At 51.0% G+C, this 81,096-nt stretch carries 71 protein-coding genes, 1 rRNA gene, 2 pseudogenes, 3 CRISPR repeat arrays and 1 riboswitch; of the genes and pseudogenes, 20 read left to right on the top strand and 54 right to left on the bottom strand.

Translation table 11 applies throughout. The annotated features are described in order from the left end of the window. Positions 1 to 754: 754 nt before the first annotated feature. Positions 755 to 1,138, bottom strand: a complete 384-nt coding sequence (locus ETR37_RS05005) for a hypothetical protein (RefSeq protein ID WP_129447002.1) — start codon at positions 1,136 to 1,138, stop codon at positions 755 to 757. Positions 1,139 to 1,317: 179 nt separating this feature from the next. On the opposite strand from ETR37_RS05005, the gene ETR37_RS05000 reads away from it, so the two are divergent. From ETR37_RS05000 to ETR37_RS04990, 3 genes are all read left to right on the top strand, one after another. Further along, complete coding sequence (locus ETR37_RS05000; RefSeq protein ID WP_129447001.1) at positions 1,318 to 1,842, top strand: hypothetical protein; 525 nt, start codon at positions 1,318 to 1,320, stop codon at positions 1,840 to 1,842. Further along, positions 1,802 to 2,455 carry a PspA/IM30 family protein gene (locus ETR37_RS04995; RefSeq protein WP_081132787.1) on the top strand — a complete coding sequence of 218 codons (654 nt, stop codon included), beginning with the start codon at positions 1,802 to 1,804 and terminating at the stop codon, positions 2,453 to 2,455. Before ETR37_RS05000 ends, ETR37_RS04995 begins: the two co-directional genes overlap by 41 nt. 234 nt (positions 2,456 to 2,689) lie before the next feature. Next, the gene (locus tag ETR37_RS04990) at positions 2,690 to 3,922 is read left to right on the top strand and encodes an MFS transporter (RefSeq protein ID WP_129447000.1); all 1,233 of its coding nucleotides are present in this window, start codon (positions 2,690 to 2,692) and stop codon (positions 3,920 to 3,922) included. A 60-nt stretch (positions 3,923 to 3,982) separates the two neighbouring features. Here the strand turns inward: ETR37_RS04990 and ETR37_RS04985 are convergent, their stop codons facing one another. The 10 genes from ETR37_RS04985 to cas6 all read right to left on the bottom strand — a co-directional run bounded on the left by ETR37_RS04985 (position 3,983) and on the right by cas6 (position 16,537). Then, entirely contained in the window at positions 3,983 to 5,029 is a 1,047-nt protein-coding gene (locus ETR37_RS04985) for a DmpA family aminopeptidase (RefSeq protein ID WP_033005207.1), read from the bottom strand. A gap of 289 nt (positions 5,030 to 5,318) precedes the next feature. Continuing rightward, positions 5,319 to 5,819: a CRISPR direct-repeat array (repeat unit 30 nt; unit sequence GTTTCAATCCCTCATAGGTACGATAAAAAC). Positions 5,820 to 5,999: 180 nt separating this feature from the next. Further along, positions 6,000 to 7,142 (bottom strand): type III-B CRISPR module RAMP protein Cmr6, encoded by a 1,143-nt coding sequence (gene cmr6 / locus ETR37_RS04980; RefSeq protein ID WP_129446999.1) that lies wholly within the window; start codon positions 7,140 to 7,142, stop codon positions 6,000 to 6,002. A gap of 12 nt (positions 7,143 to 7,154) precedes the next feature. Beyond that, positions 7,155 to 7,559 carry a type III-B CRISPR module-associated protein Cmr5 gene (gene cmr5, locus ETR37_RS04975; protein WP_015373850.1) on the bottom strand — a complete coding sequence of 135 codons (405 nt, stop codon included), beginning with the start codon at positions 7,557 to 7,559 and terminating at the stop codon, positions 7,155 to 7,157. A 14-nt stretch (positions 7,560 to 7,573) separates the two neighbouring features. Beyond that, positions 7,574 to 8,476, bottom strand: coding sequence for a type III-B CRISPR module RAMP protein Cmr4 (gene cmr4 / locus ETR37_RS04970; RefSeq protein WP_129446998.1), 903 nt, complete (start codon positions 8,474 to 8,476; stop codon positions 7,574 to 7,576). Continuing rightward, positions 8,476 to 9,606 carry a type III-B CRISPR module-associated protein Cmr3 gene (gene cmr3, locus ETR37_RS04965; protein ID WP_129446997.1) on the bottom strand — a complete coding sequence of 377 codons (1,131 nt, stop codon included), beginning with the start codon at positions 9,604 to 9,606 and terminating at the stop codon, positions 8,476 to 8,478. The genes cmr4 and cmr3 overlap by 1 nt, the downstream gene beginning before the upstream one ends. Next, the gene (cas10, locus tag ETR37_RS04960) at positions 9,603 to 11,243 is read right to left on the bottom strand and encodes a type III-B CRISPR-associated protein Cas10/Cmr2 (protein WP_015373847.1); all 1,641 of its coding nucleotides are present in this window, start codon (positions 11,241 to 11,243) and stop codon (positions 9,603 to 9,605) included. Before cas10 ends, cmr3 begins: the two co-directional genes overlap by 4 nt. After that, positions 11,240 to 12,145 carry an RAMP superfamily CRISPR-associated protein gene (locus tag ETR37_RS04955; protein ID WP_015373846.1) on the bottom strand — a complete coding sequence of 302 codons (906 nt, stop codon included), beginning with the start codon at positions 12,143 to 12,145 and terminating at the stop codon, positions 11,240 to 11,242. The genes cas10 and ETR37_RS04955 overlap by 4 nt, the downstream gene beginning before the upstream one ends. Beyond that, the gene (csx2, locus tag ETR37_RS04950) at positions 12,145 to 13,485 is read right to left on the bottom strand and encodes a TIGR02221 family CRISPR-associated protein (protein WP_129446996.1); all 1,341 of its coding nucleotides are present in this window, start codon (positions 13,483 to 13,485) and stop codon (positions 12,145 to 12,147) included. The genes ETR37_RS04955 and csx2 overlap by 1 nt, the downstream gene beginning before the upstream one ends. A 2-nt stretch (positions 13,486 to 13,487) precedes the next feature. Further along, the gene (locus ETR37_RS04945) at positions 13,488 to 14,687 is read right to left on the bottom strand and encodes a CRISPR-associated protein (protein WP_081212710.1); all 1,200 of its coding nucleotides are present in this window, start codon (positions 14,685 to 14,687) and stop codon (positions 13,488 to 13,490) included. Between the two features lie 624 nt (positions 14,688 to 15,311). After that, positions 15,312 to 15,607: direct repeats of the CRISPR family, unit length 30 nt; unit sequence GTTTCAATCCCTCATAGGTACGATAAAAAC. 183 nt (positions 15,608 to 15,790) lie between these two features. After that, positions 15,791 to 16,537 carry a CRISPR-associated endoribonuclease Cas6 gene (cas6, locus tag ETR37_RS04940; protein ID WP_129446995.1) on the bottom strand — a complete coding sequence of 249 codons (747 nt, stop codon included), beginning with the start codon at positions 16,535 to 16,537 and terminating at the stop codon, positions 15,791 to 15,793. 48 nt (positions 16,538 to 16,585) lie between these two features. Here cas6 and ETR37_RS04935 point away from each other — a divergent pair. Next, positions 16,586 to 17,459, top strand: a pseudogene (locus tag ETR37_RS04935) (IS982 family transposase). Positions 17,460 to 17,508: 49 nt separating this feature from the next. Then, positions 17,509 to 18,137: direct repeats of the CRISPR family, unit length 30 nt; unit sequence GTTTCAATCCCTCATAGGTACGATAAAAAC. Between the two features lie 196 nt (positions 18,138 to 18,333). On the opposite strand, the pseudogene ETR37_RS04930 reads toward ETR37_RS04935, so the two are convergent. From ETR37_RS04930 to ETR37_RS04910, 5 genes and pseudogenes are all read right to left on the bottom strand, one after another. After that, a pseudogene (locus ETR37_RS04930) lies at positions 18,334 to 18,717 on the bottom strand (RpnC/YadD family protein); the annotation flags it as partial. Between the two features lie 49 nt (positions 18,718 to 18,766). Further along, positions 18,767 to 19,987, bottom strand: coding sequence for a TIGR02679 family protein (locus ETR37_RS04925; protein ID WP_129446993.1), 1,221 nt, complete (start codon positions 19,985 to 19,987; stop codon positions 18,767 to 18,769). Further along, positions 19,984 to 24,105, bottom strand: coding sequence for a TIGR02680 family protein (locus ETR37_RS04920; RefSeq protein WP_129446992.1), 4,122 nt, complete (start codon positions 24,103 to 24,105; stop codon positions 19,984 to 19,986). Before ETR37_RS04920 ends, ETR37_RS04925 begins: the two co-directional genes overlap by 4 nt. Continuing rightward, positions 24,065 to 25,261: a TIGR02678 family protein gene (locus tag ETR37_RS04915; RefSeq protein ID WP_033006043.1), complete on the bottom strand. Its 1,197-nt coding sequence runs from the start codon at positions 25,259 to 25,261 to the stop codon at positions 24,065 to 24,067. Before ETR37_RS04915 ends, ETR37_RS04920 begins: the two co-directional genes overlap by 41 nt. Before the next feature lie 2 nt (positions 25,262 to 25,263). Next, positions 25,264 to 26,754, bottom strand: a complete 1,491-nt coding sequence (locus ETR37_RS04910; RefSeq protein WP_129446991.1) for a TIGR02677 family protein — start codon at positions 26,752 to 26,754, stop codon at positions 25,264 to 25,266. A 144-nt stretch (positions 26,755 to 26,898) separates the two neighbouring features. Here ETR37_RS04910 and ETR37_RS04905 point away from each other — a divergent pair, with 144 nt between their 5' ends. From ETR37_RS04905 to ETR37_RS04890, 4 genes are all read left to right on the top strand, one after another. Beyond that, positions 26,899 to 27,588, top strand: coding sequence for a hypothetical protein (locus tag ETR37_RS04905; protein WP_129446990.1), 690 nt, complete (start codon positions 26,899 to 26,901; stop codon positions 27,586 to 27,588). Positions 27,589 to 28,021: 433 nt separating this feature from the next. Then, on the top strand, positions 28,022 to 28,924 hold the full coding sequence (locus tag ETR37_RS04900) for a glycine betaine ABC transporter substrate-binding protein (protein ID WP_129446989.1): 903 nt from the start codon (positions 28,022 to 28,024) through the stop codon (positions 28,922 to 28,924). A gap of 16 nt (positions 28,925 to 28,940) precedes the next feature. Further along, positions 28,941 to 30,068, top strand: coding sequence for a betaine/proline/choline family ABC transporter ATP-binding protein (locus ETR37_RS04895; RefSeq protein ID WP_033006926.1), 1,128 nt, complete (start codon positions 28,941 to 28,943; stop codon positions 30,066 to 30,068). A gap of 224 nt (positions 30,069 to 30,292) precedes the next feature. Then, positions 30,293 to 30,922 (top strand): ABC transporter permease, encoded by a 630-nt coding sequence (locus tag ETR37_RS04890; protein ID WP_033024563.1) that lies wholly within the window; start codon positions 30,293 to 30,295, stop codon positions 30,920 to 30,922. Positions 30,923 to 31,620: 698 nt separating this feature from the next. On the opposite strand, the gene ETR37_RS04885 is transcribed toward ETR37_RS04890, so the two are convergent. From ETR37_RS04885 to ETR37_RS04860, 6 genes are all read right to left on the bottom strand, one after another. Further along, complete coding sequence (locus tag ETR37_RS04885) at positions 31,621 to 32,532, bottom strand: hypothetical protein (protein WP_020756629.1); 912 nt, start codon at positions 32,530 to 32,532, stop codon at positions 31,621 to 31,623. Between the two features lie 6 nt (positions 32,533 to 32,538). Beyond that, complete coding sequence (locus ETR37_RS04880) at positions 32,539 to 33,021, bottom strand: hypothetical protein (RefSeq protein ID WP_020756630.1); 483 nt, start codon at positions 33,019 to 33,021, stop codon at positions 32,539 to 32,541. Between the two features lie 150 nt (positions 33,022 to 33,171). Continuing rightward, on the bottom strand, positions 33,172 to 33,843 hold the full coding sequence (locus ETR37_RS04875; RefSeq protein ID WP_020756631.1) for a response regulator transcription factor: 672 nt from the start codon (positions 33,841 to 33,843) through the stop codon (positions 33,172 to 33,174). Positions 33,844 to 33,868: 25 nt separating this feature from the next. Beyond that, positions 33,869 to 36,133, bottom strand: coding sequence for an ATP-binding protein (locus tag ETR37_RS04870; protein ID WP_129446988.1), 2,265 nt, complete (start codon positions 36,131 to 36,133; stop codon positions 33,869 to 33,871). 6 nt (positions 36,134 to 36,139) lie between these two features. Continuing rightward, positions 36,140 to 36,295, bottom strand: a complete 156-nt coding sequence (gene comX / locus ETR37_RS04865; RefSeq protein ID WP_013144165.1) for a competence pheromone ComX — start codon at positions 36,293 to 36,295, stop codon at positions 36,140 to 36,142. A gap of 19 nt (positions 36,296 to 36,314) precedes the next feature. Continuing rightward, positions 36,315 to 37,178, bottom strand: a complete 864-nt coding sequence (locus ETR37_RS04860) for a polyprenyl synthetase family protein (protein ID WP_050483815.1) — start codon at positions 37,176 to 37,178, stop codon at positions 36,315 to 36,317. A 374-nt stretch (positions 37,179 to 37,552) separates the two neighbouring features. On the opposite strand from ETR37_RS04860, the gene ETR37_RS04855 reads away from it, so the two are divergent. The 4 genes from ETR37_RS04855 to ETR37_RS04840 all read left to right on the top strand — a co-directional run bounded on the left by ETR37_RS04855 (position 37,553) and on the right by ETR37_RS04840 (position 40,326). Further along, a complete protein-coding gene (locus ETR37_RS04855; RefSeq protein WP_013144163.1) occupies positions 37,553 to 38,245 on the top strand; it encodes a lantibiotic protection ABC transporter ATP-binding protein in 693 nt (230 codons plus the stop codon). Between the two features lie 15 nt (positions 38,246 to 38,260). Then, positions 38,261 to 39,007: a lantibiotic immunity ABC transporter MutE/EpiE family permease subunit gene (locus ETR37_RS04850; RefSeq protein ID WP_033005348.1), complete on the top strand. Its 747-nt coding sequence runs from the start codon at positions 38,261 to 38,263 to the stop codon at positions 39,005 to 39,007. A gap of 1 nt (position 39,008) precedes the next feature. Continuing rightward, on the top strand, positions 39,009 to 39,797 hold the full coding sequence (locus ETR37_RS04845; RefSeq protein ID WP_020754733.1) for a lantibiotic immunity ABC transporter MutG family permease subunit: 789 nt from the start codon (positions 39,009 to 39,011) through the stop codon (positions 39,795 to 39,797). Positions 39,798 to 39,891: 94 nt separating this feature from the next. Beyond that, entirely contained in the window at positions 39,892 to 40,326 is a 435-nt protein-coding gene (locus ETR37_RS04840) for a NisI/SpaI family lantibiotic immunity lipoprotein (RefSeq protein WP_129447003.1), read from the top strand. 86 nt (positions 40,327 to 40,412) lie between these two features. Here ETR37_RS04840 and ETR37_RS04835 read toward each other — a convergent pair whose 3' ends face one another. The 11 genes from ETR37_RS04835 to gatC all read right to left on the bottom strand — a co-directional run bounded on the left by ETR37_RS04835 (position 40,413) and on the right by gatC (position 52,023). Next, a complete protein-coding gene (locus ETR37_RS04835) occupies positions 40,413 to 41,831 on the bottom strand; it encodes a HAMP domain-containing sensor histidine kinase (protein WP_129446987.1) in 1,419 nt (472 codons plus the stop codon). Then, positions 41,818 to 42,516 carry a response regulator transcription factor gene (locus tag ETR37_RS04830; RefSeq protein WP_129446986.1) on the bottom strand — a complete coding sequence of 233 codons (699 nt, stop codon included), beginning with the start codon at positions 42,514 to 42,516 and terminating at the stop codon, positions 41,818 to 41,820. The genes ETR37_RS04835 and ETR37_RS04830 overlap by 14 nt, the downstream gene beginning before the upstream one ends. Positions 42,517 to 43,088: 572 nt before the next feature. Continuing rightward, the gene (ccmA, locus tag ETR37_RS04825; protein ID WP_053414313.1) at positions 43,089 to 43,742 is read right to left on the bottom strand and encodes a heme ABC exporter ATP-binding protein CcmA; all 654 of its coding nucleotides are present in this window, start codon (positions 43,740 to 43,742) and stop codon (positions 43,089 to 43,091) included. 13 nt (positions 43,743 to 43,755) lie between these two features. Beyond that, positions 43,756 to 44,457, bottom strand: a complete 702-nt coding sequence (locus tag ETR37_RS04820; protein WP_129446985.1) for a hypothetical protein — start codon at positions 44,455 to 44,457, stop codon at positions 43,756 to 43,758. After that, the gene (locus ETR37_RS04815; RefSeq protein ID WP_129446984.1) at positions 44,454 to 45,194 is read right to left on the bottom strand and encodes a hypothetical protein; all 741 of its coding nucleotides are present in this window, start codon (positions 45,192 to 45,194) and stop codon (positions 44,454 to 44,456) included. The genes ETR37_RS04820 and ETR37_RS04815 overlap by 4 nt, the downstream gene beginning before the upstream one ends. Beyond that, positions 45,178 to 46,059 (bottom strand): NADH dehydrogenase, encoded by an 882-nt coding sequence (locus tag ETR37_RS04810; RefSeq protein ID WP_060788743.1) that lies wholly within the window; start codon positions 46,057 to 46,059, stop codon positions 45,178 to 45,180. Before ETR37_RS04810 ends, ETR37_RS04815 begins: the two co-directional genes overlap by 17 nt. A gap of 121 nt (positions 46,060 to 46,180) precedes the next feature. Beyond that, the gene (locus ETR37_RS04805; RefSeq protein ID WP_013144153.1) at positions 46,181 to 46,570 is read right to left on the bottom strand and encodes a hypothetical protein; all 390 of its coding nucleotides are present in this window, start codon (positions 46,568 to 46,570) and stop codon (positions 46,181 to 46,183) included. Between the two features lie 650 nt (positions 46,571 to 47,220). Further along, positions 47,221 to 48,525 (bottom strand): homocysteine synthase, encoded by a 1,305-nt coding sequence (locus ETR37_RS04800; RefSeq protein ID WP_129446983.1) that lies wholly within the window; start codon positions 48,523 to 48,525, stop codon positions 47,221 to 47,223. A gap of 292 nt (positions 48,526 to 48,817) precedes the next feature. Further along, on the bottom strand, positions 48,818 to 50,248 hold the full coding sequence (gene gatB / locus ETR37_RS04795; RefSeq protein ID WP_129446982.1) for an Asp-tRNA(Asn)/Glu-tRNA(Gln) amidotransferase subunit GatB: 1,431 nt from the start codon (positions 50,246 to 50,248) through the stop codon (positions 48,818 to 48,820). Between the two features lie 14 nt (positions 50,249 to 50,262). After that, positions 50,263 to 51,720, bottom strand: a complete 1,458-nt coding sequence (gatA, locus tag ETR37_RS04790; RefSeq protein ID WP_060788546.1) for an Asp-tRNA(Asn)/Glu-tRNA(Gln) amidotransferase subunit GatA — start codon at positions 51,718 to 51,720, stop codon at positions 50,263 to 50,265. 12 nt (positions 51,721 to 51,732) lie between these two features. After that, complete coding sequence (gene gatC / locus ETR37_RS04785; protein ID WP_013144149.1) at positions 51,733 to 52,023, bottom strand: Asp-tRNA(Asn)/Glu-tRNA(Gln) amidotransferase subunit GatC; 291 nt, start codon at positions 52,021 to 52,023, stop codon at positions 51,733 to 51,735. Between the two features lie 365 nt (positions 52,024 to 52,388). On the opposite strand from gatC, the gene ETR37_RS04780 reads away from it, so the two are divergent. The 4 genes from ETR37_RS04780 (at position 52,389) to ETR37_RS04765 (ending at position 56,102) form a co-directional block, all read left to right on the top strand. Next, positions 52,389 to 52,964 (top strand): Uma2 family endonuclease, encoded by a 576-nt coding sequence (locus tag ETR37_RS04780; RefSeq protein WP_015373827.1) that lies wholly within the window; start codon positions 52,389 to 52,391, stop codon positions 52,962 to 52,964. Positions 52,965 to 53,148: 184 nt separating this feature from the next. Further along, positions 53,149 to 53,718 (top strand): hypothetical protein, encoded by a 570-nt coding sequence (locus tag ETR37_RS04775; RefSeq protein WP_041470379.1) that lies wholly within the window; start codon positions 53,149 to 53,151, stop codon positions 53,716 to 53,718. Positions 53,719 to 53,747: 29 nt separating this feature from the next. Continuing rightward, the gene (locus ETR37_RS04770) at positions 53,748 to 54,524 is read left to right on the top strand and encodes a VOC family protein (protein WP_015373825.1); all 777 of its coding nucleotides are present in this window, start codon (positions 53,748 to 53,750) and stop codon (positions 54,522 to 54,524) included. Between the two features lie 102 nt (positions 54,525 to 54,626). Beyond that, positions 54,627 to 56,102 carry a flavin monoamine oxidase family protein gene (locus ETR37_RS04765; protein WP_015373824.1) on the top strand — a complete coding sequence of 492 codons (1,476 nt, stop codon included), beginning with the start codon at positions 54,627 to 54,629 and terminating at the stop codon, positions 56,100 to 56,102. Between the two features lie 84 nt (positions 56,103 to 56,186). Here ETR37_RS04765 and ETR37_RS04760 read toward each other — a convergent pair whose 3' ends face one another. The 8 genes from ETR37_RS04760 to ETR37_RS04725 form a co-directional block, all read right to left on the bottom strand. Continuing rightward, positions 56,187 to 56,744, bottom strand: coding sequence for an LOG family protein (locus tag ETR37_RS04760; RefSeq protein WP_020753986.1), 558 nt, complete (start codon positions 56,742 to 56,744; stop codon positions 56,187 to 56,189). A gap of 175 nt (positions 56,745 to 56,919) precedes the next feature. Continuing rightward, a complete protein-coding gene (locus ETR37_RS04755) occupies positions 56,920 to 58,143 on the bottom strand; it encodes a CamS family sex pheromone protein (RefSeq protein ID WP_033004787.1) in 1,224 nt (407 codons plus the stop codon). Next, the gene (gene ligA, locus ETR37_RS04750; RefSeq protein ID WP_129446981.1) at positions 58,140 to 60,152 is read right to left on the bottom strand and encodes an NAD-dependent DNA ligase LigA; all 2,013 of its coding nucleotides are present in this window, start codon (positions 60,150 to 60,152) and stop codon (positions 58,140 to 58,142) included. The genes ETR37_RS04755 and ligA overlap by 4 nt, the downstream gene beginning before the upstream one ends. A 20-nt stretch (positions 60,153 to 60,172) precedes the next feature. Next, positions 60,173 to 62,347: a DNA helicase PcrA gene (gene pcrA / locus ETR37_RS04745; protein WP_060788548.1), complete on the bottom strand. Its 2,175-nt coding sequence runs from the start codon at positions 62,345 to 62,347 to the stop codon at positions 60,173 to 60,175. A gap of 28 nt (positions 62,348 to 62,375) precedes the next feature. Next, the gene (gene pcrB, locus ETR37_RS04740) at positions 62,376 to 63,095 is read right to left on the bottom strand and encodes a heptaprenylglyceryl phosphate synthase (protein ID WP_033004788.1); all 720 of its coding nucleotides are present in this window, start codon (positions 63,093 to 63,095) and stop codon (positions 62,376 to 62,378) included. A gap of 97 nt (positions 63,096 to 63,192) precedes the next feature. Further along, on the bottom strand, positions 63,193 to 63,528 hold the full coding sequence (locus ETR37_RS04735; protein ID WP_011229782.1) for a YerC/YecD family TrpR-related protein: 336 nt from the start codon (positions 63,526 to 63,528) through the stop codon (positions 63,193 to 63,195). A 92-nt stretch (positions 63,529 to 63,620) separates the two neighbouring features. Beyond that, positions 63,621 to 64,631, bottom strand: a complete 1,011-nt coding sequence (locus ETR37_RS04730) for a DUF3048 domain-containing protein (protein WP_190300054.1) — start codon at positions 64,629 to 64,631, stop codon at positions 63,621 to 63,623. 27 nt (positions 64,632 to 64,658) lie between these two features. Next, entirely contained in the window at positions 64,659 to 66,404 is a 1,746-nt protein-coding gene (locus ETR37_RS04725; RefSeq protein ID WP_129446980.1) for an adenine deaminase C-terminal domain-containing protein, read from the bottom strand. A gap of 95 nt (positions 66,405 to 66,499) precedes the next feature. Here ETR37_RS04725 and ETR37_RS04720 point away from each other — a divergent pair, with 95 nt between their 5' ends. From ETR37_RS04720 to ETR37_RS20115, 3 genes are all read left to right on the top strand, one after another. After that, the gene (locus tag ETR37_RS04720; protein ID WP_129446979.1) at positions 66,500 to 66,745 is read left to right on the top strand and encodes a YgaP family membrane protein; all 246 of its coding nucleotides are present in this window, start codon (positions 66,500 to 66,502) and stop codon (positions 66,743 to 66,745) included. Further along, the gene (locus tag ETR37_RS19070) at positions 66,742 to 66,906 is read left to right on the top strand and encodes a hypothetical protein (protein WP_011229778.1); all 165 of its coding nucleotides are present in this window, start codon (positions 66,742 to 66,744) and stop codon (positions 66,904 to 66,906) included. The genes ETR37_RS04720 and ETR37_RS19070 overlap by 4 nt, the downstream gene beginning before the upstream one ends. Positions 66,907 to 66,996: 90 nt before the next feature. Continuing rightward, on the top strand, positions 66,997 to 67,101 hold the full coding sequence (locus ETR37_RS20115; RefSeq protein ID WP_325048220.1) for an EYxxD motif small membrane protein: 105 nt from the start codon (positions 66,997 to 66,999) through the stop codon (positions 67,099 to 67,101). Here the strand turns inward: ETR37_RS20115 and purD are convergent. The 12 genes from purD to purE all read right to left on the bottom strand — a co-directional run bounded on the left by purD (position 67,055) and on the right by purE (position 79,915). After that, positions 67,055 to 68,347: a phosphoribosylamine--glycine ligase gene (gene purD, locus ETR37_RS04715; RefSeq protein ID WP_129446978.1), complete on the bottom strand. Its 1,293-nt coding sequence runs from the start codon at positions 68,345 to 68,347 to the stop codon at positions 67,055 to 67,057. The two genes, ETR37_RS20115 and purD, sit on opposite strands and share 47 nt — an antisense overlap. A 24-nt stretch (positions 68,348 to 68,371) precedes the next feature. Next, positions 68,372 to 69,910, bottom strand: a complete 1,539-nt coding sequence (gene purH / locus ETR37_RS04710; RefSeq protein WP_129446977.1) for a bifunctional phosphoribosylaminoimidazolecarboxamide formyltransferase/IMP cyclohydrolase — start codon at positions 69,908 to 69,910, stop codon at positions 68,372 to 68,374. Continuing rightward, on the bottom strand, positions 69,873 to 70,505 hold the full coding sequence (gene purN / locus ETR37_RS04705; protein WP_129446976.1) for a phosphoribosylglycinamide formyltransferase: 633 nt from the start codon (positions 70,503 to 70,505) through the stop codon (positions 69,873 to 69,875). The genes purH and purN overlap by 38 nt, the downstream gene beginning before the upstream one ends. After that, entirely contained in the window at positions 70,502 to 71,542 is a 1,041-nt protein-coding gene (gene purM, locus ETR37_RS04700; protein WP_060788539.1) for a phosphoribosylformylglycinamidine cyclo-ligase, read from the bottom strand. The genes purN and purM overlap by 4 nt, the downstream gene beginning before the upstream one ends. A gap of 123 nt (positions 71,543 to 71,665) precedes the next feature. Then, the gene (gene purF / locus ETR37_RS04695; RefSeq protein ID WP_129446975.1) at positions 71,666 to 73,078 is read right to left on the bottom strand and encodes an amidophosphoribosyltransferase; all 1,413 of its coding nucleotides are present in this window, start codon (positions 73,076 to 73,078) and stop codon (positions 71,666 to 71,668) included. Continuing rightward, positions 73,054 to 75,282, bottom strand: coding sequence for a phosphoribosylformylglycinamidine synthase subunit PurL (purL, locus tag ETR37_RS04690; protein WP_014194765.1), 2,229 nt, complete (start codon positions 75,280 to 75,282; stop codon positions 73,054 to 73,056). Before purL ends, purF begins: the two co-directional genes overlap by 25 nt. Beyond that, complete coding sequence (purQ, locus tag ETR37_RS04685; protein ID WP_014194764.1) at positions 75,266 to 75,952, bottom strand: phosphoribosylformylglycinamidine synthase subunit PurQ; 687 nt, start codon at positions 75,950 to 75,952, stop codon at positions 75,266 to 75,268. The genes purL and purQ overlap by 17 nt, the downstream gene beginning before the upstream one ends. Further along, on the bottom strand, positions 75,949 to 76,203 hold the full coding sequence (gene purS, locus ETR37_RS04680) for a phosphoribosylformylglycinamidine synthase subunit PurS (protein WP_014194763.1): 255 nt from the start codon (positions 76,201 to 76,203) through the stop codon (positions 75,949 to 75,951). The genes purQ and purS overlap by 4 nt, the downstream gene beginning before the upstream one ends. Further along, a complete protein-coding gene (purC, locus tag ETR37_RS04675; RefSeq protein WP_014194762.1) occupies positions 76,191 to 76,934 on the bottom strand; it encodes a phosphoribosylaminoimidazolesuccinocarboxamide synthase in 744 nt (247 codons plus the stop codon). The genes purS and purC overlap by 13 nt, the downstream gene beginning before the upstream one ends. 59 nt (positions 76,935 to 76,993) lie before the next feature. Then, the gene (purB, locus tag ETR37_RS04670; RefSeq protein WP_013144127.1) at positions 76,994 to 78,289 is read right to left on the bottom strand and encodes an adenylosuccinate lyase; all 1,296 of its coding nucleotides are present in this window, start codon (positions 78,287 to 78,289) and stop codon (positions 76,994 to 76,996) included. Then, positions 78,286 to 79,434, bottom strand: a complete 1,149-nt coding sequence (gene purK / locus ETR37_RS04665) for a 5-(carboxyamino)imidazole ribonucleotide synthase (RefSeq protein ID WP_011229767.1) — start codon at positions 79,432 to 79,434, stop codon at positions 78,286 to 78,288. Before purK ends, purB begins: the two co-directional genes overlap by 4 nt. Beyond that, the gene (gene purE, locus ETR37_RS04660) at positions 79,427 to 79,915 is read right to left on the bottom strand and encodes a 5-(carboxyamino)imidazole ribonucleotide mutase (protein WP_013144125.1); all 489 of its coding nucleotides are present in this window, start codon (positions 79,913 to 79,915) and stop codon (positions 79,427 to 79,429) included. The genes purK and purE overlap by 8 nt, the downstream gene beginning before the upstream one ends. A gap of 110 nt (positions 79,916 to 80,025) precedes the next feature. After that, positions 80,026 to 80,127, bottom strand: a riboswitch (purine riboswitch). A 149-nt stretch (positions 80,128 to 80,276) separates the two neighbouring features. Between purE and ETR37_RS04655 the strand changes: the two genes are divergently transcribed. After that, positions 80,277 to 80,720, top strand: a complete 444-nt coding sequence (locus tag ETR37_RS04655; protein WP_013144124.1) for an Hsp20/alpha crystallin family protein — start codon at positions 80,277 to 80,279, stop codon at positions 80,718 to 80,720. A 254-nt stretch (positions 80,721 to 80,974) separates the two neighbouring features. Here the strand turns inward: ETR37_RS04655 and rrf are convergent. Next, positions 80,975 to 81,091: ribosomal RNA gene (gene rrf / locus ETR37_RS04650) — 5S ribosomal RNA — on the bottom strand. Positions 81,092 to 81,096 lie beyond the last annotated feature (5 nt).

The following is an 81,096-nucleotide window of genomic DNA, read 5'->3' as shown; positions in this document are numbered from 1 at the left end:
GCATGGGGGATCTCTCCTTTCGAATGTTGGGTGACACTTTCATTCTACTGGCGATCCGCCAGCAAGGGCTATTTTTATGCTTGATCAAGTTGATCTAGCACCACGGGTTATTTACTTTTCTCTTGTCTCGAATTTCATAGATTTTGGAAAAAATTATCCATTCTACTTGCCGCTCGAATGATTTCTGTTTCCTTCCGATTGAAATGGTATTTGACTCGTGACGTAGCAAACACCGTTTCTACATAGATGCAACGAAGAAGTTTAACATATCCTTGACGGAAAAGCGGTTTGTCCATTTTCGACTGTCGAAGGCAAGCCTATGGCTTGCCCCGTCACGCCAAGGCGTGACGGAAGACCGAACAACCACCTGCTTCCAGACCCATACATGGGTCTGGAAGCGGCGTTGTTCGGTCGCCTGACAGTCGATAAAAGCTGCAAATGGTAAATCTTCAAATTGCATCTATATATGACCGGATCTTTTCCTACTACAAAAGTGCAGACATCAGGAAGTGCAACAATTGAAGTGAAGACTAGCGATCGTATAACAGGATCATTTTCCATTTCAGCTCTTAAAGAGGCTGGGTTCACGTACGGCTACTCATTCGGGTCAGATATGTATTATCGAAAACCGATCAACTTAGGGTTCATGTATTCACTGTATTAGGCGTTAAAACATGGCGAGCAGACTTTTGAAGCAAAAGGCGCTCCAGACAGACTGGGGCGCCTTTTGCTTGCGACGGCCGCATGCGCGGCTTCACCGTTTGTTCCAAAACGAAACGTTTCCCGTTGCCAGGCGATGCCACAAGTGGAGGGCGTTCAGCACCAGAAAATAAATCAACGCATTCACCACGGCATTGACATAGGGCATGACCAAGTCTCCGACATCGCGGATTTCGATCGGAAACAGGCGGATGATGAGGACAGACACCGCGATGATGAGGAACGAACCGATCAGAGTACCGCCGAACCGCGCCTGCGGATGCCATCGAATTCTCGCCAGGCCGACGATCAACGAACCGATGGCAAACCCCAAAAACGAGCCGTACGCATAATATCCAACATAAAACGTCGGAAACAAAAAGGAAAACCACAACACCAACAAAGCGCCGCCCACATCAACCCCATACGACCGAACCACGTCTTTCCTTCCTCCCCCACCTGTCATGCGAACATCACCGTTCATCTCGCAGCTCCCCACCTAATGGATGATATGCTCAAAACCCCTTCAAAAAACATTCGCTTTTCACCTAATTTTCTCCTTCCCCTTCTACAATACAAACCGTAAGCCAGTCCACCACACAAAAGGAGGTGACGAGATTGAAGAAAGCTCGAGCGGTGTTTCTGCTCGCCCTTGTTGCCCTTGCAGGGGTCAGCCTGTTTCACATTCTCGCTCCGCATGAAGTGATGGCGCACGGGCGGCCGGGCGCTCCGTTTGACGGCATGCCGGGCGGATTCGGTCATCCCCATCGGGAGTTCATCATGGAGCAGCGTGGAGGCTGGATGATGCCGATGTTGTTCCTAAAGTGGCTCATCCCTCTTTTGCTTGCCGCCGCCGGGGCCGTATGGCTCGCCGCGGCGCGGTCGAAGCGCTGGATCGGCTGGGTGCTCGTCGCGCTCGGAATTGCGGCGTTGCTGCCGAAATGGGTGTTGATTTTGCTTGCACTGGCCGTGGTGTACGCCTCGGGGCGGCGTCAAGGGCGCAAACCATCTGCTGTTGAGGTGTTGATGCCAGCGGCGCCATCCGTTTCCGCCGATTGGCTCGATGAATGGGAAAAAACGATTCAAAAGGAGGCACAAACAAATGGGCATTTTTCGCCGAATGAAGACGATCGTTCTCGCTGAAGTGAACGAACAAATCGACCGCTGGGAAGACCCTGTCGCCATGACGAAACAATATTTGCGCGAACTTGAAGAACAGCTAGAACGAGGGCGCCAAGCGCTCGCCCAGCAATGGGTCGCCGAGCGGCGCTATGAGACGCTCATCGCCCAAGCGGAGGCGACGATTGAAAAACGGAGCCGCCAAGCGAAACTGGCGCTCGAGCGCAACGAAGAAGCCGTCGCCAAACTCGCCTTGCGCGACAAGCTGTTGTATGAGAAAAAGCTGGAGGCGTACAAACAACAATACGACGCCATCAAAGCGAAAACAGCCGAAGTCGCCAACCGTCTAAACCAACTGCGCGAGCGGTACGACGAGCTCGCAGCTAAGCAGCTGGAGCTCGCTACCCGCGTTAACGCCGCGCAAGCGTTGAAGCAAATCGACTCGGCGCTCGCCTCCTTTTCCGCCGACGAGGCGCTGCGCGGATTCGCCCGCATGGAAGAGCGCGTCATCGCGTTAGAAGCCGAAGCGGCAGCCGCCCGATTCGGAACGAACGCCGTGTTGTCCCCTGTGCCGTTTGACGAAGAAGTGGAACGTGAACTGGCGAAATGGAAAGACGCCCAAGCGCATAACGCCTAATTTTCCCCTCCCCCCTTTTGACATAGATCACCCCCCTTGGCGAGTTGGCAAGGGGGATTCGTTTGTTTCGCTCCCTTGGACAAGCGGCGGCCAAAAGCACATGCAGCCCGCGACAAGCCTGAACGATGCCCGATGCCATGGTCTTGCCCCATTGATAAGCAAAATCGTTTCCTTTGTTTTTCCATCGTGCTAAAATTAATTAGAGAGACGAAAGAATACAGGAGATGACCTGCCTTGAACTGGAAACGAAGCGTCCGCATCCTTTGGCTGTGCAATTTCATGGTGTCGGCGGGAATGACGATGGTCATTCCGTTTTTGTCGCTGCTGTTGTGGGAAATGGGCGTCACCGAGCACCATTCGTTGAGCGTCTGGACCGGTCTTGTCTTTTCGGCGACGTTTTTGTCGGCGGCCATCATGGCGCCGATTTGGGGCATGTTCGCCGACAAGTACGGCCAGCGCGCCAACCTCATCCGTGCAGGGATTGGCATGGGGCTGATCACCAGCTGCATGGCGTTCGCCCATTCGCCGATGGCGCTGCTTGTTCTTCGCTTTTTGGTCGGCTTTTTCTCGGGATTCATCACCGTCTCGTTTTCGTACTTGGCGCGCGTCGTGCCAAAAGACCATAGCGGCGAGGCGCTCGGGACGCTGCAGACGGGAAGCATCGCCGGCAACATCATCGGGCCGCTCATCGGCGGCGCCTTATCCGATTGGTTCGGCTTCCGCCCGGTGTTTCTCGTGACCGGGTTTTGCATTTTGGCGACATTGCTTCCTGTCGTCTTTTGGCTCGACAAAGACCCCGTCGCGCCGCAGACGCAAGAGCGCCATGCCAGTTTCAAAGAAGTATTCGCCCATCGGCCGCTCGTCATCTTGTTTGTCGCCACCTTTCTCGTGCAAATTGCGGTTCTTGGCGTCAACTCGATGATGACGATTTTTGTCCAGTCGCTCGTCGGCCATTCTCGCAATCTCGCATTTCTATCAGGGCTCGCCTCCTCGATCACCGGCATCGCCACGATCATCGGCGCACCGTACTTAGGGAAACTCGGCGACCGGATCGGGCAGGAGAAAACATTACCGATACTGCTTGTGCTGTCCGGCTTGTTCGCCTTGCCGCAAGTATGGACGGACCATCTTTATGAATTGTACGTCTGGCGCTTCTTGCAAGGGCTTGTCGTCGGCGGGGTATGGCCTGCCCTTCAAGCGCTGATCAACGCGCAATGCCCGCGCCGCATCCAAGGGCGGGTGTTCGGCGTCACAGCCAGCTCCCGCTTTCTCGGCAACCTCGCTGGTCCGACGGCAGCGGGAGCCATCGCAGGATTCGCATCCATTTCGGCCATTTTCGCCTTGTCAGGGCTGCTCCTCATCGCCACAGGAGCTTTGGTCGGATACACCGTCCACGACCGCGCATGGCGCGAAGACATGAAAGAAAAAATCGCCGCCTGGGCGCACCGCCTTCACATCCGCCACTGACAGCGCGGCCAAGATCATAAATAAACGACCTGAGAGGAATCCCTTTCAGGCCGTTTTCGATCATTCTCCCATCCGTCGAAGCAGCGAATACGGAATCGCCTCCCCAACCCGCCCGTTGCGCCCGGTCGTCGTCTCGGCCGTCGTGAGCGAATTCCAAATCGCTTCCTCGGTCGCCTCAATCGCCGCCTGGAACAGCTCATTCATAAGCGGCGCGTCATCACGGACGAGCGGAGGGAACGGTTGAAGAGCAGAATCCGAAAAATGGGGAATGGTATAAGCATTGGAAAACGCAATGACAATGTCGCCGCTCCCGTGATGGACGCAGCTTCCCGTCCGCCCGAGCCCCACCGCCGCCCGCCGCGCCAGCCGCTTCAACTGCCGCGCATCAAGCGGCGCATCAGTCGCCACGATCATCATAATCGACCCAGGCGGCACGTCCCGCTCATCAAACGACGGCGGCACATACGGCGCCAACCGCAGCTCCTCGCGCCGTCCAAAGTTGCTCACGACCAACGCCCCGACTGTATACATCCCGCCCGCGATCCGCGACGAGCTGCCAATGCCTCCTTTCCACCCGAAACACATCATCCCCGTACCCGCGCCAACCGCCCCTTCTTCCATCTCCACCCGCGCCGCGGCAATCGCCTCTTTCGCATGCTCCTTCGTCACCGCCATCACCCGCGCTGTATTCAAATAGCTGTCATTGCATTCCCCGACGACAATGTTGACCGACCCCGTCACATCCCCAATCTCCGGCGTCGCCTCCAACATATATTCCAGCGTCCCTTGCCAAACCGCCCCGACGCTGAACGTATTCGTCAGCATAATCGGCGACTCGATCGTCCCAAGCTCCTCGACTTGCACGAGTCCAGCCGTTTTCCCAAACCCATTCAGCACAAAACAAGCCGCAGGCACTTTCTCCAAAAACCAGTTGCCCCCATGCGGCAGCACCGCCGTCACCCCGGTGCGGATCACCGTCCGTTCATCGATGTCCTCGCGAATCGTCACATGCCCCACCCTTACCCCGGGCACATCGGTGATTTGATTGCGCTCCCCTGTCGGAAGCGTGCCGATGGAAAAACCGAGATCGCGAAGCTTGCAGCGCATAACCGTTCCCCTTTCTTTCCTTTGCTTGCCCCCATCGTGAAAAAGCAAAAACAAACGCCCATCCGGAAGCAAACAAATGTTGCTCCTTCTATCCAAGTATAGCGCATCGAACAAAGCTGCCGCGAGAAAAACAGAACGAAGAAGAAGTTTTGCGCGTGGCGAGGATCAAGGGAAGATGGTGGGTCATCTCCACATTGCCAGCGAAGACAGCACAAGAGGAGAAAAGATCACCAAATTGCGTGGGTGAAAACGCGATTCAGATATGTGTGGAAGACGGGGAGTTGGATAAGTTTTAATCCCTCATAGGTACGATAAAAACGATGGCAGCGATGAACCCGTCAACTAACGATTATCAGGTGTTTCAATCCCTCATAGGTACGATAAAAACAAGCGCTATTCCTTAAAGAAAGGATAGCGGAAATTTTGTTTCAATCCCTCATAGGTACGATAAAAACGACACCACATGTGGTGAAAATTGTGGACGACGCGGGGTTTCAATCCCTCATAGGTACGATAAAAACGTCTGCTCCATATCGCAATAACCATTTCACCGCTTCGTTTCAATCCCTCATAGGTACGATAAAAACGCCAATCGAGTAGATCTACGTATTACAAGAATTATTGTTTCAATCCCTCATAGGTACGATAAAAACGCTCATGAAAAATACCATAAAATATTAAACGTGTTGTAGTTTCAATCCCTCATAGGTACGATAAAAACCGTTCTTTCATGCTATAAGCCTTAACGGATATACCCAAGGTTTCAATCCCTCATAGGTACGATAAAAACCCAAACCATGCGCATCAAATCAAGCTTTTTCCCTTTGGGTTGTTTCCAGAATATCACGTTTCAAAAATTCTGTCAATACAGTTCGGCCGTGATGGCTGTAGGATTTTTGGCGCAAAAAACATTGTCGTCGATCCCCCGGGATTTTTGCACGATTGGGGGTCGACGACAATCGCAAGACCCTCACTTTTCCTCCAACAGTTGTTGAAGTTTGTCCATTTTTTGCTTTTGCTTTTTGCTGACGGCTTTTCCCCATTCTCCGATGCGTTTCCAATACGCCTGCAACGCAACGGCGGCTTGTTTGTTTTGCTGCTCGATCACTTGTTGGTAAAGGCTATCCTTGCTTCGCTGCCTATCCGTTTCGCTGTCAGTCAACCGTTCAATTTCGGCCACCAACCGTTCTTCGGGGGAGAGAAGAGCCAGCCTTGCTCGTTCTTCTTCCTCGCGTCTCTTTCGCTCCAACATATCCTGCTCGATTTTTCGACGCTCAAGACGGGCGCGTTCTTTTTGCACCATTGGGAGGAATTCGGTTTCCGTCACGTCGTCCACTTCAGAAAATCGACCGTAGCCTGACGATGTTTTCGAACCGATCCCCCATTCCATCAACGCCTGTTTGGTATATAACGATGCTGCCTCCAACAAACGGGCGGTTTTTTCATCGTCTCGAAAGCCATGGGCCGTTAAATAAATGTCTGCCTCTGCAGCCATGACCGTCCAAAACGAAACGGGAACAGGTTTTTGATTATCTGTCGCAGCGTTTTTTCCCTCATAATACTCCTTCATATGTACAGCGAGCACATCCTTTTCCAACCGCAAGCCATCGATGAGAAAGATATCGTAAAACTGCACCTGTCCTTTATGGTCTTGTATCCCAAAAATCGCACATCCATCTTCATGCTCGCTGAGCCGTTTCTCGTCCCCTTCGCAATACGCCTCGATGAACCAATGGCGCACAAGGCCTTTCAAACTGGAGGCAGGAATGTAAGGAAGACCGTACACGGGGTGGATCGTCAATGACGTCTCGCGAACATGCCCCGCGCCCAGTCCGTGGACAATTCGGCCAGAGAGGCGGGCTTTCAGCTTCTTGACTCCCCCTGTTTGCGCCCATTCTACCATGGCCTGTTCTCGCTGCGCCCGTAGCTGCTCGCCAATCTCTTTCAGCTCGGGGAGAATCGGGGCGGATTTCAACTGTTTCGAAGGCTCCCACACTTTTTTACGGTCATTCCACCGATGCTCGATAAAATAATGGAGATGGTACGCCAAATGCCCGATCGATTTATTGGCCTTTTGCACGACTTCTAGGGTGTCCTTTGGATGAAAAAGCATGCCCTCCCCTCCTTACTCTGCCGCCTTTGCATCGTCTTTCGCCATCCCGTCGGCAAACTTGCGCATCCAATCTAGCAGCGCCATGGCTTCCATCGTCCATAACCGGTAATCAACGCTCGATAAGTTGACGACAGCCTCGACGAGTTCTTGGTTTGCCGATGAAAATTGATCCGGAAACTGTTCCCTCATCCATTTTGCGAGGGATTGATAAATCGCCTTGTATTCCTTCCCTTTTTGAAAACAAAACGCCAATGCTTGTCCGAGACCGTTGACTTGAATTAAGGACGGCATTTTTTTGACGTAAGAACGATAGTTTTCGAAGCTTCCTCTCAATCGTTCTTTTGCCTGTTTCACTTCTTGAAACGCAAATGCGGCTCTCCCGTTCTCAATCCCCACACGCTTCACGTTTGTTTCCATGGCTCCTCCTCCGTTCACACCCAAATCGTTCTCATCATTCCGCGGCCTAATGTACTGTTCCCGCCAAGCTGAAAGACGGATGGAAATTTGTTTTCATTCACAAAGTACTGTTCAATATCCGCAGCCTTCGCAAGACCGTCTATTCCGTCTCCCCGTACATCACCAATGTAGAGGAAACTGTAAAAAACCGTTTCTGGCGGAACATTTTCCTCATACCAGAGCGCACCGTTGTCAACGGTCCCTGTCTCCGGTGAAATGCGAATGCGCGCGTTAATTTCGGTCGACAATTTGACGAAATCCGTGAAATCGTCATCGGAGAGAACAACGAGTCGATCTACAAGACGCAGGCGGCAATGCTCCCCAAGGAGGGCGGCAAGTTGTTCCGCCAGCTGTTTCGCTTCAGAAGAGACGGTGACCGAAAACGCATACTCCTCCAGCACAATGCGTCCATTGACCGCCATCAACCGGTCGGAACTGACCGTGTTCGGTGCGGGCACCGGAAGAAGTTGAACTTCTTTCCCGATCGATTGCTGATGGACGCTCATCTCTTGATTCCACCGCTCAATCACAAACGGGCACGTAATCCAAGCAAATACGCCGCGAAGCGATTTAACCGGAAACAGCAAAACGCGTGCATCGCTCAGAGCAATGGCGCTCGCTTGTGTGACGCTTTCCTGTCCTTTGTCCGCGCCGAAAATCAGTTCAAGCTTCTTCCGTTCAGGATTCTTCCCATCTTCAGGAAGCGACTCTGTCATATGATATCGAAGCGCCCCTTTGAGCGAGGAGCTTTCGATTTTTGGAAATCCTGTATGCTTCTCTCGCTGAATAGGCAAGTCGACAAACCCGATCTCGCTCCCGCTCCCCGCATGGACAGACGTAATGGCATGCATAAGAAAAGGCCGTACGATCGAATACATTACAACTCCTCCTCGCTTTCTTTCGCACTCGTGATCACCGCAAACCCAAACCCTTCCTCCGCCCCTTCATCGGTGAGATGAACGCCGTCAAGGGCGGAGAGGACAAGCGGCAAAGCATCGTCGCGTTCGATCTTCACATAAATGACCGAACCGGCTGGGATCATCCATTTCCGCGGTTTTGGCCGATGGCGGACGATGTCCCATCCCCCGTACAACTCCGGACGTCCGATGGAAGCGGCAAGCCAAGTGACGACCGCCCCGTTCGGCCATGTCCACTGATCGCCGTCCATTGCCGCTGGACGGGATCCGTTCGAGAAAATAGCTGGAGACAAAAAGACGATTTTCGCCAGCTTTGTCCGCTGAATGTCTTGTTCAATCCCCTTTTTCTCGTCTGGATTCCATATACGAAGCGTTTCCGGCTGCTGGCGGATAGACCACGGCCGGTTTTCCCCGCCGATCCGCGCCCACTTTACCTTGGAGAAATCAGGACCATCACCGATGTAAGCGACAAGGGACGCCCCATCTACAAAACGCCCTTTCGCCACCCGGTATAAAAGCCCCTTTTGGGCTGTTCGGCTGGACGTGTCGAGTTGAATTCCCACCTTATCTTCCCGAGCGATGAACGATGACAATGAACAAAGGGAAGAGATTGGCTTATTCTCAAGAAGCGCCTGCTTCCATTCCTCCATCGGGACGTAATAGTGCTGCGGACTTTTCGTTTTGTCACGCCGCGAAGAAGCCAGACGCCACATCGAAGCAGATGATGAAGGCTTTCGGTCTTTGACAAGCCGCAATGGATACGCTTTGAGCGATTTTTCCTCCTCTATGACTTGATAATCAAAGGGCAGGGGAAAGAACAAGACGTCTTCTTTCACCAGCGTGCAATAATGGAGACAGAACTGCCCCCGCTCAGTCGGGGTGCCCATCCATCTCCTCACCTGTTCATCACTGCCCCTCGTAAAATCGTCAAACGTGCTGTACGCATAAATGTACGCCGCCCGCAACGCGCCGTAAATCGTATTCGGGCGCGGAGGGAATATCGACTCCATCACCGTCGCCTCCCCCGCTTGCGTCGCATGATGGTTTTTAAAGAAAAACGTGTCTACCGGTGTCAAGACTAATTTTGTCATTGCCCGTTCCCCTCGCTCCGTTTGAAAAAGGTCAATATCTTTAACAGATACAAAAAGTCATAGCCGCTGCGAACCGCTTCATGCAAAGACAAAAGAACTTGCGTGTGATGGGCGATCTCTTGGGCGCTCAGATGGCTTCCCTCTTTTACAGACCGCTTAAGCAAACGCCGAAGCTCTGTCGCGAGCATGTCGCCATTCTCCCATTTAGGGCAGTGCCGCTCATGCAGCAGCGGGGCAAACGCGGAAGCGAAATGAAAAATAAAGTTCGGCGACAGGGATGTTTTCAACAGATTAATCCATTGATCCAATAATTGTGAAACCTTCTCTCCTCCAATCATCCATGGGAGAACCGCTTCCGAAATCTCGCCAGAGCGGGTGTGAAGCGCTAAAGCAAGGGCGTCCTTTCGCTGCCCCGTCTTGTCGTTGGAATACTGTTTCGCCTTTTTCTCCAACGCTCTGACAGCGTTAAGAACGAGATGGAGCGGCGACTTTTTGTGAGCGATGACCACGCCAAACGAGGCGGTCGCTCCATGACCTAATCCTTTCCGTTCATCGCCAAACGCCAATCGGAGCTCCTCAGCCGCTTTCAGCACCGTCTCGGTCGGCAGGAAGGCAAGGACGTCATCCCCCCCTGCATAAACGAGCTTGCCGCGGCACTGTTCTTCGACAATCCGCGGAACGATTTCCTTCGCAAACCGGGCCAGTTTTTGGCTCGTTTGACTATACTCCTCTTTCCGTTCCCCGGAGAACCATTTCCCCATGTTGTCCCCGTCCATCATGAGCACGGCGTAATAATCGCCCGCTCCGATCTCGAGAACAGACGGAAACGACAAAACCGAAGCGCCAAACAAAGCGGAGAAGTAATCGCGGGCCACCCGTTTGCCTAAGCAAATGCCGCATAAAAATTCGTTGTCCTTGATTCGTCCCGAGCGGCGGTCGTCTTCTTCGCCTCCAGCTCCTTGAAATTTCTCCGCCCGCCGCTTCCAAAGGTGGAGCGTTTTCCGCTTGATCTCACCGTAATGATCCGTTTCCTTGATCTCGGCAAGCCGCAGCGCCTCCCTTTCCTTGCAGACGGAACAAACAAGGCCGAATTGGGAAACAGGAATGTAATGCTTCTCATTTTTCAGCGCCCCCAACCGCCGTTCGGCGCGTTCACGCACGGTCCGGAACGAAGCGGACGGCTCATACGGTTCAGCGACCCAGTACACTTCTAAAAACGACTGCACTTGCTGTTCCACCATCATCTCCAGCCATTCATACTCTTCGGCAGTGAGATGTGGAAACACGCGTCGAATGGCTTGAAAGCAGAAGTCCAGAAACACTTGGCGAACATTGTCCTCCACTTCGCGCAGCCAGCCGCCAACCTTTTCTTCTGTTCCCTCCATCACCACCGTCACGCGGTTCGGGATCGAAGCAATGCGAAAATCCCGCGCAGATGGCGACCGCAACTCCTCCCTTGTGACGAGCGGGTATACGACTTCACAGTTGGCATCCAACTGGTAAAACTGTTTGATCGCCTCTCGCACCAAATGGGACAAAATATAACTTCCGCTCCAAAAATCTTCCGTTTTGCGGGCTGAAGCGATAAACGACTGCACAGGCCCGACCGTAAAAATGACGATATAGCGATTGGTCATATCCTCACCCCAACGATCTCTAAAAACCGGTTTCGATCTCGCTCATAGCGCGGCTCGCTGTAGCGCGAGTCATGGTTTCTCACTTCTGTTACAATCGGATAGTAGCGGCCTCCGATTTTCCTCACCGTGCACCATAACGGGGAAGAAAGCTTTCCTTCTTTCCCTCTCATATATCCTAGGCTGCCATAACGATTCGCTTCATGCGATGCCCTGCCAAACGCCTTCACCACTTCCGCCGCGCTCTCTTTTCCTTCTCCAACCCACACCGCGGACAATACCGGATGAGGTGTTGCGATGTCTTCACGTCGTGCCACAAGGCAGCCGCGCTCCGCAAAGGAAAACGCATCCGCCGCCCCGATGCGTTCTAGCGTCATACGCAAACTTTCACCGTATTCCTCAACGTGATCCCATTGATGCTCCGTCCATTGCACAGCTCCGAATCCGCGGCGCGACCGCTGCCCGAAGCTGGCGAGGTGAAGCATATATTGAAAGTGCCAATCATATTGCGCCAATCGCTCTTGATGACGCTTCCGCACCGAGAGCGTCACGGTCACCTCCCCGCCGGCAGGAAGCGCCGGAACAAACGTTGGAGACGTACGATGCGGCAAAATATTTTCTCTCATTGTCCCTTCCATCGCTCTTGCCAACGTTAGATGGACAGGCGATTGCTGCTTTGTTTTCCTCGTGCCGCCAAACCACTCTTCCTCCTTGGCAAGCAGCTTTTCGTGATGAGGTTCATCCTGCAGCGTCCGCCACCAGTACCTCCATACCCCTCGCAACGACGGAAGGCGAAACTCCGCCTTCTCCCTCGGATCAGCGCCGTGAATGGCGGCCGGCGTCAAGAGAACAAGCGGATATGACGACTGAGCAACAGCTGTTACCCCGCTTTCCTGATAGGCCATCACGCATTCTCCTTTGAGATTTGCATCGTTTTTGCGAGCGCTGACATACGTTCAAAAAACGCACCAAGTTCTCGGAACGACTGCTCCGCATCGGGCCAAAACTTTTCCGCCTTTAGCGGTTGCGGCCGCGCCCCAGCATGATTGATGTCGTTGCGCCGCTCCTTAAGCGTGCTAAATCGTTTTAAGTCGCCCTTATAAGGAGACAAGAAATCGATTATTTGTTCAACCCGCTCTACGGAACGAACGCGCCATTCCTCTTTCGGAATATCTCGCAATAAAATTTCAATAGCCGAATGAACATCTCCCCGGGCCTTCTCATTCCGCAAATCAAGCCCCAACACCCGGCAAACGGCCGTCACCGCATTTTCCTCCAACATCGTCAGCGCCTGCTGAATCAATCCGTGGTCCAAACACCAACGCACAGCCTTCCAACTGTTCATGATCGGATCATCATCAAACATCGCATACTTTTTCTCCATCACATCCAACAATGGGACAAGCGGTTTAATCGCTTCCGCCGACGCTGAGCGAACGCGGCCGAGCTGTTCATGAAATTTCCGCACTTCTTCATCGATTTGCAAGCTTCGGCACGTGCGGATCACTTTTTCCGTCTGATCAAGCTGCTTCGTCAACTGATTTAATTCTTTCACTTCGTTTCGCATTGTCTGGCTCGAAGACGGATTGCGGAACACTTCGCTGTTTTCTTTCGCGGTCAGCGCCTGGATGATGGAGGCATCCCCCGTGCGCAAAAATTGATCGACCCCGTTCGTCCAATCGAGCAGCCTCGCCATGCTTGTCAAATTGACAATCGGCGCCAACCGCCGTTCTGGAGGCAACTGTTTGACATCGGCTGGACGCCCAAGCATTTCAAACCAGCCGTAAACGATCGCGCCAATGTCCGTTTTTTTCACAAAGCGGGCGTAGTTCAACACGATGAGCGCGACAAACGGGATGGAACGGAAACTGTGGGTGATGTCAAAATAAATCGTATCCCCTTCCCGAATTTCATTCAGAATGCAGTCAAACAACCGCCAATTGGCCTGTTCATCCTGACGGCTTTCCATTTCCACGAGCTTCACATTCGCCTCAGGAGCGATGCGCTGAAAAGCGGTGATCAAGCCCTCCAGCCGCTCCTCCCCTTTGAAGCGGTCTCGCCCATTCCGCTCCCGCGCTTCTTTCGTCGCAAACACCACCACATCCATCGGTCCATCCCCGCGAAACAACTCATACACCGCTGTCTGGATAAAACGCGTATAAGAAGACGATTTGCCCTCGTATGTGTAATAACAATATTCATAATCGCTCAATCCAAGAAACGACAACAATACCCTTCTCCCCACGCTTATCTCCCCACTCCCGCCAATTGTTTCGTGATATCGATAAACTCAGAATCCTCTTCATAAATCCCTTTTCCTCTTTCCGCTTCCCGCTCATATCGGTTATGGTCAAGCCATAAATAGTTGGCATACAAGCAATCTTCTTTTTCATCGTATCGGTAAGCAAGGCGAAACGCCGTCTGTCCGTTGCTCGCTCCTTTGTACAAGTGATATTTCACTTTTCGGACATCAATCGTTTTGAATGACTTTTCGTGGTACAAAACGCCCATGTCTCCCTCTTCATGCTTCAGCTTCTTTACCAGCTCCCGCATTTGTTGGTGCACAAACAGCAACTGGTGATGATTGTGTTGCAACATATTGGCGACTTGTTTGGATACAAGGTACGTGGTCGCAAACAAATGTTTATATTTTTCATGTTCAAACAAAAATTGTCCAAATGCACTTAAATACACAAGACCATCCTCTTGCTGGAACAAAAACGGATATTGAAGAATACATTGTTTTTCGCGGTAAGAAAGCGAATCCGCATCAACCATGTCCTTTTGGCATTTCCGCAACAGATCAAAGTGATCATGAACAAATTGCTCATCAATATGTATCGGCACAGGAGGAATCTCATGTAACACTTGGCCGTCCTCATGCATATAAGCTGTCGGATAGTGCAGAAATGCCCCGACGATGTAGCCCAACGATGTCATCACTTTATACCCGCCAATCGGCGCAAAACAAGTTGTTGACGGTTCCCCGTGGGAGAGAGCATCCGCCACCTTCCACATGTACTCTCCCAATGTCTCCTGCATCCGTCTCGGATGGTTCACATCAACGTCCACATATATAATGCGGACATTTGCTTGAAAGTCCTCCTCAAGCAACCTCGTCAAGATGGCTTCCACAATCCGTCCCCCAACCGTTTCCGTCACAATGAGAACGACCGTCGGCCTTTCCGCCAATTTCCCTTGTCTACGAAGTTCGTAAATCATCGAATATTCCGCCGACACACGATTGGGATCTCGGGCGGCCTCATGAGCAAACTGCCCGGCATGGCGAATCCATTCATCAATTTTTCGTTGTTTTTCCTCGTCGATGTTGGTCGCGCTCAACCAAGGACGAATCTCCCCCATGATTTCATCCCGATTCATCGAGAAAACGTTCCTGTTTCCTGTCAGCAACGACACACCACACGTTACAACAATATGCTGGTACAACCGCCCTTCCCCTCCATATTTCTTTCATCTCAGGAAAATATAGCTATGTTTATATCAATTATTATCCTATTTTTCAATTATAGAGGAGGATATTTTTAACAATTTCAAACATTTTCCCACTGAAGAGACGGGTGAAAAACGAATTTTCCACCCAACTTCACGAAGGCGAATGGAAAATAACAAGGGCCCTCGAAAGTAAAAGAGCGTCTCTTCCAGCTGGTTTTTCCGTTGCTTCCCCCTTTTAAGGAGCGACGCAAAACAACGTCGGAGGACGAAACACAAAAAAAGAATCCCCTGCTCAGAAGGGATTCCCTCGATCGAAAGATGCCGCCAACATAGATCGCTGCCATCTTATTTTTTTCTCCCGTCACTTAGAAAGGCAACCCGTGAGACTAGAAATGCCTTTGCCCAACTTAGAATGCTGTACTGCCTGTTCCGCAGGCGCCCATCCGTTACGCACAATGCTTCATCACCGCAAACGAAGCAAATGAGAGATGTGGTCTGAACTAACTCTGCGACAACAACGAGCCCCCCATCACACCTGCGCGCGAAGATGAAGAGGGTTCAGTTCCTTGTGGATACGATAAAAACATCATAGATTGGCTTGACCGCCGCAAGCAAAAAGTTTCAATCCCTCATAGGTACGATAAAAACTTAAACGGGAAAAATCCGCAATTCTCTGATCTTCGGTTTCAATCCCTCATAGGTACGATAAAAACCCAAAAAGACGATTAGGCGTTACGAAACAGGAGAAAGTTTCAATCCCTCATAGGTACGATAAAAACATATTCATTGGGATGGAGAAAATCTACGGATGGGAATAGTTTCAATCCCTCATAGGTACGATAAAAACTGAAGGTCCTATCGATTTATACAACTATTTAATGGATGTTTCAATCCCTCATAGGTACGATAAAAACCCCCAAAAATGCTTGTTGCATCAAGCATTTCGATCTAGCGCTGTTTTCAGAATACCACATTTCAAAAATTCTGTCAATAACCTTCAACCTCGATGGCTGTAAGTCTGAACCACCAAAAACCATTGTCGTCGATCCCCCGGGATTTTTGCACGATTGGAGGTCGACGACAATCCCGTGACTCGTTTATCCACTTTTGAGGCGAAACATGCCAAATCCTTGTGAATTTCGGCCGCCTAGACCAACATGATATAAAAATGTCAACTGTTCTGGCGAAGAACAGAGGCGGTAATAGCCAAGCCATCCTGTAATATATATATTCTTGAACATCGTCACCACACGATAACGATGATGAACGTGAATCGGCTCGATCAACAGTCTTTCCGTCGGCGGAACACCGTAGTATGCTTCATATTTATGACGGAAATTCAATTCAATCAGGTGGGGGAACACCTCATCATCGGGATCAAAAAATTGCGTTTTCTTTCTTCCATCGAACGTTTCATATGTGCTATATACGGTCAATGGAGAGAGCATGACAATGTCCATTTCGTTTTCGCGTATGTCGATGTTCTCCATTTTGACACTTTTCACTTCGATCAACTGTCCGTAAAGCTCAATCTCTCTCTGCAACAAGAATCGCTGCCCAAGTTGTTGAGTCAGTTCTGGGAGAACGGTGTCGATATGCCATTGGAAATCCCCCAAAAAATGAATTGTTTTCCTTTCTCGATTCACTTGATGCGTTCCAAATAAACGGCTAAATGTGAAGAGTTTAAATGACCGTTTCCCGTGACGGAATCCTTTGTCATGCAAAAACGCGGCTAATTGTTCATTCTCTAACGAGCGATACACCACCCCTTGTAACAAATGTTGGTAATAGAGAGGCAAGGAAACAGGCCCTTGCCGACCGCTCATTGTGATTGTCAATCTCATATTTTATCCTGTCCTTCCTTGTTGAGTGCCGTCCTTTGCCCTTATAAAATAAATTCGTCTCCACTTACTACAGATCGAGCCAAGATTCAAAAGCAATATGCCGCCATTTTCTTTTTTGTCTCTGCCCAACTGTCATCGATTCAGATGTACCTACAGCGCCGCAACCGCCATTTGGTCAAACAGGAAGACGCCGTGGTCATCGCGATTCATCTTTTAGGAAAGTTGCTCGGTTTGACATCCGAACGGGCATGGCATCGCTTTGTCACGGGAAATTTGTTCACAAATGGCTCGTTTCTCGAACGTTCCCGGTACAACCGCCGTTGCCTGACGCTTGACTTCGCCATCAAATGGATCGCCGTCGTGAGCAAAACGCGGCCAACATCATGCCTATGCCGTCGTCGACCGCTTGCCGCTCCCGTTGTGCCATACCGCAAGAATGCATCGCGTCAAACGGTTTCAAGAGATCGCAGACATCGGGTATTGCGCTTCCAAAAAGCAATGGTACTATGGGTTGAAGCTGCACCTTCAAGTGACCGATCAAGGGTTGCCCATGGGCTATGTGGTAACGGAAGCATCCTGCCATGATCGTATCGCCGCTGAAAGCGTGATGACTCAAATTCCTCATCCCTATAACTTTGGGGACAAAGGATTCATCAGCCGTGAGTTGCAAAAAAGGCTGTACGAAGAGTACCAAATGGCGCTTTGGACTCCGTCTCGAAAAAACCAGAAACATTGCTCGTCCGAGGCATGGGAGAAATGGATCCAACAAAAACGCAAAGTGATCGAGACGGTGTTCTCGGTTCTGGTTGACCAATACCGGATCACAGGGATTCGAGCAAATTCCATGATCGGATTTGAAGTAGCGCTCGACGGCATATTGTTAGCCTATTCCCTAGTTACACTTGGGCTAGTTGAGTTCTAACGCTCAACTAGCACCACGGGTAACACAAATATTTTGGTACACCGGCACAGGTCTCATCCCTTGTAGGTACGATAAAAACGCTGTTGTTATACGGCAGAAAACTGCCTTTTTTCGGTTTCAATCCCTCATAGGTACGATAAAAACTTGATCCAGTTCCCCGATATGAAAATGAGGCTGCTGAGTTTCAATCCCTCATAGGTACGATAAAAACATATTATCGAATCCTTTGGGAACGCGGCGAAGAAATGTTTCAATCCCTCATAGGTACGATAAAAACATTGCTTCCATCGTCTCTGAAATACTAGAATCAAAAATGTTTCAATCCCTCATAGGTACGATAAAAACTTATGTATTTATTATTATATTTTTTATGTTCGCTTAGTTTCAATCCCTCATAGGTACGATAAAAACCTGCCCGAAGTGTTCATTTACAGCTAGCGCGCCGTGATTTGTTTCAATCCCTCATAGGTACGATAAAAACTATTTAAGTGATCGGTCTTGCTGGTATCGAGCATTGTTTCAATCCCTCATAGGTACGATAAAAACGATAACAAGACATTATAAAATAAAAAACTCGATCGAGTTTCAATCCCTCATAGGTACGATAAAAACAAAGAATACGATGAAAACACCTTTCTTCATTCTTTTGTTTCAATCCCTCATAGGTACGATAAAAACCCACACAATGCGCATAAAATCAAGCTTTTCCCCTTTTGGCTGTTTTCAGAATATCACGTTTCAAATATTCTGTCAATATCGTTCAGCCGTGTTGGCTGTAGGATTTTGGCGCAAAAGAACATTGTCGTCGATCCCCAGGGGTTTTTGCACGATTGGAGGTCGACGACAATGCGGAGCTTGACGGCGAAGGGCCGTCTTACCCCTTCATCCTTTCAATCTTCTCCATCGGCAGTCCGGTCAGTTCGTGAATCGTGTCGACATCGTACCCTTTCGCCAGCATTCTCTTCACCACGTCGAGCTTCCCTTCCTCGATTCCTTGTTGGAGTCCTTGCTTCATCCCTTGCTTTAACCCCTGTTCGATTCCTTGTTGGATTCCCTTTTCCATCCCCCGCTGTTCGTATGAGACGATGAGCTCCATCACACGCTTTGCTTCCTTCGTTTCCATTTGGCTCACCTCGTGTCGCGGTTTTGCTTCCTCCTCTTCAGATAGCCGCAAATACGTCTCGAAAAAACCGAACAACAGCCGCTGTTTCGCTTCATCCAGCTCGAGACGGACGAGCATGCGCAAAAATTCCTTTTGGAGAAGGAGACCCGATCGCTCCGGGCTCCTTCTCTGGCTCGTGGATGGACTACCCGTTGATATCCTCTGTCAGCCTCCCGATAATCGCCTCTTGATACCCCGCTTTTTTCGTTTCCGCCATCGCCTCTTTCAGCGGCTGCAGCGGTTCCGATGTGATGGACGCGAGCTTGGCGAGGCGCTCGGGGGTGAGGTCGACGACAGGGTTGGCAGCCTTATAATCGTCCACGGAAAAGCGCCAAAGGGTGACGGACGGTCCGTACCGCTCCTGCATCCGCTCCGCCATGGCCAATCCTTCCGGGTCGAAGTCACCGGAGTAATACAGCTTGGCGCCAGAAGCCGCGAGCAAATCGAGCAGCTTCATCGTCGCCAAGTTCATTTGCCCGTTCGTGCTGACAAGCGGGGCGCGGGTGTCAAGCAGCGTCGAAAAGACGCCCGCGTTTTCGACAATGTACACCGTCCCCCCATGGGCAGGGCGGGCGCGGACAAGCGACAGCACATCTCTAAGCGGCATGTTCAGCGCCGTGTTCGCCTCCCAGGCAGCGGAGAAAACAGGATGCGGTCCGTCCTTGGTTTCAGCAAGAATGTTGGCGCATGTGACAAAGTTCAGGATATCCTCACGGAGCAAGCCGACGGACTGGAGCAACTCATTGACGCTCTCTACAGATGCCATGTCCCAATCCCCGGGCACGGTCGCTTGCAATGCCGAAAGCAACAATCTTCCTGGAAGGGTCGACAAATCGAACGCGTGCGGGTCGCCCGCCACTTGCTGGGCAAAGAGCGGGAGGCGCATGTATGACGGGAGCGGGAAGTAGCCCAGGGCGGCGCCGACAAGGCCGACGGCGGCCTCAAGGCCATCGCGGTCGGCTTCGTACGCCGTTTGGACGAAGCGCTGGCCGCAAACCGCTTCGAACCAATGGTGTTTCTCGGCAAGGCGCGCGAAAAACCGCCCCCGTTCTTCCGCTTCTGCCTGGCGCCGTTCTTTGTTCGACATAAGCGGGACGCCGAAATAATGTTCGAGCAGTTCGACGAGTCCAACACCCGCAAACCTCGTCTGTCCAAGCTGTTTTTCAAAGTCGGAGAGCAGGACGCGGGAGACGTCTTTGCCGAAAAAGGCGGCGATCGACTCCCGCTCTTCCTTGGAGAACGACTGCAATGAAACCGCGCCGCCGACGCGGCCGAGCGACTCGTACTTGCGTTTCATTTCGGCAAACAGCCGCTTGAAGCCCGGTTCGGATCGGAAAAAGGCGGTCGCTTCTTTGACGGTGCTCACGTTTCGATCATCTCCCATTCTTTGTCATCGACCATGAGCTGTTTGACGCGCCCGTTCCAACGGTAATGAATGACGGTCACAAACGACGCATTGCGCGGACGGACGAGTTCGCAAATGGACAAAGCGGGCACGGTGTCGTAGTCGCCCCAAAGCGCCTGCGAGTTCATGATATAGTTAAAGCCAAGCTGTTCGACAAGGCCGAACAGGTTGCGGATGTTGTTTTCGTCAACGCCGGCGAACGCCTCGTCAAGGGAGATGATGTACGGGGCGTCATCGCCCGCTTCTTGGTAGCGCGAATACGCCGCGGCGAAAAGCGGAATGTACATCGCCATCGCCTTTTCCCCACCGCTGAATTGGTAAAAGCGGTGGTTCGTCAGCTCGCGTTTCGGCTCGTTTGTTTTTTCATAGTACAAAGTGAAGGAAAACCATTTCCGATAGTCGAGCACTTCTTTAATGATTTGATGGAGCGTGTTGCCTTGGCCGCGCTCTTCAAGCAATTCGCGGGCACGGGCGATTTTCGAGCGGAAATGGTTCGTCACCCGCTGCAAATCTTCCTCTTTCAACAGCCGTGAATCGATCCGCAATAGGCGCACCAATTCTTTCGTATCCAGCTCCGCTTCCGTCTCCGCCGTTTTTGGCTTCCATTGAATGGACAGCACGAGCCCTGACGACGTGTCAAGGCCGCCCATCAGCTTGTTCATCTCATTCACCCACCGCTCGGCGCGCTGGATGCGGCTGCGCAAAATGCGGCCGACTGATTTTAAAATGACGTCCTCATACAGCTCGCGGTCTTGTTCTTTCATATACTCGTGCTGCAAGACGATGTCGCGCTCCACTTCCGCCAGCACCGCAAACGGCGTGGCGCGCTCGCCTTTGTAGTCGAGGTAAATGACGTGCCGTTCTTGTTTCTCCCGCCAGTCCGCGGCTTTCATGGCCATCTCATCGTCTGGGGCAGCGGCGGTCCATTCGGGCTTCGTTTGTTCTTCCAGCGGCTCGAAGGACGCCCGGTATTCGGTCAAGTTGGACGACTCTTGGAAAAAGACGGTGTTCAGCCGCGCCAGAAGCGAGGAACGCGTCTCTTTCAACACCGCTTCATACCGTTGTTTCGCTTCTTTCGCTTGTTCCAAAAGGGAACGTGAACGATCAAGATCCACAAGCCCAAGCGCCGCTTCACGGGCAAACGACTTTTCCCACATCGCGGCGAGCTCGCGGGCGAACGCTTCCCGCTGCGCCCCTTTTTCCCGCTCTTCGACTAAGCGCATGAGCCGCTGTTCCGTCCGCGCCCGTTCGTTGACAAGGCGCGGAATTTCGCGGCGCAAAAACGCCAGTCGTTCTTGGATGCGGGCGATTTCGGCGCGAATGTCATCCGCCCCCATTTGCGCGAGCGTCCGTTCCATCTCCGCGATTCGCAAGGCGAGCCGCTCGGTTTCATCCCGAAGCCGATTTCGTTCGCCTTTCGCTTCGTCGATCTCCGTTTCCAGCGCCGCGAGCCGCTCGCGCTGTTGGGCGATCATCGCCTCGGTATGGCGCGTTTCGCGGTAAAGCACTTCGAGTTCGTGCACATGGCGGACGTACGATTTCATGGCGAGCTGGGCTTGTTCACAGCCGTCTAAAGTAAAGGCCAAATCGAGCTCGGCCGACTCGTCGTGGAGCTGTTGTTTGATTTGTTTCCATTCGCGCGCTAAGAGAGCGGCTTTTTCTTCTTGCCGCTTCCATTCCCGTTCTTTGCTTTCGGCTTGGCGGCGCGCTTCTTGCGCTTCGTCAAACGCGGTGCGCACATCGCGGTCCGATGGGAAGGACGCCAACCAGTCGGCGAGCGCTTGGATGGCCGCTTCCACCGCCTGATGCTCACCGCGCAGACGGTCGATCTCTTGCCCCACAGCGGCGATCTCGGCTTCCAGCGCCGCGATGTTCTCAAGCCGCCACCGTTCGCGCGCCGCACGGCCAATGAACATCGCCTTCGATCTCCGCGGCGCATGGCCGCGCACAAGGCCGAGCGAATAGCGCCCCGTTTCATCGATCGTCATGCCGCCTTCTTGTTCCACATCGGTGATCATGATGCTTCGGAGCACTTCGTCGATCCGTTCCATTGACACAGGGGCGTCTTTGTCGGGGCGCAAATAATCGGCGAGCGTATGCGCCATATGAGCCGGGTTCGGAGTGAGCACACGATCGCAGGCGACGTCAATCTCGCGAGCGGTAATGAGGGCGTCAAGCAGCCCCGCGTGTGAAAGCGCCGATTCGATCCGCTCGCGCACATCGTCAGGCACATCGTCGACAAATTCGACCGCGGCATAAAGCGGGACAAACGGAATGCCTTTCTCCTCCAACGCCAACCGGGCGGCGACGGTTTGTTCATCCCGTTCAGGTTCAGGGTCGCGTTGTTCCCGCCATTGACGCAGTTCGGCCTCGCGCTCTGCCCGTTTTTCTTCCAACAGACGGATGTCATGCTCGAGCCGCCATTTCTCATCCTTTTTCTTGCCGACGGCATCGTAATACGCTTGAACGAACGGGCGCTTCAAATCATCGAGCGAATACTGCTCATAGAGGGCGCCCATTTGTTGCAAAAACGCCTGAATGTCCGTTTCGGAAACGTCGATTCCTCCCTGCTCGACCCAGGCAAGCACGGCTTGTTCAAACCGCTCTTTCTCCTCTTCGAACAGCTCTTCCCATTTCCATTGCTGGTGGCGCCATTCGTCCATTTCCCGCCGCCTTTCGCCCGCCTCACTGCTCGCTTCTTCATAGCGCCGTTTCACCTCGTCATGCCTGCGCCAAAGGCGCGCCAGCCCCTCAAGCCGTTCGACATGACGATCGGCTTCCTGCTTCCAAGCGGCAAACGAAAACTCCTGCTGCTTTTGGCGATGGCGGTGAAAGTCGCCTTCGTTCGTTTCATGCAAGGGAAACGCTCCTTCTTCGGCATCCATGCGCAACTGCTCCAACTCATCTTCAAGCTTCTGCTCAAGGTCATCCAACCGCGCTTCCGATTCATCTAGGCGGCGGCGGTGCTGACGTTCCTGCCGTTCTTTTTCCGCAATCGTCTGCTCGTGCCGCTCCCGCCGCTCCTCTAGGCGCTGCCGTTCGGCTTTCAGCTGTTCATACTTTTCCGCCTGCTGAAACACTTCATGGCCAGCCAAGTCGATTTCGCGCGCTCGCAGCACGTCTTCCTCGCGGCCGAGGCGGGTGATGGACTCCTCAAGCTCATCAAGCGCCTTTCGCGTCTTTTCTTCTTCATCGTGAAGGCGGTGTTGCTCGGCAGCGAGCTGTTCCGCTTGTTTGACCGCTTTTACGTATTCTGCCGCCTTTTCGGCGATCATATATTCGTTGTACAGGCGGTACTGATCGCAAAGACGCTTCAACGCCCGCTCGTCGCGTTCGAGCTGCTCAAGCTGCTGCTTGGCTTGGTCCATGTTTTCAATCGTTTCGGATAAATGGCGGAGCTCGTCATCGGTCAACGGAGGCAGCGAGCTTTCCAAAATCTCATAAATCACCGTCGGCTTAAAGTCTTTCGACAGCTTCGGGCTGCGCAGTTGAATGAGCAGTTCGATCAATTCTTGAAACGCGTCGATCGTCTCAAAACGAAACACATGTTTGTTCACGAGCTCCATATACTCTTTTTGCGTCTCGACGACCGTCCCGCCCGCACCGAGCAATGCGGCGAGCTCGCGTTTCGTCAGCGGGATTTTTTCACCTGTTTTTTCTTGTTTATACAACTGAAGGTCATAGCCGATGCGGCGGTTGTCGAACATGACAAACCCCCAAAAGTCGAGGCTTTTTTGCCGCTTCGCGCGCAGGCCGATGCCCGTTGTGACGTATTGGTCGGATTCTTTCCGTTTATATTCTAAAAACAAATACCCCGTCCGCTCATCGCGATTGACGACGTCTTTTTCCCCAAGCAAGTAGTCTTCCATGCGCCGCGCCCGTGAACCGAACGGATCGAGGCGATCGGGCGTCTTCTTGCCGTCTAAAAGCACCGGGATCAAGCTTTGCATCGTCACCGACTTGCCCGCCCCGTTGCTTCCCCGCAACAGCAGCTTGCCGTCAGCGAAGTGAAAGTATTGCTCGTCGTAATACCAAAAATTAATCAGCCCCGCGCGATGAAGCACCCATGGATTCGCCATGTTCCTCCCCCTCTTTCGCGTCAAAATCATCTGGATACCGTCCCGACACCCGCCCGAGCAGCGGGTAAAGGACGATCATTCCGGTGCCGTGCTCCACATCGGCCATGCGCCATTCGTTGAGCGCCGCAAGCATTTCGCGGACAAGCTCGACAGCCGACATGTCGCGGTACGTTTTCCCCCACCCCGCCCCGTAACGGCGGCGGCAATCGGCAAGCCAGGCGGAAAATTGTTCAAACGTCAACCGGATGCGGCCGTATTCATCCGGCGGATATTCCCCAAGCCGCTCGCGCACCAAGGCAGAAAAATGAAGGATGATCTCCGACGTTCCTTTCTGGTCGGGAAATGTCGTGTACGGCGCCTGCCGTTCGGGAAGCGTCAACATGGCAGCATTTTTGTACAATTCATACCGAAACGGCGTATGCGCTTCGATATCGTCACGCAGCCGATGGCGGAAGTTGCGCAAGTAGTAAAAGTCTTGCTCGTCCCCTTCCGTCCGATGCACCGCCGGGGATAAAAACAGCTTCCGATACAGGCGATGGCGCCGATAATCTTGCGGCGAGGCTTTCCACTCCTCGGCGAGCAATTCGTCGATCGATTCATATTGCAACAAATCTTTCGGATACGTGCGCATAAAATAACGGGCGAGCACCGGCACTTCGTACAGCGCCTCTTCCTCCACATGCTGGGCGAACGCCTCAATCTCCCCATCCATCCGGCGGACGAGTCCGATTTGTTCCGCTGTCTTCAACACGCGGATGAGCGAGCGCCGATGCGAGTAGTTCGTCCAATCGACCGGTAGATCCCCCGGGTACATGGCGCGAATTTCTTCGCATACGTCAGAAAGCAAAAACTTTTCTTCCACCGTTTTTCCTTCCAAATACGCCATCAAGCAGCAAAACAGCGCATAGTCAAGCGGCTCTTGAAACGACTCGATGCCCATCCACGGCTCGGGATCGGCGGGAATTTTCTCGAGCTTGGCGAAATAGCGGTGGACGATGAGTCGATACCCAAACTTCTCCTCCACATACCGTTTCAACACATGTTCGCGCTCACGGACGAGCTGGTACAAATCCGGCTCTTGGTCGCGAATGATCCAAAACTGCTCAAACAGCGCGGCGAGCGCTTCTTTCGCCTTGTCGTCAAACGCCGTTTCCATCCTCACTCACCTCCCGAAAGCACATGAATTTCGTAGTTCGGCATCACGAGTTCCCCATCTTCTGCGCGAAGGCAAATCGTCCCCTCTTTGTTCACCACTTTGACCACCCACCCGTTTTCCGTCTTCATTGCTTGCCCCTCGCGCCCCATCGCTTTGGCGATCCAGCCGAGCAGCGTTTTCCGTACGTATGGGGTCACCTCAGGAAGGTCGGCAAGCACGATTTTTCCATCGGTCACAAGCTGTCTGAGCGCCGCTTCCTCGCGCGCTTTTTCTTCCAAATAGCGAAGGCGCGCTTCTTCTTTCTCCCGTTCTTTGTCTTCAATCGCCTGCGGCTTTTTCTTTTCCCCGTAATGGCGGACGCGCGGCTTCGTCACCCACTCGGCTGGCGGCTCGTCCCATACGTCGCGGTATATGTTGTCTGTCGCCCCGAAATCGGCCACGAGATGTTTCGTATGGAAGCAGCCGAATACGACCGCTGACAGGCAGTGCGCCTCTTCAATCGATTCAAGGCGGGAAAACCAGCGCGCCAAATGCAAGTAGTCGCCTTTGCGGCTGCGAAAATGATGATGCCGCTCGCCAAGCCGCTGCACGACGCGCGTCAGACGGCGAATCGCCTCATTCGTCTGGTATTGCAAAAACGAAAGCTCGCTCTCGCGCCCGTCGCGGCCTAAAAACCATTCGCACAGGCTGCGCCACGTCTCCCATTTTTCTTCAATCTGCACAGCGCGCGGCGGCGGCGCATCGGCAAAGCGCGGGATCGACCGCTCATAGTCGACGACACGCTCGATGAACTGCCGAACCCCTTCTTCCGGCAGATCTTCAAGCAATTGTTCAATCTGCATCGACGTTTTTTGCAAGGCGACGATAAAATCGCGCAAGTACGCCGTAAACTGCTCTTTATAGACGAGAAACGACTCGGACGTCATCCGCTCTTCCAAGTTTTCACTGTGCAAATAAGCGATATAGTCAGCGGAATTTTGGATGATTTTCTTAAAATAATCGAACGTCTCTTCCCATACTTGATGCATTTCATCCGCTTGTTCTTGAAAATCAGAAGCGATGATCGCCTCCATGCGGGAAAGAGATGCATACAAACGGTCGAACCGTGTTTTCTCGAGGGACCCTCCGAACGAATCCCCGAGCTGCTCAAGGGTACGGATCATCCGCTCGATCTCCACCGTGTACGGGCTGCATTGGTAGCGAAACCGCTTTTTCTTAAACTCTTCAATCGTCCGGACATGGGACGTCTCTTGGCGGGCGATCAAGTTGTTCCATTTGACGAGCTGGTCGAGGTCTTGCTGCAAGTCATCTTCCGTGTAATCGGCAAACTCCTCGTGCTGCTTTAAAAAGGCGTACACTTCTTCCGGAAACAAAAATTGGCGCATCCGCTCGTGCTGGATGTAGAAATAGCGCAAAATCGCCCGGTAGCGGTGCGCGTTTTCCGTCGATAAATATTTGGTTTCGACAATGGGCTTGAGCCATGTGGCGTCCATTTCCGTCCACCTTTGCTTCGGTTTTTTCCTATGTTTATTGTAACGATTCTCTCCGCTCTTTTTCTAGCAAAAACCGTTTTCCTATTTTTTCTCGCCATCGGCGCGCGTTTTTTGTAAAATAGAGGGGAAAAGGAGGTGAAACGAATGGAAGCGTTGCTGCGGGAAATTTTGCATGAAGTGAAAGCGACGCGCGCGGCGGTCGAATCGCTCGAGCAACGGGTTGGCGCCTTGGAGGGGCAAGTGGCCCAGCTCAATGAACGAACAGGTGCTCTTGAAGCTCAAATGACCAAGCTGAATGAGCGCACGAGCGTTCTCGAACGCCAGGTCGCACAGCTTAACGAACGAACAAGCGCCCTTGAGCAGCAGTTCACTCAGTTGAATGAGCGGACAAGCAACCTTGAGCACCAAGTTGCTCATCTCAACGAACGCATGGGCACTATCGAACATCAAGTCGCCCAACTCAACGAACGCATGGGCACTATCGAACATCAAGTCGCCCAACTCAACGAACGCATGGGCACTGTCGAACATCAAGTCGCCCAACTGAACGAGCAGACGACCACGCTTGCGCAACAAATCGACTTGCTGGATGAGCGCACGAATGAAACGAAGGCGATCGTTGAAGCGCTCCGCCATGGGCAAGAAGTGCTGACCGCCAAATACGAGGCGATGGCGCACGACCTTCACCATATGAAAGGCGACCTCACCCATATCACATCCATCCTCGAAGACAAAGTGCTGCCTGCCCTCGCCGAACATGAAGCGGGACTGCACGTCTTGAACGCCCGCGTTTTCAAAACGGAAAGCACCCTTCATCGCCTTGTTCATGCCTAATGCGTTCCCCATAAAAAACGTTCCACACGGATTCCTTTTTCACCCGGCAGCCGTGGGCTGCCGTTTTTTTTGTTCACGTGTCGATCCGTTCGTCTTCGCCATGGAGCCTGCCAACCTTTCGATCAACGGCGCGGGGGAATGCATAGCCAGCATGTTGATGGATAAACGGCGGGCTTGTTCGGACATCTCGAATTCGGAGCATTCTGAAGGATTCGCCAGCATTCCGGAGCATTTTTTAGGATCAAGGAGGAGAGGGCCATCATCACCGCGAGAGCAGGCGAGAGGCAAACATATCGGCTGATACCAAATTTGCCAGTTGCACCCAAATTGCGGTATCCTTTGTTTGTGACGCTTTTTCATCCCCTCCGCGTCTTGTTGCCGCCTTTTTTCATCCCCCTTTATTTGTATGACAACAGCCGAAAAAGGAGGAATTGTGTTGCGAAAATGGATTCGATCTTTGCTCGCTGTCGGGCTTGTGTTTGGGTTAGCGGCCTGCAGCGAAACGAGTGATGCGAAAGGGAAAATCGTCATTAGCGGGAAGAAGTTTACCGAGCAGGTGATTTTGACGCATTTGTTGGCCGAATATGTGAAAGCCCATACGGATTTGGATGTTGAAGTGAAAGACAGTTTAGGCGGCGCGTTTATGTTGCAGCAGGCCATTGAAAATGGCGATGTCGACATGTATGTCGAGTACACAGGGACAGGGTATTTGAACATTTTAAAACAGCCGTACGACCCCAAAAAGACGCCCGAACAAATCTACAATGAAACGAAGAAATTATATAAGAAAAAATACAACATCGCTTGGCTCAAACCACTCGGATTTAACAACACCTACGCCTTGGCGTTGCGCAAGGATCTTGCCGAGAAACTTGGGGTGAAAACGCACTCCGATTTGGCCAAACACTCGTCCTCCCTCACCTTCGGGTCGGACGCCGAGTTTTTTGAGCGAAGCGACGGCTATGATGGGCTTGTCGATGCGTACGGATTTCAGTTCAAGAAAAAAGTGACGATCGATCCAGACCTGCAATACGAAGCGGCGAAAAACGGGGAGATTGACGTCATCACCGCCTATACGACTGATGCAAGAATCAAAAAATATGATTTGGTCGTGCTAAAAGATGATAAGAACTACTTCCCGCCATACCACGCCGTGCCGATCATCCGCCAGGAAGTGCTCGATGCCAATCCCGGGCTTGAGGAGAAACTGAACAAGTTGGCCAACATTTTGACCGATGAAAAGATGATGGAACTCAACGGCCAAGTGAACTTGGAAGGAAAACAGCCACGTGAGGTGGCAATCAACTTTTTGAAATCGGAAGGACTGATCGACTAGAAAGCGAGGAATGTCAATGATTCGGTTTGAAAACGTGACGAAACAGTATGAGGACGGCTTTGTCGCCTTAAAAAATATGAATCTTGAAATCCGCAAAGGTGAGCTTGTCGCCTTGATCGGGCCGAGCGGGTGCGGAAAAACGACGACGATGCGGATGATCAACCGCTTGATCGAGCCGACATCGGGCAAAGTGTACATCGACGGGCAAGACATTTCCGAGCTCGACCCGGTTGAACTGCGGCGCAACATCGGCTACGTCATCCAGCAAATCGGCTTGTTTCCGCACATGACGATCGCGGAAAACATCGCGCTCGTGCCGAAGTTGAAAAAGTGGGAAAAACACGCCTATGAAAAGCGGGTGGATGAGCTGCTTGAGCTCGTCGGATTGGATCCGGCGACGTTTAAGCACCGCTACCCGTCAGAGCTCAGCGGCGGCCAGCAGCAGCGCGTCGGCGTCGTCCGCGCCTTGGCGGCTGAACCGAATATCATTTTGATGGATGAACCGTTCAGCGCTCTTGACCCGATCAGCCGCGAGCAGCTGCAAGATGACATCGTCCGCCTGCAAGAAGAGATTCAAAAAACAATCGTCTTTGTCACCCACGATATGGATGAAGCCATTAAAATCGCCGATCGGATCGCCTTGATGAAGGACGGGGAAATCGTCCAATTTGCGACGCCCGACCAAATGCTCCGGCGGCCGGCGAACTCGTTCGTCCGCGAGTTTATCGGCGAAGACCGGCTGCGGACCCGCCAGACGGCCGTGCCGACGGCGGAAGATTTAATGTCGGCGGACGTCGCGACGATCTCGCCGCGCCGCGGTTTGGCCGAGGCATTCCGATTGATGAAAGCGAAAAAAGTCGACAGCCTGGTCGTGGTCGATAAAAAGCAGGCCTTTCTCGGCATCGTGACGCTGAAACAAATCGAGGAGCGCTATCGGGAAGAGCATTTGTTAGTCGCCGACATCGCCGATTACGATGTGACGACGTTGGCGAAAGAAGCGGACGTCACGAACGTCGCCGCTCTGTTCCAAGACCCTGATGTGCGCATCATTCCGGTGCTCGATGGCGACCGTCTTATCGGGGGGATTACGCGCTCGAGCATGATGCGCGCACTCGCGGAGTGGACGTTTCAGCAACACGCATAACGGGCAACGGAACATGCGCAGGCAAATCACAGCCGGAAAACTCGATGCCGCAATCGCCTCGCTTGAACAACATGCCTCATGTTGAAAAGGAAAAATGGCCTCGAGCGGTTTGTCAACGGAATTCGTTCTGCTTGCGAATAAAAAGGGATGACCGTTTTTATCTGAACTTCTCACGACGAAGCAGCAGCCATCCGCTGCCGCTTTTTCCGCCAAGGAGGGATACGATGGAATTGTTGCAGACGTTGATCGAACGAAAGAATGATATTTGGATCGCCTTTCAAGAGCATGTGCTCTTATCCGCTATCGCCATGGGCATTGCGATCGTCATCGCCGTGCCGCTCGGCGTCGCATTGACGCGGCATCGCAAACTCGCCGAGCCGATCATTGGCGTGGCCGCCATCATTCAGACGATTCCGAGCCTGGCGTTGCTTGGGTTTATGCTTCCGATTTTCGGCATCGGCAAACTGCCGGCGATCATCGCGTTGACGCTGTACGCCTTGCTTCCGATTTTGCGCAACACGTACACCGGCATTCTCGGCGTCGACCCGGCGCTGGTGGACGCTGGCCGGGGGATGGGGATGACATCGCGGCAAATTTTATGGATGGTTGAACTTCCTCTCTCGCTTCCCGTCATTATGGCTGGCGTGCGCACGGCAACGGTGCTGACGATCGGCGTCGCCGCCTTGGCGACCTTCATCGGCGCTGGCGGGCTTGGCGACTTGATCGACCGCGGCTTGCGCATCGCCGACAAAAACTTGATTTTAGCCGGCGCCATCCCCGCAGCGATCTTAGCGATTGCCTTTGACTGGCTGCTGCGCAAAGTCGAAAAGAAAGTGACGCCAAAAGGGTTTTGACAGGCCACCAGATGTTGACTTCTTCCATACGCTTCAGGCAACCAACAAACACAGTGGCCCTGACGCAAAACTTCCTAAGATGGAAGCCGTCTTGAAAAAGGTGTCCTCCAACAACTATTGTTGAGCTGATTTTTCATTCAATCACCAGCCTTCTAGGCATGAATATGCCCCATTAAGGCACGCGTATTTTCACTGAAACAAGTTCCTTGGAGAATTTTCTCTCCAAGGAACAGCTCCAAGATATAAGCCACTAAACTTGAGTATGGTCTGTAGATGAGCAAATTCACTAACATAAATAACATAAATTGACAACCAAACAAAAAAGGGGTTCATCACCAAAAGATGTACTTGACTTTTAAAGATAAACATGATAGCAATGTTGCTCAAAGAGATGTGTGGTATAAAAAGGAAAAATGCTATTTTGATTGTCTTTATCATAATCGTCTTTCTTTGTCAAGTACACTTTGTGGTGAAGAGCCAAATGTGGCTCTTCACCAAAAGTTGTACTTGATTTTTTCTGAACATNNGGAAACCGTATTGCTTGTCAAGTACATGTTGTGGTGAAGAGCCAGCAAATGAACGTTTTGGAAAAATCAAACCGCTTTTTGCCGTTTCTTTTCACGCAAAATTTCAGACTTAATCAAATTTTATACATCATTACTTCGTTTATAATGTGGGCTTTCATTGAAACAGAATTGTTAAAAACTTGTGAATAACTTGGTGTCTAAACTTTTATTAATTTCAATATTTTTTGTTTTTATTGATTCTTTAATGGTGCCTGAGGAATCAAAAACTTCCATTTGTATCATTATTCCAGTGTTTGGCTCTATATTTAATTTGAAAGTTTTTGCGTTATATCGTTTTGAATACTCACTATTCAGTTTACCTTCTATTACTACCGTCTTGACTCCTGCTATATTTTCCTGCCCTGTGATATCCCATCGTGCATCATCTGCTAAAAGTCCCATTGCTATATCTTCTGGAAATAAAGAAGTCTTCGCTATTCCCATATAGGACGGATCTATTCTGTGTATGTAGGCTTTTTCTCCATCTACTGTAGTAATCCGTTCATGGATGGTCGTGTTTTTTAAATAATTACGTTCCTTTTCACTCACTTTTCCTACTTTTACGATAGTTTTTATAGGAACATTGCTTTTAGTAACACTATTCGTTTGATAATCACTAGAACCACTATTGTAATTAATCAAATTTTCTCCATCATATACGCTCACTTCATAGCCTGGTTCAGCTGCAGTAGTTATACCATTCTTATTTTCCTTAGCCAGTCCGCGAACTTTTTCATAAGATTTGGGGCTGTCAGAAAGATCTGTTTGATAATCTACACTGATATGAAAATTACCTGATTCACTAAAATATTCAAACGATCCTTTTGCTGTTTTATAATGATCAATAGAATTTAACATCAAGGTTTGAATTTTAGTTTTTTGTTCATCTGTATTTTGCACTTTTACTTTTTGAATATTTGCGCTTGCCTGAGCCACGTTGTCTTGGCTTCCAGCAATATCTGTACCATTATATACCACTAATGAAACGGCTAATACCACACTAGCAACTCCAGCAATCAAAAATTTTTTCTTCAAAGCACTCACCCCTAATTAATAAGTAATTTTTGTAGCATCTGCTCCCACATTTCCTAACTTGGTAGTTAAAGATGTGTTAATTACAATCATATGATTCCACTCTTTATGGGTTTTAAGAAAATTCCAACCACCAGGTGCTGTATTTTGATTAATATACACAATACCGCCAAACTCATCTATTTGATAAGCTGTTCTTGGATTTGTAAAATCTTTATTGTTTAAGTAGACATAATGAGCGGCATTTTTGTCGTGTGCATAAAATCCCCAAATATACGCATAATCAGTATCAAAGCCATTAACGGTTGCCGAAACGATCCGATAATCATTGTAGTATCCAGAACCTGTCTTGTAGGTCCAATTTCCCTTTTGTTCACAGTATCCAGGGGCACTGCTTAAAGCATCATTATCAACGATATCAGTAGCTGCAAAAGTATTAGTTGAGAAGAAAGTGAATCCCATAACTAGCGAAAGAATAGATAAATAACCTTTTTTGAACATAAAATCCCCTCCCTTGTTCGATTTTTTATGATTCCTAATACTATAAAATGTAAATCAAAACGATCATTTTTTCACCGCCAACTTGTGTCGGAACCCCGCCATTTTTTGACGGTGCGCCCGCCAATTTTGGCGGACTAGACAAAAACGCCCTCATCCATCCGATGAGGACGTTAACAACATATAATGCTCTGGAATGAGTCCCAATTGTTTTGCTTTTTCCACCGCTTCTATCCGAGAAGATACACATAATTTTGAAAAAATACGCGATAGCTGTCTTTCTAGGCTCCGCTGGCTCATGCAGTGCTTTCTTGCAATCTCTTTATTGCTTAAACCGTTGGCAACCTCTATCAATATATTTTGTTCAAACATGTCGAGCGCGATATGTTCCTCCTCTTCTTCCATCCTAGCTTTCACTTCGAAAAGCCGCAGCTGGCGCAGTACATGCACAGGAATAACCGCCTCATCTCTTAACGCACAGCGAATCGCCGTCACTAATTGCTCGCTTGATGCGGTTTTACTGACAAAGCCTGTAATGCCTGATTCAATGAAATAATTTAAAAAAGGAACAATATCATATCCGGTATAGATGACAATTTTCGCATTTGGCTGTTTTTGGAGAATCCGCCTGCTTAATTCGATACCGCTCATATCCGGCATACGCCAATCAAGCAAAAACACATCATATGTACGTTGTTCCATCATCTGTTCCGCTTCTGTGCCAGATGTAACAAGTTCTACTTGGAAATCTTGTTCGCTCTCGAGCATATTCTTTGTCCCTTCACCAACAAGGCGATGATCATCGACAACCAAAATGTGAATCATCTAGTCATTTCTCTCCTTCCTATGCTTATAATGGAATGGTGATCCGTATATCTAGCCCCTCGCCAAGTTGTGATGTCATCTCGCAAGTTCCACCTAAGCCTTGCACACGCTCTTTTATGCCAAACAAACCAAGCTTTCCATCATAATGATTTAATTTTTTCATGTCTATACCTATACCATTGTCAACATAATGAAGTTGAACTTCCTCATTTTGAGTCTCCAATGTTAGTTGAATATACGATGCCTGCGAATGTTTCAGCGCATTGTTTAATAATTCTTGGATCATCCGATATATTGCAAGTTCTCGTTCTTCATCTAATTTGGTTGATACATGAATATTCCACTCCACTTTGATATTTGAACGCAAATGAAATCTTCTGATTAATTCGGCTAATGCTTCTCTTAATCCGACTTGTTCCAAAAACGGCGGTCTTAATTCATGGCACGTTTCTCTTGTTACATCAATCATATCTACGATTTCTTCTTCGATGTCGTTTAGCTGCTTTTTCATTTCTTCCATACGCATATTTTGAAAGCGCAAGCTCTCCACTTTTCGTTTTAAAACAATTAAATCTTGAAGAATCGTATCGTGCAAGTCAATGGCTAACTTTCTTCTTTCCTTTTCCGACCATTGAAAGATCAAACGAGTGAGCCAAACAGAATGGCTTCTTTCCTTTAAATTGTCTAACTCTTTGATGAAATCCTCTACTTTTAACATATTTTCAATCGTGACGCTGGCATAATAGACAATGGTGGATAACCAATCTTTTTGTTCTGCCCGAAATGGAATGGGATGTTTCTTTTTTCCTATCAATAGTAAAGGACTTTGTCGGAATGAGCCTACAAAAACCGCAAACAAACGCTTATTTTCAATCATTTTTCCAATCGAAAGTGGTTGACCATCCATCTTTTTGATTAACTTCATCCACTCTTTTTCATCGCAATGAAAAGGGGCTTGCCTATTTTGGACCGCCAATTGTACAAAAGCCAGATTCTCTATATCTAATACTTCCCTCACTTCTTTTTCCAAGCATTGGATGACTTCTTGCATATTTCTTTGTTTTTTTAATGCTTCACCGATTCGATATATACTTTCTTGATAAAAGTTTTTTTGTACATATAACTTCGTTCTTAATGTTCGATCAAAATATCCTTTTGAATAGAGAACAAGGATATTGATTACATAAATCAGTAAAAACAACAAAGTGAGTTCAGCAAATCTCCTTGCTTCATGAACAAATTTGGCATAAAGCAATGTAACAAGAAAAGCCGGAAATAATGATAAAAGAGCATAGTATACAAAGTGATTGATGGAAAACTGCAATCGAAATAGCCGATCCGTACAAATCAAATAAAGAAAGACGGAAGGCAACACAAAAAACGAAGTAACGGTTAATTCAGCTGGTAGTACCCATTTTCCAATGATTAGAACGGGGAGATCATAAAATAAAACAAATGGTGCGGCAGATAGCCCAATTGCGAAAAACACCCCTTTAACCGTATGTCGCTGTTCATCTTTTTTAAAATAAACGAATCCTTTTCCTAACAAAGCGAGAATGATGACCATGTTGATAAAAAATGTCGTCAATAGCACTTCCGCTTCACTTATCGAACGAAACGATAAAGACTCGAGTGAGACAACAAACATCAAAAAGTTAAACCCATAAAGGGAAAAGACAATTTTTTTCGCAAACCACACTTTCTTTTCTTTTTCAAAATAATGATAAACGAAATGCAAAAAGACGGCAGGCAATATGAAAAATATACCGTTAAATATTTGCCGCCCAAACGGCGCATATTTCGCTGATAAGCTGGCATTGATATAACAAATCCCTGTCAATAATAAAAAATAGATCAGCACGGTTGCCGATTTGTCATTCGGCCGCAGACGAAGCAAAAAAATGCTTAAACTAATAGCGAATAGAAAAAAACCCGCCGGTAAGGCAATATAATACAGCCATTGTTCCGTTCCATGCGATTGATAGTCAACCTTCAATGTTTGGATTTGATTTTCTCTCTGAATCGTTATTGTTTTCGCTTGTTCAATTGTTTTGTATTCCCGGACAGTAAAATGGGAGAGCGGAGGCTTTCCATCCACTTTCAGCACTTGATCATTAATATGAATACCATGTTTTTTTGCCCAACCAAACTCGTAAATATCATTAACAATAATATCACCATTCTTGTTTTCTACTACATCCATGCCGATCAATGGATGCCTAACATTTAAAATGGTTAAATATAGTGCTGCAATCAAAGCAACAATCATCGCAATGACTGCTCGATTCATCGTTATCTACTTCCAATATCCAAGCGGCTCCGTCGATTCACTAAATACCTTTACAACCGCTTTTACCTCTAACTCACTTAAACCGATCAAGCTCACCGTACCATTTTGTAATTTTTCGATGACTTCTGGATGTTCTACTAAAAAGCGAATGATTTCTTGCATCGCAGATCTCCCTCCAACATTACAAAATCATTGTTTTCAGTACGGATTTGTACCTATCGTCTACATCCAGTTTCTCGATTTCTTGCAAAGCCTTTTCCTTGTAAATCTGGCTTATCACTTTAGCATAATAAAACGCTCCTTCCTGTTCCATTTGCTGAAGTGCTTTTTCTTTTTGGACATACATCCGATCGTAGTCTATATCGTTGTTGAAATACTGCTTCCACAAGTTATTTTGTTTGCTTTCTAGCATATACAAAATCGGAAGCGACTTTTTCTTTGCTTGAATATCCGCTTTTTTATCCCAGTTGTATAGCGCATCAAGATCATTGTCGATTTGTGCTGCAATGCCGATGTAGCGAGCATATGTTTCAATCGCTGCGATGTCCTCTTTTCCTGCTAATAATGCTCCGATGACACAAGCCATCGCAACAAGAGAGCCTGATTTTTTCTCTACCATTTTTAAATAATCTGCCTCTGTTTGTACGTCACACCCCACATCAAGCTGTTGTCCGTGTACACTTTGCAACAAGCAAGACGTAACATATGACAGTGCCTTTAATTTTTTATTACTAGAAATCGGTACATTCGCAATCGCTTGCTGACCAAGCAGCAAGAACCCGATCGCAATATGAAGAGGAATAGCTGTATCCTCGAAACGATCTTGATCGACTATATCATCAAATAAATCCCCAGCAATCACGATCAATTCAATAGCCGCTGCGATATATGTTGAGTGATCTCCTTGTATCGAAAACAAGTCATAATGCAAATAAGCCAACCGCCCAAACAACAAATCGCTCCCTTTCATATGTTGCTCGATTGCCACGAGCATGTGCGCTTTCAGTTGTGGTTCCGACACCAATTGTTCCACGATTTCTTTCATTTGTTTCGCTATTTTTTTCTTTTTCACTCATCCTATCGCACCTTGAACAAATATTTACAAATAATATTGGACAAATTCAATGAAATTCCTTCCTGAAAAATAAAAAGACTTGTCCAAGATTGTGACAAGTCTGGTAAAAAACATCATCCATGTGTTCTTTTGGCTCTTCACCACAACATGTACTTGACAAGCAATACGGTTNNGTATGTTCAGAAAAAATCAAGTACAACTTTTGGTGAAGAGCCATTCTTTTCTTATAAAAACATTAGATTGAGTCATTAATATGAGAACAGCACGGATCTAACAGTCCTATTCTTGCGCTTATGCCAGTCAAGAACCGCCTAGCATGTTCCCATTATGAAAGGAGAATGAACATGGAAGAGTATATGTTAGAAACCCGTCATATAAGCAAAGCGTTTGGGAAACAACTCGCGGTGGATGATGTATCCATAAAAGTCAAGAAACATACCATTTATGGATTGCTCGGGCCAAATGGAGCGGGAAAATCCACTCTTTTAAAAATGCTGACAGGGCTGTTGCGTCCCACAAAAGGGGAAATCGTCATCAACGGCCATCCTTGGAGCAGAAAAGTCCTGAAAGATATCGGCGCACTGATCGAATCCCCGGCTCTTTACGGCAATTTAACAGCCTATGAGAATTTACTCGTTCACGCCAAATTGCTTCATTTGCCCGACTCGCGAATCCAAGAAGTTTTGAACATCGTCGGCTTAGAAAATACGGGGAAAAAGAAAGCATCTCAATTTTCCCTTGGCATGAAGCAAAGGCTAGGAATTGCCAAAGCTCTTTTAAACCATCCAAAACTGCTCATTCTCGACGAACCGACAAATGGCTTGGACCCATTAGGCATCCAGGACTTGCGAACACTCATTAAATCGTTTGCCGAAAACGGGATCACCGTCATCCTATCGAGCCATATTTTGTCCGAAGTCAAACAATTAGCCGATTACATTGGCATTATTCAAAACGGAAAACTCAGGTACGAGGGGAAAATAGACGAGAGTCAAGATCTCGAAAAACTCTTCATCGATGTTGTGAACAAGCAATGAAGGAGGATGGGAGTCATGCTCAATATGTTCCAGTCAGAACACTTAAAATACAAGCGAACGTTTGCCAAAAAACTTATATTCATCGCTCCGCTTTTCTTTGTCCTGTATGCCATGATCACCATGCCAACCATGAATTCAACGCGCCATTATTTTGAATACACGGTATTTAATTGGTGGCCGTTGATTTTTGTTCCCATTGGAACGGCCTTGACTGCTTCCCTTTCAGTGTCAAGGGAGAAAAAGTCCGGAAACGATAAAGCGCTGCGTTGTCTCGACATTAGCATTGTGCGTCTATGGTGGAGCAAAATCGCCGTCATCGCCTATTATATGTTGCTCTCCACTATCGAGCTGATCGTCCTGCTTGTTTTATTGAAATGGTTTTTGCCCAACAGCCTCTCATCCGCTACTGTCGCGGTGTTTGCCAGCTTGGTCATTTGGATGAGTTCTTTATCCTATATCCCGATCGGATTATTTATCGCCGAGCGGTTCGGGATGGCAGCCTCGATCCTTGTCAGTGTCATCGGCCTCGCCTTAGGGGTCGTCATGGCTGCACAGCCTTACTGGCTGTTCATTCCATGGAGCTGGGGAATGAGGATGATGTGCCCGATCGTCGGGGTTCATCCGAACGGCGTTCCTTTGGAAAAAGGGAATTCGCTATTGGATCCTTCTGTCATTCCAATAGGCCTAACGACTGCCCTTGTCATGTTTCTGTTGCTATCTTTTCTGACCGCCGTTTGGTTTTCGCGAAAGGAAGTGCATTGACATGTCGTTTCTTCGCCTTCTGTCATCCGAATGGATCAAAACGAAACGCACAGCAGTTCGGATCATGGTCATCATCATACCAATCCTGTATCCGCTCTTTATGGTATGGTATTTTTCGCACTACCGACATTCCGTGTTTTGGCAGGTGAAAATCTACCAAGGTTTTTTCGAAGTGATGACCGTTTCCTTGCCGATCATCATCTCCTTGCTTACCGGACTGATGTCCTATCAAGAAGAAAAAGCAGGAAATTTCATGAACATCTTGGCCGGCCCTGTATCCAAAATCAAATGGTATGTTGGCAAACTCACGCTGCTCATCTTCATCGCATGCGCGGATATCTTGCTGGCGACGATGGTTATGCTCTTTGGAATGAAATACGTACTCAACGTCGCGCCCATTCATGATCACTTATTTTTGCAAGGAGCCATGCTCTCGATCGTGGGCTCACTGATCCTTTTTTCCTTGCATCTGTTCATCAGCCTTGCCTTTGGAATGGGAGCATCGATTGCCATCGGGAGCGGCGGATTTCTCATTTCCGCCCTTATTGGCGCAACGTCCTTAGGCGATCATATATGGAGCTATGTTCCTTGGGCTTGGGGTGTTCGCCTCTCACAATTTCCGATTTTGATGATGCCCGAAGTAAAGCAAGCATTGGGGGCGCAGTTGTTCAATTCCTATTCGCTATCATTGTGGGAAGGGATGGCCTATGCCCTTCTAGGCTTTATCATCGTGACCATCATCGGTTCAGTCTGGTTTCATCGTTGGGAAGGAAATAAACCACATGAATGAACCCCCGTGGTTCTCTTTCAATGGGATGTTCAAAAAGGAGGGGCCGAAAAGCCTTGATAAATCAACATTTCTAGAGGGAGGTTTTAGAGTGGCGATGAAAAACTTCCTCTTACCCCTCATGTTGATCGGGATCCTCTTTATAGGAGGTTGTTCACTTGTCAGCGACTTAAAAAAGACAGCAACAAAAAATATGGAGATCGATCGGAAATTGCCAAAATATGAGTTGAACAAAGACAATTTGCAAGACATTCACTATCAAGACCGAACGTACATCATTCAGGCAGCAAAAGTAGATCGACATCAATTGCACAAACCAATCGGGAAAGTAGCGGAGACGATCACCATCAATGAGCATCATCAAATTTTGAGCAAAAAAGAACTGCGAAAGATTGAAATCATTCCCGATCAAAAAGACGAAAAACGAACTCACTTAAACTTCGGATGGGTTTACAGCATCAAAGGTGTAAATCCGGACGAAGAAGTGGCTGTTACGGTGAACCACCAATTTCTCATTGCGAAAAGAAAATAGAGGCTCAGAGATGGGCTAGGGAAATCGGAATCTCCCTAGCCGCCTTCCGTTCTCTACAACAGCGGAAAAGCCATGAGATGGAATGATCAATCAGCCAGCTCCTGAATATAAAATTCAACGGTCGCGCCGCCTTTTTCGTTGTTGTATGCCCAAATTTCACCGCCATGATGATTGACAATTCGTTTGGCAATATACAGCCCTAATCCAACATGATGTTTATACTGCTGATCTTGGTAAAAAGGCTGGAACAACAACGACGTATCGCTTTCTTTAAACCCCGTTCCAGTATCGGAACAGCGAAAATAGATTTTACGCTCATCCCCCTCTTTTTCATCATGCACTTCCAACTTGATTTCTCCGCTTTTGGTAAACCGCAAGCTATTGTATAAAATATTGTCCAACACTCTCATTAACATCGCTTCATCAAGGATGTAACATGATTTTTGCAAATTCACATCAAAGCAAATATTTATCGATTTTTGATGATAAACCATTGTTGTGATCTCTCGTTTTTTCTCATCAAGAATTTGCCTTACATCCACTTCTTTTGCATTCAGTGAGAAGTGGTCATTCTCCACTTTATAGAGCAACGACAAATTATCTGTCAACATGGTCATCTTCCCACAGTTTTTGCGAATAATCTCTAAATGGGGAGTGAGATCAAAGTGGTCCAACTTTCGCAAGTCTTGAATCAAATCAATTTGTCCTTGGATGACCGTCAACGGGGTTCGGATATCATGCGCGATCGATGATACCATCATTCTCCGTTCGTCATCGGTCTTGGCTAAACGTTCCACCATTTCTTTCAGCGCACTGATCATGGTATTAAAGGAATCCTGGATTTTCATAAATTCTTTTCTTTTCAACCCTGAGACTTGAAAATCAAAATCCCCGCTTGCAATGTGATCAGAAGCCTGAAGCAGCAACCTGACATTATGAAACAATGATTTGTACAGCCTTGATGTAAAGAAAATCAAATAGACAATAAAAAAGATCAACGGAGAAATAAGGAGCAAAGCATAAATCAACACGGCTCCGAAGCGATTTTGATTGTTAATGATAAACCCGAAAGGCGCTTTCAACACATACACCGCCTGAATGGCGTTATCATGTTGAACGGGAATGAACCGATACACATAGCTTCCTTTTACAATCTCACGGTTGATCACTTTGCTCATATCCACTTGACCGTCTACAATTCCGCGATCGCCATACAGATGCTTGCCGCTGATGTCTACAACTTCTCCTTTTATCTTTTCGCTGTAACGATGGATGGGAATGAGTCTCCCCTTGAAAATAGCTTCTTCGTTTTCTTTCACCTTTTTCTCAATCAAATCCAAATCTTTCACGAAATAATTGGTCGGTTTCACCACATGGTTGGTGGTTAATGTCATAATCAAATAGATTACGCATAAATAGGTAACGGCCGAAGAGATCACTGTTGCCAACACTACCTTCACAACCAACAAGTAAAAATCTCGTTTGATTGTTTTATCGTTTTTCATTGCTCACATCCCATTTATAGCCGAGCCCATATAATGTTTGAATATAAGAGGTTTCTGGATCGACGTCCTTGATTTTCTTTCGAATATTTTTAATGCTTTCTGCCACCGTGTCTAACTGGCTTTCAGAGTCAATCCCCCATACTCGTTCAAATATTCGTTCTTTCGAGAAAACGATCTTTTGGTTCAGCATCAACAACTTCACAATCTCATATTCTTTTTTTGTGAACGGCAATTTCTTTCCTTTACAAAAGACTTCATTAGCCAAAAGATCAATCGTAATATTTTTAGAACTCAAAAGATATCTCTCGTTCGAACGAATCCGTTCTTCCCTTCTTAAATGAGAATCAATTCTCGCCTTTAACTCCTTTAAGCTGAACGGCTTGGTGATGTAGTCATCCCCACCGATCGCCAGAGCTTGAACCTTATCTTCCTCCAGCGTTTTAGCACTAACAAATACAATAGGGTAATCAACCCGATCACGAATGATTGTACACAGCTCCATTCCGTCAATTCCTTCCATCATGATATCCAACACAATCAAATCAAAATCGTCGTTTATCATCTTCAACGCTTCTACACCGCTGTGGACCGTTTCTACCTGATAATGATGAAGCTCCAAATATTGCTTGATTGTGCAGCAAATATCTTCATCATCATCAACAAGCAAAATCTTCTTTTTGTTCATGTTTTGATCCCCCCATACAGTTGAATAACAAACTGATTTCATCCCCTATATCCTGAATCTCATGTCACCGATGCCTTGTTGATAGAGACATTTTCACATTCAAAATAGATTAAAATCATAAGATTTTTCTAATGTTTCGGTATGTACCTTTTGGAGAAGATCGTACCGAACTCTCTCAAAGCATGTCATGCTCTCTGTTGAAGGAAGAAATCAGCAAATCGGGCTATTTTGGTGCATGTGAAAACACGGGAACCCCCCACTTGCCTATAATGAATCCTTCCCATGATAGTGGGAGTGCACAAGAGGCGGTGTCGACTAAACAGATAGCATCTTTGTCTTTTCATGACAGCGCGTTCGAAAGCAGAGGGATGAGGGAATTCGAATTTGGCTTCAGGAAGAAAGAATAGCTGCACTGAAGCTCCCTGCACCTAAGGAGGATGCAGGGAGCTATTTTGGTTCACTCCATAATCCCATCTTTTGATTGTCCCATGAACACGGAAGCGGCACCTTCGCACAGTTGGTTGTTCAAGATGGCCACCCCCTCGCGAATTTCGACATTACACACATGACAGTCATTCTGCCGTAATATGGGTCATACCCGTAATCACCCCTTCATTCATCGAATATACTTCATGGCATAATGACTGAATGTCCACCTTGTTGTGAGACGTCAACAAAATGGTGCAGCCTCTTTTGTTTTCCTCCCGAATAATTTGGTACACTTGGTCCACCGATTTTTCATCCAAAGCATTCATCGGTTCATCGAGCAACATCAGCTGCGGCTTCTCCATGATGCACTGTGCAATGGCCAGTCTTTGTCTCATTCCAAGAGAGTACGCTTTCACCGGCCTTTTATCATGCGGATCCAACCCCACTCGCTCGATTGCCTCTTTTACCTCGCGCTCGCCGATTTTGTTTTGAATCATGGCTAAAAAATGCAAATTATCGAATCCTGAGTATTGTTCAAGGAAACCTGGTTTTTCCAACAAAACAGAAATATCGCTCGGAAAGGATACATCTTGGTGCAACGTCTGGCCGAATACCGCCACCGTGCCGCTGGACGGCTTCACAAGTCCGCTGATGACTCGGAATAACATCGTTTTTCCCGACCCGTTCGGCCCGACAAATCCATAAATCTTTCCTCTTTCCAACTCTAAGTTGATATTGCGCAAAACTTCCCTTGCTTTTATCGTTTTGGAAACATTGGATAAGACGATCGCCTTCATAATTGAAAACCTCCTACATATAATCCGCGTTCTTCACTCTCTTGATCGTCCAATACCCGAACGCAACGATCGACAAGAGCTCCACCATCAACGCCGACCAGAACATCGAGCTGCTCCGCACGAGATCCGCCATGCTGTAGTACAAAGGAATAAAAGGCGTTGGCATCTTGACACCCACAAAAAACAAAGCGAGAATGACAACATTCGCCAAGTGATGGGTTGCATACACGTTCAACAACATCCACACGCTGGCGTGCCAATACAAATTCACGGCGATGCCCACGAACATGAGCACGAGCGAACGGTCAAACGAAAACGCCATATGCGACACAAAGAGACCGAAGCCGCCAGCGATCAAAAACACCGACAAGACATACACCAATGTAAATAGAACACCTGCCAGCAGCCTAGCCATCGTGTACGACGTCGTATCCCTCAACAAAATGAACAGTTTATGTTCAAAATATTTATCCCGCTTTTTCCAAACGATTTGGAGCAACACCACATAGCCGAAGCAAATCATCAGCCAATACATCCAATTCGAGATCGTCACCGCTCCGAATAAGCGGGCGAACAACTCCGATAGGCATTGGGAAGAAAACGCCTCTGACCAGCTGGACATCAAAGTGCCCAACAGTGGGAACAGGAGGCAGGTGATGACAATTCTTTTGACATCCATTTTGATCAGGGTAAACTCCAAATCCATCGGTTTCATAACAGATCATCCTGAACATAATAGTTTTTTCGGCTTGACGAAAGGCAAATGAGATAGACTAACAGCAGCAGCACCACAATGAGAACGAGGATGGTCCAAACAGGAGCCGTCTGTTCACTTATGTAAAACAAATAAGGGAGCATGTGCACAGTGAACATATCCAATACAGCCAGTATGATGACGGCAGCGAAGGCGAAAAAGCGGTTCCCCCCAAAATCAATGAATGCGACAAACAACAATCCGTATATCGCGGTGACGAAAAAGTACATGACAAGAAAATAGAGAAACGAGCTTTTATCCCCACTATGCGGCACGTACAAAAAAGCCGCATGGGCGTTTGGCATATTAGGATAGATGACGTATTTCACAAACATTGTACATAATCCGCCTACTGCGGCAACCCAAAGAGACACGCCCCCCGCCAGAACGACGACCAACAACGCTTTATGCAGCCCGATTTGTCCCCGGGTGCGGTATCGTCTTAAAATCACCCACGCGTTCGTTTGAAGTGTTGAACCTAAAAGAAATAAAAAAACAGGCAGATGAAAAAACTCATACCGATAGAGCAAGATAAAATCTTTAAGGCTGTGCCATTTCCCCACTACCACCATTCCTAGCGGCAAGATGCTCACCACCATCAACAGAGCCATGACGCCCAAAATCATTTGGATAACGGTGCGATGCAACAGCAAATCTTGCCAAACAAAAAAAACAATCTGTCTAGAGAACATCTTCACTCTTCTTCACTCCATATGAAAATACCCCTACCGCGATCAACAATTGGAGGATAAACACGATGACGATTTTCCAATAGGACAATCCTTCCACTGGTTGTGAAGGGATTAAGAAATTAAACGGATCCCAGGCCAATTGGTTGGTAATGGTCAGCGCTGCCCAACAAACCATATAAATGATTTGTGGCATCAACGTGATCAAATACCGATTTTTCAAGAATAAAGAAAAGGCTAAACCGAGACAAACGTAGCCACCGGCAAACAACCCGCCAATGACATAATACGCGAGAACATACCAATAAGGGGAGATCTCCAATAAAGGAGAAAAAATGCTTTTCTTTTCCCCTTCAAATGAATTGTCCGGCAACGGCAACGTGCCATGGACCAATTGCCGATAAGCCTGGGAAAAGCTCGAATAATCCCAATGGTTCGTCAAAAGATTCACCAGCACAACTCCCAGCACAAGAGGAAGAAGGAATAAGAAGAAAGCGCTGATATAGGAAAACACAAATTTCCTTCGAAAATAGACTCCCCTTCCCATCCGTGTCAATTGATAATGAATATTTCCGCTCTTTCGCTCACGATCAATCGAATCTACCAATGGAATGGACAACAATAGTGGAAAAAGGAAGTAATATAAAGAAGAGAGTACGTTAAATCGGAAGCCTCCTAGACCAACCCATTCAAGGTGAGGCGATGCCAAGGCGGAAACATTAGGATTGTGGTGGTAAATTCGTTCAAACAGCTCCACATTTTCACGGTAATCTTTCACCCCCAACACGACAGCGCCAATGACGAGCAACAACAGGCAAGCTGCGCTGATATAAAAGTTCTTATTTTTCAGAAGTTTAAGCAATTCCATATACATACAATCATCTCCTAATTCTTCTGTTTAAGGACGGTCTTCTTCATTGAAATTGAAGAAGACCGTCCCTGACGAAGAAAACCTCTCTCTTGTCCAAGTTGACTGAACATATCTATAAAATCGATCAATTGTCGGGGTAAAATTTGCCTGCGATATCAACTGTAACGTAAGTGAAGGATGCATTTTCCGCCACTAATGAAACTTTTTTGCCAACAGCGCTTTGGTCGACAGTGAAATAACGCGTGTCATTATCGGTTACATTCAGCGCGGTTGGCGACACTTTCGTGGAGCCTTGCTGAATCCACATATTCGCTTTATAATCGCTCCCAACAACCGAATTTTCCACTTTGCTTTTACTGTTTGTCGCTTTATTGGCGCTTGCTAATTCTGTATCGGCTTGAAAACGAGGGAGAACCCCCGCATACGTCACATAAGATGCGGCGCTGACTCCCCCTACCACAATGAATGTGGTAGAAGCAAGCAAAGCAGCAACCATTTTACGTTTTTTCTTCATGATTCGATCCCCTCTCCCTTAATATATTTTAAAATAGGCTCTTCACCACAAAGTGTACTTGACAAAGAAAGACGATTATGATAGAGAAAATCAAAACAGCATTTTTCCTTTTTATACCACACGTCTCTTTGAGCAACATTGCTATCATGTTTGTCTTTAAAAGTCAAGTACATCTTTTGGTGATGAACCTTAAAATACAGGACCGGTCCCATGGGATATTATAACAAAAAAAAAAAAAAAAGAAGTAAATACGAAAAATTAAAACAAAATGGGTGCATCACTGTAACCTTGAATCGGTGATCAAGACGGGTTCACGCCCCCACAAGAAAATTTGATCAATCAACCAAATATTACATCTCGGTTCTTCACCTAATAGGTGAACATTCGAAATAGAGTAGAGGCCTCTGCATAATTGAGAGTTTCCCGGCATTTCGGGTACACTTCTATCACGGATTCAGGTGGAACGTACTTGACAAGCGAGGATAGTCTGGAGTCTCCGTGTCCGGAAAATCTGATGTACTGATTTTCCCTTGCAAGTGCAGAGAAGGCGTGTTCTGAGATAGCTTTGCTCTGCAAATCAAAAAAGAGCGCCCTAGTTTGTCGATTAGGGCGCTCTTTCTATTTTCTAAATGGTTCTCGCTTCGTTGCTTCTACTTCACCCCCACCGTCTGGCTTTGGCGAATGGCTTGGCGCAAGTCGTCCAAAATATCGTCGATCGCTTCGGTGCCGACAGACAGGCGCACAAGGCCTGGGGTGACGCCGGCGGACAGCTGTTCTTCCGGGGTCAGCTGCTCATGCGTCGTGCTGGCTGGGTGGATGATGAGCGATTTCGAATCGCCGATGTTGGCCAAATGCGAGAACAGCTTGACCGAGTCGATCAGTTTTTTGCCAGCTTCGACGCCGCCTTTGATTTCAAACGTGACGATCGCGCCCTGCCCATTCGGCAAATACTTTTTCGCCAGTTCATGCGACGGATGGCTCGGAAGCCCTGGGTAGTTGACCGATTCAACTGCTTCTTCCTCTTCTAAAAACTTGGCGACGGCAAGGGCGTTTTCGCTATGGCGCTGCATCCGCAAATGGAGCGTCTCCAACCCTTGCAAAAGCAAAAACGCGTTAAACGGCGACAGCGCCGCTCCTAAGTCGCGCAAGAGCTGGATGCGCGCTTTCGTGATGTACGCTGCTTCGCCGACGGCGTCCACATACACCAACCCGTGGTAGCTTGGGTCTGGCTCGGTGAACTCCGGAAACTTGCCGCTCCCTTTCCAGTCAAACTTGCCGCTGTCGACAATCACACCGCCGATCGAATTGCCGTGCCCGCCGATGAACTTTGTCGCTGAGTGGACGACGATGTCGGCGCCGAATTCAATCGGCCGCAACAAATAGGGGCTGGCCACCGTGTTGTCGACGATGAGCGGAATGGCGTGGCGATGGGCGATGTCGGCGACCGCTTCAATGTCAAGCACATCGTTTTTCGGGTTGCCGATCGTTTCCGCAAACAACGCTTTCGTTTTGTCGGTGATGGCCTTCTCAAAGTTTTCCGGGTCAGACGGATCGACAAACTTCACCGTAATGCCGAACTTGCGCAGCGTATGGGCGAACAAGTTGTACGTTCCGCCGTAAATGGACGACGACGAGACGATTTCATCGCCCGCCGAGGCGATGTTGATGATCGAATAAAACACCGCCGCCTGCCCCGATGACAGCGCAAGCGCTCCAATGCCGCCTTCAAGCGCCGCGATCCGTTTTTCGAACACGTCGTTCGTCGGGTTCATAATGCGAGTGTAAATGTATCCTTCCTCTTTCAAGCCAAATAAATTGGCTGCGTGCTCGCTGTCGCGGAATACATACGAGCTTGTTTGGTAAATCGGCACCGCCCGCGCGCCCGTTTCCGCATCCGGTTTTTGCCCGGCGTGGATGGCGAGCGTCTCCGGGCGGAAGGTTTGTTTATTGCTCATCGTTTCCTCTCCCCTTTTTGACCCTTCGAGATTTCATATCCTACTAAATCAATTGGTTTTTTCTTATAAAAAATCTATCATTCGATCACAACGTTTGTCAATTGTATTTTTTTAATATATAAGTTGAAACTTTGTTTTACATCCAGTAGAGCGCCCGCTGCATTCTATCAAAATGACTTGTTATGAAGGAAAACAGAATCGAACAATCGGAAAATCTTTATTGCAACTTATATAGTGCAAAAATTTTTATTGAAAACAGAGCCTGCCGGTGGGCAGGCCTCCTATTGTTTCATTATCGTTTTCCAATTTCCTCTACTAACAGCTTATTGACAAGCGGCGGATTCGCTTGTCCTTTCGTCGCTTTCATCACTTGGCCGACAAGGAAGCCGAGCGCGCGGTCTTTGCCGTTTTTATAGTCTTCGACCGACTGCGGGTTGGCGTCGAGCACTTCGAGCACAATTTTGCGCAACGCTCCTTCGTCGGAAATTTGCACGAGCCCTTTTTCTTTGACGATTTTCTCTGGGTCGCCGCCGTGTTCGACGAGTTCTTTGAACACTTTTTTCGCGATTTTCGACGAAATCGTGCCGTTTTGGATGAGTTTGATCATCCCAGCCAAACTTTCCGGCGTCAACGCGATGTCATGGAGCTCTTTTTGCTCGGCGTTTAAGTACCCGGATACTTCGACCATGAGCCAGTTCGACGCCAGTTTCGGATCGGCGCCGTTTGCGACCGTTGCTTCGAAGAAATCCGCCATTTCTTTGGTCAGCGTCAGCACTTTGGCGTCGTATTCCGGCAAGCCCCACTCCTCGATATACCGCTTCCGGCGGGCGTCAGGCAGCTCCGGAATCGAGGCGCGGACACGCTCTTTCCATTCGTCGTCAATATAGAGCATGACCAAGTCCGGCTCCGGGAAGTAGCGGTAGTCTTCCGATCCTTCTTTGACGCGCATGAGGACGGTCGTTTTCGTCGCTTCGTCAAAGCGCCGCGTTTCTTGGCGGATGACGCCGCCTGAAAGCAAAATTTTCTCCTGCCGCTTCGCCTCATACTCGAGCCCCATGCGGACGAAGTTGAACGAGTTTAAGTTTTTCAACTCCGTTTTCGTGCCGAATTGGTCCGATCCGATCGGGCGGAGCGAAATGTTGGCATCGCAGCGGAGCGATCCTTCTTCCATTTTGCAGTCGGAGACGCCCGTGTATTGGATGATCGCCTTTAATTTTTCCAAGTAGGCGTACGCCTCTTCCGGCGAGCGGATGTCTGGTTCGGAGACGATCTCGATGAGCGGCGTCCCTTGGCGGTTAAAATCCACGAGCGAATAGCCGTCGCCCGTATGCGTCAGCTTGCCGGCGTCTTCTTCCAAGTGAATGCGGGTGATGCCGATTTTTTTCTTTTTCCCGTTCACTTCGATTTCGATCCAGCCGTTTTTGCCAAGCGGCTGGTCGTATTGCGAAATTTGGTACGCTTTCGGGTTGTCCGGATAAAAGTAGTTTTTGCGGTCGAATTTCGTCTCGGTCGCGATTTCGCAGTTTAACGCCATCGCCGCTTTCATCGCAAACTCGACCGCCTGCCGGTTCAACACCGGCAGCACGCCCGGATACCCTAAGTCGATGACGTTCGTTTGCGTGTTCGGGGGCGCGCCGAACGCGTTCGGGCTGCTGGAGAAAATTTTCGATTTCGTTTTCAGCTCGACGTGCACCTCAAGTCCGATGACCGTTTCAAAGTTCATCACCTAACCCCCCCTTACAACACCGGTTTTTGCTTATGGTAGTCGGTCGCTTGTTCAAAAGCGTGGGCGACGCGGTAGACAGTGCTTTCATCAAAGTGCTTGCCGATGATTTGCAAGCCGACCGGCAAGCCATCGACAAAGCCGCACGGCACGGAAATGGCCGGCACGCCTGCCAAGTTGACTGGAATCGTTAAAATGTCGTTCATATACATCGTCAGCGGATCGTTCGTTTTCTCACCGATTTTAAACGCCGGTGTCGGTGTCGTCGGGCCGATGATGACGTCATATTGTTCAAAGACGTTCTCAAAATCTCGTTTGATCAATGTCCGCACTTTTTGCGCTTTTTTGTAATACGCATCGTAATAGCCCGAGCTTAACGCGAACGTCCCGAGCATAATGCGGCGCTTGACCTCCGCCCCAAACCCTTCGCTTCGCGTCAGTTTATACATATCGATCAAGTTTTTCGCGTTGTCCGTCCGGTAGCCGTAGCGGACGCCGTCAAAGCGAGCCAAGTTCGCTGATGCCTCGGACGAAGCGAGCAAATAGTACGTCGCGAGCGCATATTTCGAATGCGGCAGCGACACTTCTTCCCACGCCGCACCCAGCTTCTCAAGCACGGCAAGCGCCGCAAGCACCGACTGGCGCACGCCTTCATCGACGCCCTCACCTAAATATTCTTTCGGCACGGCGATTTTCAATCCTTTGATGTCCCCGGTCAACGCCTCCACATAGTTTGGCACCGGAACATTTGCCGATGTCGAATCCATCGGATCGACACCCGCTATCGCCTGCAATAAGTAGGCGTTGTCTTCGACCGTGCGCGTAATCGGGCCGATTTGGTCAAGCGACGAGGCAAACGCGACGAGGCCAAAGCGCGAGACGCGTCCGTACGTCGGCTTCAAGCCAACAACCCCGCAAAACGCCGCCGGCTGGCGGATCGAACCGCCCGTATCAGAACCTAAAGCAAACGGCACTTCGCCGGCCGCCACCGACGCCGCCGAACCGCCGCTCGAGCCGCCCGGAACGCGCTCTACGTCCCACGGGTTGCGCGTCAGCTGAAAGCCGGAGTTTTCCGTCGACGAGCCCATGGCGAACTCGTCCATGTTCAGCTTCCCGATCGTGATCGCCCCTGCGGCATGCAGCCGCTCCATGACAGTAGCGTCATAAATCGGGTCAAAGTTGTATAGAATTTTGCTGGCGCATGTCGTGCGCAATCCTTTTGTGACGATGTTGTCTTTAATGCCGATCGGCAAGCCGAACAGCGGGTTCGTTTCTTCACCTTTGGCGAGCCGGTCATCGAGCTCCTTCGCTTTCGCCCTCGCCTGTTCTTCATTTAATGTTAAAAACGCTTGCACTTTCTCTTCCACTTCGCCGATGCGGCGGTACGATTCGTCGACGAGATCGGAAACGGACACTTCTTTTTTCTGCAGCAACGTATGTAATTCTTGCACGGAATGGTCAAAAAGCGACATAAATCCCCCTCCTTACTCTAAAATGGCCGGCACACGGAACTGGCCGTCTTGCTGATCTGGCGCGTTTTTCAACACTTCTTCGCGCGGCAGCCCCGGTTCTGGAATATCCTCGCGCATCACGTTTCTCATATCAAGCACGTGCGAAGTCGGCGGAACATTCTCCGTATCCAATTCATTCAACTGCTCGGCAAATGTAATGATCGCATCGAGCTGTTTCGCAAACATCTCCGCCTCTTCATCCGTAATCGCCAATCGCGCTAGGTCGGCGACGTGTTTGACTTGGTCAATCGAAATTCGCGACATGGTTTCACCTCCAACGAGTTCGACCTATCACAATACCATGATGATACCAAACTTTCAACGAATGAAGCAACCGTTGCCGCGTGTTCTGAGCGAGAATCAATCTACATATTCGCGATGCAAATGAATACAACGTTCCATAACACCCCCCAATAGCGAAGGCAGGCGTGAAACCGGGAGGATTTAATTTTGATGTAGGAATATTTCGTTTTCCTGAACAGCGCACAATAGGACGTCACTCGCATGAGTAAACGGTTGATGGGAGAAAAAGGACGCGCTCCTAATTTAGACACAGGAAGGAATCGCTCGTGACGCCTTTTTTTATTCAAAGAAATACGATAAAATGAAAGCACAAGGAGGGAAATTGCATGTCGCTGCCAAATCAAAATCATCCATGGACATATGCAGATTACGTAAACTTCCCTGAGGAAAAACGATATGAGGGAATTGACGGCGTCCTATTTATGACTCCTTCACCTACACCAAGACATCAACGTATCGTGACAGCTTTGTCAGCACAGTTTTTCGACTTTCTACACCATTCCTCGTGTGAAGTATTTGTCGCACCGATCGATGTATGTTTATTCGCAACAAAAGATACTCCTCTTCATGACATTAAAGATTGGTATATTCCCGATTTCATTGTTGTTTGTGACAAACAAAAAATTGGTGATGAGCGAATTTATGGGGCGCCTGATCTTATCGTAGAAGTTCTTTCTCCATCTACCGCCAAACACGACCGCATTACGAAATTTCACAACTACGAACAAGCTGGTGTCAGAGAATACTGGATTGTCGATCCGGTTCATGAGACCGTCGAAAAATATGCCTTGCAAGATCAAAAGTTTCACCAAGCGGGAGTGCACTATAAAGATGAAACGATTTGCCCTCATATTTTTCCAAAGCTCTTCATCTCATTGCCAAAAGTATTTGCTTCCATGTGAACATCTCATATTTTGGATGCTGCTGACAAAAATCGGGAGGATTGTTGGGCATCGATATGGAATAAACCGTTGACAAACAAGGAATGGGAAGGAGTTTGTCCGCCATGGATGTTCAAATTTTCTTGATTGACAACCCCGAACATATGTACTATAATGGCCATAACAGACGAAAAAAGGGGGAATCATGACGATGAGTGACGCTTTGCTCGCCCAAGTGCTTGATCGCCTGAACGCCATGGACAGCACACTGCAAAAGCTCGTAGAAGGCCAAGAGCGGCTCGAGCGTGAACAAATCGCCATTCGCCAGGAACAAGAAGAAATTCGGAAAGAGCAACAAGAAATTCGGAGAGAACAGCAAGAAATCCGAAAAGAACAGCAAGAAATCCGAAAAGAACAGCAAGAAATCCGAAAAGAACAGCAGGAAATCCGTTTGGAACAACAGCGTCTGCGTCAAGAACAAGATTCGCTTCGCGCTGGGCAAACGGAATTGAACGGCATCGTGGCTGCTCTCCTCCACCGCCAAGACGAAACAGACGCCAAACTGGAAGCTCTCGCTGCTGACATCCACCAGCTTCACCGGGAATTTTCCTCATTGAAACAAACGGTGGACCGCCTCGAACAAAAAATGGATTCCCGTTACGAACAATTGTCCGCCCAAATTGAAGACATCAAGCTCGATTTGAATTTTATCGCCCACCGCACCGTCGATAACGAACGAATCATTTACAAGCTCAAAGAAATGCTGTTCCGCTGATCGATTCCATCTAGGAGGAGGCCGCCGCCATGCATGTCGTGTTTGACCATCTCGTCCACTTAACCGAACGACCAGAGCAAGCGAAAACGGCGTTTGAACAATGGGGGTTTACAGCCATCCATGGCGGCCGCCATCCGTCATGGGGAACGTACAACGCCTTATGTTACTTTGAGCATTTGCGCTACATTGAATGGATCGGCATTGCTGATAGACAGGCGGCGAGAACGTGCGGAAATCCGCTCATCGCCCAGCTTGTCGCCGACCGCCAAGAAGGAAACGGCTTCTCCCAATTTGCCTTCCGCACGAACAACATCGAAGCGGTGGCGGCACATCTCAAACGAAACGGGTTTACCCCAATCGGTCCGCTCCCCGGCAGCCGCGAGCGCGATGACGGCAAGCGGCTGACATGGTCGATGCTGTTTATCGAAGACGACACAGACGGTGCATTTCGCTATCCGTTTTTCATCCAATGGGGCGACGGCGATGACGTGCGGATGAACGAGCTGGCACCGCTCATGAGACACCCGATTGGCTCTGTTTCGCTGTCGTCAATTAGCATCTACACCCTCGATCTCCAGCGGGCAGTCAACGGCTACCGCCGGCTGTTTGACTTGCCCAAACCCGATGTGGGGCGCGATGAGGCGGGAGCGTATGCGAAGCTCGCTGTCGGCGGCATTGCGATTCGGTTCTATGAGGCTGACCGACGTCATCCATCAACGCGCCCGTTTTCGTGCCGGATTGTGGGGGTGCAGGAACAGCGCTCCATCGAAATCGATGGCGCGACGTATATCGTTTCCAGGCCGTGACGGGCATTCCTATTCTCACATACTCCCCTTTGCCGCGGAATAAGATGGAATAACCGCACCTTCATCCTCGCGCGGTGAAAACGGCAAAGGGGGAGTCCAACCGTGTCCCACCCGTATGTTTCTCCAAAACTCTCAATGGAAACGATGATCTCGATTATTCGCCACGGCTTAAAGAAAACGACGGCGCCTCAACATATCGTCATCATCGGCGCCGGGATGGCCGGGCTTGTCGCAGCGTCATTGCTGAAGCAAGCCGGCCATCGCATCACCATCTTAGAAGCATCCGAGCGGGTCGGCGGCCGCATCTACACGCTCCGCTCCCACTTTCGCGACGACCAGTATCTCGAAGCCGGCGCGATGCGCATCCCGCACACCCATCAATTGACATTGGAATATATCAAAAAATTCAACTTGCCGCTCCACCCGTTTATCAACAGCACCCCGCGCGACATTTTATATTTCCGCGGTGTGAAAGCACGCCTTGGCGAATATGAGCGGCATCCCGGCCTCTTTGGCTTTCCCGTCGCCCCCCACGAACGGGGAAAAACCGCTTCCGAGTTATTGCAGATGGCCATTCGTCCGGTCGTTCAATTCATTGAACAAAATCCGGAAAACCATTGGCCAATTGTCATCGAACGGCTCGACCGCTATTCGCTGGACGCCTATTTGCGTTACAATCCGTTTGGCCTATCGTTGTCCATCGGCGCCATCGATATGATCAAAGCCGTTCTTTCGCTTGGGGGATTGCCGGAACTGTCGTTTCTGGAAATGTTGCGTGAATTGATGGTGCTGTTTACCCCGAACATCCGTTTTTACGAAATCGTCGGCGGAAACGACCGGCTTCCAAAAGCCTTTTTGCCGCAGCTGAAAGATGATATCCTTTTCAGCCACAAAGTGCAAAAAATCGTCCAGCGCGAAAACGGCGTCACCATCCACGCCACGCACACCAAAATTCTTCAACCGTTTCAAGTCACCGCCGATCGAGCAATCGTCACCATCCCATTTTCGATTTTGCAGTTTGTCGACATCGAACCCCGCCATTCATTTTCCGAAAACAAATGGAAAGCCATTCGTGAACTTCACTATGCCGGTTCGACGAAAACGGGCATCCAGTTTAAAACGCGGTTTTGGGAAAAAGAAGGCATGTTTGGGGGCAGAGCGGTTTCCGATCTGCCGATTACGTATACACAATATCCAAGCCAAGGCATTGGCACCACGGGGCCAGGTGTCGTATTGGCGAGCTATACGTGGGAAGATGACACCATTCCTTGGGACAGCTTGGGCGATGAAGAGCGACTGGAATATACGCTGAAAAATTTAGCGATCCTCTATGGAGAGCAAGTATACCGTGAATTTGAAACCGGAACGAGCCATAGCTGGGTTCGCTATCCGTACTCCGGCGGTGCCTTCACGATGATGAAGCCGAATCAAGTGACGGAGCTGTCGCCGTATATCGCCACTCCCGAAGGGAGGGTGCATTTTGCCGGGGAACACGCTTCCACCCACCACGGATGGATTCAAGGCGCCATTGAATCCGGCATTCGCGTCGCCCATGAAGTGAACAATGCACAGGCTTGATGAACCACTGGCAGCCCGCACCATCGTTTTGATTGGCCTTGAAAGATCAAATGCACCGTCATGATCGCATAAAAAGACCCGTCATCACTGTCTACGATGATGGCGGAACAGGCTCATCCGCTCATACAGCGTCGGAACGTCTTCGGCGCTGACGATCAGCTTGAGATCTTCCGGCGCGGCAAATCCGTTTTCGACTGTATGCCGAAGCAAATGAAGAAGAGGATCGAAAAACCCTTCCACGTTAAGCAGGCCAATCGGTTTTTGGTGGAGGCCGACGCGCGACCATGAGAGCACTTCAAACAGCTCTTCATACGTCCCATACCCGCCTGGCAAGGCGATAAACCCGTCGGCCGCTTCATACATTTTCGCCTTGCGCGTATGCATCGTATCGACGACCACCAGCTCGCTCAACCGGTCATGCGCCACTTCCCTGTCTTTTAAAAACTGCGGAATGATGCCGATCACACGCCCTTGATGGCGAAGCGCCGCCTCCGCGATTTCCCCCATCAAGCCGCGTTTTCCGCCGCCGTAAATAAGCGTCGTGCCGCTTTGGGCGAGAAACGTTCCGAGCGCTTTCGCCGCTTCCTTGTATTTTACACTTTGTCCATAACTTGATCCGCAAAACACACAGATGGCTTTCATGATCGCGACACACCTTTACTCGCATCTAGGTCTTCATTATTTTATCAGTCTGTCCCCCATCCGGCAAATCACACCGACAGGCTGCCACCGAATCCGTTTACAACAGCCTTTTCGAACCGCAACGTCGCAAAAACCGCATCCCCTCTGGCTCGTCCAGAGAGGATGCGGCACGTTGTCATTGATAAATATGCACAAACGGCTCGTCTGCTTTCGCCTGACGCACGATGAGGCTTTCCGGCTGGCCGGCCGAGGCGATGTAGACGTTGACGGTGATGTAGTCCGGGAATTTTTCCATCACCAAACCGGTCACGTATTGGGTAAAGCCGATCACTTCCGCTTTGCCGTAAAACGGCATCGTAATGTTGATCGTTAACTTCTGAAGCTGGTCGTTGACGTACAACCCTCTGCCGACGATGCCGGTGTAGTTCGGGAAAAAGTCTTCAACATCTGATTTAAAATTGTTGAATTTGAGCCAGTCATCACGATGGTTCTCTTCCGCCTCATCAGACGGGAATACATAATATTCCTCGTTCACCGCCTCCCAATCATCGATGGTGCTGCTTCCTTCATCGACATGGGCGACGGCGAAAAAGTGGCCTGGAACAACAGATGAACGGGGCGCTTGTTTGTACAGGGCGATCGTAATCGGCACGTTCCCAAGCCCTTTCATGCTCCGCAGCCGCTTCAGCACCTCGGCGGCGATCCGCTTTCCTTCCCGTTCGATGACATCGTCTTTGATTTTGACCTCCCGCGGATAGCCTTGCTCGGTCGAATAATAGTGGACGGAGTTTAACGCCAGGCCGATAGCGATGCCGCCGAGCTTCACTTTGTCGTTGTCGATCTTCACCAAATAATCATGTTCCAAAATGCTCGCCAAATAAATCGGGCTTTGTTTGTTTTTTTGTTCGTTTGTTCCCGTGTCGCCAATCGGTGGGTTTAAGCCGATGTTGTCTTCCGGCTTCATTTTCTCTTCCTTCAGCTGGCGAGCCGTCTTCTTGCGAGCGAGCCATTTTCCAACCGTCTCACTGTCTAAATATTGCCCTTCTTGGAACAAGTACTCATCTGCCGGAAACTGCTCAGTGGCCAAGCGCATGAGCCCCGTCTCAAATTCGTCGACATCAAGGCGCGTATTTACATCATTGACGACCTCCCCACGGGCCCCGGACGGTTTGAACGGAAGGATGACGCGGTAATACGAGTCGGCAATGTTGTATTTCGGGATGACGGCTTCTTGCTGTTTGCTGCCTTTGTCTTGCACGACTTCCTCACCTTTGTCAAACTTCGGCGCACACGCAGACAACAAACAAATCGAAGCGAGGCCGACAGCGGCCAACCGCTTTCGGGCCCGATTCGTCCAACGGCAGGCAACCAAACTGCGAAGTGGTGAGATTCGTTTCATCGTTTCCCCCTGTTGATCTCTTGCAAAAATCGTGATTCGTCCCAAATCTCAATGCCAAGCTGCTGGGCTTTCTCCAGCTTCGATCCGGCGTCCTCACCGGCGATGACGATGTCGGTGCTGCGGCTGACGCTGCCGGTGACGCGCCCGCCGAGCCGTTCAATCTCTTCTTTTGCCTCATTGCGCGACATCGACGCGAGTTTGCCGGTCAAGACGACCGTTTTGCCGGCGAAGGCGGAGTCAGCAGGCGCTTCAGCCGCCCGCTTCGGCCCTTTGTATGCCATGTTGACGCCGTAAAGCCGCAGCTCATGGAGCAGCTCGGCCGCTTCTGGCTGGGAAAAGAAGGCGATGATCGAGTCCGCCATTTTCTCGCCAATTTCCGGCACGGCCATCAATTCCTCTTTCGTCGCTTTTTCCAGCCGCTCCATCGTTTCAAAATGCTCAGCCAAAAGTTGGGCCGCCTTCGCTCCAACATAGCGGATGCCAAGGCCGAACAGCAGCCGTTCGAGCGAGTTTTGCTTCGACGCTTCAATGGCCGCAAGCAGGTTGGCGGCCGACTTTTCGCCCATCCGTTCCAAACCGATGAGCTGTTCTTTCGTCAAGCAGTACAAATCGGCGACATCGTGGACGAGGCCAGCGTTAAACAGTTGGGTGACGACTTTTTCGCCCAACCCTTCAATGTTCATCGCTGCTCTTGAGGCAAAATGGATGAGCCGTTCGCGCAGCTGGGCCGGGCATTTCGGGTTTAAGCAACGGAGCGCCACTTCTCCATCCAGGCGGACGAGCTCGCTTTCGCATTCCGGACAATGCGTCGGCATCACAAACGGCGTTTCATCCCCGTCGCGCCGGTCGACGACGACGCCGACCACTTCCGGGATGATGTCGCCCGCTTTTTTAATGATGACCGCATCGCCGATGCGAATGTCTTTTTCCCGTATAAAATCTTCATTATGAAGAGTGGCGCGCTGCACGGTCGTGCCAGCGACGCGGACCGGCTCTAAGATCGCGGTCGGCGTGACGACGCCCGTGCGGCCGACGTTCACCTCAATGCCGATGAGCGTCGTCACCACTTCCTCGGCTGGGAATTTGTAGGCGATCGCCCAGCGCGGGCTTTTTGCCGTCGTACCAAGCTCCCGCTGTTGGGCGAACGAGTCGACTTTAATGACGATGCCGTCGATTTCGTACGGCAGCTGCGGCCGTTTTTCGTGCCACTCGTTGACGAAGGCGATCACCTCATCGATGTTGGCGCAGCGCCGCCGCTCGGGATTCACTTTAAACCCAAGCGCCTGTAAGTAGTCGAGCGCCTCGCTGTGCGACTCAATGCCAAGCTCTTCAGCATTGGCCAAACCATAAACGAACAAATCGAGCTGGCGCGACGCCGCCACTTTCGGGTCGAGCTGGCGGAGCGAGCCGGCCGCCGCGTTGCGCGGGTTGGCAAACAGCTCCTCGCCGCGGGCTTTTCGCTCCTCATTCAAGCGCAAAAACGACGCTTTCGGCATAAACGCTTCGCCGCGCGCCTCAAGCGACACCGGTTCTTTCAGGCGGAGAGGCAGCGAGCGGATCGTTTTCAAATTTTCTGTAATGTCCTCGCCCGTCGTTCCGTCGCCGCGCGTCGCTCCTTCCACGAAATAACCATCTTCATAGCGGACCGAGACGGCGAGGCCGTCGATTTTCAACTCGCATACGTACGCTGCTTCGCCGACTTCCTGGCGGATGCGGCGGTCAAAATCGCGCAAGTCGCCTTCGCCAAACGCGTTCGCGAGACTCATCATGGGAACAACATGCGTCACTTTGCGAAACGCCTCAAGCGGCGGGCCGCCGATGCGCTGGGTCGGCGAGTCGCTCGTTTTCAATTCCGGATACTGTTCCTCGATGGCCATCAACTCTTGCATGAGCCGGTCATACTCGGCGTCCGGGACGGACGGCCGGTCGAGCACATAATATTCGTAGCCATAGCGGTGCAACAGTTCGCGCAGCTCGGCCGCGCGCCGTTCGGCTTGTTGGCGGTCCATACGTTCACCCGTTCTCCTTTCTATACTTTCTCAATCGGCGCAAATTTAGCGAGCAGACGTTTAATGCCGATCGGGCTCGGGAAGGCGATATCGAGTTCTTGGTCGTCACCTTCGCCACGGACACTGACAACCGTACCGATTCCCCATTTCCGATGGTTCGCCCGGTCGCCGACTTTCCACACCCCGATGGCGCCGCCTGCCTGCAAGCGAGCGGACGCTGAACGGGAAACAGACGGTTTCCCGCGCGAGACTGTCTCCAGCAAATGCGCGGGAATCTCATCTAAAAAGCGCGACGGCCGGTTCATTTGGATGTTGCCAAACAGCGTCCGCATTTGCGCGTTCGTCAATACGAGCTCTTCCTCGGCCCGAGTGATGCCGACATACGCCAGCCGCCGCTCTTCTTCCATTTCATCCTCATTCTCCAGTGAACGAAGATGCGGAAAAATGCCTTCTTCCATGCCAATCAAAAACACGACCGGAAACTCAAGCCCTTTGGCGGCGTGCAGCGTCATGAAGACGACGGCATCGCCCTCGGCCGCCTGATCTGTCCCATTCAGCTCGTCCAAATCAGAAATGAGCGCCAAGTCGGTTAAAAAGGCGATGAGCGATTTATCGTCGCTCACATTTTCAAAATGCTTTGTCACCGACAAAAACTCGTCCAAGTTCTCAAGCCGGCTTTGCGCTTCAATCGTCCGTTCCGCCTTGAGCATCTCGCGGTAGCCCGATTGGTCGAGCACTTCCTCCACAAGTTCCGTCACCGGAACGTATTCTTGCAGCTGCGTCCATTGCTCAAGCTGTCCGCGAAACGCGGCGAGCGCCCCGGCCGTCTTCGCGCTGAAGCCGATCATCTCCAGCTCGCCGAGCGCTTCAAACAAGGACAGCTCATGCTCGGCCGCATAGCGGACAAGTTTGTCGATCGTAGAGGCGCCGATGCCGCGCTTTGGCACGTTGATGATGCGAAGCAAGCTCAAATCGTCATCGGGGTTGGCGATGACGCGCAAGTAAGCGAGAATGTCTTTAATTTCTTTCCGGTCATAGAACTTTAAGCCGCCGACGATTTGGTACGGAATGTTCGCTTTTAAAAACATTTCCTCGATGACGCGCGACTGGGCGTTCGTCCGATAAAGCACGGCAAAATCGCGGTAGCGGCGCTCCCCGCTCTCAACCGCCTCTTGAATGCGGCGGGCGACAAATTGCGCTTCGTCCACTTCGTTCATCGCTTCATAATAGACGATCGGCTTCCCTTCCGGGTTTTCCGTCCACAACCGCTTTGGTTTTCGATTGACGTTATGCGCAATGACTTCATTTGCCGCCTGCAAAATGCGTTTCGTCGAGCGGTAGTTTTGTTCAAGCAAAATGACTTTCGCGTTCGGGTAGTCGCGCTCAAACGATAAAATGTTGCGAATGTCCGCCCCGCGCCACCGGTAAATCGACTGGTCAGCGTCGCCAACGGCGCAAATGTTCTGAAAGCGTTCTGCCAGCTTTTTGACAAGCGTATATTGGGCGCGGTTCGTGTCCTGATACTCATCAATATGGATGTACTGGAACTTATATTGGTAATAGTGGAGCACATCCGGCACGCGGTCAAACAAGTGGATCGTCGTCATGATCAAATCGTCGAAATCGAGCGAATGATTCCGGAGAAGGCGCTGTTGATACTCTTGGTACACGTCGCCGACGATCTTTTCGTAGTACGTCGATGCCCGCTTCGCGAATTGCTCGGGCGTGAGCAAATCGTTTTTCGCCCCGCTGATCGTCGCTAAAATCGTCCGCGGCTCAAATTTTTTTGGATCGATATTTTTGTCTTTCAAAATCGCTTTGATGACCGAAAGCTGATCCGTCGGGTCAAGGATGGAAAAATTGCGATTGATGCCGATGCGGTCAATGTCGCGGCGCAGCATGCGGACGCACATCGAATGGAACGTCGAAATCCACACGTCTTCCGCCGCCCCGCCTAAGAGCGCCTGCACCCGCTCCTTCATTTCACGCGCCGCTTTGTTCGTAAACGTAATGGCTAAAATATTCCACGGCGCCACCTGTTTTTCCGCCATCAAATAGGCGATCCGGTGCGTCAGCACGCGCGTTTTTCCGCTGCCCGCTCCCGCCATGATGAGCAATGGGCCTTCTGTCGTTTTAACGGCTTCTTGCTGCTCTTTGTTTAAATGCGCAAGCAGCTTTTCCGATAAAAAATTCATCATGTCCACCACCAATAAACCATATGTTCTATTTTCCATCATCGCCGCTGCGTTGACCAGCCATCTGCTTCACCGCCGCCACCGTCGCCAACGCCTGTTCGAACTCGTCGTAAATCGCGTTGCCGACGACCACCGTATCGGCATAACGCGCCATATGCTCCGCCTGCTCAGGCGTTGTGATCCCTCCACCATAAAACAGCTGCGTCTGATCAAGCACTTGTTTCACTTTTTCCACTAAAGACGGATCGCCATAGACGCCGCTATACTCAAGGTAAAAAATCGGCAACCTGTACAAATGTGCGGCGAGGCGGGCGTACGCCACGACATCATCATCGGTGAGCGCCGCGTCGGCCTCGGCTAGCTCCGCCGCTTTGCAGGCTGGATTTAAAATGCAGTAACCTTCAGCGAAAATCTCATCCCAGTTCATGACATCGCCGTATTGTTTCACCGCCTCATGATGACGGCCGATGATCCACTCCGCCTGCCGGCTGTTTAACACGATCGGAACCAAATATACGTCAAATCCCGGCGTCAGCGCTTCGACGTCGGTGACTTCGAGCGCGCATGGCACCGAAAAACGGCGGATGCGAGCCAATAAATCCAGCACGTTGTCGATGGTCACCCCGTCGGTTCCGCCGACGATGACGGCATCCGTTCCCGACTCGCAAAGGCGCTCAAGGCGCTCGTCATCAATCGGTTTATTCGGGTCGAGTTTAAACACATGGCGCCAAGCGCGAATCTCCTCCATAGCGGCAACCCTCCACTCCGTCTCCATTGTTCCATTATAACAAATCCGCAAAAAGAAAAGGAGTTCCTTTGCAAATGGAAGGAATCTCCTTGCCGCGTCAGTCTGTGACCGCTTCGTTGGCTTCTTTCTCTTCTTGCTGTTGCTCCTCTTTAATGCGATCGAGCGCCATGGCGTAAGCATCATTGCCGTAGTTGAGGCAGCGCTTGACGCGCGAAATCGTCGCCGTGCTCGCTCCGGTTTCCGTTTCGATTTTGTGATACGTATATCCTTCGCGCAGCATGCGGGCGACCTCAAGCCGCTGGGCGAGCGCCTGGATTTCATTCACGGTGCATAAATCATCAAAAAAACGGTAACATTCTTCTAAATCGCGCAGCGATAAAATCGCTTTAAACAGTTGATCCAACTCTCTGCCGCGCAGTTTGTCAATTTGCATAGCTGCTTCCTCCTTGCGTTTTGGCGGGAAAAATGTTGTAGCCAACCAATCTGCGAATCCACCGCCCCTTTGCCTTGCAACAGACAAGGCGGTTATGATTTCCACTGGACGATCGCCAGTTCCGGCACGATATTGATCCACGTTTTTCCCGGCACGAATCCGATCGGAGCCCCATCGCGGTATGGCAGCAGCCGGCCGTCGACGTTTTTCCATTCGATCAGCTGCATGACGCCGCCCTGCAGCAAGTACCCCTTGCCGCCGGAGACGAGGTCGATGTCGCGCCGCCCGTGGCTGTCAACCACTTGATGGTGGGCGGCGATGATCATGACGTTTTGCACGACAACCGGCTTATGCGTATCATAATCGATCGTTTGCTCGCCGCCGCTGTACCGGTAATACCCCTTTTGTTCCGAAACATATTGGTATTCGACCTGGGCATAGGCGCGATGCGAATAGGCGATGTGAACCGTCCCGACCTTCTTGCCGCTCGGCTCATCGGTGCGAAACGATAGCGGGGGAACGTTATCCGTCCAAGCATACCCGTTTTGTTCCGCCCCTTTTTCAATGTTGGCAAACGTAATGTACGAGTTGTGCGGCGCCTTGCGGAACGGGACGCGCTGAAACAATGTGCCGTCATAAAACAATCCGTTCAAATAGTCGATTCCGCCTCCCTCAAGACGCGCTTTCGCCTCCGGACTCCAGCCATGGCATACATACAGTGCATGGTAACCTTCACTCAAGTCAATATAGTAATCACGCGCGCTTCGCACCGGTCCGACCCGCTCCGGCAATTCGCTTTGATACAACGCCAACAAACGGGTGATATCGCCCTCGGCGAGCACCTCATACACGATGTCCGCCTTGCTTAATCCCGACTGTGGGCGCGCCTTCGGGTGGTTGTTGATCATCACGCCGACGACCCGCTGATGGATGTTCCCTTTCGCCGGCAGCCCCGTCAGCGGGAACGTTTGTTGTTCCTCCGCCCGAGGCTTGGACGGCTGCTCCTGCCGAGGAGCCGGTTCGGCGTGCTTCGGCTCGCTTTTGGTCGTGCAGCCGCCTAACAACAATACCGCGCAACTGACAGCGAACAGCCAATGTTTCAATGGACACACAACCTTTTCTTTTTTATTTTACCGCATTATCGAAGGAAAGAGTACCGTTTTGTGCATGACATCATAAATCCCGCGTTGGGTGACGCGCACATACGGCAGGTGGGTCGATTGCAAAAAGAGCAACGAATACACCGGGTCTTCGAACGGATATCCACGCTCGCGCAACAAACGGACGAACGTTTTTTCTTCGTTGATCAATTCATCCACCTCCAAGGAGGACATCATGCCGCCTAAAGGAAGCGAGAGCTCAAACAAAATCTCTCCGTCCTCAGCGAGCACAATACCGCCGCCGATCTCCTTCATCCGCCGGAAGGCGAGCATCATATCTTCCTTATGCTTGCCGATCAAAATCAAATCCCCGGTGTTCGAGTAAGAACTCGCCAGCCCGCCAAGCACCGATGAAAAACCTTTCAACATCGTATTGACGCGCCAGCGGCCGTTTCGGTCAAACAAGGCCAGAAAACACTCATCATGGTCATGCCCTAAACGGTCGCGCGACGTATCGATCGACACGGAATACGGTTTTAAAATGACGGCGTTTTCCATGCGCAGCCCCATCGGCATCGAAAATTGCAAATCATCCCATTCAAGCTCCCATGACAACGAAAGCGGCCGAATGCCAAACCGAGACCATTCCGGCGCCGGCCAGAGAGGCGGCGCTTCTCCATCGCGCTTCACCCATTCGCCTTTGGCGAGCACTTGCGCCGGCGTCGGATCGTGAGCCGAGCGCAAAAAGTTGATATGAGCGATGCGGCCGGTGGCAATGCTGCCGTGAAGATGCTCGATGCCGTAGTGGCGGGCAGCGTTGATCGTCGCCATCGCATAGGCATCGATCACCGGCACGCCATGCTCGATCGCGATGCGGATCAGCCAATCGATCACCCCATTCTCATAAAACGCCGGCGGCGAGCCATCCGTCGTCAACAAGCATTTATCATAATGCCGGATGCCAAGCGCTTTCATCTCTTCAAGCAGCACCGGCAAATCCGGGCGAATCGAGGAATGCCGAAGCGCGACGGTATAGCCGTGCCAAAGGCGCATGCGCACTTCCTTTCCCGTCATTGCCTCATGATCGCCATCTGCGCCAAAGAGCGCCATTTTGACAAGCGTCTTTTCCGACGCCCCCGGAAAATGCCCTTCAATTTTGCGGCGCCGCCGATGCACTTCTTGCATCCAATACAAGATGATGTCATCGCCGCTCGCCACTTTTGGCCATGAGGTCAACTCACCGCCTTGAAGCACCGCCTCTTGGTCAAGCCAGCGCTTGATCCGAGCATTGGACACTTGTTCCTCTTCGCGCTCGAGCTCCGTTTGCCCATCAAACCGGCACCACCAATACATCGACGTTGGAAGCGCATTCATTTCTTGTAAAAATAAAAGCGCGTCTTCATCATCGAGCTGCAAAAGCAAAAACAAGTTATCGTTGAGGAGTGTTGTTGTTCCGTGCGCCGCTGCATAACGAGCAAACGAATGGGGATTATATAATTGAAATGGATGAACATGCGGCTCAATGTAGCCGGGAACGAGCACGTACCCACGGCAGTCGACGATCTCACACGCCTCGTCGACACGATCGGGAAGACGCTCTCCGGCATACACGATGCGGTCGCCATGGATCCATATGTTTCCTTTTACCCATTCACGAAAATACGAATGCAAATATGTGGCGTTCACCAATACTTTCGTCGGCGATTGTTTGCCATCAATCACCGCTGCTTGTGCACGCAGTTCGCTGCCTTTCCATCGGTAACGTTGTTCGCCCATTGACACCCCGTCCCTTGTTTCCTAATCGTTCCATACAACCATTTTAACGCACAAAAGCGACTTTCACAATAAAAATATAAGGAGGGGACAGACCGATGGCGAATATCGGCATTGTGAACGCATTGATTCGCATCACGGTTGGCCTGACTGTCATCGCCTGGGCCACCGCCCGCCTCGCCCGGCGGCCATGGTGCACATCCTATTTGTGGGCCGCTTTGCTTGGGGCGATGAAAGTCGGAGAAGGGATCACCCGTTTTTGTCCGATGACCGCCCTGTTTGACAATATGCAGCGCCGGCAGCTGTTTGAAGAGGAAAAGGAAGCGGTCGTCAATCCGACATGAGGGAGGACATCCGTCCGACGTTGCGCACCGCTTTTGCCGATGTCTTCCATTCCACCGTCATTCGGCAACATTTTTCGCATCGTGAGCGATACGTGCTGCTATGTATCGAAACGGCCAATGAAGAGTGCCAACTGTCAACGAAAGAGAAGAAAGCAAAATGATCTGCGGCTTGGCATTGTGGACTAGCCAAACATCATCAAAAAAGGTGTCCCATACTTGGGACACCTTCGACTACAAAGGAGTGAACCACCATGCTGCTCGAGTATATGACCGATATGTCGTTCGTATTGGCCGCGTTAATCGGCGGCATTATCGCCCTTTCATACGTGTATATGCGGCGGAGGCGCGTTCGATAGCGCGCCGGCCGATATCGCGGCGGTAAAATAAACCGTCACAGTCGATCGCGGCCAATTGCTCGTACGCTCTTTCCTTCGCTTCGGCAAGCGTCTCCCCTTTGGCCGCTAACAGGAGAACGCGTCCGCCATTGGTGTACCATGCGCCGCCTTCTCGTTTGGTGCCAGCATGGAACAACAACGCATCAGGGGAAATTCGGTCCAACCCGCGGATTTCGGCCCCGCGCTCGTACGCGCCGGGGTAACCTTTCGCTGCCAGCACGACGCCGAGCACCGCTTCGTCCGTCCACTCAAGCGCCAACTCTTTTCCTTCCATCACCGCGAGGATCGCTTCAACCAAATCGGTTTTCAGCCGCGGCAGCACGACTTGCGCCTCGGGATCGCCAAAACGGGCGTTGAATTCGATCACTTTCGGCCCGGCTGCCATTTCGATCAGCCCAGCATACAGCACGCCGGTAAACGGCCGGCCTTCAGCCACTAACGCTTTGGCGGCCGGGCGCAAAATCGTTTCCAGCGCTGTTTCCACCGTCTCCGCTGAGATTTGCGGCACTGGCGAATACGCTCCCATCCCACCGGTGTTCGGACCTTCATCCCCGTCATACGCCCGCTTATGGTCTTGGGCGATGGCAAGTGGATACACCTTCTCGCCGTTGACGAACGCCATAAACGAAAATTCTTCGCCTTCCAAATACTCCTCGATCACGACTTGGCAGCCGGCTGTGCCAAACTGGCCATCGATAAGCGCTGCCTTCGCCGCGGCAAGCGCGTCTTTCACCGTTTGGGCGACGGTGACGCCTTTTCCGGCGGCCAATCCGTCCGCTTTCACGACGATCGGCGCGCCTTTTTGTTCAATGTACGCTTTCGCCTCTTCATACGACGCAAAGGTCGCATGGTCCGCCGTTGGGATGCCGTATTTCTTCATCAGCTCCTTCGCAAACGCCTTGCTTCCTTCGATGAGCGCTGCCGCTTGAGTTGGGCCGAAAATGCGAAGCCCCTCAGCCAGAAACCGATCGACGATGCCAGCAGCCAGCGGCGCTTCCGGCCCAACGATCGTCAAACCGATTGCGCGTTGCTTCGCAAACTGCACAAGCGCGTCGATATCGAGCTCATCAATGTCGACGAGCTCCGCCACTTCCCCGATGCCCGGGTTGCCTGGCGCCGCGTACAGCTTGTCCACAAGCGGGCTTTGCGCCGCTTTCCAGGCGATGGCATGCTCGCGCCCGCCGCGTCCGACTACCAGAACGTTCATTGTCTTCCTCCTTTTTGCCGCCGTTTAATGTTTGAAATGGCGCACGCCGGTAAACACCATGGCCACGCCGTACTCATCCGCTTTGCGAATCGAGTCGGCGTCGCGAATCGAGCCGCCCGGCTGAATGATCGCGGTAATGCCGGCTTTCGCCGCCGCCTCGACCGTATCGTCCATCGGGAAGAACGCATCGGAGGCCAACACGGCGCCAACCGCCTGTTCCCCGGCTTGTTCGATCGCAATTTTGGCCGCGCCGACCCGGTTCATTTGCCCGGCGCCAACGCCGACTGTCATCCCGTTTTTGGCCAGTACAATCGCATTCGATTTCACATGTTTGACAACCTTCCAAGCAAACCGAAGCTGTTCGCGCTCAGCCTCGGTCGGCTCGCGCTTCGTAACGACGTTCCATTCAGCGTCTTCGAGCGTGAACGTATCGGCCTCTTGGACGAGCAAGCCGCCATTGACGGAAACGAGCATTTTTTCCTTGACGTCCGGCGCGGTAAAATCAAGCGCCAACAGACGGATGTTTTTCTTTTTCGTCAAAATGGCAAACGCCTCGTCGCTGAATGACGGAGCGATGACGATTTCCAAAAAGATGTCGTGCATCCGTTCGGCTGTTTCTTTGTCCACTTCACGGTTGACCGCAATAATGCCGCCGAAAATCGACACCGGGTCCGCTTCGTACGCTTTCGTAAACGCCTCAAGAAGCGTCGCGCCGACGCCGACGCCGCACGGGTTCATATGTTTGATGGCGGCCACAGCCGGCTCTTGAAATTCGCGAATGAGGTTGATCGCCGCATTGGCGTCGTTAATGTTGTTGTACGACAGCTCTTTTCCATGCAGCTGTGCCGCGTTGGCAATCGAGAACGCCGCACCGAGCGGCTTGGCATAAAACGCTGCCGATTGATGCGGATTCTCGCCATAGCGCAATGATTGTTTTTTCGTATACGTGACCGTGAGCGTTTCCGGATAGTTCTCTCCGGTGAGGTTTGTCAAATACTCCGCAATCATCGCGTCATACGCCGCCGTATGGCGGAACGCTTTCGCCGCCAGTTGTTGCCGCGTTTTTGCTTGGATCGAACCGGTCATTTTCAGTTCTTCAATCACTATCGGATAGTCGGCTGGATCGACGACAATCGCGACATCAGCATAGTTTTTCGCCGCCGCCCGCACCATCGTCGGGCCGCCGATATCGATGTTTTCAATCGCCTCGGCGAGCGTCACATCCGGTTTGGCGATCGTTTGTTGGAACGGATACAAGTTGACGACGACCAAATCGATCGGGCGAATGCCGTGCTCTTTAAGCGCCGCTTGGTGGCGCTCATCGCTGCGCACCGCCAAAATGCCGCCGTGAATGGCCGGATGCAATGTTTTGACGCGCCCGTCCAAAATTTCCGGAAAGCCGGTGACATCGGAAATCGAAATGACGGGAACGCCGGCGTCTTCAAGCGCTCGTTTTGTCCCACCGGTCGAAATGATATCAATGCCAAGTTCAGCCAGCTGCTTCGCAAACGGAATGATGCCTTCCTTATTGGACACGCTGATCAATGCTCGTTTCACTGCCATCGTTCTCGATCCTTTCTTCCTGTTGTTCCTTTTCCCCTAGCAGCATGCGCAACACCGTTGGGTACAGCTCGTGTTCGACTTGATGGATGCGCGCCTCAAGCGCCTCGATCGGCTCGCCCGGCACGATCGGAACAACGCGCTGGGCGATGACCGGCCCGGTGTCCATCCCTTCATCAACGTAATGAACGGTGACCCCTGTTTCCAAAACGCCAGCCCGATACGCTTGGCCGATCGCATCCTTGCCCGGAAACGCGGGCAACAGCGACGGATGGATGTTGACGATCTTCCCCTCATAAGCCGAAAGCAGCGTCGGCCCGATCAAGCGCATATAGCCGGCCAACGCAATCCAGTCGATTTGGCGTCCCTTTAGCTCACGCAAAATCTCGCTCTCAAACGCCGCTTTGGACGGGTAGTCTTTTGGGGAAAACACGAACGCCGGCACGTTTTCGCGCGCCGCTCGTTCAATGACTTTCGCACCTGGGCGGTCGCAGACCAAAAGCGCCACACGAGCCGGCAAATCGCCGCGCTTGGCCGCGTCGACGATCGCTTGAAAATTCGTGCCGCTTCCTGAGGCGAACACCGCCAGCCGCTTCATGCCCGGCCCCCTCCAGCAAACGACACGTCCGCTCCTTCGGCCACTTCGCCGATGATGTACGCCGGTTCGCCTCGTTCCGAAAGCCACTCAACAAGAGGCGCCGCCGTTTCCGGACTGACAGCGAGCACAAGGCCGATGCCCATATTAAAGACGGAAAACATCTCTTCTTCCTCAAGCTCGCCTTTTTGGCGCAACAAGTCAAAAATCGGCAAAATCGGCCATGAACCAAGCTGAATGCGCGCGCCGATTCCTGGCGGCAGCATGCGCGGAATGTTTTCGATCAACCCGCCGCCGGTAATATGCGCCATCCCTTTGATCGTAAACCGCTCGCGCACAGAGCGCAACAGTTTCGCATAAATGCGCGTCGGCTTCAATAACTCCTCGCCGAGCGGAACATCAAGCGGCTCGTAAATCTCATTAAGCGACAATTTCGCTTGTTCAAACACGATGCGGCGCACAAGCGAATAGCCGTTGCTGTGAAGGCCGCTTGATGGCAGGCCGACAAGCGCATCGCCCGCTTGAATCGTCTCTCCGGTTATGAGTCGCTCTTTTTCCGCAACGCCGACCGCAAACCCAGCCAAATCATACTCATCTTCATCATACATTCCTGGCATTTCCGCGGTCTCCCCGCCGATCAAGGCGCAGCCGGCTTCGACGCAGCCGTCGGCCACCCCTTTGACGATGGCGGCGATTTTCTCCGGCACCGCCTTGCCGCAAGCGATATAGTCGAGGAAAAAGAGCGGCTCCGCCCCTTGGACAATAATATCGTTGACACACATAGCGACACAGTCGATGCCGATCGTATCATGCCGGTCAAGCAAAAACGCTAGTTTCAACTTCGTTCCGACACCGTCCGTGCCGGAGACAAGCACCGGCTGGCGGTAACCAAGCGCGGATAGATCAAACAAGCCGCCAAACCCGCCGATCCCACCCAGCACTTCGGGACGCATCGTTTTTTGCACGTGCTCTTTCATGAGGGCGACGGCCTGATAACCAGCCTCGATGTCGACCCCTGCTTGTTTGTATGCCTTTGCCACGTCAACTCCTCCTTTTCGCCGCCCATCACGCTCAGGACGCCAGGCGACGCTCTTGTTGCGCAGCGTTTCTCTCGTGGAAACGCGCCACCACACTCGTCAGCTGCACCGGTTATACTTCCTCCATCATTTCATCGTCAGACATGGCCGCGCCGTTTGACCGAGACGGGTCGGATATTGGCCAGTGAAACACGCCAAACATTGCCCGCGCTCTGGCGAGACGTCCGGACGCCCGATGGCCTCAAGCATCCCTTCCTGGCTGATAAAGGCGAGGGAATCAGCGCCAATCAAGCGCCGAATCTCTTCAACAGTGCGATTCGCCGCGATCAATTCTTCCTTTGACGACGTATCAATGCCGTAAAAGCAAGGATGGGTGATCGGCGGCGCGCTGATGCGCACGTGCACTTCGACCGCTCCCGCTTCGCGGAGCATCGAGACGATGCGCCGGCTCGTCGTCCCGCGCACGATTGAATCGTCGACCATCACAACCCGTTTGCCGGCCACAACCCCGCGCACCGGCGACAGCTTCATTTTCACTCCTTGCTCGCGCAACGCCTGCGACGGCTGGATGAACGTCCGCCCGACATATCGGTTTTTAATCAACCCCAATTCGTATGGAATGCCGCTCGCCTCAGCATAGCCGATGGCAACGGAGATGCTTGAGTCCGGCACGCCGGTGACGATGTCGGCCTCTGCCGGCGCTTCCAAGGCCAGCCGCTTTCCTAAGTTTTTTCGGGCCTTATGGACATTGATGCCGTCGACATGGCTGTCCGGACGAGCGAAATAAATGTACTCCATGCTGCAAATCGACCGCGGCTGCCTAGAAGCGAACCGTTCTGAACGCACCCCTTCGCGGCTGATGATGAGCAATTCCCCAGGCGCCACTTCCCGCTCGTATGTGGCGCCGATGACGTCAAACGCGCACGTTTCCGACGCCACGACATACGCCGAACCGAGCCGGCCGAGCGACAGCGGCCGAAACCCGTGCGGATCAAGCGCCGCATAGAGCGCCTTTTCCGTCAGCAGCAAAAACGCAAACGCCCCTTGGATCTGACTGAGCGCCTCTTTCATTTGCTCGACAAACGTCGGCGCTTGGCTGCGGCGGATGAGATGGGCGAACACTTCCGTATCCGATGTCGTCTGAAAAATGCTTCCTTGCCCTTCAAGCGCGAGCTTCAACTCGATGGCGTTTGTCAAGTTGCCGTTATGGGCGAGCGCCATCGCGCCGGTTTGCGAGCGGAACAAGAGCGGCTGAACGTTTTCATAGCCGCCCCCGCCCGCCGTCGAATAGCGGACATGACCGATGGCGGCCGCCCCTTTGAGCGCATCGAGCGTACCGCTTTGAAACACATCGGTCACCAGCCCCAGCCCTTTATGACCGGATAAGCTCCCGTTATGCGCGACAACGATGCCGGCCCCTTCCTGCCCACGGTGCTGCAGGCTGTGAAGCCCGTAGTATGTGAGCCGGGCGGCGTCTTCATGCCCCCAAATGCCGAAAATGCCGCACTCCTCGTTCAATCCTTTGATTTCAGCAAGCATGGAATAGCCCCTTTCCAGACGTTTCGCATCTTGGCAACGGAAAGGTGAATGAGCGTCTCACCGTGCTCCCCGTTCACCACGAATGCGCCGTCGTCTGTCACTTCGCCGATTTGTTTCGCTTCAACCAGTTGCTCAAACGCCTCTTTTTGCTCTTTTTTCACCGAGACAACAAAGCGTGATTGCGTTTCGCTGAACAGTTCACTGACGAGGTCACCGCCGATCGTCACCTTGGCGCCAAGCCCCGAGGCACCCATGACACACTCAGCAAGCGCAACGGCTAATCCTCCTTCGGCAATATCATGCGCTGACGCCACCACCCCCGCGCGGATCGCCGCAAGCAGCTGGCGCTGGCGGCTTGCTTCCACCTCTAAGTCAATCTCCGGTGCTTTTCCAAAAATGCGGCCTTCCAGCCATTTTTGCAACTCGCTGCCGCCAAACTCCGGCTTCGCCTCGCCGATCACGTAAATGAGGTCGCCCGCTTGTTTAAACGACTGAGTCGTAATATGGGAAAGATCGTCAATGAGACCGACCATGCCAACGACCGGGGTTGGGTACACGGCCTCGCCGTTCGTTTCATTGTACAGCGAGACGTTGCCGCTCACCACCGGCGTCCCGAGCGCCCGGCACGCTTCGCTCATCCCGTCGACCGCTTTTTCGAGCTGCCAGAAAATCTCCGGCTTTTCCGGGCTGCCAAAGTTGAGGCAGTCCGTAATGGCGAGCGGCTTTGCTCCGGAGCAGATGACATTGCGCGCCGCCTCGGCGACCGCGATTTTCCCGCCCGTTTCCGGATCCAAATACAAGTAGCGCGAGTTGCAATCCGTCGTCAGCGCGAGCGCCTTGTTCATGCCGCGGATGCGCACGACCGCCGCGTCCGATCCCGGGGCGACGACCGTATTCGTCCGCACCATATAGTCGTACTGGTCGTACACCCATTCTTTGCTCGCAATCGTCGGCTGGGCGAGCAGCCCGAGCAATGTTTGATTGTAGTCTTCGATGTGCGGAGTATACGGCGGCATCGCTTGAAACTCGCGGTAATAAGCCGGCTCGGCAGACGGTTTATGATACACCGGCGCGTCTTTCGCCAAGGCGTCCACCGGAATTTCCGCCGCCACCTCGCCTCGGAACAAGAGGCGGAGCATTTTGTCATCGGTCACTTTGCCGATTGCTTTGGCCTCGAGGCCGTATTTGGCAAAAATCGCGGCGATTTCGTCTTCACAACCTTGCTTGACAACAAGCAGCATCCGTTCCTGCGATTCGGACAGCATCATTTCGTACGGCGTCATGCCTGCCTCACGCTGCGGGACGAGATCCAAATTCATTTCAATGCCAAATCCGCCTTTGCTTGCCATCTCGGCGGATGAACTCGTGAGTCCTGCCGCCCCCATATCTTGAATGCCGACTAACGCATCGGACTTGACTGCTTCAAGACACGCCTCAAGCAGCAGTTTTTCCATAAACGGGTCGCCGACTTGCACGGCGGGACGCTTTGCTTCCGACTGTTCGCTCAACTCTTCCGAAGCAAACGTCGCCCCGTGGATGCCGTCGCGGCCCGTTTTCGCCCCGACGTACATGACCGTGTTGCCGACCCCGGTCGCCACGCCGCGCTGAATGTCCTCATGGCGGATGATCCCGACGCACATGGCGTTGACCAATGGGTTGCCTTCATACGCCGGGTCGAACTGCACCTCGCCGCCGACGGTCGGGATGCCGACGCAGTTGCCGTACCCGGCAATGCCGGCGACGACCTGCTCGAACAAATATTTGACGCGCGGCGACGTCAATTCGCCAAATCGAAGCGAGTTCAGCAGCGCAATCGGCCGCGCTCCCATTGAAAAGACGTCGCGGATGATGCCGCCGACCCCGGTCGCCGCTCCTTGGTACGGCTCGATCGCTGACGGGTGATTATGGCTTTCGATTTTAAACGCCACCGCCAGCCCGTCGCCAATATCGACAATGCCCGCACCCTCACCCGGCCCTTGCAGCACGTGCGGACCATCAGTCGGGAATTTTTTCAGCACCGGCTTCGAGTTTTTGTAGCTGCAATGCTCCGACCACATGACGGCAAAAATGCCGGTTTCCGTGTAGTTCGGCAGTCTCCCCAAAATCGCTTCAATGCGCGCAAACTCTTCATCTGTTAACCCCATCTCACGGTACAACTTTTGTTCTTTGATCATCGCCGCGCTCGGCTCAAGCAGTAACGACATGCGTCTCCCTCCAATAGTTGACGATCGATCGGAATAGTTTCAATCCGTCCGCGCTGCCGAGCAAGGCGTCGACCGCCCGCTCCGGATGCGGCATCATGCCGAGCACATTGCCCTGTTCATTGACGATGCCGGCAATATCCGCCAAGCTGCCGTTCGGATTTTCTCCATGGTAACGGAACACGATTTGCCGGTTCTCGACAAGGCGCTCGAGCGTCTGTTCATCGCAATAATAATTCCCTTCACCATGGGCGATTGGAATTGTAATGACTTCGCCTTTTTCGTAGGCAGACGTAAACATCGTTTCATGATTTTCCACCGTCAGCTGGACCGGCCGGCAGATGAATTTCAACCCTTGATTGCGGCGCATCGCCCCAGGAAGCAAGCCGGCTTCGAGCAAAATTTGAAACCCGTTGCACACCCCAAGCACCGGTTTTCCCGCTTCGGCGGCTTTTTTTACGGCAGCCATCACCTTGGAGAAACGGGCAATGGCTCCGGAACGCAAGTAATCGCCGTACGAAAACCCGCCTGGAAGCAAAATGGCGTCAAAACGGTCTAGATCGTCCTCGTCATGCCAAACGTATTCGACCTCTTCGCCAAGTTCATCGGCGATCGCATGATACATATCGACATCGCAATTCGATCCCGGAAACACAACGACGGCAAACTTCATCGGGCGACGGCCTCCTCGATTTCATAGCGGTAGTCTTCAATCACCGGGTTGGCAAGCAGTTTTTCACACATCTCGCGAACGAGCTCGTTGATGTCGCGGTCGCTCTCTTCAATCACGAGCTCCATAAACTTCCCGATTCGTACATCTTTCACTTCCGTATACGATAAGCTGTGCAGCGCCCCTTTTACAGCGGTCCCTTGCGGATCCAACACACTCTCTCGCAACGTGACATACACTTTTACTTTGTACATGCCGATTCTCCCCCTAACCGTTGTAAAATGACTTCGTATGCGTCCGTCAAACTGCCCAAGTCGCGGCGGAACACGTCTTTGTCGAGCTTTTCGTTCGTCTTTGCGTCCCATAACCGGCACGTGTCCGGTGAAATCTCATCCGCCAAGAGGATGGCTCCGTCTGCTGTACGGCCGAACTCAAGCTTAAAATCAATCAACCGCACGTTCCGCTCGGCAAAATGGAGGCGCAGCACGTCATTCACCGCAAGCGCGGCCTGCTTCAGCGCGGCGACTTCCTCGCGGCTGGCGAGTTTTAAAATGAAGATATGATCTTCCAACAACAACGGGTCGCCAAGGTCGTCGTTTTTGTAATAAAACTCAACAAGCGGCGCCTCAAGCGGCGTCCCTTCCTCTAGACCGATCCGCTTGGCTAAACTTCCCGCTACCACATTGCGGACAACGACTTCAAGCGGGATGATCGTCACGCGCCGGACCAATTGTTCCGTTGGCGACAGCTTTTCAATAAAATGATTGGCAATGCCTGCTTCGCGCAGCTTCAAAAACAACAAGCTGGAAATCTCGTTATTGAGCCGCCCTTTGCCGGCGATCGTCGCCTTTTTTTCGCCGTTAAACGCCGTTGCGCTGTCTTTGTACTCGACCCAAAGCACATCTGGCTCGTCAGTCGCGTAAATTTTTTTCGCTTTCCCTTCATATAACAGCTGTTGTTTCGTCGGCACGATCAACGCCTCCATTGTCCAGAAGATTGAAAATCTTTTGTATAGCCGGCCGGCTTCGACCAGCCGGCAGCCGCTCACTCCAACCCTAAGCGGGCAAAAATCGTATCGACATGTTTCAAATGATGACGATAATCAAAACAATCATCGAGCTCCTCTTTCGTCAGCCGGCTCATGATCCGCTCATCCGCTTCAAGAAGCGAGCGGAACGGCACTTGTCTCTCCCACGCTTCCATCGCTTTCGGCTGCACCAAATCGTACGCCTCCTCGCGCGTCATCCCCTTGTCGATCAAAGCAAGCAAGACTCGCTGTGAATAAATGAGCCCGAACGTGCGCTCCATATTTTTTTTCATGTTTTCCGGGTACACAAGCAAATGTTTCACGATATTCGCGAATCGGTTCAACATATAATTCAACGCAATCGTCGCATCCGGCAAAATGATGCGCTCGGCCGACGAATGGGAAATGTCGCGTTCATGCCAAAGCGGCACGTTTTCGTACGCTGTCACCATATAGCCGCGAATGACGCGCGCCATGCCGGTCATGTTTTCCGAACCGATCGGATTGCGCTTATGCGGCATCGCTGATGAGCCTTTTTGTCCTTTGGCAAAAAACTCTTCGACTTCGCGGACTTCGCTTTTTTGCAAGCCGCGAATCTCGACGGCAAATTTTTCAATCGATGTCGCAATTAAGGCCAATGTCGCCATATAGTAAGCGTGGCGGTCGCGCTGCAGCGTCTGCGTCGAAATCGGCGCCGGCGTCAAGCCGAGTTTTTCACACACATACTGCTCCACAAACGGATCCACGTTGGCGTACGTGCCGACTGCGCCGGAAATTTTCCCTACTTCCACCATCTTGGCAGCTTGTTCAAACCGCTCCAAATTTCGCACCATCTCGGCATACCAAAGCGCCAGCTTCAGCCCGAACGTCGTCGGTTCGGCATGAACGCCGTGCGTGCGCCCCATCATGACCGTGTATTTATGTTCGCGCGCTTTCTCTTTCAGCACTTGAATGAAGTTTTCCAAATCACGCCGCAAAATCGCGTTCGCCTGCTTTAACAAGTAGCCGAGCGCCGTATCGACGACATCGGTCGACGTGAGACCATAATGCACCCATTTTCGTTCTTCCCCAAGCGTCTCAGAAACGGCGCGGGTGAAGGCGACGACATCGTGGCGCGTTTCTTCTTCGATTTCCTTAATGCGGTTGACGTCAAACGACGCGTTTTCACGCAGGCGGCGGACATCTTCTTTTGGGATGACGCCAAGCTCGGCCCACGCCTCGCACGCGAGCAGTTCCACCTCAAGCCATGCCTTAAAGCGGTTTTCCTCGGTCCAAATCGCTCCCATTTCCGGTCTTGTGTAACGTTCAATCATCCTCGTTCCAGCCTCCGATCATGCCAAATTTGCCACGATTCGATTCTCGCCAACGCCGCCTCGACATCGTCTGCCAGCACCGTCACATGCCCCATTTTCCGCTTCGGCTTCGCTTCGTGTTTGCCGTACAGATGGACGTAGGTCCCCCCGTCGAACGCACCGATATGCCGAATGACCGGCTCGACGTGCTCGCCTAAAATATTGACCATCACCGCCGGCTTCAACAATTCGGTCGATCCGAGCGGCCAGTTGCAGACGGCGCGGATGTGCTGGGCAAACTGCGACGTCGCGCATGCATTGATTGTATAATGTCCGGAGTTGTGCGGTCTAGGGGCCAGCTCATTAATATAAATATCCCCGTCCGCAGTCAAAAACATTTCCACCGCCAGCGTCCCAACGAGCGAAAACGATGCGGCCAACACTTCCGCGTAGCGAATGGCCCGCTCTTGCACGCTTTCCGGAATTCGAGCCGGAACGATCGTTTGATGCAAAATGTTCTCGATATGAATATTTTCCGCCACTGGAAAAACAGCCGTCTCACCATCGAGGTTGCGGGCGACAATGACCGACATTTCCTTCACAAACGGCACCCAGCCTTCCAAAATGCATGGGCCAAGCCCAAGCAAATCAGCCGCTTTGGCTAGATCGCCTTCGCCGCGCAGCACATATTGTCCTTTGCCGTCGTAGCCGCCGCGCCGCGTTTTCAAGACGCACGGGAAACCGATCGTCTGAACGGCCTGTTCAAGTTCCTCCGCTCCATTCACTTCGACATAGGGCGCCACCGGCAAGCTGGCATCAACGATCGCCGCTTTCTCCAGCGCCCGGTCTTGCGTCACCGCAAGCAGTCGGCTTCCTTGCGGGACATAGGCGTTTGCCTCCAGCCACTCAAGCGCTCGCGCATCGATATTTTCAAATTCGTACGTAATGACATCGCTCACGCGGGCCAGTTCAGCGATGGCGTCCAAATCATGATAAGGCGCCGTAATCTCCACATCGGCCACTTGCCCGCACGGGGAGTCAGGCGTTGGGTCGAGCACGGCGATGCGAAAACCCATCTCGCGCGCCGCCAAAGCCATCATCCGCCCGAGCTGCCCCCCGCCGATGATGCCGATCGTCTGCCCAGGAACGATCCGTTGCTTAGTCAAATTGATCACTGCTTTCTACGATTTGTTTGCGAATCGCTTCCCGCCGCGCTTTGAGCGCCTCCATATAGCGTGGCTCAAGCAGTCCAAGAATCGATGCGGCGAGCAGTCCGGCGTTGGTCGCCCCCGCCTTGCCGATCGCCACCGTCGCTACCGGCACCCCGCCTGGCATTTGCACAATCGACAATAACGAGTCAAGTCCATTCAATGCTTTTGACTGCACGGGCACCCCAATCACCGGCAGCGTCGTTTTCGCCGCGATCATCCCCGGCAAATGAGCCGCCCCGCCAGCGCCGGCAATGATCACGCGGATGCCGCGCTCCTCGGCTGTCTCCGCATACCGAAACATCTCATCCGGCGTCCGGTGCGCCGATACGACTTTTTTCTCAAACGGAACACCCAATTCCTCCAAAATGGCGCAAGCATGTTTCATCGTTTCCCAATCCGAATGGCTTCCCATGATCACCCCAACGAGCGGGCTCATACCGTTTCACTCCTTTTGCTAGCACAACAAAACCCAGAACATGCGTTCCCATCCGTAAACGAGGGAAAGCATCGTTCTGGGCTTTGACAGTTGCTGATCGAAAAAAAGCCAAAACCGATCCTTTCCCTCATAGTCCAATCATTTACGGTGATTGGGTAGAAACTTTTGGGCCATATTCCCAAAATTATATGAGGGATCTTCTCATACACTATGAAGTTACCTTTATAGTAGCAGGTTTTTTTTCGGCGTGTCAAGGAAAAAATCGAACATTTAGTATTTCATCAAAGCAAATGTTCGTGTTTTTTGAATCACCAAACGAAGAAGGCGGCATATGATGAATGAGCGGAGGAGGAGAGACACGATGGCCAAAGAAAATCCGTTTACGCCGTTTTCCGATTGGACAAAACATTGGCAGCAATTTTTTCAAAATGATTTTTGGGGAAGCATCCAGCCGTTGCTGCCGTCATCGAACAAGCCATCATCCGGTATGAACATTTACAAAAAAGACAACGAGCTGCTCGTTGTCATCAGCCTCCCGGGGCTCGAAAAAATCGAAGATGCAGAAGTGTATGTATCATACAAAACGTTGGAAGTGAAGGCAACCATTAATCTAAACTTCAAAGGGTTTGAGCTAGTAGAAGAAGGCCTTTTCCAAGGCCAATTCCAAAAAACAATCCCACTGCCGTTCGCCGTCAAAGAGGACCGCATCGAAGCAACATACCATAACGGCCTGTTGTTCATCCACCTGCATCGACTCATCCCTGACGAGCCGAAAAAGAAAATTGTCATCAAAAAAAGCGAATAATCTCCCCCACGAGTCCAAAAAAGGAGATACCTGCCTTTCCGAAAAAAATAAAAAAAGAGGGTGTCCATGCCGTACAGGACACCCTTACGCGAGTTTCCGTTTCCTATCGCTTTTATGAAAAAGGGGGTCTAGGAAACGATGATCACGCTTTACATTTTGGGGGAGAGGATTGAAAATGGCGTCATTCAAAATGACTCATTTCCCATTAGGCAAAAATAATGAGAGAACCATTCAGCTCCCTCATTTTTTTGCCTGCCTAGCAGCGACCTACTCTTGCAGGGGCGCTCGCCCCAACTACCATCGGCGCTGGAGGGCTTAACTTCCGCGTTCGGGATGGGAACGGGTGTTTCCCCTCCGCCATAGCCACTAGGCAAGC

The sequence above is a fragment of the Geobacillus sp. PK12 genome (genome assembly GCF_004123125.1).
GTDB classification, from domain to species: Bacteria; Bacillota; Bacilli; order Bacillales; family Anoxybacillaceae; genus Geobacillus; species Geobacillus zalihae.
The sequence above is the reverse complement of the archived record's forward strand: the minus strand, read 5'-3'. Positions and strand labels throughout refer to the sequence as shown.

Bases quoted from the DNA above. Each gene is read 5' to 3' on its own strand.
- ETR37_RS04995 (WP_081132787.1), top strand. From the start codon at position 1,802: ATGGGCATTTTTCGCCGAATGAAGACGATCGTTCTCGCTGAAGTGAAC.
- ETR37_RS04985 (WP_033005207.1), bottom strand. From the start codon at position 5,029: ATGCGCTGCAAGCTTCGCGATCTCGGTTTTTCCATCGGCACGCTTCCG.
- cmr6 (WP_129446999.1), bottom strand. From the start codon at position 7,142: ATGCTTTTTCATCCAAAGGACACCCTAGAAGTCGTGCAAAAGGCCAAT.
- cmr5 (WP_015373850.1), bottom strand. From the start codon at position 7,559: ATGGAAACAAACGTGAAGCGTGTGGGGATTGAGAACGGGAGAGCCGCA.
- cmr4 (WP_129446998.1), bottom strand. From the start codon at position 8,476: ATGTATTCGATCGTACGGCCTTTTCTTATGCATGCCATTACGTCTGTC.
- cmr3 (WP_129446997.1), bottom strand. From the start codon at position 9,606: ATGACAAAATTAGTCTTGACACCGGTAGACACGTTTTTCTTTAAAAAC.
- cas10 (WP_015373847.1), bottom strand. From the start codon at position 11,243: ATGACCAATCGCTATATCGTCATTTTTACGGTCGGGCCTGTGCAGTCG.
- ETR37_RS04955 (WP_015373846.1), bottom strand. From the start codon at position 12,145: ATGGCCTATCAGGAAAGCGGGGTAACAGCTGTTGCTCAGTCGTCATAT.
- cas6 (WP_129446995.1), bottom strand. From the start codon at position 16,537: ATGAGATTGACAATCACAATGAGCGGTCGGCAAGGGCCTGTTTCCTTG.
- ETR37_RS04920 (WP_129446992.1), bottom strand. From the start codon at position 24,105: ATGGCGAATCCATGGGTGCTTCATCGCGCGGGGCTGATTAATTTTTGG.
- ETR37_RS04915 (WP_033006043.1), bottom strand. From the start codon at position 25,261: ATGGAAACGGCGTTTGACGACAAGGCGAAAGAAGCGCTCGCCGCGCTG.
- ETR37_RS04910 (WP_129446991.1), bottom strand. From the start codon at position 26,754: ATGGACGCCACATGGCTCAAGCCCATTGTCGAAACCAAATATTTATCG.
- ETR37_RS04905 (WP_129446990.1), top strand. From the start codon at position 26,899: ATGGAAGCGTTGCTGCGGGAAATTTTGCATGAAGTGAAAGCGACGCGC.
- ETR37_RS04895 (WP_033006926.1), top strand. From the start codon at position 28,941: ATGATTCGGTTTGAAAACGTGACGAAACAGTATGAGGACGGCTTTGTC.
- ETR37_RS04890 (WP_033024563.1), top strand. From the start codon at position 30,293: ATGGAATTGTTGCAGACGTTGATCGAACGAAAGAATGATATTTGGATC.
- ETR37_RS04880 (WP_020756630.1), bottom strand. From the start codon at position 33,021: ATGTTCAAAAAAGGTTATTTATCTATTCTTTCGCTAGTTATGGGATTC.
- ETR37_RS04875 (WP_020756631.1), bottom strand. From the start codon at position 33,843: ATGATTCACATTTTGGTTGTCGATGATCATCGCCTTGTTGGTGAAGGG.
- ETR37_RS04870 (WP_129446988.1), bottom strand. From the start codon at position 36,133: ATGAATCGAGCAGTCATTGCGATGATTGTTGCTTTGATTGCAGCACTA.
- comX (WP_013144165.1), bottom strand. From the start codon at position 36,295: ATGCAAGAAATCATTCGCTTTTTAGTAGAACATCCAGAAGTCATCGAA.
- ETR37_RS04860 (WP_050483815.1), bottom strand. From the start codon at position 37,178: ATGAAAGAAATCGTGGAACAATTGGTGTCGGAACCACAACTGAAAGCG.
- ETR37_RS04855 (WP_013144163.1), top strand. From the start codon at position 37,553: ATGGAAGAGTATATGTTAGAAACCCGTCATATAAGCAAAGCGTTTGGG.
- ETR37_RS04850 (WP_033005348.1), top strand. From the start codon at position 38,261: ATGCTCAATATGTTCCAGTCAGAACACTTAAAATACAAGCGAACGTTT.
- ETR37_RS04845 (WP_020754733.1), top strand. From the start codon at position 39,009: ATGTCGTTTCTTCGCCTTCTGTCATCCGAATGGATCAAAACGAAACGC.
- ETR37_RS04840 (WP_129447003.1), top strand. From the start codon at position 39,892: ATGAAAAACTTCCTCTTACCCCTCATGTTGATCGGGATCCTCTTTATA.
- ETR37_RS04835 (WP_129446987.1), bottom strand. From the start codon at position 41,831: ATGAAAAACGATAAAACAATCAAACGAGATTTTTACTTGTTGGTTGTG.
- ETR37_RS04830 (WP_129446986.1), bottom strand. From the start codon at position 42,516: ATGAACAAAAAGAAGATTTTGCTTGTTGATGATGATGAAGATATTTGC.
- ccmA (WP_053414313.1), bottom strand. From the start codon at position 43,742: ATGAAGGCGATCGTCTTATCCAATGTTTCCAAAACGATAAAAGCAAGG.
- ETR37_RS04820 (WP_129446985.1), bottom strand. From the start codon at position 44,457: ATGAAACCGATGGATTTGGAGTTTACCCTGATCAAAATGGATGTCAAA.
- ETR37_RS04810 (WP_060788743.1), bottom strand. From the start codon at position 46,059: ATGTATATGGAATTGCTTAAACTTCTGAAAAATAAGAACTTTTATATC.
- ETR37_RS04805 (WP_013144153.1), bottom strand. From the start codon at position 46,570: ATGAAGAAAAAACGTAAAATGGTTGCTGCTTTGCTTGCTTCTACCACA.
- ETR37_RS04800 (WP_129446983.1), bottom strand. From the start codon at position 48,525: ATGAGCAATAAACAAACCTTCCGCCCGGAGACGCTCGCCATCCACGCC.
- gatB (WP_129446982.1), bottom strand. From the start codon at position 50,248: ATGAACTTTGAAACGGTCATCGGACTTGAGGTGCACGTCGAGCTGAAA.
- gatA (WP_060788546.1), bottom strand. From the start codon at position 51,720: ATGTCGCTTTTTGACCATTCCGTGCAAGAATTACATACGTTGCTGCAG.
- gatC (WP_013144149.1), bottom strand. From the start codon at position 52,023: ATGTCGCGAATTTCGATTGACCAAGTCAAACACGTCGCCGACCTAGCG.
- ETR37_RS04780 (WP_015373827.1), top strand. From the start codon at position 52,389: ATGTCGCTGCCAAATCAAAATCATCCATGGACATATGCAGATTACGTA.
- ETR37_RS04775 (WP_041470379.1), top strand. From the start codon at position 53,149: ATGACGATGAGTGACGCTTTGCTCGCCCAAGTGCTTGATCGCCTGAAC.
- ETR37_RS04770 (WP_015373825.1), top strand. From the start codon at position 53,748: ATGCATGTCGTGTTTGACCATCTCGTCCACTTAACCGAACGACCAGAG.
- ETR37_RS04760 (WP_020753986.1), bottom strand. From the start codon at position 56,744: ATGAAAGCCATCTGTGTGTTTTGCGGATCAAGTTATGGACAAAGTGTA.
- ETR37_RS04755 (WP_033004787.1), bottom strand. From the start codon at position 58,143: ATGAAACGAATCTCACCACTTCGCAGTTTGGTTGCCTGCCGTTGGACG.
- ligA (WP_129446981.1), bottom strand. From the start codon at position 60,152: ATGGACCGCCAACAAGCCGAACGGCGCGCGGCCGAGCTGCGCGAACTG.
- pcrA (WP_060788548.1), bottom strand. From the start codon at position 62,347: ATGAATTTTTTATCGGAAAAGCTGCTTGCGCATTTAAACAAAGAGCAG.
- pcrB (WP_033004788.1), bottom strand. From the start codon at position 63,095: ATGGAGGAGATTCGCGCTTGGCGCCATGTGTTTAAACTCGACCCGAAT.
- ETR37_RS04735 (WP_011229782.1), bottom strand. From the start codon at position 63,528: ATGCAAATTGACAAACTGCGCGGCAGAGAGTTGGATCAACTGTTTAAA.
- ETR37_RS04725 (WP_129446980.1), bottom strand. From the start codon at position 66,404: ATGGGCGAACAACGTTACCGATGGAAAGGCAGCGAACTGCGTGCACAA.
- ETR37_RS04720 (WP_129446979.1), top strand. From the start codon at position 66,500: ATGGCGAATATCGGCATTGTGAACGCATTGATTCGCATCACGGTTGGC.
- ETR37_RS19070 (WP_011229778.1), top strand. From the start codon at position 66,742: ATGAGGGAGGACATCCGTCCGACGTTGCGCACCGCTTTTGCCGATGTC.
- ETR37_RS20115 (WP_325048220.1), top strand. From the start codon at position 66,997: ATGCTGCTCGAGTATATGACCGATATGTCGTTCGTATTGGCCGCGTTA.
- purD (WP_129446978.1), bottom strand. From the start codon at position 68,347: ATGAACGTTCTGGTAGTCGGACGCGGCGGGCGCGAGCATGCCATCGCC.
- purH (WP_129446977.1), bottom strand. From the start codon at position 69,910: ATGGCAGTGAAACGAGCATTGATCAGCGTGTCCAATAAGGAAGGCATC.
- purN (WP_129446976.1), bottom strand. From the start codon at position 70,505: ATGAAGCGGCTGGCGGTGTTCGCCTCAGGAAGCGGCACGAATTTTCAA.
- purF (WP_129446975.1), bottom strand. From the start codon at position 73,078: ATGCTTGCTGAAATCAAAGGATTGAACGAGGAGTGCGGCATTTTCGGC.
- purL (WP_014194765.1), bottom strand. From the start codon at position 75,282: ATGTCGTTACTGCTTGAGCCGAGCGCGGCGATGATCAAAGAACAAAAG.
- purQ (WP_014194764.1), bottom strand. From the start codon at position 75,952: ATGAAGTTTGCCGTCGTTGTGTTTCCGGGATCGAATTGCGATGTCGAT.
- purS (WP_014194763.1), bottom strand. From the start codon at position 76,203: ATGTACAAAGTAAAAGTGTATGTCACGTTGCGAGAGAGTGTGTTGGAT.
- purC (WP_014194762.1), bottom strand. From the start codon at position 76,934: ATGGAGGCGTTGATCGTGCCGACGAAACAACAGCTGTTATATGAAGGG.
- purB (WP_013144127.1), bottom strand. From the start codon at position 78,289: ATGATTGAACGTTACACAAGACCGGAAATGGGAGCGATTTGGACCGAG.
- purE (WP_013144125.1), bottom strand. From the start codon at position 79,915: ATGAGCCCGCTCGTTGGGGTGATCATGGGAAGCCATTCGGATTGGGAA.
- ETR37_RS04655 (WP_013144124.1), top strand. From the start codon at position 80,277: ATGGCCAAAGAAAATCCGTTTACGCCGTTTTCCGATTGGACAAAACAT.